The 114,696-nt window shown below is 59.7% G+C and carries 102 protein-coding genes and 13 pseudogenes (2 of these 115 only partly in view); 77 read left to right on the forward strand and 38 right to left on the reverse strand.

What is annotated here, in order from left to right; all coding sequences use genetic code 11:
• On the forward strand, nt 1–123 hold the 3' end of the coding sequence (locus NMD14_01915) for a class I adenylate cyclase (protein ID XEI33251.1). Its footprint begins 2,397 nt before the window's first position; only the last 123 of its 2,520 coding nucleotides appear in the window; the start codon falls outside the window, past its left edge; it ends in the stop codon at nt 121–123.
• Nucleotides 124–189: 66 nt separating this feature from the next.
• Here the strand turns inward: NMD14_01915 and NMD14_01920 are convergent, their stop codons facing one another.
• Both NMD14_01920 and cyaY read right to left on the reverse strand, forming a co-directional pair.
• Nucleotides 190–843, reverse strand: coding sequence for an alpha/beta hydrolase (locus NMD14_01920; GenBank protein ID XEI33252.1), 654 nt, complete (start codon nt 841–843; stop codon nt 190–192).
• Nucleotides 840–1,154 (reverse strand): iron donor protein CyaY, encoded by a 315-nt coding sequence (gene cyaY, locus NMD14_01925; protein XEI33253.1) that lies wholly within the window; start codon nt 1,152–1,154, stop codon nt 840–842. Before cyaY ends, NMD14_01920 begins: the two co-directional genes overlap by 4 nt.
• A 73-nt stretch (nt 1,155–1,227) precedes the next feature.
• On the opposite strand from cyaY, the gene NMD14_01930 reads away from it, so the two are divergent.
• From NMD14_01930 to NMD14_01955, 6 genes are all read left to right on the forward strand, one after another.
• A complete protein-coding gene (locus NMD14_01930; protein XEI33254.1) occupies nt 1,228–1,404 on the forward strand; it encodes a lipoprotein in 177 nt (58 codons plus the stop codon).
• A gap of 32 nt (nt 1,405–1,436) precedes the next feature.
• Complete coding sequence (gene lysA / locus NMD14_01935) at nt 1,437–2,687, forward strand: diaminopimelate decarboxylase (protein ID XEI33255.1); 1,251 nt, start codon at nt 1,437–1,439, stop codon at nt 2,685–2,687.
• A 158-nt stretch (nt 2,688–2,845) separates the two neighbouring features.
• Complete coding sequence (gene dapF, locus NMD14_01940) at nt 2,846–3,670, forward strand: diaminopimelate epimerase (GenBank protein ID XEI34695.1); 825 nt, start codon at nt 2,846–2,848, stop codon at nt 3,668–3,670.
• 89 nt (nt 3,671–3,759) lie between these two features.
• Nucleotides 3,760–4,440: a DUF484 family protein gene (locus NMD14_01945; GenBank protein XEI33256.1), complete on the forward strand. Its 681-nt coding sequence runs from the start codon at nt 3,760–3,762 to the stop codon at nt 4,438–4,440.
• Complete coding sequence (xerC, locus tag NMD14_01950; GenBank protein XEI33257.1) at nt 4,433–5,410, forward strand: tyrosine recombinase XerC; 978 nt, start codon at nt 4,433–4,435, stop codon at nt 5,408–5,410. Before NMD14_01945 ends, xerC begins: the two co-directional genes overlap by 8 nt.
• Before the next feature lie 33 nt (nt 5,411–5,443).
• On the forward strand, nt 5,444–6,154 hold the full coding sequence (locus tag NMD14_01955) for an HAD-IA family hydrolase (protein XEI33258.1): 711 nt from the start codon (nt 5,444–5,446) through the stop codon (nt 6,152–6,154).
• 75 nt (nt 6,155–6,229) lie between these two features.
• Here the strand turns inward: NMD14_01955 and NMD14_01960 are convergent.
• Nucleotides 6,230–6,544, reverse strand: a pseudogene (locus NMD14_01960) (cyclic nucleotide-binding domain-containing protein).
• Between the two features lie 254 nt (nt 6,545–6,798).
• On the opposite strand from NMD14_01960, the gene NMD14_01965 reads away from it, so the two are divergent.
• Nucleotides 6,799–7,182, forward strand: coding sequence for a hypothetical protein (locus NMD14_01965; GenBank protein ID XEI34696.1), 384 nt, complete (start codon nt 6,799–6,801; stop codon nt 7,180–7,182).
• A gap of 12 nt (nt 7,183–7,194) precedes the next feature.
• Here NMD14_01965 and NMD14_01970 read toward each other — a convergent pair whose 3' ends face one another.
• The 4 genes from NMD14_01970 to fabR form a co-directional block, all read right to left on the reverse strand.
• A complete protein-coding gene (locus NMD14_01970) occupies nt 7,195–7,977 on the reverse strand; it encodes a gamma-glutamyl-gamma-aminobutyrate hydrolase family protein (GenBank protein ID XEI33259.1) in 783 nt (260 codons plus the stop codon).
• 264 nt (nt 7,978–8,241) lie between these two features.
• Nucleotides 8,242–8,787: a ribosome-associated protein gene (locus NMD14_01975; protein XEI33260.1), complete on the reverse strand. Its 546-nt coding sequence runs from the start codon at nt 8,785–8,787 to the stop codon at nt 8,242–8,244.
• Between the two features lie 196 nt (nt 8,788–8,983).
• Nucleotides 8,984–9,349: a YijD family membrane protein gene (locus NMD14_01980; protein ID XEI33261.1), complete on the reverse strand. Its 366-nt coding sequence runs from the start codon at nt 9,347–9,349 to the stop codon at nt 8,984–8,986.
• 19 nt (nt 9,350–9,368) lie between these two features.
• Complete coding sequence (fabR, locus tag NMD14_01985) at nt 9,369–9,989, reverse strand: HTH-type transcriptional repressor FabR (GenBank protein XEI33262.1); 621 nt, start codon at nt 9,987–9,989, stop codon at nt 9,369–9,371.
• Nucleotides 9,990–10,256: 267 nt separating this feature from the next.
• Here fabR and NMD14_01990 point away from each other — a divergent pair.
• Together NMD14_01990 and NMD14_01995 are read left to right on the forward strand one after the other, a co-directional pair.
• Nucleotides 10,257–11,470 (forward strand): annotated as a pseudogene (locus tag NMD14_01990) (ISL3 family transposase).
• Nucleotides 11,461–12,540, forward strand: coding sequence for a fatty acid desaturase (locus NMD14_01995; protein ID XEI34697.1), 1,080 nt, complete (start codon nt 11,461–11,463; stop codon nt 12,538–12,540). Before NMD14_01990 ends, NMD14_01995 begins: the two are co-directional and overlap by 10 nt.
• A gap of 93 nt (nt 12,541–12,633) precedes the next feature.
• Here the strand turns inward: NMD14_01995 and NMD14_02000 are convergent, their stop codons facing one another.
• Nucleotides 12,634–12,786, reverse strand: a complete 153-nt coding sequence (locus NMD14_02000) for a hypothetical protein (protein XEI33263.1) — start codon at nt 12,784–12,786, stop codon at nt 12,634–12,636.
• Between the two features lie 175 nt (nt 12,787–12,961).
• Here NMD14_02000 and NMD14_02005 point away from each other — a divergent pair, with 175 nt between their 5' ends.
• Nucleotides 12,962–13,588, forward strand: a complete 627-nt coding sequence (locus NMD14_02005; protein ID XEI33264.1) for a lysoplasmalogenase — start codon at nt 12,962–12,964, stop codon at nt 13,586–13,588.
• 78 nt (nt 13,589–13,666) lie between these two features.
• Here NMD14_02005 and NMD14_02010 read toward each other — a convergent pair whose 3' ends face one another.
• Together NMD14_02010 and NMD14_02015 are read right to left on the reverse strand one after the other, a co-directional pair.
• The gene (locus tag NMD14_02010) at nt 13,667–15,220 is read right to left on the reverse strand and encodes a DHA2 family efflux MFS transporter permease subunit (GenBank protein ID XEI33265.1); all 1,554 of its coding nucleotides are present in this window, start codon (nt 15,218–15,220) and stop codon (nt 13,667–13,669) included.
• Complete coding sequence (locus NMD14_02015) at nt 15,220–16,272, reverse strand: HlyD family secretion protein (GenBank protein XEI33266.1); 1,053 nt, start codon at nt 16,270–16,272, stop codon at nt 15,220–15,222. The genes NMD14_02010 and NMD14_02015 overlap by 1 nt, the downstream gene beginning before the upstream one ends.
• Nucleotides 16,273–16,368: 96 nt before the next feature.
• Between NMD14_02015 and NMD14_02020 the strand changes: the two genes are divergently transcribed.
• Entirely contained in the window at nt 16,369–17,271 is a 903-nt protein-coding gene (locus NMD14_02020) for a LysR family transcriptional regulator (protein ID XEI33267.1), read from the forward strand.
• A gap of 9 nt (nt 17,272–17,280) precedes the next feature.
• Complete coding sequence (locus tag NMD14_02025; protein ID XEI33268.1) at nt 17,281–17,595, forward strand: DUF2007 domain-containing protein; 315 nt, start codon at nt 17,281–17,283, stop codon at nt 17,593–17,595.
• Between the two features lie 11 nt (nt 17,596–17,606).
• Here the strand turns inward: NMD14_02025 and NMD14_02030 are convergent, their stop codons facing one another.
• On the reverse strand, nt 17,607–18,890 hold the full coding sequence (locus tag NMD14_02030) for a dicarboxylate/amino acid:cation symporter (GenBank protein XEI33269.1): 1,284 nt from the start codon (nt 18,888–18,890) through the stop codon (nt 17,607–17,609).
• Between the two features lie 209 nt (nt 18,891–19,099).
• Here NMD14_02030 and NMD14_02035 point away from each other — a divergent pair, with 209 nt between their 5' ends.
• Together NMD14_02035 and NMD14_02040 are read left to right on the forward strand one after the other, a co-directional pair.
• Entirely contained in the window at nt 19,100–19,345 is a 246-nt protein-coding gene (locus tag NMD14_02035; protein XEI33270.1) for a YecH family protein, read from the forward strand.
• Between the two features lie 98 nt (nt 19,346–19,443).
• Nucleotides 19,444–20,043, forward strand: a complete 600-nt coding sequence (locus NMD14_02040; GenBank protein ID XEI33271.1) for a YhgN family NAAT transporter — start codon at nt 19,444–19,446, stop codon at nt 20,041–20,043.
• On the opposite strand, the gene NMD14_02045 is transcribed toward NMD14_02040, so the two are convergent.
• A complete protein-coding gene (locus NMD14_02045; GenBank protein ID XEI33272.1) occupies nt 20,016–21,008 on the reverse strand; it encodes a LysR family transcriptional regulator in 993 nt (330 codons plus the stop codon). The two genes, NMD14_02040 and NMD14_02045, sit on opposite strands and share 28 nt — an antisense overlap.
• Before the next feature lie 275 nt (nt 21,009–21,283).
• Here NMD14_02045 and tatA point away from each other — a divergent pair, with 275 nt between their 5' ends.
• The 3 genes from tatA (at nt 21,284) to NMD14_02060 (ending at nt 23,415) form a co-directional block, all read left to right on the forward strand.
• Complete coding sequence (tatA, locus tag NMD14_02050; GenBank protein ID XEI33273.1) at nt 21,284–21,445, forward strand: twin-arginine translocase TatA/TatE family subunit; 162 nt, start codon at nt 21,284–21,286, stop codon at nt 21,443–21,445.
• Nucleotides 21,446–21,461: 16 nt separating this feature from the next.
• Complete coding sequence (locus NMD14_02055; GenBank protein XEI33274.1) at nt 21,462–21,764, forward strand: YfcZ/YiiS family protein; 303 nt, start codon at nt 21,462–21,464, stop codon at nt 21,762–21,764.
• 229 nt (nt 21,765–21,993) lie between these two features.
• Nucleotides 21,994–23,415: a lytic transglycosylase F gene (locus NMD14_02060; protein ID XEI33275.1), complete on the forward strand. Its 1,422-nt coding sequence runs from the start codon at nt 21,994–21,996 to the stop codon at nt 23,413–23,415.
• On the opposite strand, the gene NMD14_02065 is transcribed toward NMD14_02060, so the two are convergent.
• Entirely contained in the window at nt 23,393–23,569 is a 177-nt protein-coding gene (locus tag NMD14_02065; protein ID XEI33276.1) for a hypothetical protein, read from the reverse strand. The genes NMD14_02060 and NMD14_02065 overlap by 23 nt on opposite strands.
• 73 nt (nt 23,570–23,642) lie before the next feature.
• Between NMD14_02065 and NMD14_02070 the strand changes: the two genes are divergently transcribed.
• Nucleotides 23,643–24,896 carry a phospholipase D family protein gene (locus NMD14_02070; GenBank protein XEI33277.1) on the forward strand — a complete coding sequence of 418 codons (1,254 nt, stop codon included), beginning with the start codon at nt 23,643–23,645 and terminating at the stop codon, nt 24,894–24,896.
• A 523-nt stretch (nt 24,897–25,419) separates the two neighbouring features.
• Here NMD14_02070 and NMD14_02075 read toward each other — a convergent pair.
• The 6 genes from NMD14_02075 to NMD14_02100 all read right to left on the reverse strand — a co-directional run bounded on the left by NMD14_02075 (nt 25,420) and on the right by NMD14_02100 (nt 33,438).
• A complete protein-coding gene (locus NMD14_02075) occupies nt 25,420–27,975 on the reverse strand; it encodes a TRAP transporter permease (GenBank protein XEI33278.1) in 2,556 nt (851 codons plus the stop codon).
• Nucleotides 27,976–28,078: 103 nt separating this feature from the next.
• Nucleotides 28,079–29,050, reverse strand: a complete 972-nt coding sequence (locus tag NMD14_02080) for a TAXI family TRAP transporter solute-binding subunit (GenBank protein XEI33279.1) — start codon at nt 29,048–29,050, stop codon at nt 28,079–28,081.
• 389 nt (nt 29,051–29,439) lie between these two features.
• Nucleotides 29,440–31,593, reverse strand: coding sequence for a S9 family peptidase (locus NMD14_02085; protein ID XEI33280.1), 2,154 nt, complete (start codon nt 31,591–31,593; stop codon nt 29,440–29,442).
• 233 nt (nt 31,594–31,826) lie between these two features.
• Nucleotides 31,827–32,258 (reverse strand): DUF411 domain-containing protein, encoded by a 432-nt coding sequence (locus NMD14_02090; protein XEI33281.1) that lies wholly within the window; start codon nt 32,256–32,258, stop codon nt 31,827–31,829.
• Nucleotides 32,259–32,303: 45 nt separating this feature from the next.
• Nucleotides 32,304–32,627: a hypothetical protein gene (locus NMD14_02095; GenBank protein ID XEI33282.1), complete on the reverse strand. Its 324-nt coding sequence runs from the start codon at nt 32,625–32,627 to the stop codon at nt 32,304–32,306.
• 88 nt (nt 32,628–32,715) lie between these two features.
• Nucleotides 32,716–33,438, reverse strand: a complete 723-nt coding sequence (locus NMD14_02100) for an SDR family oxidoreductase (protein XEI33283.1) — start codon at nt 33,436–33,438, stop codon at nt 32,716–32,718.
• A 142-nt stretch (nt 33,439–33,580) separates the two neighbouring features.
• Between NMD14_02100 and NMD14_02105 the strand changes: the two genes are divergently transcribed.
• From NMD14_02105 to NMD14_02125, 5 genes are all read left to right on the forward strand, one after another.
• Nucleotides 33,581–34,423, forward strand: a complete 843-nt coding sequence (locus NMD14_02105) for a LysR family transcriptional regulator (protein ID XEI33284.1) — start codon at nt 33,581–33,583, stop codon at nt 34,421–34,423.
• A 101-nt stretch (nt 34,424–34,524) separates the two neighbouring features.
• Nucleotides 34,525–35,121, forward strand: a complete 597-nt coding sequence (locus NMD14_02110; protein ID XEI33285.1) for an NAD(P)H-dependent oxidoreductase — start codon at nt 34,525–34,527, stop codon at nt 35,119–35,121.
• A 67-nt stretch (nt 35,122–35,188) separates the two neighbouring features.
• A complete protein-coding gene (locus NMD14_02115) occupies nt 35,189–37,045 on the forward strand; it encodes a monovalent cation:proton antiporter-2 (CPA2) family protein (protein ID XEI33286.1) in 1,857 nt (618 codons plus the stop codon).
• Nucleotides 37,042–37,428: a SirB2 family protein gene (locus NMD14_02120; GenBank protein XEI33287.1), complete on the forward strand. Its 387-nt coding sequence runs from the start codon at nt 37,042–37,044 to the stop codon at nt 37,426–37,428. The genes NMD14_02115 and NMD14_02120 overlap by 4 nt, the downstream gene beginning before the upstream one ends.
• A gap of 287 nt (nt 37,429–37,715) precedes the next feature.
• A complete protein-coding gene (locus NMD14_02125; protein XEI33288.1) occupies nt 37,716–38,702 on the forward strand; it encodes a WYL domain-containing protein in 987 nt (328 codons plus the stop codon).
• Nucleotides 38,703–39,571: 869 nt separating this feature from the next.
• On the opposite strand, the gene NMD14_02130 is transcribed toward NMD14_02125, so the two are convergent.
• Nucleotides 39,572–39,883 carry a DUF1145 domain-containing protein gene (locus NMD14_02130; GenBank protein ID XEI33289.1) on the reverse strand — a complete coding sequence of 104 codons (312 nt, stop codon included), beginning with the start codon at nt 39,881–39,883 and terminating at the stop codon, nt 39,572–39,574.
• The gene (gene rsmD, locus NMD14_02135) at nt 39,867–40,496 is read right to left on the reverse strand and encodes a 16S rRNA (guanine(966)-N(2))-methyltransferase RsmD (protein XEI33290.1); all 630 of its coding nucleotides are present in this window, start codon (nt 40,494–40,496) and stop codon (nt 39,867–39,869) included. The genes NMD14_02130 and rsmD overlap by 17 nt, the downstream gene beginning before the upstream one ends.
• A gap of 110 nt (nt 40,497–40,606) precedes the next feature.
• On the opposite strand from rsmD, the gene ftsY reads away from it, so the two are divergent.
• The 10 genes from ftsY to hutH all read left to right on the forward strand — a co-directional run bounded on the left by ftsY (nt 40,607) and on the right by hutH (nt 52,533).
• On the forward strand, nt 40,607–42,364 hold the full coding sequence (gene ftsY, locus NMD14_02140; GenBank protein XEI33291.1) for a signal recognition particle-docking protein FtsY: 1,758 nt from the start codon (nt 40,607–40,609) through the stop codon (nt 42,362–42,364).
• Between the two features lie 89 nt (nt 42,365–42,453).
• Entirely contained in the window at nt 42,454–43,122 is a 669-nt protein-coding gene (gene ftsE, locus NMD14_02145) for a cell division ATP-binding protein FtsE (protein XEI33292.1), read from the forward strand.
• A complete protein-coding gene (gene ftsX / locus NMD14_02150; protein ID XEI33293.1) occupies nt 43,122–44,075 on the forward strand; it encodes a permease-like cell division protein FtsX in 954 nt (317 codons plus the stop codon). Before ftsE ends, ftsX begins: the two co-directional genes overlap by 1 nt.
• Nucleotides 44,076–44,532: 457 nt before the next feature.
• A complete protein-coding gene (gene rpoH, locus NMD14_02155) occupies nt 44,533–45,387 on the forward strand; it encodes an RNA polymerase sigma factor RpoH (GenBank protein XEI33294.1) in 855 nt (284 codons plus the stop codon).
• A 125-nt stretch (nt 45,388–45,512) separates the two neighbouring features.
• Complete coding sequence (can, locus tag NMD14_02160) at nt 45,513–46,172, forward strand: carbonate dehydratase (protein XEI33295.1); 660 nt, start codon at nt 45,513–45,515, stop codon at nt 46,170–46,172.
• 11 nt (nt 46,173–46,183) lie between these two features.
• On the forward strand, nt 46,184–46,888 hold the full coding sequence (hutC, locus tag NMD14_02165; protein ID XEI34698.1) for a histidine utilization repressor: 705 nt from the start codon (nt 46,184–46,186) through the stop codon (nt 46,886–46,888).
• 154 nt (nt 46,889–47,042) lie between these two features.
• The gene (hutI, locus tag NMD14_02170) at nt 47,043–48,278 is read left to right on the forward strand and encodes an imidazolonepropionase (GenBank protein ID XEI33296.1); all 1,236 of its coding nucleotides are present in this window, start codon (nt 47,043–47,045) and stop codon (nt 48,276–48,278) included.
• Nucleotides 48,271–49,233 (forward strand): formimidoylglutamase, encoded by a 963-nt coding sequence (gene hutG / locus NMD14_02175; protein XEI33297.1) that lies wholly within the window; start codon nt 48,271–48,273, stop codon nt 49,231–49,233. The genes hutI and hutG overlap by 8 nt, the downstream gene beginning before the upstream one ends.
• A gap of 53 nt (nt 49,234–49,286) precedes the next feature.
• The gene (locus NMD14_02180; protein ID XEI33298.1) at nt 49,287–50,996 is read left to right on the forward strand and encodes a urocanate hydratase; all 1,710 of its coding nucleotides are present in this window, start codon (nt 49,287–49,289) and stop codon (nt 50,994–50,996) included.
• 4 nt (nt 50,997–51,000) lie between these two features.
• Complete coding sequence (hutH, locus tag NMD14_02185) at nt 51,001–52,533, forward strand: histidine ammonia-lyase (protein ID XEI33299.1); 1,533 nt, start codon at nt 51,001–51,003, stop codon at nt 52,531–52,533.
• A 145-nt stretch (nt 52,534–52,678) separates the two neighbouring features.
• Here the strand turns inward: hutH and NMD14_02190 are convergent.
• Together NMD14_02190 and NMD14_02195 are read right to left on the reverse strand one after the other, a co-directional pair.
• A pseudogene (locus NMD14_02190) lies at nt 52,679–52,863 on the reverse strand (calcium:proton antiporter).
• Nucleotides 52,864–53,160: 297 nt separating this feature from the next.
• Complete coding sequence (locus tag NMD14_02195) at nt 53,161–54,687, reverse strand: EAL domain-containing protein (GenBank protein ID XEI33300.1); 1,527 nt, start codon at nt 54,685–54,687, stop codon at nt 53,161–53,163.
• A 504-nt stretch (nt 54,688–55,191) separates the two neighbouring features.
• Between NMD14_02195 and csrD the strand changes: the two genes are divergently transcribed.
• Complete coding sequence (csrD, locus tag NMD14_02200; protein XEI33301.1) at nt 55,192–57,120, forward strand: RNase E specificity factor CsrD; 1,929 nt, start codon at nt 55,192–55,194, stop codon at nt 57,118–57,120.
• Between the two features lie 59 nt (nt 57,121–57,179).
• Here the strand turns inward: csrD and NMD14_02205 are convergent, their stop codons facing one another.
• A complete protein-coding gene (locus tag NMD14_02205) occupies nt 57,180–58,103 on the reverse strand; it encodes a pyridoxal-phosphate dependent enzyme (GenBank protein ID XEI33302.1) in 924 nt (307 codons plus the stop codon).
• An 86-nt stretch (nt 58,104–58,189) separates the two neighbouring features.
• Here NMD14_02205 and NMD14_02210 point away from each other — a divergent pair, with 86 nt between their 5' ends.
• From NMD14_02210 to tldD, 26 genes are all read left to right on the forward strand, one after another.
• The gene (locus NMD14_02210; GenBank protein XEI33303.1) at nt 58,190–59,053 is read left to right on the forward strand and encodes an MSHA biogenesis protein MshI; all 864 of its coding nucleotides are present in this window, start codon (nt 58,190–58,192) and stop codon (nt 59,051–59,053) included.
• A gap of 100 nt (nt 59,054–59,153) precedes the next feature.
• The gene (locus NMD14_02215; protein ID XEI33304.1) at nt 59,154–59,747 is read left to right on the forward strand and encodes a PilN domain-containing protein; all 594 of its coding nucleotides are present in this window, start codon (nt 59,154–59,156) and stop codon (nt 59,745–59,747) included.
• Complete coding sequence (locus tag NMD14_02220; GenBank protein XEI33305.1) at nt 59,747–60,394, forward strand: MSHA biogenesis protein MshJ; 648 nt, start codon at nt 59,747–59,749, stop codon at nt 60,392–60,394. Before NMD14_02215 ends, NMD14_02220 begins: the two co-directional genes overlap by 1 nt.
• Nucleotides 60,387–60,716: an MSHA biogenesis protein MshK gene (locus tag NMD14_02225; protein ID XEI33306.1), complete on the forward strand. Its 330-nt coding sequence runs from the start codon at nt 60,387–60,389 to the stop codon at nt 60,714–60,716. Before NMD14_02220 ends, NMD14_02225 begins: the two co-directional genes overlap by 8 nt.
• A 70-nt stretch (nt 60,717–60,786) precedes the next feature.
• Complete coding sequence (mshL, locus tag NMD14_02230) at nt 60,787–62,457, forward strand: pilus (MSHA type) biogenesis protein MshL (GenBank protein ID XEI33307.1); 1,671 nt, start codon at nt 60,787–60,789, stop codon at nt 62,455–62,457.
• A gap of 91 nt (nt 62,458–62,548) precedes the next feature.
• Nucleotides 62,549–63,439, forward strand: a complete 891-nt coding sequence (gene mshM / locus NMD14_02235; GenBank protein ID XEI33308.1) for an MSHA fimbrial biogenesis protein MshM — start codon at nt 62,549–62,551, stop codon at nt 63,437–63,439.
• The gene (locus tag NMD14_02240; protein ID XEI33309.1) at nt 63,436–64,530 is read left to right on the forward strand and encodes a tetratricopeptide repeat protein; all 1,095 of its coding nucleotides are present in this window, start codon (nt 63,436–63,438) and stop codon (nt 64,528–64,530) included. The genes mshM and NMD14_02240 overlap by 4 nt, the downstream gene beginning before the upstream one ends.
• A 74-nt stretch (nt 64,531–64,604) precedes the next feature.
• Nucleotides 64,605–66,314 (forward strand): MSHA fimbrial ATPase MshE, encoded by a 1,710-nt coding sequence (gene mshE / locus NMD14_02245; protein XEI33310.1) that lies wholly within the window; start codon nt 64,605–64,607, stop codon nt 66,312–66,314.
• 3 nt (nt 66,315–66,317) lie between these two features.
• On the forward strand, nt 66,318–67,538 hold the full coding sequence (locus NMD14_02250; GenBank protein ID XEI33311.1) for a type II secretion system F family protein: 1,221 nt from the start codon (nt 66,318–66,320) through the stop codon (nt 67,536–67,538).
• Nucleotides 67,539–67,876: 338 nt separating this feature from the next.
• Entirely contained in the window at nt 67,877–68,338 is a 462-nt protein-coding gene (locus NMD14_02255) for a hypothetical protein (GenBank protein XEI33312.1), read from the forward strand.
• A 77-nt stretch (nt 68,339–68,415) separates the two neighbouring features.
• Nucleotides 68,416–69,087: a prepilin-type N-terminal cleavage/methylation domain-containing protein gene (locus NMD14_02260; protein XEI33313.1), complete on the forward strand. Its 672-nt coding sequence runs from the start codon at nt 68,416–68,418 to the stop codon at nt 69,085–69,087.
• A gap of 14 nt (nt 69,088–69,101) precedes the next feature.
• The gene (locus NMD14_02265) at nt 69,102–69,545 is read left to right on the forward strand and encodes a prepilin-type N-terminal cleavage/methylation domain-containing protein (GenBank protein XEI33314.1); all 444 of its coding nucleotides are present in this window, start codon (nt 69,102–69,104) and stop codon (nt 69,543–69,545) included.
• A gap of 53 nt (nt 69,546–69,598) precedes the next feature.
• Nucleotides 69,599–70,087: a prepilin-type N-terminal cleavage/methylation domain-containing protein gene (locus tag NMD14_02270; GenBank protein ID XEI33315.1), complete on the forward strand. Its 489-nt coding sequence runs from the start codon at nt 69,599–69,601 to the stop codon at nt 70,085–70,087.
• Complete coding sequence (locus NMD14_02275) at nt 70,074–70,634, forward strand: prepilin-type N-terminal cleavage/methylation domain-containing protein (GenBank protein XEI33316.1); 561 nt, start codon at nt 70,074–70,076, stop codon at nt 70,632–70,634. The genes NMD14_02270 and NMD14_02275 overlap by 14 nt, the downstream gene beginning before the upstream one ends.
• Nucleotides 70,634–71,497, forward strand: a complete 864-nt coding sequence (locus NMD14_02280; GenBank protein ID XEI33317.1) for a type II secretion system GspH family protein — start codon at nt 70,634–70,636, stop codon at nt 71,495–71,497. The genes NMD14_02275 and NMD14_02280 overlap by 1 nt, the downstream gene beginning before the upstream one ends.
• Nucleotides 71,498–71,534: 37 nt before the next feature.
• Nucleotides 71,535–71,957, forward strand: a complete 423-nt coding sequence (locus tag NMD14_02285; protein ID XEI33318.1) for an MSHA biogenesis protein MshP — start codon at nt 71,535–71,537, stop codon at nt 71,955–71,957.
• Entirely contained in the window at nt 71,954–75,457 is a 3,504-nt protein-coding gene (locus tag NMD14_02290) for a hypothetical protein (GenBank protein ID XEI33319.1), read from the forward strand. Before NMD14_02285 ends, NMD14_02290 begins: the two co-directional genes overlap by 4 nt.
• Before the next feature lie 204 nt (nt 75,458–75,661).
• Nucleotides 75,662–76,702, forward strand: coding sequence for a rod shape-determining protein (locus tag NMD14_02295; protein XEI33320.1), 1,041 nt, complete (start codon nt 75,662–75,664; stop codon nt 76,700–76,702).
• 42 nt (nt 76,703–76,744) lie between these two features.
• Nucleotides 76,745–77,635 (forward strand): rod shape-determining protein MreC, encoded by an 891-nt coding sequence (gene mreC / locus NMD14_02300; GenBank protein XEI33321.1) that lies wholly within the window; start codon nt 76,745–76,747, stop codon nt 77,633–77,635.
• Nucleotides 77,635–78,120, forward strand: coding sequence for a rod shape-determining protein MreD (mreD, locus tag NMD14_02305; protein ID XEI33322.1), 486 nt, complete (start codon nt 77,635–77,637; stop codon nt 78,118–78,120). Before mreC ends, mreD begins: the two co-directional genes overlap by 1 nt.
• Before the next feature lie 2 nt (nt 78,121–78,122).
• Nucleotides 78,123–78,710 (forward strand): Maf-like protein, encoded by a 588-nt coding sequence (locus NMD14_02310; protein XEI33323.1) that lies wholly within the window; start codon nt 78,123–78,125, stop codon nt 78,708–78,710.
• 95 nt (nt 78,711–78,805) lie between these two features.
• The gene (gene rng / locus NMD14_02315; protein ID XEI33324.1) at nt 78,806–80,275 is read left to right on the forward strand and encodes a ribonuclease G; all 1,470 of its coding nucleotides are present in this window, start codon (nt 78,806–78,808) and stop codon (nt 80,273–80,275) included.
• Nucleotides 80,276–84,169: a TIGR02099 family protein gene (locus NMD14_02320; GenBank protein XEI33325.1), complete on the forward strand. Its 3,894-nt coding sequence runs from the start codon at nt 80,276–80,278 to the stop codon at nt 84,167–84,169.
• Nucleotides 84,170–84,203: 34 nt separating this feature from the next.
• Complete coding sequence (locus tag NMD14_02325) at nt 84,204–84,524, forward strand: Dabb family protein (GenBank protein ID XEI33326.1); 321 nt, start codon at nt 84,204–84,206, stop codon at nt 84,522–84,524.
• Between the two features lie 25 nt (nt 84,525–84,549).
• A complete protein-coding gene (locus NMD14_02330) occupies nt 84,550–85,371 on the forward strand; it encodes a carbon-nitrogen hydrolase family protein (GenBank protein XEI33327.1) in 822 nt (273 codons plus the stop codon).
• A 168-nt stretch (nt 85,372–85,539) separates the two neighbouring features.
• Nucleotides 85,540–86,988, forward strand: a complete 1,449-nt coding sequence (gene tldD, locus NMD14_02335) for a metalloprotease TldD (GenBank protein XEI33328.1) — start codon at nt 85,540–85,542, stop codon at nt 86,986–86,988.
• 123 nt (nt 86,989–87,111) lie between these two features.
• Here tldD and NMD14_02340 read toward each other — a convergent pair whose 3' ends face one another.
• The 3 genes and pseudogenes from NMD14_02340 to NMD14_02350 form a co-directional block, all read right to left on the reverse strand.
• Nucleotides 87,112–87,315 (reverse strand): hypothetical protein, encoded by a 204-nt coding sequence (locus tag NMD14_02340; protein ID XEI33329.1) that lies wholly within the window; start codon nt 87,313–87,315, stop codon nt 87,112–87,114.
• A gap of 159 nt (nt 87,316–87,474) precedes the next feature.
• A pseudogene (locus NMD14_02345) lies at nt 87,475–87,699 on the reverse strand (stress protection protein MarC).
• Nucleotides 87,696–88,016 (reverse strand): annotated as a pseudogene (locus NMD14_02350) (MFS transporter). The pseudogenes NMD14_02345 and NMD14_02350 overlap by 4 nt, the downstream one beginning before the upstream one ends.
• A gap of 178 nt (nt 88,017–88,194) precedes the next feature.
• Here NMD14_02350 and NMD14_02355 point away from each other — a divergent pair.
• Both NMD14_02355 and aphA read left to right on the forward strand, forming a co-directional pair.
• Complete coding sequence (locus NMD14_02355) at nt 88,195–88,869, forward strand: adenine nucleotide alpha hydrolase (GenBank protein ID XEI33330.1); 675 nt, start codon at nt 88,195–88,197, stop codon at nt 88,867–88,869.
• 276 nt (nt 88,870–89,145) lie between these two features.
• Entirely contained in the window at nt 89,146–89,709 is a 564-nt protein-coding gene (gene aphA, locus NMD14_02360) for an acid phosphatase AphA (protein XEI34699.1), read from the forward strand.
• Between the two features lie 79 nt (nt 89,710–89,788).
• On the opposite strand, the gene NMD14_02365 is transcribed toward aphA, so the two are convergent.
• Complete coding sequence (locus NMD14_02365; GenBank protein XEI33331.1) at nt 89,789–90,052, reverse strand: hypothetical protein; 264 nt, start codon at nt 90,050–90,052, stop codon at nt 89,789–89,791.
• A 152-nt stretch (nt 90,053–90,204) separates the two neighbouring features.
• Between NMD14_02365 and NMD14_02370 the strand changes: the two are divergent.
• Together NMD14_02370 and NMD14_02375 are read left to right on the forward strand one after the other, a co-directional pair.
• Nucleotides 90,205–90,549, forward strand: a pseudogene (locus tag NMD14_02370) (HDOD domain-containing protein).
• A gap of 128 nt (nt 90,550–90,677) precedes the next feature.
• Nucleotides 90,678–91,175 carry a GNAT family N-acetyltransferase gene (locus NMD14_02375; protein ID XEI33332.1) on the forward strand — a complete coding sequence of 166 codons (498 nt, stop codon included), beginning with the start codon at nt 90,678–90,680 and terminating at the stop codon, nt 91,173–91,175.
• Nucleotides 91,176–91,327: 152 nt separating this feature from the next.
• On the opposite strand, the gene NMD14_02380 is transcribed toward NMD14_02375, so the two are convergent.
• On the reverse strand, nt 91,328–91,504 hold the full coding sequence (locus tag NMD14_02380) for a hypothetical protein (protein ID XEI33333.1): 177 nt from the start codon (nt 91,502–91,504) through the stop codon (nt 91,328–91,330).
• A gap of 501 nt (nt 91,505–92,005) precedes the next feature.
• A pseudogene (locus NMD14_02385) lies at nt 92,006–93,282 on the reverse strand (sodium:proton antiporter).
• A 218-nt stretch (nt 93,283–93,500) separates the two neighbouring features.
• On the opposite strand from NMD14_02385, the pseudogene metH reads away from it, so the two are divergent.
• From metH to rimK, 3 genes and pseudogenes are all read left to right on the forward strand, one after another.
• Nucleotides 93,501–97,194 (forward strand): annotated as a pseudogene (metH, locus tag NMD14_02390) (methionine synthase).
• Nucleotides 97,195–97,201: 7 nt separating this feature from the next.
• Nucleotides 97,202–98,344, forward strand: a complete 1,143-nt coding sequence (locus NMD14_02395) for a Gfo/Idh/MocA family oxidoreductase (protein ID XEI33334.1) — start codon at nt 97,202–97,204, stop codon at nt 98,342–98,344.
• A gap of 113 nt (nt 98,345–98,457) precedes the next feature.
• Nucleotides 98,458–99,353 (forward strand): annotated as a pseudogene (gene rimK / locus NMD14_02400) (30S ribosomal protein S6--L-glutamate ligase).
• A 95-nt stretch (nt 99,354–99,448) separates the two neighbouring features.
• Here the strand turns inward: rimK and NMD14_02405 are convergent.
• Nucleotides 99,449–100,692 (reverse strand): annotated as a pseudogene (locus NMD14_02405) (HAMP domain-containing histidine kinase).
• Nucleotides 100,689–101,357, reverse strand: a complete 669-nt coding sequence (locus tag NMD14_02410; protein ID XEI33335.1) for a response regulator transcription factor — start codon at nt 101,355–101,357, stop codon at nt 100,689–100,691. The pseudogene NMD14_02405 and the gene NMD14_02410 overlap by 4 nt, the downstream one beginning before the upstream one ends.
• An 88-nt stretch (nt 101,358–101,445) precedes the next feature.
• Here NMD14_02410 and NMD14_02415 point away from each other — a divergent pair.
• Nucleotides 101,446–101,867: pseudogene (locus NMD14_02415) on the forward strand (hypothetical protein).
• 85 nt (nt 101,868–101,952) lie between these two features.
• Entirely contained in the window at nt 101,953–102,426 is a 474-nt protein-coding gene (locus tag NMD14_02420) for a hypothetical protein (protein XEI33336.1), read from the forward strand.
• A 351-nt stretch (nt 102,427–102,777) separates the two neighbouring features.
• On the opposite strand, the gene NMD14_02425 is transcribed toward NMD14_02420, so the two are convergent.
• From NMD14_02425 to ccsA, 4 genes are all read right to left on the reverse strand, one after another.
• Nucleotides 102,778–104,136, reverse strand: coding sequence for an NCS2 family permease (locus NMD14_02425; GenBank protein XEI33337.1), 1,359 nt, complete (start codon nt 104,134–104,136; stop codon nt 102,778–102,780).
• A gap of 302 nt (nt 104,137–104,438) precedes the next feature.
• On the reverse strand, nt 104,439–104,651 hold the full coding sequence (cspA, locus tag NMD14_02430) for an RNA chaperone/antiterminator CspA (GenBank protein ID XEI33338.1): 213 nt from the start codon (nt 104,649–104,651) through the stop codon (nt 104,439–104,441).
• Between the two features lie 779 nt (nt 104,652–105,430).
• Nucleotides 105,431–106,711: a CNNM domain-containing protein gene (locus NMD14_02435; protein ID XEI33339.1), complete on the reverse strand. Its 1,281-nt coding sequence runs from the start codon at nt 106,709–106,711 to the stop codon at nt 105,431–105,433.
• Between the two features lie 40 nt (nt 106,712–106,751).
• Nucleotides 106,752–107,540: a cytochrome c biogenesis protein CcsA gene (gene ccsA / locus NMD14_02440; GenBank protein XEI33340.1), complete on the reverse strand. Its 789-nt coding sequence runs from the start codon at nt 107,538–107,540 to the stop codon at nt 106,752–106,754.
• Between the two features lie 202 nt (nt 107,541–107,742).
• On the opposite strand from ccsA, the gene ffh reads away from it, so the two are divergent.
• The 6 genes from ffh (at nt 107,743) to NMD14_02470 (ending at nt 112,530) form a co-directional block, all read left to right on the forward strand.
• Nucleotides 107,743–109,119 carry a signal recognition particle protein gene (gene ffh, locus NMD14_02445; protein ID XEI33341.1) on the forward strand — a complete coding sequence of 459 codons (1,377 nt, stop codon included), beginning with the start codon at nt 107,743–107,745 and terminating at the stop codon, nt 109,117–109,119.
• A gap of 177 nt (nt 109,120–109,296) precedes the next feature.
• The gene (gene rpsP / locus NMD14_02450) at nt 109,297–109,545 is read left to right on the forward strand and encodes a 30S ribosomal protein S16 (GenBank protein XEI33342.1); all 249 of its coding nucleotides are present in this window, start codon (nt 109,297–109,299) and stop codon (nt 109,543–109,545) included.
• Nucleotides 109,546–109,569: 24 nt separating this feature from the next.
• The gene (gene rimM / locus NMD14_02455; GenBank protein XEI33343.1) at nt 109,570–110,091 is read left to right on the forward strand and encodes a ribosome maturation factor RimM; all 522 of its coding nucleotides are present in this window, start codon (nt 109,570–109,572) and stop codon (nt 110,089–110,091) included.
• 34 nt (nt 110,092–110,125) lie between these two features.
• Nucleotides 110,126–110,875 carry a tRNA (guanosine(37)-N1)-methyltransferase TrmD gene (trmD, locus tag NMD14_02460; protein XEI33344.1) on the forward strand — a complete coding sequence of 250 codons (750 nt, stop codon included), beginning with the start codon at nt 110,126–110,128 and terminating at the stop codon, nt 110,873–110,875.
• Between the two features lie 32 nt (nt 110,876–110,907).
• On the forward strand, nt 110,908–111,255 hold the full coding sequence (gene rplS, locus NMD14_02465; GenBank protein ID XEI33345.1) for a 50S ribosomal protein L19: 348 nt from the start codon (nt 110,908–110,910) through the stop codon (nt 111,253–111,255).
• A 187-nt stretch (nt 111,256–111,442) separates the two neighbouring features.
• A protein-coding gene (locus NMD14_02470; protein ID XEI33346.1) for an IS3 family transposase occupies nt 111,443–112,530 on the forward strand; the annotation gives its coding sequence in 2 pieces (ribosomal slippage) (nt 111,443–111,695 and nt 111,695–112,530; 1,089 coding nt in all).
• Between the two features lie 33 nt (nt 112,531–112,563).
• Here NMD14_02470 and NMD14_02475 read toward each other — a convergent pair.
• Nucleotides 112,564–112,886: pseudogene (locus NMD14_02475) on the reverse strand (isoamylase early set domain-containing protein).
• 80 nt (nt 112,887–112,966) lie between these two features.
• Nucleotides 112,967–113,641 (reverse strand): DNA mismatch repair endonuclease MutH, encoded by a 675-nt coding sequence (mutH, locus tag NMD14_02480; GenBank protein XEI33347.1) that lies wholly within the window; start codon nt 113,639–113,641, stop codon nt 112,967–112,969.
• A gap of 732 nt (nt 113,642–114,373) precedes the next feature.
• On the opposite strand from mutH, the pseudogene rppH reads away from it, so the two are divergent.
• A pseudogene (rppH, locus tag NMD14_02485) lies at nt 114,374–114,696 on the forward strand (RNA pyrophosphohydrolase) (it continues 209 nt past the right edge of the window).

A 114,696-nucleotide genomic window follows, 5' to 3' on the forward strand; every position in this document is an offset into this window, starting at 1 on the left:
ATCAACTTCAACCTGCCCCAGTACTACGAGATAGTACAAGTGAATGGCGAGCTGGATGTGATCCCCTATCGCAGTCAGGGCACTCTGCGCGAACAGGTGCCGCCCACCCGGGAAGTGGGCTGACCCGCCAGTTGGAATCGCCATAAAAAACGGCCTGCAGATGCAGGCCGTTTGCTTTATCGGAGGGGCTCACGCGCCGAGGCGGGCCAGCAGCCAGCTGCGAATGTCGCCGAGCTGCGGACGGCAGATCTCGTGGCGCATCGGGTACTCGTGCCACTCGGGGGCGAGTCCGGCACTTTCCAGCCGGTTCTTGGCATCCCAACCCAGCGACAGACTCACCACATCGTCATAGATGCCGTGCATGTAGCAGATGGGCAGGGAGCGAGCTGCTTCGCTCATCTCGTCGAGCAGCTTGTCGGGGGCGGCCAGATAGGTGGACATGCAGAGCAGGCCCGCCAGCGTTGCCTGATAGCGCAGCGCGGTGAAGGAGGCAATCACCCCGCCCTGAGAGAAGCCTGCCAGCACGATATGCTCGGGGGCAAATCCGTCGGCCACCAGTTGATCGAGCAGGGCGGCAATCTGGTCGGCCGAGTCACGGACATGGGACTCCACGGCCCGCTCGGCGGGATCCTCGAAGCTCTTGATGTCGTACCAGCCGCGCATCTTGTAGCCCATGTTGATAGTGATCGGGCGCTCCGGCGCATCCGGCAGCAGGTGACGCACCGGCAGATCGGCGGGCAGGTCCAGCGCGTCCACCAGCGGGGCGAGACCGGCGCCGGAATCACCCAGCCCGTGCAGCCAGATCACCGCATGACGGGCGCCCTGCGGGTGCAGGTCAATCATGGGAACACCACCTCTTCGCCCGCCTGGGTGGTGCAGGATTGGCTCAACAGCGCCTTGAGCTCGTGGCCGAAGCGGTTGTCGATCCAGGTGTCACCCTGCAGTTCGAAGTGGAAGCCGTTCTCGCGGGTGGCGACCCAAATCTGGTGCAGTGGCTCCTGCTTGTTGATGATGACCTTGGTCTTGTTTTCGAAAGAGAGGGTCAATACGCCGCCGTTGCGTTCGCAGTCGATATCCGGATACCCCTCGTCGAGCGTGTCTTCCACATATTGGAAAAAGGCGTCGGTCAGGGCGTGATACTCGTGATCCTTCATCGGTTTATCCTGTTGCTTTTAACAATGTGAGTGCGATTATAGAGGGCCAAAAATTTTTTCGCAGCGAACCATTATGATCACCCAGTTCACCAAGTGTCTGCTTGCCACTCTTCTGTCCCTCGGGTTGGCCGCGTGCGGTCTGAAGGGGCCGCTCTATATGCCGCCCCCCGAGCAGCCTCAGAGCCAGAGTACACCGCAAGCAGCACCGCCTGCGACCTCCGAGGCTGCCACCGAGGCCGCGCCGCACTAATGCTGCACCCATTCTAGGAAGGAACTGTCCCCTTGGATCACTTTAACTATGACGCCGACGGCCAGCTTCAGGCCGAGCAAACCTCTCTGCAACAGCTTGCCGAGCAGTACGGCACTCCGCTTTACGTCTACTCCCGTGCCACCCTCGAGCGCCACTGGCACGCCTTCGACCAGGCCGCTGGCGATATTCCCCATCTGATCTGCTATGCAGTCAAGGCCAACTCCAACCTGGCGCTGCTCAACCTGCTGGCCCGTCTGGGCTCGGGGTTTGACATCGTCTCCGGTGGCGAGCTGTCGCGGGTACTGGCGGCGGGCGGTGATCCGGGCAAAGTGGTCTTCTCCGGCGTGGCCAAGAGCGAAGCCGAGATGCGCCTGGCGTTGGATAAAGAGATCCTCTGTTTCAATCTGGAGTCGGAAGCCGAGCTGGAGCGCCTCAATCGGGTGGCGGGCAGCATGGGCAAGAGGGCGCCGGTGTCGGTGCGGGTCAATCCGGATATCGATGCCGGTACTCACCCCTATATCTCGACCGGCCTCAAGCAGAACAAGTTCGGCATTCCCATCGAGCTGGCACCTGCCATCTATCGCAAGGCGGCGGCGATGGCGAACATCGAAATCGTCGGGGTGGATTGCCATATCGGCTCGCAACTCACTGAATTGAATCCCTTTATGGAAGCGGCGGACAAGTTGCTGCGGCTGATCGACGGTCTGGCGGCGGAAGGGATTCATATCCATCATCTGGATGTGGGGGGCGGGCTGGGAGTCAACTACGGTTCCGAGCAGCCACCCCATCCGACCGAGTACGCCGAAGCGCTGAAGCAGAAGCTGGCGGGCCGAGATCTGACTCTGCTGTTCGAGCCGGGCCGCGCCATCGTCGCCAATGCCGGCGTGCTGCTGACCCGGGTCGAGTACCTGAAACCGGGCGAGACCCGCAATTTCGCGCTGATCGATGCCGGCATGAACGACATGCTGCGCCCTTCGCTCTACGGCGCCTGGATGAACATCATCGAGGTGGATAGCCGAGCTGGTCATGCTCCCGCGCTCTATGATGTGGTGGGCCCGGTGTGCGAGACCGGCGACTTCCTCGGCAAGGAGCGCACCCTGGCCATTGCCGAAGGTTCTTTGCTGGCGGTGCGCTCGGCCGGTGCCTATGGCTTTACCATGTCATCCAACTACAACACTCGCCCCCGTGCTGCCGAAGTGCTGGTGGATGGTGCCGAGTCGCACCTGATCCGCGAGCGGGAGCAGTTGGCCGATCTCTGGCGCGGTGAGCACCTGCTGCCCTGATGCAGTAGATAGAGACGACAGAATTGTACAGCCCTGACAGCACAGGAATGCACGATGTGGATAGATTGTTCCAGGATGCATGGGGCTGTGGCCAATGACTTCATAGTGGTTGATGGTGAGTATTTACAGCCCTAACAGCACAGGAATGCACGATGTTGATAGATTTTTCCAAGATGCATGGCTTGGGCAACGACTTCATGGTGGTGGATGGCGTCACCCAGAAGGTATTTTTCAGCAATGACGTCATCAGGAAGCTGGCAGATCGCCACTTCGGGATCGGCTTTGACCAGCTGCTGCTGGTGGAGCCGCCCTATGACCCTGAACTCGACTTTCACTATCGCATTTTCAATGCCGATGGCAGCGAGGTGGAGCAGTGCGGCAACGGTGCCCGCTGTTTTGCCCGTTTCGTGCGCCTCAAGGGGCTGATCAACCGGGATCGCATCGCGGTCAGCACCGCCCGGGGTCGCATCGTATTGCAGCTGGAGGGGGAGAATCAGGTCACGGTCAACATGGGGGTGCCCCAGTTTGAGCCGGGCAAGATCCCGTTCCGGGCCCAGAAGGCGGAAAAAACCTATCTGCTGCGGGCGCAGGAGCATACCGTGATGTGTGGCGTGGTCTCCATGGGCAATCCCCACTGCGTCATCGAGGTGCCTTCGGTCGCCGATGCGCCGGTCGAAACGCTCGGTGCCATCATGGAGCGCCATGAGCGTTTTCCCGAGCGGGTCAACGTCGGTTTCATGGAGATGGTCAACGCCACCGAGATCAAGCTGCGTGTATTCGAACGGGGCTGTGGTGAGACCCTGGCCTGCGGCACCGGAGCCTGTGCGGCGGCGGTGATTGGCATCAGCCAGGGCAAGCTCAAGGAGCGGGTCACCGTCAGCCTGCCGGGCGGCAAGCTGACCATCGCCTGGAAAGGGCCGGGCCAGCCGGTCTATATGACAGGCCCCGCCGAGCATGTGTTTGACGGCCAGATAGAGGTTTAGCCGATAAAGGTTCAGGCACGGGGCGCAGGCCCCCTTTGCCCATGATGTCGGGGCAGCGAGCCCCATTTCTCTGATGGATCAACCAATTTATGAGCGAACTCAAACGGCAGGAGCAATCGGTGGATGAAGCCACTGTGCTGGAGTACCTGGCCCGTTATCCCGAGTTTTTCCAACGCCATGCCGCCGTGCTGGACAGGATCCGCATCCCCCATGAACGCAAAGGGTCGGTCTCACTGGTCGAGCGCCAGCTGGAGCGTCAGCGCGAGCGCATTGAGCAGTTGGAGCAGGAGATCACCGAATTGATGGGGATCGCCAGCGAGAACGAGCGGATCTTCCGGGTCTATGCCGATCTCTACGGCGAGTTGTACGGTTGCCAGACCCTGTTCGAGGTGAGTGCCGTGATGGGCAAGGCCTTTGTCCAGCGGCTGCGCCTGACCGGGCTGCGGCTCTGGCTCCATCCCAAGAAGTTTGCCCTGAGCGGGCCCGAGCAGCGCTTTCTGGCGCAGGGCAAGCAGCTCGAATCCCTGCTGGGTCAGCGTCTGCCGGGGCAGGATTACTACTTTGGCCGCCTGAGCCAGAGCGAGAAACAGGCGTTGTTTGGCCACGACGTGCTGGTCAACTCGGTGGCCCTGATGCGGCTCGGCGATCTCGGTCTGCTGGCCTTCGCCAGCTCGGATCCCAGCCATTTCACGCCCCACAACGACACCTTGCTGCTGGGCCAATTGGGGCGCCTGCTGCAACTGCGTCTGCCCGAGCTGACTCATGGCTAGAACACCGGCCAGGGCGCCCGCCAAGGCTCTCGCCGTCGCACCGCCACTGCCTGCTGCATTGGCGGATGAGTTGGCGGCCTTTATCGAATACCTGAGGGTCGAGCGCCAGCTCAGCCCTCATACCCGCAATAACTATCAAGCCCATCTGGAGGCGATGACCGCCGAGCTGGTGACGCTGGGTCTGGCTGACTGGAGTCGGCTTGAGGCGAGCCAGGTGCGCACTCTGGTGACCCGGATGCACAAGGGGGGGCTGGCACCCAGATCGCTCGCCACCAAGGTTTCTGCGCTGCGCAGCTTCTGCGACTGGCAGGTGCGGCAGGGGCGGCTGACCGCCAATCCGGCCCGCGGCATCGTCACCCCCAAGCTGGGGCGACCGCTGCCGAAAAACCTCGATGTGGATGAGATGTACCAGCTGCTCAACATCACCGACGATCAGGATCCGCTGGCGGTGCGGGATCGCGCCATCATGGAGCTGATGTACTCCTCAGGGCTGCGTCTCGCCGAGCTGGTGGGGATCAATCTGGCGGATCTGAAGCTTGACGACCGTCAGCTCAAGGTGACTGGCAAGGGCTCGCGGGAGCGGGTGCTGCCGATCGGCCGGATGGCGGTCGAGTGGCTGCAGAAGTGGCTCAAGGTGCGCCCGCTGCTGGCCGGGGACGAGAGCGAGGCGCTGTTTGTCTCCAGCCGCAAGCAGCGGCTGTCGGCCCGTTCGGTGCAGGCCCGCCTCGATGGCTGGGGCAACAAGCAGGCGCTCAACGCCCACGTCCATCCCCACAAGCTGCGCCACAGCTTTGCCACCCATATGCTGGAGTCCTCCGGCGATCTGCGGGCGGTGCAGGAGCTGCTGGGACACGCCGATCTCTCCACCACCCAGATCTATACCCACCTCGACTTCCAGCATCTGGCCAAGGTTTACGACAGCGCCCACCCCAGGGCCAAGCGTGACCCGGATGCGCAGGACGATGAATAAGGGGCACTGAGCCCCCGTTACAGAGGAGAGTCCATGCACTTCTATCGCCGCTGGCAGCCGGTTGCTGCCATCTCGTTTGACCTCGATGACACCCTCTATGACAACGGCCCCGCCATCGTGCGCGCCGAGCAGTGGATGCTGAGCCATCTGCGCAGCGAATATCTGGCCACCGCCATGCTCGACCAGCCGCGCTGGCTGGAACTCAAGCGCAGTGTGCTGAGCGGCGCCCCCGAGCTGCGCCACGATGTCAGTCTGGCGCGCCAGCAGATCATCCGCGCCGCCATGGTCGCGGGGGGGATGGCCGACCAGCAGGCCAGCCGCGAGGCAGAGCAGGTGTTTGCCGCGTTTCTGGCAGAGCGTTCGAAGATCGAGGTGAGCGAGTCCACTCATCAGCTGCTGGCCAGACTGGCCGAACGCTATCCGCTGGTGGTCATCACCAACGGTAATCTGGATCTGGCGCAGGCAGGACTGGAACGCTACTTCACGCGGGTCTGCAAGGCGGGGGCGGGCGCCAGAATGAAACCGGCGCCGGATATGTTTGAGCAGGCCCGCAGTACCCTCAAGCTGCCAGCGGAGCGGATCCTCCATGTGGGGGATCATCCCGAGACCGATGTGCTGGGGGCCCGCTTGCACGGCTTTCGCGCCGCCTGGCTCAACGAGCGGCGGCAACCGTGGCAACCGCTGCAACTGTTGCCGGACGTGGAGCTGAGCACGTTGGGAGAGCTGGCTGAGCTGCTGTTGTGACGGTTGCCGGGCTGATGGGGGAATTAAGGGGGATAGTGTGGCGGAGCGGTCGTTACAACTTCGCCTGATGCTGCCTTATCTGCCGCCGAACCGCTTCATCAGTTTATCAAGCAGAGCAAGCTGTTGTGGTGGCTGTTTCATGGCTTCCGCCTCCCGCTCCAGCAGGGATTGCTGCTCCTGCTGGCGGTCGCTCAGTACCCGGTAGAGGGGCTCGACCAGCGACTCGCGCTGCATCACCAGCTCCTGAAACATCCCCTGATTGATGCGATAGGTTTCGACGGTGGCCACCGCCCTTACCGTGAAGGAGCTGGGCTCGCCGGTGAGAAGCCTCAGCTCGCCAAAGAAGTCCCCCGTGCCGAGTGTACCGAGCTTCAGCTCCCGTCGCTCCAGGGCGGCGCCAGAAGTGGGTCAGCATCAGGGAGAGGGTGAGCAGAGTCCAGAACCGATTTTCGTCCGTCCAGATCAGGGTCGATAGCGCGGTGAGGTTTTCGCCAGCCATAGCCGCACCTTGTTGTGGTTTTATTTCCAGCATCGCCGCTGCGGTGTGGGGAAATGGTGCGTTGGGGCGGCAATTTATTTATCCTGTGCAGGGCAAGGCAAAGGAGTGCGATTACGTGAAATTTTCAAATAAAATCATCTGTTTGATGGCCCTGTTACCACTGGCTGGCTGCGATCTGCTGACGGACAAGTACCGGGTCGAATTCCGGGATGGCTCCTGGCGCGAAATAGCCATTACCCCTTTCGCCAGTGAGGCGCGCTGGCGCGAGGGGTGTGCCACCGGCGAGGTGCTGACCGATATGAAAGTGCCTATCAAGCACGCTGACACGGTCAATGGGCGGGCACAGTTGCTGATCGGGGGCGAGAAGTTCGAGCTGGATGACAACAACCTCTACCGCAGCAACGGCATGGTGTTTGGCCAATCCCCTGACCATATCCAACGCGGGCTCAAGGGGATGGATATTTGCCGCACCCTGCGCCCCGAGCGGGGCGGGCTGCCCAAACTCAAGGCGCGGGGGTTTGGCGACTGAATCGATGAGGGCTTAACGGCCCGCCATCAATGTACTGCGCTGGCGGCAGGCATTGCCAAAGGCTTGAAAGATCTTGATAGAGTGGGGGTTTTCATTGGCCTTCCACTCCGGATGCCACTGCACTGCCAGCAAGAAGGGTGACAGGGCGGGGGCATGAAGTGCCTCGATCAGCCCATCCTCGGCGTGAGCCAACGGCTCCAGCCCGTCTCCCAACCGGTTGATGCCCTGTCCATGCAGGGAGTTGACCGGAATCTGTTCTTCCCCCATCAGCTCGGCAAACCAGCTGCCCGGCAGCAGTTCAATCTGATGGCTCGGCCCATACTGATCATCGACCGGATCATCGGCATCCTCCCGGTGATCGTCATAGCCCGGCTCGTTGTAGACCTTCTGGTGAATGTCTCCCCCCAGTGCCACGTTGATCTCCTGCATGCCGCGACAGATCCCGAGGATCGGCAAGCCACGGGCGAGCGCCCCCTTGATCAGCGGCAGATCGAACAGGTCGCGATCCCGGTCCTGCTGTTTCTCCGGGGTGAGGTTCTCCTGGCCGTAGAGGGCCGGATCAATGTTGGAACCGGCCCCGCTCAGATAGACCCCATCGGCCAGATCGAGATACTGTTCCAGATCGGCGGTGCCGCAGCAGGTGGGCACCAGCAGCGGGACGCAGTCGCTGATGTCGACCAGTGGCATGATGTATTTGTGGGTCATCACCTGATAGGCGTGGCCGTTGCGGGGCTGGGTGCCCATGGTCATCAGCACGACAGGTTTACGGGTGGCGGGAGGCTGGAGATTTGGCATAGTGCACCGTGATTATCCTTGGCGTTGAAGTCTCCTCCAGTCTGCCAAGGCTGTTCAATATGTCAAACAAAATGATGCGTGATTGTTAACGCCACTGTTTTGATTTGCTCTGAAATGGCGGTTTTACGGGGCGAGGTAGATGGGGATTCATGGCTATGGCGCCAGAGTGGTGGATATATTAAACGCGGAGGGATGACTGGGAATGGGGAAGGGCAAAGGCGTTAATAGAAGCACGCCTCCGCAAGGGGAGGCGTGTGTCGGGGGTCACAGCAGGTCTTCGATCTCGCCGCGCAGATATTGGTACATTTCGCGATAGGCGACCGGTGGCTTGTTCAGCTCCCGCTCCTTGTTGGCGGCACGGATCAGCTGGCGCAGCTTCTGGCGATCCAGCTCGTGGAACTGGGACATCAGCTCGTTGAGGGCATTGTCACCTTCGGTGATCAGGCGCTCGCGCCACTGCTCCAGCCGATGCAGGCGGGCATTCACGGTGGAGTGACGATTCTTGAAGATCGACAGGGCTTCGATGATCGGCTCCGGGTCACGGCTGCGCATCAGACGGCCGATGAACTGCAGATGGCGACGGTAGGATTCGTCTTTCTTCGGCTTGAGCTTGCGCCCCAGCTCGATCGCATCAGCCAGCTCTTCGTCCATCGGAACTTTTTCCAGTTCGCTATGGCTCAGGCTGACCAGCTCATCGCCCATTTTTTGCAGCGCTTCGGCATCGCGCTTGAGCTGGCTCTTGCTGGGGCCCCAGTCTTCGAACTCGTTGTCGTCTTGATATTGACTCATCGGTCTCTTGATTCCTGTCATTCACGTTTGGTGGATATGTTACCAGCTTCTCCCGCTGGGCGCAGGTGTCTGATATTCGTAGCCCCCCTTCCTTCTTTCATACAGATAAGCAGGTGTTGACATGACGCGATGATTTTTACGTTAACAGGGCTGGCATTGTCCTGACGCTCATCAGCTCAAGACGACGGCCCCTGGGCGATGGCCATCACTCGATTTATCAGGACTTCTCTTTGTTGCCAATGCTCAGGCCAAGCTTGATAGAGAGGGCTGCCAGTAGCAGCAGCATCATGATCAGGGAGAAGAAGTTGCTGCCAAGCTCCGGGTATTGCACCTTGAGCAGTGCGGAGTGACCGAAGGCACCGATAAAGAAGCAGAGCAGGGTGCAGATGGGGGTATTACCTACCATCGGCTCATGGCGATAGTGCTGGAACAGCTGATAGGCCGCCAGCCAGAGGGCAATCAGCGGGAAGAAGGAGAAGGGCACCACCGAATTGGTCAGCACGGCCAGAGAGGCATCGCCACAGATACCAATCAGCATGGCCATGGCGAGCGGTTTTTTCGGGATCATAAGCTGTTCAGGCATGTTGTTCTCCATCCTGTGGTCATGGGTGAGGTGCACGGCGCTTCTGGTTTTGCACCTCGGCGCCCATGGCGATCATCCGTAGTTGGCGAATTGTTCGGTCGGAGAGTGCCCGGCACTCTTCGCTGGTCATGTCGAGTGCATCGGCACCGGCACTGAAGACGATGGTGACCATGGCTTCTGCCTGGATGTAGGCATCTTCCCGTGGTGCTTCGGTGGTGGCTTCCAGATAATCGGTCAGCTCGGCGATGAAGTGCTGGATCTCGCGCGCCACCGCCTGACGAAAGGCGGCCGAGGTGCCAGAGCGCTCCCGCAGCAGCAGCCGGAAGATGTTGGGGTTGTTCTCGACGAACTCCATAAAGGTCTGCACCGAGGTGCTGATGACACTGCCACCACCGGCAATGCGCTGGCGTGCCTGGCGCATCAGTTGGCGCAGGGTGAGGCCCCCTTCGTCAACCAGGGTCAGGCCCAGCTCCTCCATATCGCGAAAGTGGCGATAGAAAGAGGTGGGTGCGATACCCGCTTCACGAGCGACTTCCCGCAGGCTGAGATTGGAGAAACTCCGATTGGCGCACAGTTGGCTGAATGCAGCATCGATCAATGTACGCCGGGTTTTTTCTTTTTGTTGAGCGCGAATACCCACGAAATCAGTCACCTTCAGCTTATCGAGGCCAAATGATAACCCGAAGGCGCCTCAGGGTCAGGTTTGTATCCTACTTTTTTACCATTGACCGTAAGGAAATCTCCATGGAAAATGGTGAACAGCTGTTCGCTGAAAGGATGCAATGAGATGGCCAGACCCCCGATTATTTGGTTCTTCGCGGAAGCGTGGGGAAGAGTAAGTTGACAGACAGGGTTCGGGTAAACTGGTAGTCGCCAAACAACCGGACTCCCTTACCCTGCTGTCGCTATGCATCATATTGATTTTGCCTCGTTCTGGCCAGGTTACGACGTTTCTGTACATCGCCGCTCTGCCACACAAATCACATTGGCTCTTGAGCCTCTCGCCAATCATCTACCGCTCTGTGGTCAGTGCCATCAGCCCTGTCCACTCATCCATGACCGCCGAATGCGCACGGTTCGTGACCGTGACCTCCTTGAACTTCGCGTACATCTGCAAGTCCCCGTCCGTCGGGTTGACTGTCTGCGTTGTGGTCGGGTTTCTGAGCATATCGATTGGTTACCCCCAGCTCCCGGCTGACACAGCGATTGCTGCGCTGGGTAGAGGCCTTGCTTGAGCTGATGCCTATCAGTCATGTCAGCCAGCTCACCGGACTGCACTGGCATACCATCAAGGCCATCGACAAGCGTCGGCTACAGGCCAGTGTTGGCACCTTTGAGCCCGGCTCGGTGCGGCGGCTGGTGATGGATGAATTCGCCCTGCATAAAGGCCACCGCTATGCCACAGTGATCATGGATGCTGAACGGACTCGCGTTTTGTGGGTGGGGCATGGCAACAGCCGAGAGGCTATTCGCCCCTTTTTCGAGCTGATGGGCGAACGATGCCAACAGATTGAAGCGGTGGCTATGGACATGAACTCCGCCTTCGATCTGGAAGTGAAACAGCACTGTCCACAGGCGGAAGTGGTGTATGACTTGTTCCATGTGGTGGCCGGTTATGGCCGCAAAGTGCTCGACCGAATTCGGGTGGATCAAGCCAATGCATTAAAGCATGACAAGCCGGCTCGCAAGGTCGTCAAGCTGGCGCGTTGGCTACTCCTGCGCAATCGAGAAAATCTCAAGGAAGACCAGGCGGTGAAATTACAAGAGCTATTGGAAGCCAATAAGCCCTTGGCGACAGCATATGTTCTCAAGGAGGCCCTGAAGGAAATCTGGTACGCCCCGAGCGTCAGGGAAGGTTGGCGACGATGGAAGGCCTGGATGCGGCAAGCGAAGGAAAGTGGCCTGGAGCCCTTAGAGCGTTTTGCCAAAAACCTTCGCCGCTACCCCCGGGGGATTTTGGCCAGCGCAATCTTTCCCATGCACACCAGCCTGCTGGAGGGCGTGAATAATCGGATCAAGGTGATCAAACGCATGGCTTATGGATTTCGGGACTCAGAATACTTTTTCCTGAAAATCAAGGCCGCCTTCCCCCGGAAAGACGCGATGAACCGATTATTTTGACCAATACCCTGCTGTTCTCCCTCTCCGGGATAGTGGCGCTGATTGTCGTGCCCTGGTACGGCGTGAGCCACGGTTACGATCTCTGGCAGTGGGCCAGTTTCCTGTTGCTGTTCTGCCTGAGTGGTCTCTCCATCACCGCAGGTTATCACCGGCTCTGGTCGCACAAGGCCTACAAGGCGCACCCCGCTTTGCAGTGGTTGTTTGCCATCGGCGGCGCATTGGCGCTACAGAATTCAGCCCTGCACTGGTCGGCCGATCACCGCCGTCATCATCGCCATGTGGATGACAATGAAAAAGACCCCTACAGCGCGGGGCGCGGTTTCTGGTACTCCCACATTGGCTGGATGTTGCGTGAGCATCAGGGAGAGCGCTATGGCGATTACAGCAACGTGCGGGATCTGCAGAACAACCTGGTGGTCGCGTTTCAGCACCGTCACTATCTGACGCTGGCGCTGGCGGCCAATCTGGGGTTGCCGCTGCTGCTTGGCCTGTGGCACGGGGATCTGCTCGGCATGCTGCTGCTGGCGGGCGTGCTGCGGATGGTGATGACTCACCACACCACCTTCTTCATCAACTCGCTGGCCCATATCTGGGGCAGTCAGCCCTATACCGACCGCAATACCGCTCGCGATAACGGCATCCTGGCCTTTTTCACTTTTGGCGAGGGGTACCACAACTTTCACCATCTGTTCGAGAATGACTACCGCAACGGCATTCACTGGTGGCAATTCGATCCGACCAAGTGGTTGATCCGGCTTGCCTCCTGGTGCGGTCTGGCGGGGGATCTCAGATCCTCGCCGGAGGAGCGTATCGAGCAGGCCCGGCTGCAGATGCAGCTGAAACGGGCGCAAGCCAGATTGCGCAAGCAGGAAGATCGCGAATTGTGGCTGGCGCTGCTGCAGGAGGAGTACGACAAGCGGAGTCAGCAGTTGCAACACTATTACGCCAGTCGCAAGCGGCTGCTGGCGCGCTATGACCGCCTCAAACTGCAACTGGAGTACCGTGCCCTGCGGGACGGCTTCATCGCAGGTAAACGCAACTGGAGTCGCCTGTTGGCAGGTATTGCATGATGCCTTGCTGGTATCGCACAGACTAAAAGAGAAGACCGCCTGCTGGCGGTCTTCTCTTTGGTATGCATGTTTGAACGGCGGGTTGCTTGCGCGCTACTCCGGCAGATCCTGTTCTTGCAGCAGGCTCAGGGTTTGCTGCTCCAGTAGGCTCAGCCCCAGCTGTTCACAGGCCTGCTCAAAGCTGATCCCCAGATGGCACATCATGATATCGATAGCGGGCAGATAGTTTTTCATAGCTTCTTCCATGGTGATCCTCCAGACCGGACTCTTATGCCCTGAACCACTCTGGGCAGCAATTAGACTTTAGGCTTAGTCTGCCCATTTGCTAAGCCCCCCTGCCACTGGGGGAGGGAATTTGTTACCCTGCACCATGATAAAAACGGTTGCCGTATGACTGCGAGCAACGGGTGAGGAGCAGGGCATGTTATTGAGTTTCTTGATCATCGCTTCAGGTTGGTGGCATATCCGTGCTGCTTACGGTTCAGACAGCCGCCAGTTCTATATCAGCAAGCCGCTGACCATGCTGCTTATCATCGCGTTGGCGTTCGGCTACCAGAGTTATGACCACGACGGTTCCCACGCCTGGATCCTGCTCGGCCTCTGCCTCTCGCTGGCGGGCGATGTGCTGCTGATGCTGCCAAGCGATCGCTTCATTCAGGGGTTGGCGGCATTTCTTGTCGCGCATCTCTGCTATATCGTCGGTTTTGCCCAGGGGCCGCTGTTGCTCAATCTGGTGGATGGTTTGTTGCTGTTGCTGATCGCCGGCATGGTCTTTGGCCTGCTGTGGGGCAAGCTGGGGGAGATGCGGATCCCGGTCTTCTGCTACATGCTGGTGATCATCGGCATGGCCTGGGTGGCCGCCGGTGCCTGGCACGCTTCTCTCACCGCCGGTTCTGCCGCTGCTCTGGTGGGGGCGCTGCTGTTCCTCTTCTCCGACAGCATGCTGGCGCTCGATCGCTTCCGCCGCCCCTTTCCCCACGCCCGCGCCTGGGTGATGAGCAGCTACTTCGCGGCGCAATTCCTGATTGCGGGATCGTTGGCGGGATAACGCCTTTTGGTTGAGTGCAGGTCACAGATAACGAAAAACGGGCGCTTGCCCGTTTTTCGTTTGATGCTCGGCGTTTTTTCACGCCTCTAGCGGTTCGGCATCCGCTGCCCGTGGGGCGGGGGATTTGAGCAACAGCATCAGGGCACTGGCGATCAGCAGGAAGATCCCCATGATGTAGAACACCTGGTTGTAGGCCATGATGGCCGCTTCCCGGTTGATGGTATTGGCCAGCATGGCTCGCGCTTGCTGCTGGGCAATCTCGGGGGCGGAGCCCTGTGCCATCATGCTCTGAGCCAGCTGCAGCAGATAGCTCTGCCCCTCGATACTGCTGGCGGCCAGAGTGCTGCCAATTTGCAGCACATGGGTGCGGGTATCGTTGTCGAGCAGGGTCGCGATGATGGCGATACCGAATGCGCCGCCGAGGTTGCGCAGCACGTTGAGCAGGGTCGAGGAGGAGGGTATCTCATCGTGGCTCAGGCTGGCGGTGGCGACCAGGGAGAGCGGCACCATGATGAAGGGTTGCCCCAGCGCCCGCACGATCAGCGACTGGATCAGCTGCGGCCCGGCGTAGTCAACACTCATGTTGACGTTCATAAAGCAGCTGACGGCGAAGATCAGGAAGCCGAAGCTCACCAGATAGCGCGGGTCTATCTTGTGGGTCAGTTTGGGCACCAGCGGCAGCACCAGCAGTTGCGGCAGCCCCATCCACATCAATACTTCGCCGATTTCCAGCGCGTTGTAGTTGTGGATCTGGGTCATGTAGAGCGGCAGTACATAGATAGAGCCCATCAACGCCATGCCGAGGATCAGATAGGCGAAGCAGGCCAGCGCGAAGCGCGGGTTGCGCAGCAGCCGCAGATTGACCAGCGGGTGACGGCGGATCAGCTGGCTGATGACGAAGAACACCAGCGCCACCGCCGAGATGACCGCCAATCGCACGATGAAGCTTGAGCCGAACCAGTCCTCCCGGTTGCCCTCCTCCAGTACCACCTCCAGCAAGCCGAGCCCGAGCGCCATGGTGACGATACCGATGAGGTCGACCCGCTTGATCACCTCCCAGTCCACCGGTTTTTTGTCCAGTCCGTGGGCCAGCATGGCCATCACCAGCAAGCCTGGCGGCACGTTGAGATAGAAGATGTAGTGCCATGACATCTGCTCGGTGAGCCAGCCGCCGAGGGTTGGGCCGATGGCGGGGGCGAAGGTGGCACAGAGGCCAAACAGCGCCATGCCGGTGGCTCGCTTCTGTAGCGGCAACAGGGTAACGATGAGGGAGAAGGCCATCGGGATCAGCGCCCCGCCGGTGAAGCCCTGCAGCGCCCGAAAGACGATCATGCTGGTGAGGTTCCAGCTGAACGAGCAGAGCACGGAGGCGGCGATAAAGGCGCCAGTGGTCCACAGCAGGTAGCGGCGCACGCTCAGCCCCCGGCTCAACCAGCCGCTCAGGGGGATGGCGATCATCTCCGCCACCAGATAGGAGGTGGAGATCCAGGAGCTTTCGCTCAGGGTGGCCGACAGCGCCCCCTGAATATCCTTCAGGGAGGCATTGGTGATCTGGATATCGAGGATGGCCATGAAGGCGCCGATAAGCCCCCCCATGACCGCGATCCAGTTGCGACGTGGAATGGGTTCCATCAGTGGACGGCAACCACGGGATCAGGCGTGCGGGTATCCACGATCACTTCGGTCGAGAGACCCGGCAGCAGTTTGCCTGCCAGCAGGCCCGGCTCGGGGATGCGGATCTTGACCGGCACCCGCTGGACGATTTTGGTGAAGTTGCCGGTGGCATTCTCCGGCGGCAGCAGGGCGAATTTGGCACCAGTCGCCGGGGCCAGGCTGTCGATGATCCCCTCGACCGGTTGATCCGGGTAGGCATCGAGCACCACTTCGACCTTCTGGCCCGGCTGCATATGGGCGAGCTGGGTCTCCTTGAAGTTGGCCTCGACCCACACCTGTTGCAATGGCACCAGACTGGCGACCTGCATGCCGGACTGGACGTAGAGCCCTTCCCGCAGGCTGCGCTTGCCGATGATGCCGTCGGCCGGTGCCCGCAGTTCGGTGTAGCCGAGCTCCAGCTTGGCCTGCTCCAGTTGTGCTTCGCTCAATGCCAGCTTGGCCAGGTTCTGTTTGCGCTCGGCATCCAGTACCAGCAGTCGCTCACGGGCCGCCTGCAGCGCGGCTTGGGCCTCCCGGGCTTGCGCCTGATTGACCTGCAGGCCGGCACGCACCTCGTCCAGACTGTCTTGCGAGCTGTAGTGGCGCTGGTTGAGCTGACTGATCCGGTTGACCTGCTGGCTGGCGCGCAGCTGTTCGGCCTTGGCGGAGGCGACCTTGGCTTCGGCCTGCTGGATCAGGCTCAGTTGTTGGGTGCGGGTGGCCGCCAAATTTTCGGCCGTCGCCTGATTGAGGCGCAGGTCGGCTTCGGCCTCCGCGACCCTGGTTTTGTATTCGCGATCATCGAGACGGGCGATCAGCTGGCCCGCTTTGACCGGCTGGTTGTCGGTGACCAGCACTTCGCGGATATAGCCGGGCAGCTTGGAGCTGATCCCGGTCACTTCACTCTGCAGATAGGCGTTGTCGGTGCTTTCAAAATAGCGGCCGTGAAGATACCAGTAACCGGCGAACAGCAGACCGAGCAGCGCCAATATCATGGCTGCCAGCAGGGGAATTTTTTTGTGTTGACTCATTGTTGTGATTCCTGAACTTAAGGGGCGCAGGCTAACACTGGTCAACTGTTTCGATTAGTATTGGTTCACGAGATATACAGTTTCACTGGTGCAACAATGGATCTCAATGCCGCGTTAATTCTGGTGCGTATCGTCGACAAGGGCTCGTTTACGGGGGCCGCCCGCGAGCTGGGGATGACCAAGGCGATGGTCAGCCGCCGCATCGCCGAGCTGGAACAGCGGCTCGGTGTACGCCTGCTCTATCGCTCCACCCGTCAGCTCACTTTGACCGAGGAGGGGGAGAAGTACTACCTGCACTGCAGCAAGGCGGTCGATGCCCTGACCGAAGCCGAGCTGATGCTGAGCGCCAGCCAGCGGGAGGTGACTGGCACCCTTAAACTGGCGGTACCCATCGAGACGGGGCAACTGGTGGTCGGGCGCTTGGTCGCCAAGTTTTTGCAGGCCTATCCCGCCTTGCAGGTGGAGCTGGAGTTGACCAACCGGGTGGTGGACCCCATCAGCGAAGGGCTGGATGCAATAGTGCGAATAGGCGACATGAGCGACTCCAATCTGGCGGCGCGCCGGCTCTGGAGCACCGGACGGCTGCTCTGTGCCAGCCCGGACTATCTGGTGCGCAGCCCGGTCATCGCGCGGCCGGAGGATCTGGTCAATCACGAGCGGGTGACCGTGAGCAGCGGGTTTCTCGCCTCCCATTGGTGCTTCGAGCTGGATGGCCGAGAGGTGCTGGTTGACCCCCCATCCCGTTTTCGGGTCAATAATATTACCTGTGCCCGGGAGGCGGCAAAGGCGGGGCTGGGGTTGGCCTCGTTACCCGCTATGCTCTGTCAGGATGAGCTGGCCAGCGGCGAGCTGGTGATCCTGCTGCCAGAGTGGCAGCAACCCAGGGTGCCCATCTACCTGCTGTTTCCGGAGCGGCAACTGATGCCGCGCAAGTTGCGGGCATTCATCGATTTCATGATTGAGAACGGCGCCGAGTTTGGCATCGACAAGCTGTTGTAAGGGGGAGCTATGGATAACTGGATCAATCTCTATCGCGCCTCTCACACCCTGGAGGCACACGCGTTGAAAGGGGCGTTGGAGGCGGAAGGGGTGCTGGTACGACTCAATGGCGAGGGGCTATCCGGCGCTCTTGGCGAACTGCCGGTCGACATGTTGCAGGTGACTCTGATGGTGCGGGCCGAGGATCGCAGCAGGGCGGGGCGGGTCATCGAGCGTTACCAGCAGCGTCAGGGTAACGGCTGGCTGTGCGGTCAGTGCGGGGAGGAGAACGGCGCCAACTTCGACGTCTGCTGGCGCTGTCATCACGATCCCCACGACAGCTGATCTTTCTTCCGCTAGCGCGGCGGGAACTCGATATCTTCCCCTGCGCTGGCATCGTGATAGGTCGCCAGATCCAGCTCGTTTTCGCTGCGGGCGATCAGCACCGACACCAGAATATCCCCCGATACATTGACCGTGGTACGCGCCATGTCGAGGATCCGGTCAATACCTGCAATCAGTGCCACCCCTTCCAGCGGCAAACCCACCGCCGTCAGCGTCAGGGTCAGCAGCATCAGCCCGGTGCCCGGGGTGCCTGCGGTGCCGATACTGGCCAGGGTGGCGATGCTGATGATGGTCAGGTAATCAACCATGTGCAGATCCACCCCGAATGCCTGAGCCACGAACAGCGCAGTGACTCCCTGATAGAGGGCGGTGCCATCCATGTTGATGGTGGCGCCGATGGGCAGCACCTTGGCTGTGATGGCCGGAGAGACTCCCAGCCGCTTCTCGGCGCAGGCCAGACTGATGGGCAGGGTGGAGCTGCTGGAGCTGCTGGTGAAGGCCACTGCCTGGGCATCGACGATGCTCTTGAAGTAGTGCAGCGGATTGAGCCGTGCCAGCAGAAGCAGCAGGGCGCTGTAGACCCCGAGCACGTGCAGCAGGCAACCGAGGTAGACGGCGCCGATCACCTTGAGCAGCGGCAGCAGCAGGTCGAGGCCGTACTTGCCGGTCATCCAGGCCATCAGGGCGCAGACACCGTAAGGGGCGAGTGCCATCACCATCTGGGACAGCTTGAACATTCCCTCGGCCAGCGAGGTGAAGACGAGGATGGCGGGACGGCCACGGCGACCGCTGGCGTTGAGGGCTACCGCCAGCGCGACGGCAAAGACGATCACTTGCAGGATCTTGCCATCCACCATCGCCTGTACCGGGTTGCTCGGCACCAGATGGCTCAGCACGCTGGCCAGGGTGGGTGGCTCCGACATGCCGATGCGCTGATAGGGGCCCATGTCGGCGCCCATGCCGGGCTCCAGCAGCCAGCCCATCATCAGGCCGATGCAGATGGCGATGGCGGTCGAGCAGAAGTAGAGGCAGATCGCCTTGCTGCCGATGCGATCGAGGGCCTTGCCCTTGAGCAGCGAGGTGAGGCCGGCGATGACCGAGCAGAAGATAAGGGGCACCATCAGCATCTGGATGGTGTTGACGAACAAGACGCCAAGGGGCTTGAGCAGCAGGGCCTGCTCTTGAAAGCCGACGCCCAGACCCACCCCTGTCAGCATGCCGATCAGGGTCTTGAGCCAGAGGGGGCGGCGGGTCCAGATCTGCCAGGGCTTGAGAGCCTCTCCATGGAACAGCATGACGCCAATATCCTTATACATTGTCTGCGATGGCCAAAAAGGGGCGCCAGTGTAGCGATCCCTGACGCAGGTTGCCACATTATCGACAAAGCGGTGGCGCTGACCACTCCCCTGACCAGGTAATGCGCAATTTATTGGCCTATATCAAGATCCCTCCGGGCAGGGCGATATTTAATTGGCATTAAATATGTTCATTATTGAGGTGAGAGATGTCGCAATCGGTTCATGGTCACGAAGTGATGGAGATGATGCTGGCGCAAGGGGGGCAATTTACCCGTGCCAGCCTGAAACAGGCGATGGCGGAGCGGTTTGGTGCCGAGGCTCGTTTTCATACCTGTAGCGCCAGCGAGATGGATGCGGAGGCGCTGATCGACTTCCTGGCCGCTCGCGGCAAATTTATCGACTCGGCAGAGGGCTTCCAGACCCATGCCGACAAGATCTGCAACCACGGTTAACCTCGCAGCGAGCGCATCTGGCGCTCGCTCAATTCTTTGCCCTTTGCTATATTTCGCCCCCTCTCTTTTTCCTATTCAAGGCGTAGCCAGGGCGTTGTATGGATACTTTCTCTGCCGCAGTCATGCTGTTTCTGATCATGGACCCGCTGGGCAACCTGCCGGTCTTCCTCTCTATCCTGCGTCATATCGATCCCAAGCGGCGCCGCAAGGTGATGGTGCGCGAGCTGCTCTTCTCGCTGGCCATCATGATGCTGTTCCTGTTTGTTGGTCAGCAGATCCTCGGCTTCCTCAACCTGCGGCAGGAGGCGGTCAGCATTGCGGGGGGCATCATCCTGTTCCTGATCGCCATCAAGATGATCTTCCCGAGTGAAGGGGGGGTGACCGGACTGGCGGCGGGCGAGGAGCCTTTCCTGGTGCCGATGGCGATCCCGATGATCGCTGGCCCCTCGATCCTTGCCTCTTTGATGCTGCTGGCTAATCAGGAGCCGACCCGGATGGTGGACTGGTCATTGGCGCTCTTCATGGCCTGGGCTGCCAGCGCGGTGATCCTGATGTTCTACGAGGTATTCAACAAGCTGCTGGGTGAGCGGGGACTCACTGCGGTGGAGCGGCTGATGGGCATGCTGCTGGTGATGATCTCGGTCCAGATGCTGCTGGACGGGGTACATCACTATCTGGCTGTGACCGCCATCCCCTGACCCTCATTGCTCATGGGGGGCTGTAGCTGACTCATGATCTGGGTCAGCAGTAGCTCCCGCAGCCAGCGGTGGCCCGGGTCTTCGCTGTGACGCTGATGCCAGATCAGCAGATGGGAGATGCTGTCCAGCCCGATGGGCAGCGGCAGTTGCAACAGCGGATAGACCTGGGTGGCGTGGCGGGCGTAGAGCTTGGAGAGCGTTACTATCATGTCGGAGTGCATCCCCATCCGCAGCGCCGCCTCGAAGGAGGGCACGGTCGCCTCGATACGTCGATAGAGATCCTGCTCCGCCAGCTTGTGATCCAGCATCCAGCGATCCCGCCCCTCGCAATAGGTCTGCACATGAGGGTAGCTGAGGTAGTGATCCAGATTCCAGCCGGGCTCCCGCAGCGCGGGGTGGTGCTGCTGCACCAGACAGGTGAGATCATCGACCGCCAGCACTCGCTGGCAGATGCTGTCGGGCAGGGTATCGAGCCGATAATCGGAGCTGATACAGTTCTCCCGCACCGCGAAGGCGATGTCCACCTGTCCCTGACTCATCTCGGTCAAACTGTTTTCGGTCCACTCCTCGTAGCGCAGGCGGATCCGTGGTGCCTGCCGCTTCAGCTCGCTCAGATAGAGCGGTGCAAACAGGGTGAAGGCGCTGTCCATGCTGGCGATGACAAACTCCCGCTCGGAGCTGGCAGGGTCAAACTCGGGCGGCTGGATCAGGTTATCCAGCGACAGCAGAATGGGCTGCAACTGCTGTTGCAGCGCAAGGGCGCGGCCGGTGGGTTCCAGCCCGTAGGCAGAGCGGATGAAGAGGGGATCATTGAAGGTATCGCGCAGACGGCCGAGGGCTTTGCTGACGGCGGACTGGCTCAAGTGGAGTCTGCGTGCCGCCTTGCTGCCGTTGCGCTCTTCCAGCAGTACTTGCAGGATAATCAGCAAATTGAGGTCGATGCGACCCAGTTGTTCCAGCAGCATGATATGAATCCTCTTCAATTCTAAGATGAATTTATACCATTTGTTTTCATATCTTGGCGATCTTATCCTCGAATGGTCTCAGGTTCGCATGAACCACTGGTACAGGATGTAGCGGTTGAGGGGACACGTAGCACAATCAATATGGCGACCTTCTGGTCGCCCTATTTTTTGGCTATGATTTATTTGCTCACTTGCACCTGCCTTGATTTTGCCCAACAATCCCTGCGCTCTACTTTGATACAAGTAACAGATATCTCTTTGTGAGGCGTATCTCGATGGGACTCGGTGGAATTCATATCTGGCATATGTTGATCCTCTTGCTGGTCGTTGTGCTGGTCTTCGGCAGCAAGCGTCTTGCCAGTGCAGGTGAGGATCTGGGGACCGCCATCAAAGATTTTCGCAAGGCGATGCGTGACGACGCAAATCATCCGAAATAAGCAGTAGGAGTAGAAAATGTCTGTAGACGAGAAAGTTGAACTGAACGAAACCTGTGACAGCTGCGGCTGTTTTGCCGAGATCGGCACCATCATCGGCGAAGGCGACGATGTGATGGATCTGGTTATTGAAGCCGCTGCCGAGGCGGATGCCCGCGCCAAGCTGGCTGCTTATGAAGCACTGGCCAAGCAGGTCACTGCTGAAGCTCAACTGAGCAGCGAACTGACCCAGGGCGCCAACGGCGTGATCCTGAAAGCCCGCCTGCAATTCACCTGCACCGCCGAAAAACTGATTTTCGAAATGCGGGCCCGCTCTATCTGAGTTGTCTGATAACGCGGCAGGTTTGCCTGCCGTGTTGACCCTTCTGCTGTGGGTCGGCGTTCTATAGTTACTCTATCCCACAGACGTTTTTGCCCGGCGCGAGTCGGCCAACAGAAGGCGTAAACATCATGACGCAGCGATGGATCTCTGCCCCCAATTCCACCTTCTATGGTGATCCGTGCTGCCAACAGGCAGCAGGCGTGACCTCAGCACAGGGGCAGCCATCGTGATGCGACGCTGGATCTGGGCTCTGCTGGCCCTCTGCTGTTTTCCCCTGCTGGCGGCTGAACTCAAGCCACAGCGTTTGCCCCAACCCGGGGATCTCGAAAGCATTCTGCAAAAGCGCGAACTCAGGGCGCTGGTGGTCTATGAGCGCGGCTTCTACTTTCTCGATCGTGGGGCCCAGTACGGCATTCTGGTCAATCAGCTGCAAGGGTTTGAGCGCTGGTTGAACAAGACCTATCTCGCCAAGGAGAAGGTCAAACTCAAGGTGGTCTACATCCCGGTGCGCCAGGACAAGCTGCTGGACTACCTGACCGAGGGGCGTGGCGATCTGGTGGCGGCGACCATGACGGTGACCCCGACCCGGCGTGAACAGGTGGCCTTCTCCCGGCCGCTCATCTCTTCCATCGAGGAGTGGGTGGTAAGCCAGAAGAGCCTGCCCGCCTTCAACCGCATTACCCAGCTCTCCGGCAGACGGGTCTGGGTGCGGGCCAGCTCCAGCTACTACGAGAGTCTGCGCCAGCTCAACTGGCTGTTTCGCGAGCTGGGGCTGCCCCCCGTCTATATCGAAACGGTGCCCGAATACTTGCAGGATGGCGACCTGCTGGAGATGGTGGCTGCCGGCCTTATTCCCTTGACGGTGACCGACAGCTACAAGGAGCGGATCTGGCTGGGGGGCATGATCTCCGGCCTCAAGGCTCACAAGCTGATCCCCCTGCGCAGTAACGGCAACAGCGCCTGGGCGCTGCGCAAGAACAGCCCCGAGCTGCTCGAGGCGGTCAATGGTTATCTGGCGAGCGTCAGCCGCAACAGCCTCTACAGCGACATGACCCTGCGCCGGTTGCTGGTTCACAGCGAGCAGCTGAGCAATATCCTGGCGCCGGACCCCATGGGGCGCCTCGCGACCATTCGCAAGGTGCTGGAGAAGTACGCCAATCAATACGATCTCGACTGGCTGATGCTGGCGGCGCTCGGCTACAAGGAGTCCGGCCTCAATCCCAAGGTGCGTTCGCACAAGGGGGCCGTGGGCATCATGCAGCTGCTGCCCAGCACGGGGCAGGAGGTTGGCATCAACGGCGCCAGACTGACCACCCTTGAGGGTAATGTGGAGGCCGCCTGCCGCTACCTGCGGTTGATCCTCGATACCTACTTCGATGATCCCAAGCTGGATCGGCTCAACCGCCACCTGTTTGCCCTCGCCGCCTACAACGCGGGGCCGAACCGGGTACAGGCGCTGCGGGGCAAAGCCGACAAGCTGGGGCTCGATCCCAACGTCTGGTTCGGCAACGTGGATCAGCTGGTGGCCAACGAAGTCGGACAGGGGCCGATCAACTATGTCGGCACCATCTACAAGTACTACGTGGCCTATCGTTTCAGCCTGCCCCAGATCGAGGGCAAGGCTGCCGCTATCGAAGCGGCTCAGCCCTGAGCCGGTTGACCGGCAGGGTCGCCTGCACGGTCGGCAATTGCCAGCCACCGTCTCTGTGTTGCAAAAACCAGTGGGCGGGGCCGGTGGCCGGGATGAGATCTGGCTGGCTGAGCTGGCCCAGATAGCGCAGCATCGGGGTATCATGCAGTTCCATCAGCAACTCCTTTTGAATATGTGAAGAGGCTCGCCAGCGTTATGACACCCGGCCATGACAGCAGGATGACACCATGATCCCCGGATCCTTTGCCCTGATCGACGATCCCCTGCTGGCGCTCAAGGTGCGCTGCCAATGGATCCGTCATGCCCGCGAGCGGATCCAGGCGCAGTACTACAGCTGGGAGGAGGACAGCAGCGGCAAGCTGCTGCTGAGCGAGCTACTCCACGCCGCCCGGCGCGGCGTCAAGGTGCAGCTGCTGGTGGATGATCTCTATGCCGGTGACAACCGCTTTCTGGAGATGGTGGCTCACTACCCGGGGATCGAGGTGCGGCTGTTCAACCCCTTCTGGCTGCGGGGCTGGCGCCCGCTGGCACTGCTGCTGGAGGGGTTGCTCAGCTTTCGCCGCATCAACCACCGGATGCACAACAAGCTGCTGCTGGTGGATGGCAAGCTGGCGCTGATCGGCGGGCGCAACATCGGCGATCGCTACTTCGGTCTGGATCCGCAAGCCCCCTTCGTGGATCTCGATCTCGCCTGTCAGGGGGGGCTGTGCCAGCAGATGGCGCAGGGGTTCGAGCAGTTCTGGCACAGCCGCTGGAGTCATCCCATCCGCCATCTGCTGCGCCGCGAGCTGCTGCCCGCCGAAATAGAGGTGGTCAACGACTTCCTGTTCACCATGACGGATCCGGCGGTGGCGACGGTCTACGATCTGCCCGCAGCGCTGTTCGACGAGAGCAATGTGCCGCTGCAGTGGCACGAGGGGCGGGCCGAGGTGTGGTTCGACCGTCCCGGCAAGGGGCTGATCTCCCGCCCCGCCACCGCCCGTCAGCTGTGGCGCCAGTTGGCTGACAATCCCGGCTCGCTGGGGTTGGTAACCCCTTACCTCATCCTTACCCGCGGGTTTCGGCACCGTCTGGCTCGGCTGCGCCAGCAGGGGGTCACCATCGACATTCTCACCAACTCGCTGGCCAGTACCGATGTGCCGCTGGTCTATGGCGCCTATCAGCGCTATCTCGGCTGGTTGCTGCGCCGCGGGATCCGGGTCGCCGAGTTCGCTCATGGCCACGGCAGCCTGCACGCCAAGCTGATCCTGCTGGGGCAGGAGCGGGCGCTGTTTGGTAGCCTCAACCTCGATCCCCGCTCGCTGTTTCTCAATACCGAACTGATGCTGCATCTGCACTGCCCGCCGATCTGCGAGGCGCTGCGAATGTGGTTGGCTCGCTGGCAGGAGCAGGCCGGTGGATCGCCGCGCAAACCCGAGGGGTGGTCAAGGCGGCTGATCGCCCGCCTGAGCGACTGGTTGCCACTGCGCCGCTGGCTATGAGGTGGCCACTTTTTGTGCGAGATCTCGCAAAGCCTTGTAAGCCATTGCAGACGGCCCTTGCGGGTGAATAACCACAGGTGAGTCTATCTAGCTGTTTTATAACAATTTAGTGGTGGTGATAAGGCTGTTTTTTTGTACTTGGATGTGAATGGAATGGGCATAAAAACGTTTTTTATTTTGTTTTTATGCGTAATATTTCAGTTGCAAGGACAAACATGGCGGCTTGTCTGCCGTGTGGACGAGGGTTGTTACGGGTAACTGGCCAGTTGCATCGCTGCAATTGGCGTGCACTTCAGATGGGTCGCGAACTATCGGAAAGTGAAACAGAGACCCGGCGTGGCCGGACTCCAATATGGAACATGCTATTTGCGAGGGGGTGACATGGACATGTCACCCCACTTTTTTTGGCCGCTCGCCACCGTTTACCTTTTCCCATGACTGCTGCTCATCGCAAGAGCCGCAGAGGGAAAGGCAATAAAAAGAGGGCCGCAATAGCGGCCCTCTTTCTCATTTGCTCAGTGGATTAACCGGCATTGATGCTGCGGCGATGCTGCAGCCAGACGATCACCCCGAACAGCAGGAAGCCCGGGATCCACATCCACTCCTTGGTCCAGCGCTCGGTCGGCGCCTTGACGGTGAGGATCTCCTGATCGAACTCCAGCCCCATGGTGGCGGCCGGGCTGCCAAAGGCGACGTTGTCGATCAGCGTCTTGCCATCCTGCTCATAGAGGCTCAGCCCCAGATTGGCCAGCCGCTCCTCGCCATCCGCGCCATCCGGTACGGCGATCAGCAGGGTAAACTTGCGCGGTTTGCCCACCGCATCTTCACCGAGGATCCGCAGCCGCAGGGTGCTCTCCGCTTCCACTTCGCCCATGGTTTGGGCCAGCTGGGCAGGCGGGGTCTCGCGATAGGGATCGTGCACCATGTCCATCCAGAAACCCGGGCGGAACAGGGTAAAGGCGACCAGCAGTAGCAGCACGCTCTCGTACCAGCGGCTCTTCACCAGGAACCAGCCCTGGGTGGCGGCGGCGAAGATCAGCATGGCGATGGTCGCCACGATGAAGATCAGCACCCCGTGGGCGAAGTCCACGTCGATCAGCAGCAGATCGGTGTTGAAGATAAACAGGAACGGCAGCGCCGCGGTACGCAGGCTGTAGTAGAAGGCGGTGATCCCGGTCTTGATGGGATCGCCCTTGGAGACGGCGGCTGCCGCGAAGGAGGCCAGTCCTACCGGCGGCGTCACATCCGCCATGATGCCGAAGTAGAAGACAAAGAGGTGCACCGCGATCAGCGGCACGATCAACCCGTTTTGTTGCCCCAGCGTCACTACCACCGGTGCCAGCAGGCTGGAGACAACGATGTAGTTGGCGGTGGTGGGCAGCCCCATGCCGAGGATCAGGCTCAGCAGGGCGGTGAGTAGCAGCATCAGCAGCAGGTTGCCCATGGAGAGGAACTCCACCAGATCCGCCAGCACCAGACCGACCCCGGTCTGGGAGACCGCACCCACGATAATCCCCGCGGTGGCGGTGGCAATGCCGATACCAATCATGTTGCGAGCACCGGCGACCAGCCCTTCCCGCAGATCCACCACGCCGTCCACGACGGTGCCGTAGTCGTGCTTGCCGTCCTGGCGCAGCCAGTTGAGCAGCGGGCGCTGGGTCAGCAGGATGATCACCAGCATCACGGTCCCCCAGAAGGCCGACAGCCCCGGCGAGAGGCGTTCCACCATCAGGCACCATACCAGTACCACCACCGGCAGCAGGAAGTGCAGGCCGGAGAGCAGCACGGCGCGGGTATTGGGCAGCTCGGTGAGCGGCTTGTCGGGATCTTCGGCAGGCAGTGGTTCATTGCTGGCGGCGATCTTCAACAGGGCCACATAGGTGGCAGCCAGCAGTACCGAGATCCCCGGCAGTGCGTAGTCACCCAGCGCAGGTTTGAGCCAGCCGAGGCCATAGTAGACCGCCAGTGACAGGCCGCTGATGAGGGCCGCGCCAAAGGCAAAGCCGGTCAGGCGGCGCAGCCAGGGTTTGGGTTGATGGTTGCCGATGGGCTGCATGCCCAGTTTTAGCGCCTCCAGATGGACGATGTAGAGCAGCGCTATGTAGGAGATGGCGGCAGGCAGGAAGGCGTGCTTGATGATCTCCACATAGGGGATGCCCACGTATTCGACCATCAGGAAAGCCGCAGCCCCCATCACAGGTGGCATGATCTGGCCGTTGACCGAGGAGGCCACTTCCACTGCCCCCGCTTTCTCTGAACTGAAGCCCACCTTCTTCATCATCGGGATGGTGAAGGTGCCGGTGGTCACCACGTTGGCAATCGACGAGCCGGAAATCAGACCGGTCAGGCCGGAGGCGACCACTGCTGCCTTGGCCGGGCCGCCGCGCAGGTGACCGAGCAGGCTGAAGGCGAGCTGGATAAAGTAGTGACCGGCACCGGCCCGCTCCAGCAGGGCGCCGAACAGCACGAACAGGAACACGAAGCTGGTGGAAACGCCAAGGGCAATACCAAACACCCCTTCGGTAGTGATCCACTGGTGGTTGGCCAGCGCGCTGAAGCTGACCCCACGGTGTGCCAGCAGTCCCGGCATCCAGGGGCCCGCCAGGCTGTAGACCAGAAAGACGATGGCGATGACCGCCAGTGCCGGCCCCAGGGCGCGGCGCGCCGCTTCCAGCAGCAGCGGAATGCCGATGCAGGCGGTCACCAGATCGGCGGTAGTGAGGGTGCCGGGCCGCAGCGCCAGCGCTTCATACATCACGAACAGGTAAGACGCGGCGCCAGCGGCGATCAGGCCGAGGGCGATATCACCGAGGGGTACCCGATCCCGCGGCGAGGAGCGAAATGCCGGGAACACCAGAAAAGCCAGCAACAGGGCAAAGGTGAGGTGAATGGAGCGGGTTTCGGTGTCATTGAGTACGCCAAACCCCACCATGAAGGGGAGTGGCGAGGCGATCCAGAGCTGGAACAAGGACCAGGCCAGCGCCAGCGTGGTGATGATCCAGCCCAGCGGGCCCAGCGGCAGGCGAGCACCCACGTCCTGGGCGATCAGTTCCTCGGTAGAGAGTTGTTTATCTTGCATAGGGTTAACTTGTGCCAACGAGTACAACAAGAGCGACACCCGCCCCCGCAATCAGGCGGCAGACGGGTGTCGAAGAGAGTGACAAAGGCCCTTGGGCCTTTAATCAGAGCCAGCCGCGCTCTTTGTAGTAGCGGGCAGCCCCTTCATGCAGCGGTGCAGAGAGACCTACCTTGATCATGTCGGCCTCTTTCAGGTCGGCAAAGGCAGGGTGCAGGCGCTTGAAGCGATCCAGGTTGTCGAACACCGATTTGACCAGCTGATAGACCACTTCCGGATCGGTCTTGGCGCTGGTGGAGAGCACCGCTTTGCCACCGATGGAGGGGGTCGGCTTGTCGCTGCCCTTGTAGAGGCCGCCCGGGATCTCGGCCTTGCTGTAGTAGCTCTTCTCGGCCAGCAACTTGTCGATGTCGGCGCCGGTCACCGGTACCAGTACTGCATCTGTGGTGGTGGAGGCTTCCTGAATGGCGCCGTTCGGGTGACCCACGAAGTAGCTCATAGCGTCGATGTTGTTGTCACCGAGGGCGGAGGCCTGTTCGGCCGGTTTCAGCTCGGAGACCAGACCGAAGTCACCCTTCTTCCAGCCTTTGACCGCCATTATCTCTTCCATGGTGTCACGCTGGCCGGAGCCCGGGTTACCGATGTTGACGCGCTTGCCTTTCAGATCGTCGAAGCTGGCGATCTTGGCATCGCGGCGAGCCAGGATGGTGAACACCTCGCTCTGCAGGGAGAAGACGGCGCGAATGTCATCCATGGCCCCTTCGGCCTGGAACGGCGGCAGCCCTTTCATCGCCTTGAACTGGTGGTCGGATTGCATGATGCCGAAGTTGAATTCGCCGCTACGGATGCCGTTGACGTTGGCAACACCACCGCCACTGGCCGGGGCATTGCACTTGATCTGGTGATCGGCGGCGCCGCGATTGAGGAAGCGGCAGATAGACTGGCCTGCGACATAGTAGACGCCGGTCTGACCGCCGGTGCCTATGGTCACGAAGCGCTCCTGCGCTTGTACCGGACCACCGAATGAGACACCGACCAGGGCCGCCGACAGGGCACACGCCAAAGTTAATCCTTTCATTTTTTCTCCCTTTTCTTTGATTTTGTTTATCCGATCCCCGGATAAATTGATGGCAATGCCGTTCTGCGCCGGGTATGCCGATGGGGCCTCATACGAGGAATGGTCAGGCTGTTACCCCCTTCCAAAAAAAGTCACCATCATCCTGCGGTGAGATAACCGGCGTCCTGCCAGCAGAAGATAATTTGGCCGCTGAGGGGCCAAATAAAAAGTAATAACGACTTCGATTAAGCATATGGCACCAACATAAATCAAACAAAACGGCAAAAATGCAGCGTTAAATATCGAAAAGTTTGATGTCGGTCATTAATTTATTGATTGAGGATTAATTTTGCGAGCAGGGAGGGGGTCTTATGCGGCCCTTGCGTGACAAGGGCCGGGATCATGACGGATCAGTTGGCCGGGGTGGCCAGATCCAGGATAAAGGCGTATTCCAGCGCGATATCCTCGTAGGCTTTGAAGCGGCCCGACTTGCCGCCGTGGCCGGCATCCATGTCGGTGTTCAGTAACAACTTGTTATCATCCGTCTTCAACTCGCGCAGCTTGGCGACCCACTTGGCGGGCTCCCAATATTGCACCTGGGAGTCGTGCAGCCCGGTGGTGACCAGCAGGTTGGGGTAGGCTTGCGCCTTCACCTGATCGTAGGGGCTGTAGCTCTTCATGTAGTCGTAGTAGCGCTTCTGGTTCGGGTTGCCCCACTCGTCATACTCCCCGGTGGTGAGGGGAATGGACTCGTCCAGCATGGTGGTGACCACATCGACGAACGGCACCTGCGCCACCACGCCGCGATAGAGTTCGGGCGCCTGATTGATGACGGCCCCCATCAGCAGACCACCGGCGCTGCCGCCGATGGCGTAGACCTGATCCCTGGCACCGTAGCCTTGCTCCACCAGCGCCTTGGTGACATCGATGAAGTCATTGAAGGTGTTCTGCTTTTTCAGCAACTTGCCATCTTCGTACCAGTGACGGCCCAGCTCTTCACCACCCCGAATATGGGCGATAGCGTAGACGAAGCCGCGATCCAGCAGGCTCAGGCGCGAGCTGCTGAAGTCGGGATCCATGCTGGCGCCGTAGGAGCCGTAGCCATAGACCAGCAGCGGATTCTTGGGCGCATCGGCCTGCTCTTTCTTGAACTTGTCTTTGCGATAGACCAGCGACACCGGCACCGATACACCGTCGCGGGCGGTCACCCAGAGTCGCTCGCTGGCGTACTGGTCGGCCTTGAAGCCTGCCACCGGCTGCTGCTTGAGCAGGGTGCGCTTGCCGCTCGCCATATCCAGCTCATAGGTGGAGGCGGGGGTGGTCATGGAGGAGTAGCCATAGCGCAGGGCGCTGGTATCCGGCTCCGGGTTGTAGGCGAGCCAAGTGACATAGGCGGGATCGTCGAAGGCGATCTCCTTCTCGTCACCGCTCTGCCAGTTGATCTGGCGCAGTCGGGTCAGCCCCTTGCTGCGCTCTTCCAGTACCAGCCAATCCTTGAACAGGGCGTAGCTCTCCAGCAGCACGTCCGGATTGGGGGCAATCACCGCCTTCCAGCGATCGACCGGGCTCTCCTTGGTCTCGTAGAGGCCGAAGTTCTTGCCGTCCTTGTTGGAGCGCACATAGAAGCGGCCGCGGTAGTGATCCAGGCTGTATTCGTGATCCATCTGACGGGGCAGGAACAGGCGGGGGGCGTGCTCCGGCTGGTTGGCATCGATCAGCCGTGCTTCGCCGGTAGTTGTGCTGGAGAGGGCGATGACGATGAAATCTTCCGAAGTGGTGGCGTAGAGGCTGACGTAGAAGGAGTCATCCTTCTCCTCGTAAACCAGCTTGTCCGTGGCCGGATCCGTCCCGAGCGTATGGCGATAGACCTGATACGGAAGCAGGGTCTGCGGGTGCTTGCGCACATAGAAGACGGTCTTGTTGTCGTTGGCCCACACCAGATTGCCGGAGGTATTTTCCAGTTTGTCGGTGGCCCACTGGCCGCTCTCCAGATCGAGGAACTGGATCTGGTACTGACGACGGGAGAGGAAATCTTCCGCTACCGCCAGCCAGCGGTTGTTGCGGCTCACCTCAAGGGCGCCTAGGGCATAGAACTCGTGCCCCTCAGCCCGCAGGTTGCTGTCGAGCAGCAGGCTTGCCTGCTCTTCCCCGAGCTTGGTGCGTGAATAGATCCCGTACTCCTTGCCCGGCTCATAGCGGGTCTGGTAGCGGTAGCCATTTTTCACATAGGGCACCGACTCATCCTGCTGGGGGATGCGGGCCACCATCTCCTTGTAAAGCTGTTCGCGCAGGGGCTGGGTCGGCTTGAGCATGGCCTCGGTATAGGCGTTCTCGGCCTCCAGGTATTGCAATACTTCCGGCGCCTGACGCTGGTCGTCGCGCAGCCAGTAGTAGTTGTCGATGCGGGTATCCCCGTGCTTTTTCAGGGTGCGGGGATGTTTGGCGGCCACGGGCGGCTGGATTGGATGTTCGCTTGTCAGCATGGCGGGCTCTTCATTGGCATAAGTGGGAGGGAGAACTGTCAGAAAGGCTAGCAGCAGAACTCCTCGGGAAAAGGTAAACATGTCGCATCCTTGGCGCTGGAAAGGGTTGGTAGACCTGAGCATCGGCTCCATGAATTGGCGTTAAATCTGCCCCTTGTTGCCGGTCGTTGCAAGCAATCCCTTGTTATTGCAGGAAATGTAATCAAAAAAGCCGCTATCTCGCGATAGCGGCCCTCTTTCTGGCCATGAGCGGCAAGCGTCCGCTCAGGTGTGCCTCACATGATATGGGAGTGCCCTCTCATGACCAGTTTTCGTCAGCCGGGGTAGCTCGACCAGCGGTTGGTCGCGCCCTCTTTGCTGATACTCAGTACCTCATAGGGATGGCCCGGAATATCCATGCCCGGCGCACTCTGGGGCATGCCCGGAATGGTCAGGCCGCGGATCGCCGGTTTTTCCCTGAGCAGCTTCTGCACATCGGCGGCCGGTACATGCCCCTCGATCACATAGCCGTTCACGATTCCGGTATGGCAAGAGGCCAGTTCCGGCGCGATACCGTATTGCTGCTTCACTGCGCCGAGTTGCTCGGTCTCGATGACCTCCAGTTCGAAGCCATTCTGCTCCATGTGCTCGTTCCAGCTCTGGCAGCAGCCACAATATTTTGATTTGTAGACGGTCATCTTCTCAGCCGCGAGGGCCGAAAAGCTGACGGTACCGGCCAGCATGGCCAGTAACAGGGGTTTGTACATTACTCACCTCAGATTCAAGAAAAGTTGCCCGATACGGGATGGCAGTCAGATCTGAGTGCGAGGGGGGCGTTCGAGCCGCTCGCTCGGGGCGTCCGGCATAAAGAGAGAGGGAGAGGCGAAGTCGGGGCTATCCGGTTCCAGCACGGCGACCGTCTGGCTGTCGCTGCCCACCAGCGTCATCGAGAGGGCGGTGGTAAAGCTGCCGCAGGGCATCGCTTTTTCCAGGGTGCGCTCGCTCTGGCTGCAGTGGGTGGTCAGGGTACAGAGGTCGGTTGCGGCCCGGCTGCCAAACGACATCAACACCAGCACCAGACTCCACAAGGGGAGCCAGCGACGGGCGTGAGCGAGTTGGCGACGGGTGAGAACCATGGAATGACTCGAAAATAACAAGGGGCACATGGTAACCCTGTGCCCCGGGGGAGGGTCAAGCCCTCCCCATGGTGTCAGTCAGCCCAGATTAAGGTTGCTGACGGGTCGCCGCCAGCACGATCTCGCGCACGCAGACGTTGGCAGGTTGGTTCCAAGCGTAGAGCACGGCATCGGCGATCACTTCCGGCGCAATGACGCCGCCCATCTGATCTTTCCAGTCGTGGTAACCGGCCTTGATGCTCTCGTCAGTGGTGTGGCTGAGCAGCTCGGTCTCGACCGCACCCGGAGCAATGGTCACCATCCGCACGCCGACATCGGCCACCTCTTCCCGGATGTTCTCGGTCAGGGCGTGCACGGCGAACTTGGTAGCGCAGTAGGCGGCATGGTTCGGGAAGGTCTTGCGACCGGCGATGGAGCTGATGTTGATGATGGTGCCACTGCGGCGCTCCTTCATGCCTGCCAGCACTGCGTGGACGCCATTCAGCACCCCCATCACGTTGATGTTGAGCATCTGCTGCCACTCGGCCGGGTCCTGCACATCGGCCTGACCCAGCAGCATGACGCCTGCGTTGTTGACCATGCAGCCGACCGGACCGAATTGGGCTTCTGCCTGCTGGACGGCGGCCTTCATGGCGGCGGTGTCGGTCACATCGACCCCGATGCAGAGGGTATCGGGCAGGTTCAGTGCTTGCATCGGCTCGACCCGGCGGGCCAGCAGCAACAGCGGATGACCGGCAGCAGAGAAGGCACGGGCGATGGCGGCACCGATCCCGGCGGAGGCGCCGGTGATCACGACGAGAGATTTGGACATGGGTCTTTCCTTCTGATTCAAGAGTCGGTTTGAGCAAACGGGTGGCTGGCCAGCACGGAACCCAATCACTATAGTCACTGTATCTATAAGTGATAAATATTGTTTTCCGCTGGTTATCATCTGAAAAAACTATGGTTGGTTTATGCTGGACTTGAGATTGCTGCGTTTCTTCATCGCCATCTATGAAGAGAAGAACATCACGGCGGCGGCCGAACGTTGCCACGTCAGCCAGCCCTCCCTCTCGGCGGGACTGCGCCAGCTGGAAGAGGCGCTCGGTGACAGCCTGTTTATCCGGGGCAAGAAGGGGGTGGTGGCGAAAGATCCGGCCCACTATCTCTATCCCCACGCGGTCAAGCTGGTGGAGGAGGCGCGCCGCTTGCCGGAGCTGTTTCGCCAGAAAGCAACGCGCGCGAGGCTCAATATCGCCATCATGCCGGACTTGAGTCGCCGCCGGGTGGCCGGGCTGCTGCAGCAAGTACAGCGCGTGTTGCCGCAGCTGGATCTCACCCTCTCCGACTACACCACGCCCGCCGACTGCCGCTTGACGCTGGATGCCCTGCGCCGGGAGGACGAAATCTTCCTGCCGCTGTGGGAGGAGGATTACGTGCTCTGCGTACCGGTCGACCATCCCCTGGCCAGTCGCGGGAGGATCGAACTGGCCGAGCTGCAACATTATGATTTTATTGAGTGCCCGCCCTGCGAAGCCCATCAGCAGACCATAGGCCTGCTGGCCTGTGACCGGCTTACCCTCAATCTGGTGGCCAAGGCCGAAAGCAAGGGGTTGGTGATGGCGCTGGTGCTGGCGGGGGTTGGCATCAGTTTTCTGCCGGATGGTCTGGTGGAGGATGAGGCTGGGCTCTGTACCCTGCCGGTGAGCGGGCCGCGGATGTTTCGCCGGATCGGCCTCTGCTATCCCGCCCACCAGACCCTCAATCCGGCGTTGCGGGAACTGATCCCCGAGTTGGCAGGTTATGGCGCTTCCTGATAAGGTCGCTCTCCTGTGCACCTTTACGATGCAGCTCTCCAGACTCCCCTTTTCTGTTTACCGCGCCTTGCACCGCAAGGCTTTGTTCGGGTGATGTGGTCATGAAACGCATTCTGGTAATTTTTTCCCATCCCGCGCTGCAGAGCTCGCGGGCCAACAAGCAGCTGTTGCAGGCGATTGAGGGGCTGGAGGGGGTCACGGTTCACGACCTCTACCAGCACTATCCCGACATGTTTATCGATGTGAAGCGGGAGCAGGCGCTGCTCTCCAAGCACGACATCATCGTCTTTCAGCACCCGTTTTACTGGTACTCCTGTCCGGCCATCATGAAAGAGTGGATGGATCTGGTGCTGGAGTATGGCTACGCCTACGGCCCCGAAGCCCACGCCCTCAAGGGCAAGCAGTGGCTGAGCGCCATCACCACCGGCGGTGCGCCGGAGTCCTATTGCAGCGAGGGTTACAACAGCCGACCGCTGCTCGATTTTCTGCTGCCATTTCAGCAGGCTACCACCTTGTGCGGCATGAACTGGCTGCCCCCTTTCGTGCTGCACTCCTTTCACAAGATCAAGGATCCCGCCGCTCTGCGCCGCTGTGGGCAGGATTACCGCCAGCTGCTCTGCGCCCTGCGTGATGATCAGCTGACCCCGGAGCAACTGGCCGGGCGTCCGTATCTGCGCGACTTGCTGGAGGCGCTCTGATGAAACACGGGCAGCTTGTTGGCCGAGCTTATAAGCAGGGTCAGACGTTCAAACGGAGGGCTGACTGATGGGCCACGGGATCCTGTTTGATGCGTTTATCTACCTCTCCGCCGCCGTTATCGCGGTACCGCTGGCCAAACGCTGGGGACTGGGTTCGGTACTCGGTTATCTGCTGGCGGGGATCATCATTGGCCCCTTTCTGCTGGGGCTGGTGGGCGAACAGAAGGATGTGATGCACTTCGCCGAGTTTGGCGTGGTGCTGATGCTGTTTCTGGTCGGTCTTGAATTGCGTCCGGCGCTCTTGTGGCAATTGAAAGGGCCGATCCTCGGCACCGGAGGTCTGCAGGTGCTGCTGACCACGGCGGCGCTGACCGGCGTGGCGCACCTGATCGGCCTGCCGCTGCAACAGGGGCTGGCCATCGGCCTCATTCTGGCGCTCTCCTCCACCGCCATCGTTCTACAGAGCCTGCAGGAGCGCAAGCTGATGCAGAGCGAGAGCGGCCGCTCCGCCTTCGCCGTGCTGCTGTTTCAGGATATTGCAGTGATTCCGATCCTGGCGCTGCTGCCGCTGCTAGCCATGGCGCCGGTCGCCAGCAATGGCGGCTCCGAGCTGGCGGGTTGGCAACATGGCCTGCTGGTGGTCGCGGCGATCTCCGGCATAGTGCTGGGCGGCCACTACCTGATGCGGCCGGTGTTTCGCGCCATCGCCCAGTCCCATATGCGGGAGATCTTCGTCGCCGCCGCCCTGCTGCTGGTGATCGCCATCGCGGTGCTGATGGAGTCGGTGGGGCTCTCGCCTGCTCTCGGCTCCTTCCTCGCCGGTGTGGTGCTGGCCGACAGCGAATATCGCCACGAGCTGGAGGCGGACATAGAGCCGTTCAAGGGCTTGCTGCTCGGTCTGTTCTTCATGTCGGTCGGGGCGGGGATCGATTTTGGCCTGTTTGCCGAGCACCCCTTCCTCATCCCGACGCTGGTGGTTGGGCTGATGGCGCTCAAATGGCTGGTGCTGATGGCGCTCGGCTTTGCCATCCGCATCTCGCCGAGCCAACGCTGGACCTTTGCGCTGGCGCTCGCACAGGGCGGTGAGTTTGCCTTCGTGCTCTTCTCGTTTGCCGCCCAGAACCGGGTGCTGCCCGGCGAGACCATCTCGCTGCTGACGCTGGTGGTGGCGCTCTCGATGGCGCTCACCCCGCTGCTGCTGATCCTCAACGATCGGGTGATCCAGCCCTGGTTCGATTACCGTAACCAGAGCGACGCACCGCAGCATGAGCAACCTGAGCTGGTGGAGCATCCGGTGATCATCGCGGGCTTCGGCCGCTTCGGTCAGATCGTGGGGCGTCTGCTGCATGGTCACGGTATCGGCACCACCATCCTCGAGCAGGATGCCAGCCAGATAGAGACCCTGCGCAAGTATGGCTATCAGGTATTCTATGGCGATGCCAGCCGGATCGATCTGCTCCATGCCGCAGGGGCACACAAGGCGAAGTTGCTGGTGCTCTCCATCAACGATCCTGCTACCTCGCTGGCGGTGATCGAGATGGTGCAGAAACACTTCCCGCACCTGAAGATCCTGGCGCGAGCGCTGGATCGACCCCATGCCCACGAGATCCTGCGCCACGGGGTCGAGAGCGTGCACCGGGAAACCCTCGGCTCGGCGGTCGATCTGGGGGTGGAAGCCCTGACCCAGCTCGGTTTTCGGGCCAACCAGGCCTGGCGGGCGGGCCAGACCTTCAAGCAGCACGATAACTGGCTGTTGCGCGAGCAGGTCAATTATCTCGATGACGAACACACTTATATCAACAAGAGCCTGCAATACCGGGAGATCCTCTCCGATCTGTTGCAAGACGACGAGGAGGGGCAGGAGCGTATCCATGCCCACAACTGGAACAGCGGGCTACCCGACGACGACAAGGAAGCAAAATGATTGCCTATTACCCCATGTTCAAACACCTGCATATGACGCTGGCGCTGGTCAGTCTGCTACTCTTTATCTATCGTTGGAGTCTTGCGCTGGCTGGCAGCGCGCGGTTGCAGCAGAAGTGGCTGAAGATCCTGCCTCATATCAACGACACCTTCCTGCTGCTGTTTGGTGTGCTGCTGGCGGTGACCCTGCAGATGAGCCCGGGCCAACAACCCTGGCTAATGGCCAAGCTGATCGCGCTGGTGGTTTACATCGGCCTCGGCGTCATAGCGCTCAAGCGCCCTGCGCGCGGTCAGAAGCTGGTGGCCGGCCTCGCTGCCCTGACGGTATTCGGCTACATGGTCGGTGCGGCCATCACCAAGTCGGCCTGGTCGTGGCTGATGTGAGCAAAAGGGGAGTGTTATGCTTTGCGTTGAAGTTATATTTTAAAAAAAACAATTTATTGGAGTTTTATGTTGACATCGAATCTCGGCAAAGAGCTTTCATTTAAGATTTTCTGAGTTAAATTCAGTCTCCAGTGGGTCCATTTTTTGCTTTTATTGTCCCTTTAAATCAATAGTTTAGTTTATTTTGTATGAAAATGGCGACAGTTGTCGCAGTAAAACTTACGACACATATTGTCGCAAGTAACGACTAGCATACAGTCAACGCTAAACCAGTGAAGGCAAGCACCATGAGCAAGAAGCTGTTACGACAACTGACCTTGGCGCGTTGCATCCCGCACCGCCCTTACAAGCTGACCGCCAGCCAACTCCAGGTAAAACTGGAGGAGGAAGGCATCCACGTCAGTCTGCGTACCGTGCAACGGGACCTGGAGGAGATGTCCGGCATGGGACTGTTCGACCTCACCTCGGACGAGCGCAGCAAACCCCATGGCTGGTGCTTCGAGCGCCACGGTCTTAACGACTTTGCCAACATCATGCCGCTCTCGCTGGCGGTGGCCCTGAAAACCTGGAGTGATCAGGCGAGCCAACTGTTGCCGGCGAGTGTACTGACCGAATTGAACCCGCTGGTCGACAAGGCCAGTCAGGTGATCCGCGACAGCCAGAGTGAACTGGCCGAACGCTGGCTGGAGAGCGTGCACCAGTCGCCACGCCCGTTTGCCGGCAACCCGGAGATCCGCCGTAGCACCCTGATCCGCGATGCGCTCTGGCGTGGTCGCAAGTTCAGTGCCGAGATCCAGCGCGTGATCAAAGAGCGCACCGTGTGGCTCTGCTATGACCGCATCAATCCGCTCGGCATTCTCAATCAGCCTGATGGTCCGATCCTGCTCTGCACCCTCTCCGAGCTGGATCCCAAGGTCTACGGCATCCCGTTTGACCATATCAAGAGCGTGGAACTGACCAACTTCAGCGCTACCCAGCCGAAGGATTTCAATATCCAGAAGCTGATCCGCGATCAGGGCTATCAGGATGTGAGCGGCCCTATCCGCTTTGTCGGCCGGATCGATGCCAACAGCCAGTCACTGGTGGATAACCAGATACCCGGCAACAATCCGCGTATGACCCGCTATGACAAGCGCAGCGTGGTGGTGGAGACGGAAGTGCAGGACACCCCGGAGTTTCGCAGCTGGTTGAACAACATCAGCGGCGAGCTGGAGGTGCTGGCGCCGGAATCGCTGCGCAAGGCCTATCTCAATCCGGCCAACCGCTTGAGCTGATAAAAACTTGAGCTGATAAAAAATAGGAACGTTGCAGAGTCGAGCCTGGTCTCGGCTCTTTTTTTGCGGTTTTTTTAAGCATAATTATTCAACTAATTTTTAAGTCTTAACGACCGGGTTGAACCGTTTTCCTGCCCCGTTATGGGGGGCGAAACCCGTGTAAGAGATCTGCCATAGCCACTGTAAGAGGCTGGCGCTTTGAACCGTACGCGAAGCCATGCCAGAATGATCCAACTTTCCTGTGAAACTAAATAACCGACTGATATTAAAGGGTTAGTTTTTAATTTTGTTTTTTAAATGGAAGCAGCATCGGATCTTTCTCATCGGATGGCTCTTGTTCGAGGGGTACATTTCCTTAGTATGGGTCTCACAAGGACGGAGCTGGTCCGGCAGGATGCAGGGCAGCGCATAAAGATGGAATAGTCCGCAGGATGTGGACAAGGGACACCTCAGGATGAGCTCGATAATCAGGATGATTATCGTCACGGATGAATAAAGGAACACCGCGGGACGCGGCAGGACACTCTCGGGATGAGAGCAGAACGAATGGAATCTCGTTCTTCAGGATGAACAGGACCTCGCCGGATGCGAGAGGAATACTTCAGGATGAAGTGAGATAACCCGGATGGTTATCTATCAGGAAGACGCAAGGAACCCCACAGGACGTGGTAATGGACACCTCCAGGATGGAGACAGGGAAGCAGTTCAGGATGAATTGCCAGGCCAGGAACGCCGCAGGACACGCCAACGGATTGGAAAGGGGATATTCCAAAGGATTAGGATAACGTCAGGGATTGCAGGGAGCATTGCAGTTCTACGGACAGAACGACACGACTCTAGGGGACGGCTACCGCCGTCCCCTTTTCTTTTTATGGTTTGCCGGAGAGATTGCCACGCTGGGCGGCGTTGACGATCTCTTGCAGGCGCCGACGAATGTCAGCCATGCCAAACACGCCAAATATCAGCACAGTGACAAACTCGGTTTTGGTGACTGCGAAGTAGCGTTTGCAAGCTGCCTTTATCATGCTGGCCTGTAGCCAGTGGAATAGGGCGACAATCACGCCGCAGACTGGCAGAAAGCCGTTGAGTCTGCCGGGCAGCGGAGTAATCAGGCTCAGCAGCACGCCAAACCAGAAGAACAGTACCAGCCCCATCGCCAACAGATTAAAGACCCGCTTCATTGTTTACCTCCCGCAGATAGAGTTGATAACAGACCTGACCGGCTTGTTTGTCTTTGAGTAGTTGCCAGCTGGCCGGCAACGGCAGATCGGACATCTCTTTTTCCCGTTCCAGATAGATCAGGGCATCCGCTGCCAGCCAGCCGCGTTGTTCCAGCAGCTCGCAAACTTGCGGCAGCAGCTCGCGGCGAAACGGCGGATCGAGGAACACCAGATCAAACGGCGTCGCCGGGCCTTGCAGCCAGCTCACTGCATCTGACTGGATCACTTGACCCTGATTGCTGCCGAGGGCGGTCAGGTTCTTCTTGATCTGGTCGGCGGCCCCTTTGTCCATCTCGATCAGGGTCACCTGCTCGGCATAGCGCGACAGCGCCTCCAGTCCGAGTCCGCCGCTACCGGCAAACAGATCCAGGCAGCGGGTGCCACGAATGTGGGGAGCCAGCCAGTTGAAGATGGTCTCCTTGACGCGATCCGTGGTGGGTCTGAGCCCCTCCACATCCTTGACCGGCAATTTGCGGCCTCGCCACTGGCCGCTGATGATTCTTACAAAGCCCGATTTTCCTTGCGGGGCGGGACTCTTGCTCGGTTTGCTACGGCTGGATTTCACTCTGGGCATCGCGTTTCATCGTCAGAAAATAAAGTGGTAGTATAAGGCGGTTCATTTTTATGCCGACCCGCCCTGGGACGGCTATCTTAGCAGTCAGCCTTTGATGTGAGTATTTTTAGATGGCAAAAGGTTTGTTTTCCTGGCTGGGTTTCGGCCGCAAGAAAGAAGAGGCTGAGGCTGTCCAACCACAGACACCCCAAGCCACCCCCGTTACCGTTGAGCCCGAGGTCGCTGCTACCCCTGCTCCTGTTTCCGATAGTACGCCGGCTGTGGCCCCCGAAGTGCCTGCCAGCGCAAAGAATACTGTTTTGCAAGATGATTGCTGCTTGCCGACCGAGCTGGACGACCAGGGCCCGCTGGTGGTGGAGGAGTGCGCCTCCGATCTGGAGCCGGTGATCGTCAACGAAGCGCTGCTCGCCGAAGAGGAACGTGCAGCCGCAGAGGCGCAAGCTGCCGAAGCCGCTCGTATTGCGGCAGAAGCGCAAGCTGCCGAAATTGCCCGCATTGCCGCAGAAGCTCAGGCTGCGGAAGAGGCTCGTATTGCTGCCGAAGCTCGCGCCGCAGAAGAGGCCCGTCTTGCAGCCGAAGCCCGCGCTGCGGAAGAGGCTCGCATCGCTGCCGAAGCCCGCGCCGTAGAAGAAGCGCGTATTGCCGCTGAAGCTCAGGCTGCAGAAGAGGCTCGCATTGCTGCCGAAGCCCGCGCTGCGCAAGAGGCCCGTATCGCCGCCGAAGCCCGTGTTGCGGAAGAGGCTCGTATTGCCGCTGAAGCCCGTGCTGCGCAAGAGGCTCGTATTGCCGCTGAAGCTCAAGCTGCGGAAGAAGCCCGTATCGCCAAAGAGGCCCAGCGAGCGGAAGATCTGCGTCTGGTCGCCGCGATGGAGGCTGAGGCTGCTGCACTGGCGGCTCTGCCGCTGGCTGCCAAGGTGGACGACGACACCCAGGACAAGCCGCAGCGGGAGGGCTTCTTTGCTCGCCTCAAGCGCAGTCTGGTGCGCACCAAGGAGAATATCGGCTCCGGTTTCTTCGGCCTGTTCCGTGGCAAGAAGATCGATGATGAGTTGTTTGAAGAGCTGGAAACCCAGCTGCTGACCGCCGATCTCGGCGTGGATACTACCAGTCGCATCATCGAGGGACTGGTACAGCACGCGGATCGCAAGCAGTTGAAGGATGCCGAGGCGCTCTACGGTTTGCTCAAGCAGGACATGGGTGAGATGCTGGCCAAGGTCGAGCAGCCGCTGGTGATCGACACCAGCAAGAAGCCTTACGTGATCCTGATGGTCGGCGTGAACGGTGTCGGCAAGACCACCACCATCGGCAAGCTGGCCAAGCAGTTCCAGGCCGAAGGCAAGAGCGTGATGCTGGCGGCGGGTGACACCTTCCGTGCCGCTGCGGTCGAGCAGTTGCAGGTTTGGGGTCAGCGCAACAATATTCCGGTGATCGCCCAGCATACCGGTGCCGACTCCGCTTCCGTGATTTATGACGCCATCGAGGCTGCCCGCTCCCGCGGCGCCGATGTGTTGATTGCCGACACCGCCGGTCGCCTGCAAAACAAGAGCAACCTGATGGAAGAGCTCAAGAAAGTGGTGCGGGTGATGAAGAAGCTGGATGAAGAGGCCCCCCACGAGATCATGCTGACTCTGGACGCTGGCACCGGCCAGAATGCGTTGAGCCAGGCCAAGCTGTTCAGCGAGGCGGTGGGTTTGACCGGCATCACCCTCACCAAGCTGGATGGCACTGCCAAGGGCGGCGTTATCTTCGCGGTGGCCGACAAGTTCCAGATCCCGATCCGCTATATCGGGGTGGGCGAGGGGATCGACGATCTGCGTCCCTTCGTTGCCAACGACTTCATCGAGGCGCTCTTTAGCCGCGATGAATAAGTCCGGCCGCGATGAGTCAGCTCAGCCGTGATGAGTAAGTGTTCCATGCCCCGACTCCGGTCGGGGCTTGTCAATTTCAGGGAACCGTTATGATTCGTTTTGACAAGGTCAGCAAGGTATATAGCGGCGGCCATCAGGCGCTGCAAAAGGTCAGCTTTCACCTGCGCAAGGGGGAGATGGCCTTTTTGACCGGGCACTCGGGGGCGGGCAAGAGTACCCTCCTCAAACTGATCAGCGTGATGGAGCGCCCGACCGATGGTCGCGTCTTCTTTCATGGCGACGATGTCAGTCATATCCAGCGCAGCCAGATCCCCTATGTTCGCCGCCAGATCGGGATGATTTTTCAGGATCACCGGCTGTTGATGGACCGTACCGTGTTCGACAATGTCGCGTTGCCGCTGGTGATCGACGGCTACAGCCATGCGGACATCAACAAGCGGGTGGCGGCGGCACTCGACAAGGTGGGGTTGCTCGGCAAGGAGCGCTACCAGCCGCGTATGCTCTCCGGTGGTGAACAGCAGCGGGTCGGCATCGCCCGCGCCATCGTCAACAAGCCGCCGCTGCTGCTGGCGGATGAGCCGACTGGTAACCTGGATCCTCAGCTATCCATGGATATCATGCGGCTATTTCAGGAGTTCAACAATTTTGGGGTCTCGGTGCTGATTGCCACCCACGATCTGGGGCTGATCGCCCGCATGCGCTATCGCACCCTGACCCTCAAGGCGGGTCGCATGTATTCGGCCGGGGAGGAGCTCTGATGGCTATCGTTCGTCACAAACAACCGCCGCTGCGCCGTCTGATGATGTATGGGGTTGACCATGTGCGGCAGGCGTTTGCCAGTCTCGGGGAGCTGTGGCGCAATCCGCTCGCCTCCCTGATGACGCTGGCGGTACTCGGCGTCAGTCTGGCGCTGCCCTCCTGTTTCCACGTGCTGCTGAAAAACGCCGAGGTGGTGGAGGGGAGCTGGCAAACCAGCTCCCAGATCTCCCTCTATCTGCGCAAGGATCTGCCGGAGCAGAGCATTCTCGATCTGCAGCACCGCATCCTGCTCTATCCCGAGGTGGACTCTGTCACCTACCTGAGCCGTGACGATGCGTTGCGGGAGTTTCGCGAGATCTCCGGCTTCGGCGATGCGCTCGATTATCTGGACAGCAACCCGCTGCCGCCGGTGCTGAGCGTCATCCCGGATCCGCGCTGGCAGAACCCGGAAGGGGCCGCCGAGTTGCTCGGCAAGCTCAACAATGAGGATGGGGTCGAACAGGGCAAGCTGGATCTGCAGTGGCTGACCCGATTGCAGGGGATCATGAACCTGCTGCGCCACACCATTACCGGTATCGCGGTGCTGCTGCTCTCGGCTGTGTTGCTGATCGTCGGCAATACCCTGCGTCTCAACATCCTTAACCAGCGTTCCGAGATCGAAGTGCTCAAGCTGGTGGGGGCGACCGACTCCTTTATTCATCGCCCTTTCCTCTATACCGGTATCTGGTTCGGGGTGATCGGCGGTATGTTGGCCTGGTGGCTGACCGAAGTGATGGTGATCTGGAGCGAAGGGGTGGTGAAGGAGCTGGCGGGCTTGTATAACAGTAACTTCCGGCTGGTCGGCATGGGGGCGGTAGACGGGATCAACCTGATCTTGCTGGGGGCCCTGCTGGGGCTGATTGCCTCCTGGTTTTCGGTCTATCGCCACATTCGTGACATCGAACCATCTTGATTGATTTATCATCAAAGTAAATCGCTGGATTTTGCGAAGCGGATCAAGTAAAAGAGGGGCCGTTTCTGGCTTGGCCTCCATAGTCAGAGCTGCGTATTCTGAATTACAATGATCTTTCGGATCTTCACTAGATCCAGTGAACCTTCTGATTTACAAGCAGTCTATTAAAGCTGAAGCATTTATACGGGTGTGGCCCCTCTGCCTTGCTCGTCTGACTTGGCAAGCATGTGAAGGTTGCGAGCTCCGCAACAATGGACTTAGCATGCTACTTTTCGGGGGTCCTTTATTGTGGCCCCCTTTTTTTGACTGTTCATTCATGATTCATCCTGCCGGCATAAGATGACCCCGGTTCAAACATGCTCTGCATGTTTGAGGTAGGCCGCAGAATGGCGTCCGGTCAGTAGACAGGCCCTCTCAGGGTGTTAGACTGATTCGATTGAAAAGTAAGAGGTAGAACATGGGAACTTCATTGCAGCGCACTATGGCTCTGATTCCGCAAGGTAGTCTGGAAGGCTATATCCAGGCAGTAAACTCTATTCCGGTGCTGAGCGCAGAGGAAGAGCGTGAACTGGCTGAGCGTTTGCAGCAGGATGGCGATCTTGAGGCTGCCCGCCAGCTGGTTATGTCGCACCTGCGCTTTGTCGTTCATGTCGCCAAGAGTTATGCCGGTTACGGCCTGCCTCAGGCCGATCTGGTACAGGAAGGCAACATCGGCCTGATGAAGGCGGTCAAGCGCTTCGACCCGACGGTCGGCGTGCGTCTGGTCTCCTTCGCCGTACACTGGATCAAGGCCGAAATCCACGAATATGTATTGCGCAACTGGCGCATGGTCAAGGTGGCGACCACCAAGGCCCAGCGCAAGCTCTTCTTCAACCTGCGTAAATCCAAGAAGCGTCTGGGCTGGCTGAACCACGAAGAGGTTCAGGCCGTGGCGGCCGATCTCGGCGTCTCCGCAAGCGATGTGACCGAGATGGAAGCGCGGATGGCCAACTACGATCAGGCGTTCGATCTGGTGGGTGACGATGAAGAAGAGGGCGGTTTCGCACCGGTTCACTATCTGGAGGACAAATCCTCCGATCTGGCCGCGACCATCGAGAATGACAACTGGGACGATCACGCGACCCGTCGCCTAAGCTCGGCCCTCGCCACCCTGGACGAGCGCAGCCAGCACATCATCCGCGCCCGCTGGCTCGATGATGACAGCAAGACCACTCTGCAGGAGCTGGCCGATACTTACGGCGTCTCTGCCGAGCGCGTGCGTCAGCTTGAGAAGAACGCACTCAAGAAGCTGAAAGATGCCATGGAAGCCTGATGCTTCCTCTCATAAAAACAGGGCCTGATGGCCCTGTTTTTGTTTCGCAAGGATCTGGTCGGCCTTGCTTTGGTTACCCTTGAGTGTGTTATGTTGCCGCCACTGCCACATGAGGGAGAGCAGAAGTGAAACTGTTGAACGACCTGTTTACCAACAATCGTGAGTGGGCCGAACGGATCAAGGCCGAAGATCCTGCCTTCTTTGCCACCCTTTCTGCCCAGCAGGCCCCCGAATACCTCTGGATCGGTTGTTCCGACAGCCGGGTCCCCGCCAACCAGCTGATGGGCTTGCTGCCGGGGGATGTCTTCGTCCACCGCAACGTCGCCAACCTGGTGGTGCACACCGATTTCAACTGCCTCTCGGTGCTGCAATACGCGGTTGAGGTGCTCAAGGTGAAGCACATCATCATCTGTGGCCACTATGGCTGCGGTGGCGTCAAGGCGGCGATGCAGAACCAGGAGCTGGGGCTCATCGACAACTGGCTGCGCAACATCAAGGATGTCTACTTCAAGTATCGCGAACAGCTGGATGCCATCGAAGATGAGCACGAGCGCTTCGACTACCTGTGCGAGCTGAACGTGGCCGAGCAGGTTGCCAACGTCTGCCACACCACCATCATCCAGAATGCCTGGCGCAAGGGGCAGGAGCTGGCGGTGCATGGCTGGATCTACGGGATCAAGGATGGCTTGCTGCACGATCTCGATCTCTGCATCAGCGGGCCGGATCAGATCCCTGACGTCTATCGCGCCTGGCCGGACATGCGTCCGCCCCACCGTCGGCGCTAGGGAGCTTCATGGTGGCGCCAGCTCTCTATCTGCAGATCAAACAGCACATTCTGGACGGGATCCGCGAACGCCACTATCAGGCGGGGGACAGGATCCCGACCGAAGCGGCACTGTGTGAGCAGTTCACTGTGAGCCGGATGACGGTCAATCGGGCGCTGCGGGAACTGGTGGCGGAAGGGTGGCTGGTGCGTACCGCCGGTTCCGGCAGCTTCGTGGCGGACCGGCGTACCGAGTCGCCGCTGCTGGCTATTCGCAATATTGCCGACGAGATTGCCGAGCGGGGCAGCGAATACAGTGCCCGGGTGATCCGGCTGCAGCGACTGGCCGCCGACGAGAAGGTGGCGGTACAGCTGGGGCTGCGGGTCGGTGCCCCCATCTTTCACAGCCTGATCGTCCATCAGGCCGATGGGGAGCCGTTGCAGTTGGAGGAGCGCTTCGTCGATGCCGGGCGCCTGCCGGGCTATGGCGAGCAGGATTTCACCCTGCAAACTCCCAACCGCTATCTGATGGATGTCTGCCCTCTCTCCGAGATGGAGCACGTGGTGGAAGCCGTGCTGCCCAGCGCCGGTGAGGCAGGATTGTTGCAGATCCGCGTAGATTCCCCCTGCCTGTTGTTGCACCGGCGTACCTGGTCGGAGGGGCATCTGGTCTCCTACGCCCGTTTGCTCTCTCCCGGTTCTCGCTACAAGCTCAGCTCCAAGACTCACTTGGAATAAATGTATATACAATTCGGTTTTGCAAAGCCCACCTCTTGGTGGGCTTTTTTGTGCTTAAACTCTAAGCGTGATGCTGTTATCAGGATGTGAATCCTGCTCTTTCTTTCGCCGGATGGATCGATTATAAGGATATGTATATACATTTGAGGTCGCTATGAACAAGGAACTGTTGAACTGCGAGCGGGTCTGGCTCAACGTGACACCCGCCACCCTGAATGATGAGCTGGCCGACTACGGCCTGTTGCCGCTCCACGCTATCGGCGTGAAGAACGGCAAGATCCATGCGCTGGTGCCGATGGCTGAGCTGAAGGGGCCGCATCCCGCCCACTGGCAGGATATGCAGGGCAAGCTGGTCACCCCCGGCCTTATCGATTGCCACACCCATCTCATCTTCGCCGGCAGTCGCGCCGAGGAGTTCGAGCTGCGTCAGCAGGGAGTGCCCTATACCGAGATCGCCCGTCGGGGCGGTGGCATTATCAGCACGGTGCGCGCCACCCGCGCCGCCAGCGAGGATCAGCTGTTTGAGCTGGCGCTGCCAAGGGTGAAATCCCTGATCCGCGAAGGGGTCACCACGGTGGAGATCAAGTCTGGCTATGGCCTGACGCTGGCGGACGAGCTCAAGATGCTGCGGGTGGCCCGCCGACTGGGAGAGGCGTTGCCGATCCGGGTCAAAACCACTCTGTTGGCGGCCCATGCGGTGCCGCCGGAGTATCGCGATGATCCCGACAGCTGGGTCGAGACCATCTGTCAGGAGATCATCCCGGCCGCCGCCAAAGCAGGGCTGGCCGATGCGGTGGACGTTTTCTGCGAGCATATCGGTTTTTCGCTGGCCCAGACCGAGCAGGTCTATCTGGCGGCGGATCAGTACGGCCTGCCGGTGAAGGGGCACATGGATCAGCTATCCAATCTCGGTGGCAGCACCCTCGCCGCCCACTTTGGCGCCCTCTCGGTGGATCATCTGGAGTATCTGGATCCGGAAGGGATCCTGGCGCTGGCCCACCGTGGCGTGGTCGCCACCCTGCTACCCACTGCCTTCTACTTCCTCAAAGAGACCAAGTTGCCCCCAGTTGCAGCCCTGCGCAAGGCGGGGGTGGCGATGGCTGTCTCCTCCGACATCAACCCGGGTACGGCGCCCATCGTCTCGCTGCGGATGGCAATGAACATGGCCTGCACCCTGTTTGGCCTGACGCCGCTGGAGGCGATGGTTGGGGTGACCCGCCACGCCGCCAAAGCGCTTGGCGAGCAGGCGCACCTTGGCCAGCTCAGGGTGGGGATGGCGGCCGATTTCCTGATCTGGCACTGCGCCCATCCCGCTGAAATTAGCTACATGGTCGGCGTTGATCAGCTGGCAGGCCGCATCTTCAACGGCGAGGAGACGCTCCATGGATAAGTTCAACCCAGTCGACATGTCGCTTTGGCAGGGACGGCAGGATCCGGAAGATGGTGAACTGGCACTGCGCTGGCACGACAAAGTTCTGCCTTGGCAAGAGGAGCAGCCCTGGGCCGCCGGGGCACAAGAGGCTGCCGGGGTGGTATTGCTAGGTTTTGCCTGTGATGAAGGGGTACGCCGCAACAAGGGGCGTGTCGGCGCCGCCGGTGCGCCGCAAGCGGTGCGCAAGCTGCTGGCCAACACCGCCTGGCACCTGAATCGCCCCGTCTACGATGGCGGGGATGTGAGCTGCCCCGATGGCGATCTCGACGCCGCCCACGGCCGTCTGGCCGAGCGGGTCGCCGCGGCGCTCGCTCTGGGCCACTTCCCGCTGGTGCTGGGGGGCGGCCACGAGGTGGCCTTCGGCAGCTGGAGCGGCCTTAACCTGCATCTGGCGGGTCAGGGGCGGGTCGGGATTATCAATTTCGATGCCCACTTCGACCTGCGGATGAAGCTGGAACTGGCGAGCTCCGGCACCCCCTTCTTCCAGATCGCCGAGCAGTGTGCCGCTCAGGGTACGCCATTTCACTACGCCTGCCTCGGGGTGGCCGAGACCGCCAATACCCAAGCCCTGTTTGCCCGTGCCAAGGCGCTGGGAGTCTGGCATGTGCTGGACGAGGCGATGACTCAGACCGAGTTGCCCGCCTTGCTAAGCGGGCTGGACGCCTTTATCGCCCACTGCGATCACCTCTATCTCACCATCGATCTCGACGTGCTGCCGGCGGCCGTGATGCCGGGGGTAAGCGCGCCCGCCGCCCGCGGCGTGGAGCTGGCGGTCATCGAACCGCTGATCGCCCATATCCGGGCCAGCGACAAGCTCAGGCTTGCCGATCTGGCCGAGTACAACCCGATGCTGGATCAGGACAACCGCAGTGCCCGCGTGGCCGCGCGGCTGGTTCATCTGTTGATCCGTTAACCCTTTGGCCGCACGTCGCCAAAGGCACCCTATTGATACAACAAGGAGTGTGTATGTCTGTGCAACAGCAGGATCCCCGTCATGATCCTAACCGCGTGATCCGTGCCCCGCGCGGTACCGAGCTGACCGCCAAGAGCTGGCTCACCGAGGCGCCGCTGCGGATGCTGATGAACAACCTGGATCCCGAGGTGGCTGAGCATCCCCAGTCGCTGGTGGTCTATGGCGGGATTGGCCGTGCCGCCCGCAACTGGGCCTGCTTCGACAAGATCGTCGAGGTGCTGACCCGGCTCGAGGAAGACGAGACCCTGCTGGTGCAATCCGGCAAGCCGGTCGGGGTGTTCCAGACCCACAAGGATGCACCGCGAGTGCTGATCGCCAACTCCAATCTGGTGCCCCACTGGGCCAACTGGGAGCACTTCAACGAGCTCGATAAGAAGGGCCTGATGATGTACGGCCAGATGACGGCGGGCTCCTGGATCTACATTGGCACCCAGGGGATAGTGCAGGGCACCTACGAAACCTTCTTCGCGGTGGCCAACCAGCACTTCAACGGCTCGCCTGCGGGCCGCTGGATCCTCACCGGTGGGCTCGGTGGCATGGGGGGTGCCCAGCCGCTGGCCGCCACCATGGCCGGCTTCTCGATGATCGCCGTCGAGTGCGACGAGACCCGCATCGATTTTCGCCTCAAGACCCGCTATGTGGACAAGAAGGCCCACAGCCTGGATGAGGCGCTGGCCATGATCGAAGAGGCCAAGCAGAGCGGCACCGCCATCTCAGTCGGCCTGCTCGGCAACGCCGCCGATGTGTTCGCCGAGCTAGTGGCCCGTGGCATCACCCCGGACGTGGTCACCGACCAGACCTCCGCCCACGACCCGGTGCACGGCTACCTGCCGCAGGGGTGGAGCGTGACCCAGTGGCGCGAGCTGCAACAAAGCGCCCCGCAGGAGGTGAATCTGGCCGCCCGCCGCTCCATGGCCCGTCAGGTGGAGGCGATGCTGACCCTGCAAGCCCGTGGCGCCGCCACCCTGGATTACGGCAACAACATCCGTCAGATGGCGCTGGAGGAGGGGGTGAAAAACGCCTTCGACTTCCCCGGCTTCGTCCCGGCCTACATTCGCCCGCTGTTCTGCGAGGGAATTGGCCCGTTCCGCTGGGTAGCACTCTCCGGCGATCCGGAAGATATCTACAAGACCGATCAGAAGGTGAAAGAGCTGATCCCCGACGATCCTCACCTGCACAACTGGCTCGACATGGCCCGCGAGCGCATCGCGTTTCAGGGGCTGCCGGCTCGGATCTGCTGGGTCGGGGTCAAGGATCGGGTACGGCTCGGTCTGGCCTTCAACGAGATGGTGAAAAACGGTGAGCTGAAAGCGCCCATCGTGATTGGCCGCGACCATCTGGATTCCGGTTCGGTGGCGAGCCCGAACCGCGAGACCGAGTCGATGATGGATGGCTCCGATGCCGTCTCCGACTGGCCGCTGCTCAACGCCCTGCTCAACACCGCCGGCGGCGCGACCTGGGTCTCCCTGCACCACGGCGGCGGGGTCGGCATGGGCTTCTCCCAGCACTCTGGCGTGGTGATCGTCTGTGACGGCTCTGATGATGCGGCCCGCCGCGTCGGTCGGGTACTTCGCAACGATCCGGCCACTGGCGTGATGCGTCACGCCGATGCTGGCTACGAGATTGCCATCAACTGCGCCCACGAGGCGAAACTGGATCTGCCGATGATTGACGGCGCCAACGGTGTCAAAGGAAAGGTGTAACACCATGTTTGAATTGACTATTACTCCGGGCGAGCTGGATCTTGCCACCCTGCGCCGCGTCAGCCGCGAGCCGGTACATATTTCACTGGATCCGGCCGCGCTGCCGGGGATCCACGCTTCCGCTGCCGTAGTCACCAAGGTGATCGAGCAGAACCGGGTGGTGTACGGCATCAACACCGGCTTTGGCCTGTTGGCCAACACCCGTATTCCGGTGGAGCAGCTTGACGAGCTGCAGCGATCCATCGTGCTCTCCCACGCTGCGGGCATCGGCACCTATATGGATGACGCCACCGTGCGGCTGATGATGGTGCTCAAGCTCAACTCGCTGGCGCGCGGCTTCTCCGGCATCCGCTTGACGGTGTTGGAGGCGCTGATGCGGCTCATCAACGCCGAAGTCTATCCGGTAGTACCGAAGAAGGGATCTGTCGGTGCCTCCGGCGATCTGGCGCCCCTGGCCCATATGAGCTGCCTGCTGATAGGTGAAGGCAAGGCTCGCCACAAGGGCGAGCTGATCGACGCAGCTACTGCGCTGAAAATTGCCGGGCTCGAGCCTATCGCGCTGTGGCCCAAAGAAGGATTGGCGCTGCTCAACGGCACCCAGGCCAGCACCGCCTTTGCGCTGGAAGGGCTGTTCCACGCCGAGGATCTGTTTGCCGGTGCCATCACCATCGGTGCCATGAGCGTGGAGGCCGCCCTTGGCAGCCGCCGTCCGTTCGATGCCCGCATCCACGCGGTGCGCGGTCAGCGTGGCCAGATTGATGCGGCCGCCTGCTATCGCCACCTGCTGGTGGATGGCAGCGAGATCGGCATGTCCCATCACAACTGCGAGAAGGTGCAGGATCCCTACTCATTGCGCTGCCAGCCGCAGGTGATGGGGGCTTGCCTGACCCAGATCCGTCAGGCCGCCGAGGTGTTGGTGTGCGAAGCCAACGCGGTCTCCGACAACCCGCTGGTGTTTGCCGATGATGAGGAGATCCTCTCCGGTGGCAACTTCCACGCCGAGCCGGTCGCCTTTGCCGCCGACAATCTGGCGCTGGCCATCGCCGAAATCGGCTCGCTCTCCGAGCGGCGGATGGCGCTGCTGATCGACTCGCGCATGTCCGGTCTGCCGGCGTTTCTGGTCAACAACGGCGGGGTGAATTCGGGCTTCATGATCGCACAGGTCACCTCGGCGGCGCTCGCCTCCGAGAACAAGACGCTGGCTCATCCCGCCTCGGTGGATAGTCTGCCCACTTCCGCCAATCAGGAGGATCACGTCTCCATGGCCACCTTCGCCGGGCGTCGATTGGCGGACATGGCGGAGAACACCCGCGGCATTCTGGCGGTGGAACTGCTGGCGGCAGCACAGGGTCTGGACTTCCGTGCGCCCCTGCGCACTACCGAGCTGATCGAGCAGGCCAAGGGACGCCTGCGGGCAGAGGTGAGCTTCTACGACAAGGACAGGTACTTCGCGCCGGATATCGAAGCTGCCGCCGCCCTGCTGGGGCGTGCCAGTTACAACGATCTGATCCCGGCCGGGGTGCTGCCCAGCCTGTAAGCCTTGGTCCCCCTTCTCCCCAGGCGGGAGAAGGGTAGGGGATGAGAGGGAAGCCGCTTCACTGTCGCCGGTGAGATCCGGGAGCAGATAATAAAAGACCGCCCCATCGGGCGGTCTTTGCGTTGCTGACGTTGGTTGAACGCGGTTATTCATGCTCGAACATCAGGAACAGATAGACCACGAACAACACCAGAGGGGTCGCACCATGGAGCACATTGGTACGGCCGCTGCTCAAGGTCACTTTACCGACCATCAAGGTCGTGACCAGCAGCACCATATCGGCAGGGTCGAGGCCGAGGGCAACTCCTGACCCAGCATAGAACCGATAAAGAAAAAGAGCAGGGTCAGCAGGCCGACGGGCAGGGCAATCTCTGGCAGGATAACTGTTTTTATAGGCACAGGTTCTCTGTTGGGGGGTCTCAACGACCGGATGAGATAAACAGGCTGCACCGTGCTCGGTTGCGCGATAACCGGCTGCTTATGATAAGGGTTGTTATCCCGCTCGGGGCAGATCATTTTGTTGTCGAATGTAAATAAGGCATTGAGCAGGCTGGGCCGATTTCATCAGCCTGATAATGCCGAGCTGCTTACCAAGCCGTTTCGCGGCCAGCTCCTGCAATATCTGCGCTAGCTGGTCTTCTGGTATTGCTGCTGCCACTCCTGTTGCCAGCGGGGCAGCATCTTCAGCGACATGGGCTTGCCGAAGAAGTAGCCCTGGATCAGATAGACGCCGTGCTGGCTCAGATAGTCGACTTGCAGCTGACTCTCGACCCCTTCGGCGATCATCTCCATGCCCGACTCCCGACCAAAGACGATGATGGCATCCAGCACGCTGCGCTTGAGGTCGTTGGTACCGATGGTATCGACGAACATCTTGTCGATCTTGATCTGGCGGATCCCCAGGCTCTGCAGGTAGGCAAAGCCGCCGTAGCCGGTACCGAAATCATCCAGCTTGAAGTGATAACCCATCTGTTGCAGCAGGGTGATCTCCTCGGTGGCGGCCTTGATGTCGAGGATCGGCTTGCGCTCGGTCAGCTCGAAGGTGAGCCGGGCCGGTGAGGGGTTGTTGCTGTGAGCGAGCAGGGTGCGCAGCATAGGTTGCTCGATATGGGCCGCCACCAGATTGACGCTGACCCATTGCTCCGGTGCCAGCAGTGGCAGGTCGCCGATCACTTGCTCCAGCAACTGTTCGGTCATCGGCAGGATCAGTCCCTGTTCCTCTGCATACTCGATAAAGGTGCCCGGGGGGATCAGCTCGTTGCCCCGCTGCCAGCGCAGCAGCGCCTCGAATCCCACCACTTGGTGGGTACGGGCATCCACTATCGGCTGGTAGAGGGGAATAAATTCCCTGCGTATCAACCCTGTCTGCAGCAGCCCCTTGAGGGAGCGCCGGTAGCTGCGCAGCAGCCAGTAGGTGATGCTTAACAGGGTGCCGAGCACGATACCGAACCAGAGACCGTAGTGATTGAGCTGGTCATGGGCATATTGCTCCAGCGCGTTGCCCGCCCAGACCGTCTGTCTGGTGAGTTCATTCGGATCGTAGAAACTCAGGCTGCGATTGTTCTCTTCCTGTTTGATGGCTTTGTCGCCACGGGGAAAGTGGACTGTGGTTACATCGGAGTCCTGCCGGCTGAACTCCAGATAGAAGCAGTTGGAACAGGAGTGTTGCAGCAGGTTGTGGCTCCAGCTGTTATCCAGCACCCAGTAGGCGCGGTTGCCGCCGGATTGGTAATAGACCACCAGCTCCTGCTCGGTATTGAATTGGGCCACAGTAGCAGTGATTCCGAGTTTACCGAATTTCTGCCCGCTGTCTTGGAGGTCCTTGAGTAGCGGGATCCCCATGCCCAGGCTAGAGCAGCTGTCACCGGGGGCGAGTTCCAGCCCCTGCAGGCGGATATGATTGCTATAAAAACGCGGATCGCGCAGCAGCAGCATGTCCTTGGCGCCACAGGTGAACTCAAATTGTGCCAGTTGCTGGCTGATGGCGGCATCCAGCTCCCGGTGGCGTTCTGCCATGGCATCCTTGAGCTCAGCGACCTTCTCTTCCAGCAGGTGTAATGCCATCGGTTTGGCAAACCACAGGCCGAGAAACTGGCTGCCCACGATAGGCAGGACGAACAGCAACAGAGAGAGCCAGACGGGTGATTTACGCAAAGCAAGTACCTGCCAGTTTCATGAGACACAAATGGGCTAAGCCATCATAGAGCATTAGTGCAATCAATTTGAGTCAGACTCGTCACACTTGTTGATTGATTTTTTAACCACATGATTTTAAATGTTTTTATTATTAACTTTGGCGAGATTCAATCGCTAACCTGTCATAAGTGACAATTGCTCAGCTTATCCGAACTGCATTAGAGTAGCTCTGCGGTTTGACTCACCGTGTGTTCAATACTCCTGTATCTGTTTTTTGTCAGTAGCACAGAGTGTTAGTTTTGATATGAGTGTTCCTTTTGGTCCCCTTTGAGGGACCATTTTTCTGTCTGTCATCCCGCCCTTTCCCGCGTCCGTTGCCCGTCATCCTTGGTATTCTCGCGCTGCTTTGGGTTATGCTTGCCCGCTTAAATTGCAGAAGCGGGATCTTCATCCATAGCTGTGGCCCGATCGCCGCTGCTACCATGAGGCGACATGGATGATGCTGGGCATACGGAAAGGCGCATGAAACTCACAACACAGCTTGTCTCATTTATCACCCTATGCGTGATTGCCGCCATGGCAACCGTGCTGATTGGCGGGGTGTTCAGCTTTCGCGAGCTGGGCATGGAGTTGCAGCAAAAGAAGGTCGATGCGCTGGTCGAAGTGATCGACAAGCAGCTCGATGTCGCCCACGACATGGAGGATATGAGCCACTGGCTGCCCACCTTGCTGCGGGCGTCCCATGTGGTGGAGCTGGAGGTGCGCCAGAATAACCAGCGGGTCTACTGGTTCCGCGATGTGCGCAATCCGGTCGACGAACAGCTGCTGCTGCCATATAGCCACCCTTTGCCCCATCAGGCCGGCATGCAGGCCAACTTCAAACTGGAGCGTCCCTTCAAAGAGGCGGAATACTCCATCAAGGCGATGTCCGGTATTTCGTTCGGCGTCTTTATCGTAGTGTTCGGCCTCTGGTACTCCATCCGCTGGCTGCGCCAGCAGTTGCGCGGGGCTGAGCTGCTGGGCATTCGCGCCCAGCTGATCCTCGATGACAAACTCTCCAAGCTGAGTCATGACACTGCCGAAGAGTGGCCGGTGGCCGCCAGTCAGGCCCTCGATCACCTGCTCGCCGAGCTGGCCGATGCCCGCAAGGAGCGTAGCCGTTTCGACAACTTCATTCGCAGCAACGCCTTCGTCGACAAGATGACCGGCATCGGCAACCGGCTGTTTTTCGACAACCGGCTGGAGAGCGCCATCATGGAGGCAAGCGTGATGAGCGGCGGCGTGCTGCTGATCGATCTCGCCTGTCTGGAAGAGCTGGAGGCCGATCAGTTCGAGCTGCAGGGACACGATTTGCTGATGGAGGCGAGCGCCACCATCGGTGCCTTCGTGCGCAAACATAACGGCGCTCTGCAGGCCCGCTACGCCGGCCAGGTCTTTGCGGTGCTGCTGCCTAATATGTCAGAGAGTGAGATGGTGGATGGCGCCAGTCAGTTGCTCAAGAGCCTGCAACGGCTGCATTGGCCGCAGGAGGTCAACCCCGAGACGGCGGTCTATCTAGGCGCCGTCTGCTATCAGGCAGAAGACAGCCTGCTCAAGGTGCAGGAGGAGGCGGAGCTGGCCCTCAAGAGCGCCCGTCTGCAGGGCCATAACGGTTGGTTCCTCTACGAGAAGCAGCTGGATGAGGAGCAGAGCAGCAAGGGTACGGTACGCTGGCGCACCCTGATCAGTCGCCGGCTCGAAGAGCACAGCATCGATTTTTACACCCAACCGATCCAGCAGGATCGGGGACAGGTGGTGTTGCAGCAGGAGCTGCTCACCTACCTTCACGATGAACAGGGACGGGCCTTGCAGGCGGGGATCTTCATGCCGATGGCGGAGAAGGTGGGCTTGTTGTTGCAACTGGATCGGCTGGTGGCGGAGCAGACCCTTGCCCTGCTGCGCCAGCGATCCGAGCAGAGCTGCCCCATCAGTTTAACCCTCAGTGCCCAGAACCTGCTCAACCGCGAGTTCCAGCGCTGGCTCTTCTTCGCCCTGTTCCAGCTGCCGCGCAGCACCAACGAGCGGCTGATCCTGCAACTCTCCGAATCTCAGGTGACCCGCCACTTCGAGGCGCTCAAGCGACCGCTGCGCTCCCTGCGGATGCTGGGCTGCCAGCTGGCCATCGATCATGCCGGTCAGGATGTGGTGAGTACCCAGTACATCAAGGAGTTCGAGATCAATTTCCTCAAGCTGCACCCCAGTCTGGTACGGGAGATCCACGCCCGTCAGGTCAACCAGATGGCGGTGCGCAGTCTGGTGGGGGGCTGCGCCAATACCCGCACCCGGGTGCTGGCGGTGGGAGTGGAGAGCGGCGATGAGTGGAAGATGCTGCGCCACCTCGGGGTGCATGCCGGGCAGGGGCCCTGGTTTGCCGAGCCCCAGCGGCTGGAGCTGGCACCGGTTGGCGATTGAGGTCAACAGAGAGGGTCGCCTTGGGGCGACCCTCTCACATTTACGGTTACCGTCAGGGCTCACAGCCGACCCTGCTCCCGCAGCCCGGCCAACCCCTGCATGCCGCCGGTGTGGATAAAGACGATCTGGCTGCCGGGGGCGATGCGGCCCGCCGCCAGCTCGCGAAATAGCCCCCACATAGCCTTGCCGCTGTAGATGGGCTCCAGCGGCAGGCCGGTGTCGGCGCTGAAATCCGCTACCCACTGCCAGAGCGCCGGGCTGAATTTGGCGTAGCCACCGTCGTGGTGATCGAGCGCGATCCGCCAGCCGTGCGTGTTGATGGCCGCGGGATGAAGACGACGCACCTCGTCAGCGATAAAGCCGCCTCCTTTCAGCACCGCAATGGCGAGGATCTGCTCCCGATCCCGTTTGCCGGCGATCAGGCCCGCCAGGGTGCCACCGCTGGCGCAGGGCAATACCCAGAGATCCGGTGAGAAGGGCACTTCGCCGACCAGTTCCGCCACGCCGGGGATGGCCAGCGGGCTGCTACCCCCTTCCGGCACGATCAGGGTATCGGGCGCATCGAATTGGGCCAGCCAGTCGGGATCCTGCCGTCGCCGGTAACGCTGGCGATCGACGAAAACGAGATCCATGCCCCAGTGTCTGGCATCCCTCAGGGTGGTATTGCTGACGGCATCGGCTTCGCCCCGTATGATACCGGTAGTGCGCAGACCAGTCTGGTATCCGGCGGCAGCCAGTGCATGGATATGGTTGGAGTAGGCACCGCCGAACGAGAGCAGATGCCGTTTGCCGTGCTCTCTGGCATGCAGCAGGTGGTACTTGAGCTTGCGCCATTTGTTGCCGGAGATGGCCGGATGGATCAGGTCATCCCGCTTGCACCAGAGCTCAACGCCATAGCGGGTCAGCAACGGATGGTGGAGTCGTTGCAGGGGGGAAGGGAGGGTGGCTTGACCCTCTGACGCGGCGAAAAGGCTGGCTTGCAATGGTGAGTCCGTCTTTTATATGGAGGCTAATCTGCTGTTTATGTTAATATTTCACGCATTTTCTCACTATCGATGGGCGGGCTTACATGAAACAACTGTTCGGACGGTCGACGCCAAGCCGCCAGGTCGGGCTCTTGCTGGCCAATGACAGGATCATGCTGGCTGCGGTGGGCAATTCCCCCGTTTTCGCGACGCGCACCATCAACGGCCCACAGGAGTGGGCGGTGGCCATGAACGAGCTGTTCAGCCGTCATGGTCTGGCCAAGTCTAAAGTGCGGGTGGCCCTCGCCGCCAGCCTTTATCAACAGATCCAGATCGACAAGCCCGCCGTGCCTGACGCCGAGATGGCGGGGGCGCTCCCCTGGGCGGTCAAGGATTATGTCAGCGAACCCGTGCTGCAACTGGCGATGGACTATGTGGACTTGCCCACCCCGCCAGCCGGTCGTCCGCGCATCAATGTGATCTGCCTGCCCAAGAGCCGGGTGCAACAACTGGCCGATGCCATCAACGGCATCGCCACCCTGCAATCCATCATCAGCGACGAGCTGGCGCTCACCTCGCTGTATGACGCCGACGAGACGGTGCGCATGCTGCTGTGGCAGCCCAGGGGTCAGGATCTGCAACTGCTGGTCTTCCATCAGGGAGGGCTCTGCTTCTCCCGCCAACTGCGCGGCTTTACCAGCCTGACTGGCGAACATGAGCCGGACAGCATGCTGCTCGATTCACTGGCGCTGGAGATCCAGCGCTCCCTCGACTATCTGGCGGGTCAGCTGAAATTGCCCGAGCTGGGGCAGATGCAGTTTGCCGTTGCCTCGCCCTTTATCGGTACCCTGGTACGCCACATGGAGCAGACTTTTGGTTTCGCTGTTTCCGCCATGGCCAACAAAGCGGTGCTGGCTGGCGTTGAATACCTCTCGGCTTATGCTGCCGCATTGGGAGATGATCAATGAGTTTGCCACTCCTCCTTGACGACATGGCCAACAAGACAAGGTTGCTGGCCGGTGTCGAATACCTCTCGGCCTACGCAGCCGCCATCGGGGAGGATGCGTGATGAAACGTCAGATCAACCTCTATGGCGCCGAGTTTCGTCCCAAGCGGCAGTGGGCCAGCCTCAATCAGATGGCGCTGGTATGGGGCTGTGCACTGCTGCTGATCCTGTTGACGGGGATCGGTTACAGCTGGCAGCAGCAACAGGTCAGCCGGGCGCTGGCGCAGCACACCGCCGAGCTGGCGCTCAAGCGCAGCGAGGCGCAGCGGCTCGATGCCGAGCTGGCGCGCCATCAGGCCGACCCCCGATTGCAGCAGCAACTGATCAACAAGCAGGATGAACTGACAGCCAAGCAGGGGCTGATGCGCCAGCTGGGCAGCCTGACTCTGCAAAAATCCCAGGGCTACGCCAGCGTGATGGCGGATCTCTCCCGCATTCGCAGCAGCAACCTCTCGTTGCAGCGCATCGAGATCAACGAAGGGCGGATCAACCTCTCCGGTTTTGCTGGCCGCAGTCAGGATGTACCGGCCTGGGTCAACCGCTTCAAGCAGACCCCGAGTCTGGTGGGCAAGGAGTTTGGTGAACTGACCCTCGGCCGTGACAAGGAGGGTCGCCTGACCTTCCAGTTGAGCGGCATTGCGCGGGAGAAACCCTGATGGACCTGAAAGCACAATGGCAGGCATGGGGCCAGCGCATCGCGGTGTTGAGCCAGCGGGAGCGGGTGTTGATCCTGCTGACCGGCCTGATACTGCTGGGTGCGGCCGGCATTTACGGCTGGCTCGAGGGCGCTGATACCCGCCTGCAGCAGGATCGCATGGCTTTGAGCGCCGCCGAGCGTGACCTCGAAATCATGGAGCTGGAGAACCTCGGCAAACAGGCCCGGCTCAAGCGGGATCCCAATCAGGGAGTGCGCGACCAGTTGGCGCAGGTTGAAGCGGATCTGGCCCGGATCGATGGTGAGCTCAAGGCACAGACCGTCGATCTGATCCCGGCACACGAGATGCCGCTGGTGCTGGAGGCGCTGCTCTCCCGCTCTGCCAATCTTCACATGTTGGCGCTCAGTTCGCTGGAGCCGACCCCGCTGATGGCGGGGGAGCAGCAGGTCAATCTCTACAAGCACGGTATCCGGCTTCGGCTAGAAGGCGGTTATTTCGATGTTTATCAATATCTTAAAGCGCTGGAAGCCTTGCCGCGCCACTTCTACTGGAAGCAGTTCGACTATCAGGTCAAAGCCTATCCCGGCGCGGTGGTGGAGATGGAGATCTACACCCTGAGTACCAGCAAGGAGTTTATCCGTGGCTAGAGTGTTTGCGTTGTGCTGTTGCCTGTTCAGCGTGCTGGTACAGGCACAGCAGGTCGAGGTATTGCAGGATCCCACCGCGCCGCTGGCGGATGTGGCGGTTGACGCCCGTGCGAGCGGCGAGAGCAGCGCCGGTTTGCCGAAGCTGCAGAGCGTGGTGCTGGGCAATGGCCCGGCACTGGCGGTACTCAATGGCAAGAGTTATCGGGTCGGGCAACAGGTGGGCGGCTATACGCTGGTGGCCATCAATGCCGATGCCGTGGTGCTGGAAAAGGCGGGAAAACGCCATGCGGTAACACTGTTTGCCAGCAAGATCCGGGTTTGAATCGGTGTTGCCTCCTGTGAGGTGAGCCTGTTTTATCGAGTTTAATTGCAAGTCAGGGTGCCCTAATTACATGAAAAAACACCGTCTCTGTCTGATCTCCGTGGCCATGATGGCTGCAGGCTGTACCACGTATCAGCACCCCGAGCCGACCCAGGCCAAGGATGCCCTCAAACAGGCCATGAACGAACAGCAGAAGCAGGCTGCCCCTCTGACCGCCTTGCCCAAGTCGGTGCAAAGTGAATTGCTGCAGCTGAACCGGCCACAACTGCCGGTCGGCATGCCGGAGAAGCGGCTGCGTATCGCGGCTCACGACGTGGAGGCGGTGGAGTTTTTCGGTTCGCTGTTCAAGGGCTCCCGCTACAGCGTGGCGGTGCACCCCGGGGTGGCCGGGCTGGTCTCCGTCGAGCTCAAGGATGTGACCCTGCCGGAGGTGCTGGCGGTGGTGGGCGACATGTATGGCTTCGACGTGCAGCGCAAGGGCAATGTCTTCCATATCTATCCGGCGGGTCTGCGCACCGAAACCATCCCGGTCAACTATCTGATGATGTCCCGCCGTGGCCTCTCCCGTACCTCGGTCAGCACCGGCGGGGTGACGGCCAATGACAGCAATAACAGCAGCGACAGCAGTTTTGACAATGCATCGAACAACCGCGGCAGCAACAACTCATCCAGCAACAACTCGAGCGGTGACAATAACAACGGCACCCGCATCGAGACCGACACCAACAGCGACTACTGGACCGATCTGCGCGACTCCCTGCAGACCCTGATCGGCAGTGGTGATGGTCGCGCCGTGATCACCAGTCCGCAGGCGGGTCTGGTGACCATTCGCGCCTACCCGAATGAGCTCAAGGCGGTGCGTGAATTCCTGACCCAGTCCGAGAGTCACCTCAAGCGTCAGGTGGTGCTGGAGGCGCGGATCATCGAAGTCGCCCTCAACGAAGGGTACGAGCAGGGGGTGGACTGGAGCGGTCTCTCCGCCAGTTGGGATGGCAACAAGGGGATCACTGGCGGCGGCACGGCGGTTAACTCAGGGTTGCCCACCACCCCTAACCAGATATTCACCGCACTGGGGGGCGGAGCTGGCTTTACCCTCTCTGACGGCAACTTCAATGTGGCGGTCAACCTGCTCAAGACCCAGGGCGATGTGAATACCCTCTCCAGCCCCCGTGTCACTGCAACCAACAACCAGAAGGCAGTGATCAAGGTGGGGACGGACGAGTATTACGTCACCAATGCGTCCACCACCATTACCACTACCTCGACGGGCACAGACAAGACGCCTAACGTGGAGCTGACCCCCTTCTTCTCCGGTATCGCGCTGGACGTAACGCCGCAGATCGATGAAGAGGGCAAGGTGCTGCTGCACATCCATCCCTCCGTTATCGATACCGAAGAGCAAAACAAGGTGATCGACATGGGCACCTCGGGTGGCAAGTTGCAACTGCCGCTGGCCAAGAGCTCGATCCGCGAATCCGATACCGTGGTGCAGGCCAATAATGGCGACATCATCGTCATCGGCGGTCTGATGAAGACCGACAAGCAGGAGATCGTCAGCAAGGTGCCGCTGCTGGGGGATATTCCCTGGGTGGGCGAAGCCTTTACCAACCGCCGCGAGAGCACCAAGAAGGTGGAGCTGGTGATCATGCTCAAACCGACCGTGGTGGAGAAAGACACCTGGCAAAACGAGCTGCAACGCTCCTCCGAGCTGCTCGACAAGTGGTATCCGGCCAAGGGCTGAACATGACACAGGATGCGATCACCCTTATCCCGAACGGCCTGTGCAGTTTTGACTGCACAGGCTGCTTGCTCGCCGTGGCAGGTGAAGTCTCATGTACCTGACGCACTTCGGCCTGCAGGAGGCGCCATTCAGCCTTACCCCCAATACCGGCTTCTACTACGGCCTGCCTCCTCACGAGGAGGCGCTGCAGGTGCTCAACTGGGCGCTGGCGCAGGGAGAGGGCTTTATCAAGGTGACCGGCGAGGTGGGCACCGGCAAGACCCTGCTCTGCCGCAAGTTGCTCAGCGAGTTGGGCTCGGAAGCGAGCCCGATGCGGCTCGCCTGGTTGCCTAATCCTCACCTCACCCCGGCCGAGCTGCGTATTGCGCTGGCGCTGGAGCTGGGCTTGACGGTGCGGGATCAGAGCGAGCTGGATCTCACCGATCGCATCCATCGTCACCTGATCAACCTGCACCAGCAGGGCAGTCGGGTGGTGGTGCTGATCGATGAGGCGCAGGCGCTGCCGGACGAGACGCTGGAGGCGATCCGCCTGTTCGGCAATCTCGAGACCGAATCGAGCAAGCTGCTGCAGATCGTGCTGTTTGGTCAGCCCGAGCTGGATGCCAGACTGGCAAAGCCGCATCTGCGTCAACTGCGCCAGCGGATTGGCTTCTCCTACTGCCTGCGGCCGCTGCGTTTTGACGAGACCCGTGCCTATCTGGAGCACAGATTGCAGGTCTCCGGGTATCGTGGAGCACCGCTGTTTGCAGGTCGAGCCATCCGTCTGTTGTGGCGAGCATCGCGAGGGATCCCGAGACTTATCAATATCCTGGCGCAGAAGTGTCTGATGCTGGCCTATGGTCAGGGGGCGCGCCAGATCGATAGCCGTCTGGTGCGGCTCGCCATTCGCGATACCGATGATGCCAGCCGCTTTGCGCCACGGCGCTGGTGGCCCCTGTTACTGTTGCTGGGGTGCGCCCTGGCTTATGGAGTCTGGCCATGAGTGTTATCAACCAGATGCTGAAAGATCTGGATCAGCGCCAGCAAGGATCCGAGGGTGCTGCCGTCTATATTGCCCCTGCACGCCAGCAGGGGTGGTGGATGTTGCTGCTGACCCTGATCTGCGCTCTGGCACTGGTGATCCTCGGTTGGCGAACCTGGATCTACTGGCAGCAGACCCATACCGTGACGGCTGCCAGCGAAGTGATCGCCCCCGATGCGGTGATTCCCGATATGGTGGCAAGGGCCGCCGTGCCAGTCAGCCAGCCTGAGCCGGTCGAGGTGGCGGCTGCGCTGCCGCTGCCAAGCCAGGATGAGGTGAATGATGGGGTAGGGGAGAGTGAATTAGGCGACACGGCCGACGGGGCACCCTTTGATGCCTCCCGCGAGGTCGATGAACGAACCCCTACCGATGAAGAGCTGCAGCCCGAGCTTTACGCCGAACTGGCGGCAGAGCAGCAGGCAGTCGCCAGCGCGCCGCGCAAGCCGAGCGTATTGAAGATTGAGACGGTGGAGCTGTCGGCCAAGGAGCTGGCGGCACTGGCGGAGCGCAAGGCGACCACCGCCATGGCCAAGGGAAGCCTGCGGGATGCGCAGGACAACTACTATCAGGTGCTGGCCCACGACCCCTACAACCAGGGAGCGCGCGAGCAGCTGGCTGGTTTGCTCTACGGCGAGGGCCGCCTGACCGAGGCGCGTCAGCTGCTGGAAGAGGGGATTCGGCTCGATCCCCAACAGGCCGATTTTCGTCTGCTGCTGGCCCGCCTTGCTATCAGCGAGGGGCAGCAGCAGCAGGCGCTTGGCTGGTTGTCCGGTTATCAGCCGGATCTCGCCAGCAACATGGACTACTACGCCACTTGGGCCGGGTTGACCCAGGAGCTGGGCCAGAATGCCGATGCGGCGGCGCTCTATGTGAAGCTGCTGCGCCAGCAGCCGGATCAGGGACGCTGGTGGCTTGGTCTCGGCGTCGCCGAGGATGGTCAGGGCCACAGCCAGCGGGCGCTCGATGCCTATCGCAACGCCCTGCTGCACGGCAACCTCGGCGAGGCATCGACCAACTGGCTGGAACAACGAATTGGCCAACTAACCCCTTGATAAAAAGCAGGTTCGGTTAGCGAAGCCTAATCGGATGCGGCAACGGGTGTGAAGTAACAGAGATCGGAGCAAACATGGCACAACCCAGACTGAAAATGCGCCTCGGCGACCTGCTGGTACAAGAGCAGATCATCTCTGATGATCAGCTGCAGCTTGCCCTGCAGCAGCAGCGTCAGACCGGCCGCAAGCTGGGCACCACTCTGATCGACCTCGGTTTTATCAGCGAAATGCAGTTGCTGCAGTTCCTCGCCCGTCAGCTGGATGTGCCCTTCTTCGATCTCAACAACCTCACCATCGACGCCGCCGCGGTGCTGCTGCTGCCCGAAGTGCAGGCGCGCCGTTATCGGGCGCTGGCAGTCAACCTCACCGATGACAAGGTGACGGTGGCGATGTCGGATCCTGCGGATCTGAGCGCACTGGATGCCATCGCTGCGCTGCTCAGCCCGCGCATCATGGTGCTGGCAGTGGCGCGGGAAGGGCAGTTGCTGGAGTATTTCGACCGCCTCTATCGCCGCACCCGCGAGATTGAAAGTTTCGCCGAACAGCTGCAGGAGGAGTATCAGGACTCCGGCTTCGAGCTGGGCTCCAGCAATCTGGGGGCCAATGACGAGGGGGAGGCGACGGTGGCCAAGCTGCTGCGCTCCCTGTTTGAAGACGCGGTTCAGGTGGGGGCGTCGGATATCCACATTGAGCCGGACGAAAAAGTGCTGCGTATTCGCCAGCGGATCGACGGTATCCTGCACGAAAACATCCTGAACGAGGTGCGGATCGCCCAGGCGCTGGTGCTGCGTCTCAAGCTGGTGGCGGGGCTCGATATTTCCGAGAAGCGCTTGCCGCAGGATGGCCGTTTCAACATGAAGGTGCGCGGCCGCGATGTGGATGTGCGGATGTCCACCATGCCGGTGCAATATGGCGAGTCGGTGGTGATGCGTCTGCTGGATCAATCTTCCGGCATCCTGTCGCTGACCGAGACCGGCATGCCGCCGGAGATCCTGACCCGGTTCCGTCGTCAGCTCAAACGCCCGCACGGGATGATCCTGGTGACCGGCCCGACCGGTAGCGGCAAGACCACCACCCTCTATGGCGCGCTCTCCGAGCTCAACCAGTCCAGCAACAAGATCATCACGGTGGAAGACCCGGTGGAGTATCGCTTGCCCCGCGTCAATCAGGTGCAGGTCAACCCCAAGATCGGCCTCACTTTTTCTCATGTGCTGCGTTCCACCCTGCGTCAGGATCCGGACATCCTGCTGGTGGGGGAGATGAGGGACAACGAGACAGTAGAGATTGGCCTGCGTGGCGCCATCACCGGTCACCTGGTGCTGACCACCCTGCACACCAACGATGCTGTGACCAGTGCCTTGCGCCTTATCGACATGGGTGCTCCCGGCTATCTGGTGGCGAGCGCCCTGCGGGCGGTGGTCGCTCAGCGGCTGGTGCGGCGGGTATGCGAGCACTGCGTCGAGGAGAAGGCGCCCGACGAAGGGCAGGCCACCTGGCTTACCGTGCTCTCCGGCGAGGCGCCCGGCCAGCACACCTATCACAAGGGACGGGGTTGCCAGAGTTGCAACTTCACCGGTTATTCCGGCCGGATCGGGGTCTACGAGCTGCTGGAGCTGGATCAGCCGATGATGGATGCCCTGCGCCGCAACGATGCGGAAGGGTTCGCCAAGGCGGCCCGTCAACACCAACACTATCGGCCGCTGGCCCTCACCGCCCTCGATTATGCCCGGCAGGGGATCACCTCGGTGGATGAGGTGCTGCGACTGGCTGAGGATTTGGGGTAAGCGATGGCTAACTTTGCCTACAAGGGGCGTGACAACCAGGGCAACGCCACCAGTGGCGTGGTCGAAGCTGCCAACGAGATGGCGGCCGCCGAGCAGCTGATGCGCCGTGGCGTGATGCCCACCGAGCTCAAACCGGGCAAGGCCAAGTCCGCTGCCATCGACTGGTCACTGTTGCTGGAAGGGGGCGTCAAGCTGGACGAGCTGGTGATCTTCAGCCGCCAGATGTATGCCCTGACCCGGGCGGGTATCCCGATCCTGCGCGCCATTGCCGGGCTGGAGGAGAGCACTCACAGCAAGCCGCTCAAGCGGGCGCTTCACTCGCTGGGGGAAGATCTCGGCAACGGTCGCCCGCTCTCCAGCTCGATGCAGGCGCACCCCAAGGTATTCAGCAGCCTGTTTGTCGCCATCATCCACGTGGGTGAGAACACAGGTCAGCTGGAAGAGGCCTTCTTGCAGCTCGCCAACTATTTCGAGCTGGAGCTGGAGACTCGCAAGCGGATCAAGACCGCCATGCGCTACCCCAGCTTCGTGATGATCGCCATCGGTATCGCCATGGTGATCCTCAATATCATGGTGATCCCGGTGTTTGCCGGCATGTTCGCCAAATTCGGGGTGGAGTTGCCGCTGGCGACCCGCATTCTGCTCGCCACCTCGCACTTTTTTGTCCACTACTGGTGGCTGCTGCTCGCCATTCTGGTGGGGATAGTGTTTGGTTGGCGCCGCTGGGTCGCCACCACCAAGGGCAAGCTGACCTGGCACCGCTGGCAGCTCAAGTTGCCGATCGTCGGCACCATCATAGAGCGCTCCCTGCTGGCCCGTTTTGCCCGCAGTTTTTCCATGATGCTCAAGGCAGGGGTGCCGCTGAACACGGCGCTGACCCTGGTGGCCGATGCGGTGGATAACGCTTATATGGCGGGGCGGGTGCGGGATATGCGCGCCGGTATCGAGCGGGGTGAGAGCCTGTTGCGCACCGCTGGCAGCAGCGGTCTGTTTACCCCGCTGGTGATGCAGATGATCGCCGTGGGGGAGGAGACCGGTCAGGTCGATGACCTGCTCCATGAAGCGGCCGAGTATTACGAGCGGGAGGTGGATTATGACCTCAAGAGCCTTACCGCCCGCATCGAGCCGATCCTGATCGGGATCGTGGCAGTAATGGTGTTGATCCTGGCGCTCGGTATCTTCACACCGATGTGGGACATGATGCGCGCGGTTCGCGGCAAGTAATCTTGCTGGAACTGGATATCTTCACGTCTGAGTGGTGGGGCATGATGCGCGCGGTTCGTGGCAAGTAATCTTGCTGGAACAGGATATCTTCACGTCTGAGTGGTGGGACATGATGCGAGCCGTAAGAGGCAAGTAACTCGGCATCTTCACGCTTGAATGGTGGGACGTGATGGGAGCCGTAAGAGGCAAGTAACTCGGCATCTTCACACTTGAGTGGTGGGGCATGATGCGCGCGGTTCGCGGCAAGTAATCTTGCTGGAACTGGATATCTTCACGTCTGAGTGGTGGGACATGATGAGAGCCGTAAGAGGCAAGTGATCGGTGGAGTCGAGGACGGGATGAGCAGACAGTCGCAGCAGGATGATCGCTGGCTGACCGGATATAGGCGGATCGCCGTGATCATCCTGCTGATGGTGATCGTGGCGACCCTGGTGCGCAGCTATCAGGGCCATCGGGAGGAGGCGCAGCAACTCACCCTCACCCTGCTGGGGGAACAATTTGCCGAGCGGGTACAGCGCCTGCACGGGATCTGGCTTGATGAGCGGCGTCCGCAGATTTTGCACGCCGCAGGACAGCGCTGGCAGTTTGATCTCAGGGGGTGGCCCCTGGGGCTGGTGCCGCAGCAATCCCCTTCGGAAAACTGCCGCCAGTTGTGGCGGGCACTGGTGGGTGAGACGGAGAGTGGCATGCCTCCCCTGCAGGTTCTGGCCCGCCCCGATGGCAGTGGTTGCGAGATGGGGTGGGATGGTTATTGGCTGGTTTATCAGTTTTCTGACGGGCGGGTGATGAAAAAGCCTTGAAGGAAGCCAATCATATGACCCAACTACATGATTTTTTTGGGCCTGCATGAAATAATGCCGGGCATTACGGAGGGAGCATGACAATGAAAGCAATGGCACCAACAAGGCCGGAAAACGGGATGATGAGACGGGCTGCTGGCTTCTCCCTCATTGAGCTGGTGATCGTTATCGTGATCCTGGGGATCCTGGCGGTAACGGCGCTGCCGCGCTTTCTCGATGTGACTGACGAAGCGAAAAAGGCCAGCGTGGAAGGGGTCTCTGGCGGTTTTGCTACCGGCGTTTCGCTGGTTCGGGCGCAATGGGAGGCGGAAGGTCGCGCCAAACAGGACAGCCTCAACACCGTACTCTATGACGGTAGCCGCTTCTATCTGACCACTCCGACCGAGACCCAGATCGGCAACGGCGAGCTGTCGCCCGGCTATCCCATGGATACCGCTGCCAGCGGCAATCCGGATGTGGATCCGGCCAATCTGAGTGCCGAACGTTGTCTCAATATTTGGGAGGGGTTATTGCAAAACCCGCCCAAGGCTACGGCCAGCTTCAATGAAGTGCGCGGTAGCGGCAATGACCTGAAATACTATGCCACTGTGAGCAGTAATGGACTGGATTCGGTCTGCCGTTACTATTTGGTCAATAGTTTGAGTAAGGGCAGTGATGGTAAGTATCAGGATCCGCAAGGCAAGACTGATGCATTTATGAGTTTCAGTTACCGCCCGGCATCGGGTCAGGTGACCACAAATATTAATTAACAGAGGAAAGTGAAATGAAAAAACAGGCGGGTTTTACCCTGATCGAACTGGTTATCGTGATCATCATTCTGGGTATTCTGGCAGTCACCGCTGCACCCAAGTTCCTGAATCTGCAGGATGATGCGCGTAAAGCTGCTGCTGATGGTGTTAAAGCATCCTTGCAGAGTTCTGCTCAAATGATTTACAGCAAAGCAGCCATTCAAGGCATTGAAGCATCTTCTGTTGCAGTATCAGTTGCTGGTACCACAGTTGATGCCTTATACGGTTATCCGACTGCTGCGACAGTTAAAAATGCACTTACATTGGATGGCTGGTCTGTTTCTCATGCGACTCCCACAGGGAACACTGCAGATTTTTATCCTGATAATACAAAGGGTAACTCTTGTTATGTGACCTATACGCAGGCTGCTAATAAAGATACTCCTTTCAAGATTGAATTGGCGGATACCTGTAAGTAAGCATGCAAGCGAGGCTTCGGCCTCGCTTTCTCTTTTCCCTGATGAGAGCCTCCATGCCTGCAACCAAGGGCTTTACCCTGATTGAACTGGTACTGGTGATCCTGTTACTCGGGATTCTGGCCGCCTTTGCCGTGCCCAAATGGCTGGGCAAAGGCGGCGTTGAAACTCAAACTGTGCGTGACGAGCTGCTGACCCGGCTGCGGCTGGTACAGACCGTCAATATGCATGAGCCTGCCAACCGCTGTACCTCACTGCGGGTTGACGCGGGCCAGTTTGGCCACAGCACGCTCTCCCCTTGTGGCGATCCTGCGGCTATATCGAGCTGGAACGCTAATCAGCGCACCCGTGGTCGTCCGGTGACCCTGTCTGCCGGGATCACCCTCTCCTCGAACAAAGGCGCGCCTCCTTTTGTGATTCGCTTTGATCAGATGGGCCGCCCGCTCGGTAGCTGCGCCGGTGGCTGCGAGCTGCAAGCCACCAATGGCCGCGAGAGTGGCCGTATCAAGATTGAGTCAGAGGGGTTTATCCATGAGATCCCTTAAGCGCGGCTTTACCTTGATTGAGCTGATCGTTGGCATAGTGCTGTTAGCGGTCGCCTTGACCGGCATATTGGGGTTACTCATCAATCAGGCGCCACAGGCGGTGGATCCGGTGCAGCAGGTGCGCGCTGCTCAGCTGGCCCAGCGCCTCTCCGGCGAGATCCTGCAAAAGTCGTTTGATGAACAGTCGGATCACAACGGTGGTCGTTATCGTTGTGGTGAGCAGGTGGCAGGGGTGACCATCTCTTCCTGCTCCACCAGTTATGGCCCGGATGGCGAGCCTGCCCCCTACGCCTATAACGATGTGGATGATTTCGATACCGCGGGTAACTGGGTGGATGCCAACACCCTGACCCAGACTGCAGCGGGAGTCAGCAGCGAGGAGTATCGCAACTATCAGGTGAAAATTGCAGTAAGCGCAGCAGATTTTAGCGATGGCAGCTTCAAGAGTTGTGCAGCGCCATGCTCTGTGGGCAAGCGCATCGTTCTGCAGATCAAACTGCCGGATGAGAGCGTGCTCGACTTCTCCTTTTATCGGGGGAACTACTGATGGCTCGGCGCTGCGAGCGTGTCCGATTACGCCTGGCGGCTAATCGAACCCACCGCCAACCTCGGGGTCACAGTGGCTTTACCCTGGTCGAGTTGGTGATGGTGATCCTGCTGCTCGGGATCATGGCGACCTTTACCAGCCAGTTTATCGGTATTGGCAGCCAGATTTATGGCGATGCCAGCAGCCGCGAACAGCTGATGAGCGATGCCCGCTTCGCCATGGAGCGGCTTAACCGCGAGCTGCGCGATGCGGTGCCAGGTTCCGAGCGCATTGAAGATCAAGATGGTAACTGGCTGGATCAAGGCCCTTGCCTGCGGTTCTGGCCGATCAGCAACTCAGGGCGCTATCTGGCCCTCAATCGCCCGTCTGGCTCCTCGGCCACACTTGAGCTGGTCATGGTGGCGCCGCCTGTTGCGGTTGAACCGAAGCTCGACTGGTTAGTTGTGTTTCCCCAACCCGTTTCCAGTGGTACGCAGTCGATACGGGATCGCTGTGATTATGGCCGCTGTGTGGCGCCGGTTGATGCGGTGGGGTCGGTGATCTCTGGTGCCCAAACAATTGGGTATAGCGGTGCGCAACTGGATGGACAGTCGCCCGGTATGCGGGTCTATTTTGCTCGCGAACAGGTGCGTTATTGTGTGCAAGGCGGGGCGCTATACCGGACCAGTGCCGGGATCAGTGCCGCTGGCAGCACCTTACCGCTGGGGGGCTTGATGGCCGAGTCGCTGCGGCCAGGCAATGTTTTTTATCGGGAAACCTCGGCATTTAACGCCGAAGGTGAGTTTGGCATGCGTTTTGTCTTTGAGCGCAAGGGCGAGTCAGTCACCTTCAATCACAAGATAGAGGTGTTGAATGTGCCCTGAGCCACATTCTTTCGGACGGATACGAGGCAGTGCCTTGATGATCGCCCTGTTTGTCATTGTGGTGATGGCGCTGCTGGTGGCTGCCATGGGCCGTTTTCTGGTCGACAGTGGCGAGAAAAATACCGTGGAGGTGCGCAGCGTGCGGGCTCTGCTGGCTGCTCAGAGCGGGCTGGAGATTGCCCTCTATCAGCTGTTTCCCAACCGCAGTGGTGCCGAGTCGCCCGCCGCCTGCGCCAAGGTGGCGGCATCCCGGGCATTCGACAAGGATCCCGGTCTGAGCGGGTGCCGGGTGTCGGTGAGCTGCAATGAGATCCAGGCCAGTCAGGGGGGAGAGACCAGCACCACCTACCGGCTCACCAGTGTTGGCAACTGTGGCACAGAGACAGGGGCGGGCGCCAACCCGGATTTTGCCGTCAGCCGCACCCTGGTGGCGGAAGCGTTTGATGGAGTGATGCCGTGATAGGTCGTCTCTGTTCCGTTCTATTTTTACTGCTGCTTAGTTTGCCTGCGCAGGCAGCACTGGATTGCAACAGCATCTTCCCTGGTCCGATCCAGAGCCATGACGCAGATGGCGCGCTTTACATGCAGTCAGGTGCACGGGTGGAGAATTACAATGGCCTAGAGGTCTGTTTCAAACGTGTCACTGGTTATGACTATGAAATGAACTCGCAAGCCTGTGGTACGGGCAAATGTCAGATAACCGGTGTCGCCAGCTTGAAGCAGACTCGGCCCACCTTTCCAGGCAGTACAGATTCTGCCAGTTATACCGTTGCGAATTGGACTATTCCCACGGTCATCCTCGGTACCACCCCGAATTACGGCAAGCCAGCCAGCGGCAGTCGCTGGGATCTGGGCAACCTGACCATAGATGGCTCTGTTGGGGCCAATGGTTCCGGCAACGTCAGTTTCTCGGACAGTTACACCACCTATGTGATAAAAAACCTGACCATGCAGGATCGCGCCGTGATGACGTTGACGGCGGGTAAGACCTATATCATCGAAGGGGATCTGAACCTGACCGGAGGCAGCATCATCAAGCTAGTCGGCAGCGGCACGACCTTGTTTTATGTTCGGGGCAATGTCTCGGCTCATAACGATTCACAACTGCAGACGGGGGTCGGTTTCAAGGTATATGTGGTCGGCAACCTCACTCTCACTGGCAGTGACCAGTTGGCAGGAACCTATTACGCCGAAGGAGATGCAACCTTCGAGAATGGAGTGGTACTGCGGGGTCAACTGAGCGCGAAGAACGTCAGTCTGAAAGGAAACAGCAAGGTTATTTATGAGGCTGGCTTCTCCACCTGCAAAAATATCTTTACAGATCCTCCGGTGGAGGGGGTCAGCATGACACCGCCCTCCGGTGTGCTGGTGCCACCCCTTGCGGATCTGGTGTGCAGCAAGCAGGGGAGTGGCACCAGTTGCACCGGCCACAGCGGCAACCGCTTCGGGCCCGGGGATTACGACTTTGGCAACGGCAGCATCAACAACCAGGCCGAGATCGTCGCCACCGGCGTGACGGCGAGACTCTATTTCAACAACCTCAATCTGAACAACGCCAGGCTCAACCTCAGCAATCCGCCCGAGCATCTCTTCATCTACGTGAAGGGGGATCTCTCGATCACCGGCCAGAACCAGATCAATGCCGTCGTCTATGTGGCGGGCAATGTCCACATGGCCGGCAACGCCACGCTCAAGGGGGCGCTGGCGACGGGAGGCAGTGTCAATATCAGCGGGAACCACGACTACTACTTCGATCAGGATGCCGTCGATAAGGTGGACCTAGGTAGTAACACCTGCGAGGGGAGTACGGGCGGGACCCAGATCAATCACTTCGAGCTCAGCCACTCCGGTCAGCCGCTCACCTGTAATTCCGAGACGGTGACGGTCAAGGCGTGCGCCGATGCGGCTTGTACCACGCTGATCACTGACCCGGTGACCGCGACCCTGAGTCTGGCCCCAACGTCTGCCAGCAATGGTTGGGTTGGCGGCAATACGGTGACCTTCAGTGGCGGCTCGACCACGGTGCCGCTGCGCAATAACACGACGACTGCGGTTACCATCGGAGTCTCTAGTTCAACCCCGACCACCAAACCATACGGCACCACCTTGTGCAAGGCCGGTGCAGGGACGCCCAGTGCGGCAGCCTGTACCCTGAATTTTGCCGACAGCGGCTTTATCTTCGATGTGCCAGATACCTATTCCAACCAGCCTCAGGATGTGACAATCAGTGCGGTTAAAAAAGACGATATTACCAAACAATGTGTGCCCGGATTCACCGGGGTGAGGTCGGTCGGTTTTTGGGGAACGTACAACAATCCAAATGCCAATAACTTTGGTAGCAAGATCTCCATCGATGGCAATACCATTGCTACTTATGCAACCAGTATTGCTTCACCAACGCCAACCACCCTTAACCTGACTTTCGATAATCAGGGGAAGGCGACCTTGAAAAAAGTGACCTATCCGGATGCGGGTCAAATGCAGCTATCTGCGCGCCATAATGGCAGTGGTGAGACGGCGGGTCTGGTGATGCTCGGCTCGGATCAGTTTGTGGCGCGTCCGGTCGGTCTGTGCATTACGCCTCCGCAAGGGGTCTGCGCGGCAGGTGATAGCAGCTGCCATGTATTCAAAAAAGCGGGGGATACGTTCCAGATAGATATCAAGGCGATGGCCTGGGAGTCGGCCAATGATGGGGATATCTGCACAGGGAATCAGACCACGCCTAACTTTGTCCTGCCCAATATTGCTCTGGGCAGTACGCTGGTGGCACCAAATCCGGGCACCAATGCAACGCTGGGTACTACCACCTATAACCATGTGGCAGCGACCAATAGCATCAATAGTGTTAGCCAGACGGTGAGCGAGGTTGGCGTGTTCCGGATGACTGCGACGCCGCCGGCCAACGGCTACTTCAATTACACCATTCCATCAGCCCAGAGCCAGCCGGTGGGACGTTTTGTCCCCTGGGATTTCAATTTGCTGAGCGGTGCTCTTACTCCTGCTTGCGGGCAGTTCAGCTATATGAGTCAGCCATTCGGTGTCAAAATGACGGTACAGGCCCGCAACAAGAGTGCCGGGGTGACTAGGAATTATGGTGGAGAGTTTGCCAAGGGCTTGCTCTATCTAGTTGCGGGTAATAACCATGATGGTGTCGATAGAACCGATCGCGTTGCGAGGACAACATTCAACTGGGTGTCAGGGGAAGCCAATGTTGATAGCCAAAGTCGCTTTGCCCGGCTCTCTGAGCGCGAGCCCGCCCTGACTGTACCAGAGGAGCCCTTCAAGTCGCTGCGGTTTGGTTTGCTGGTGGTCGATGAGGAGTCACCCTCAGTCAGCTTCCTGGCTGATACCGACCTGAATCCTAGCGTCAAGAATGGGTGTACCAAAGGGGTCAACTGCAATGCCAGGCAGTTGACGATTCCTACGCGGGTGGATGACACCATGACCGCCTATTATGGCCGCCTGCTGGCAGGTAAGGATCGTGGCATCGATAGTGCCAATCTGCCTTTGAAGTTATTGATGCAGCGTTTCGATCTGGGTGGTTGGGTGATCAATGATGAGGATAACTGTACTCAGCTATCGCTGGCGAATAGTGGTTTTGATCCCCTGCCAGCGGTAGAGCCTAAAGATCCTGATCGCAAGATTGGCTTTAATAGTGTGACATCTTCTTACGAGGTTACAGGCAAGGTACCCCCGTTATTAACCAAACCATATAGCAGTACTCTGACGTTAAGTGGTCAAACTGTCCCGGCCAGTTCCGCCAGGGCAAAGCAAGGTGAGATCGTGTTTCACTTTGGTGCGCCGAATGTTGCAGTTCGGATTCCCTACAAGGTCGATTTGGCAAAACAGCCATCTTCGCCGACGTGGTTATCTGACCCCATTAGCTTGCAAGGTGAGGCCATTTTCGGCTCCAGCCGGGGTAATGACCGAATTATTTATCGGCGCGAAGTATTACATTGAATGATGTGAAAGGGGGGCTGGCGCAACGGCATCCCCCTAACGCCTTGTTTATTAGCGTTTGTTAGCCCGAGCGGGTGAGTGATGACTCGCATTTTTGTCGCGCCTGATTGAGTGGCGACAGTTTGAGCGCTTGCCCATTGGGGTGGGCATTGGTAAAGTTAGCCGGTTTTCTGCACCTCCAAATTCTTAGGATTTCCCGTAGCCATGTTCAAAAAGCTCAGAGGCGTCTTTTCCAACGATCTGTCGATCGATTTGGGAACTGCCAACACCCTGATCTATGTAAAAGATCAAGGGATCGTCCTTAACGAACCCTCAGTTGTCGCCATTCGCCAAGAGCGCGGGAACGCCAAATCGGTCGCTGCTGTCGGTCATGCCGCCAAGCAGATGCTGGGCCGTACCCCGGGCAACATCTCCGCCATTCGCCCGATGAAAGATGGCGTGATCGCCGATTTTTACGTGACCGAGAAGATGCTGCAGCACTTCATCAAACAGGTTCACGACAACAACTATTTCCGCCCCAGCCCGCGTGTGCTGGTGTGTGTACCGTGTGGCTCCACCCAGGTTGAGCGTCGCGCCATCAAGGAATCCGCACTGGGCGCTGGTGCCCGTGAGGTCTACCTGATCGATGAGCCGATGGCTGCTGCCATCGGTGCCGGTCTGCCGGTCTCCGAAGCGACCGGTTCCATGGTGGTCGATATCGGTGGTGGTACCACTGAAGTGGCCATCATCTCCCTGAACGGTGTGGTCTACTCCCAGTCCGTCCGTATCGGTGGCGACAAGTTTGACGAAGCGATCATCAGCTACGTCCGTCGCAACTATGGCAGCCTGATTGGTGAAGCCACTGCCGAGCGTATCAAGCACGAGATCGGCTCCGCCTATCCGGGCGAAGAGGTGCGCGAGATTGAAGTGCGTGGCCGTAACCTGGCTGAAGGTGTACCGCGCAGTTTCACCCTCAACTCCAACGAGATCCTGGAAGCGCTGCAAGAGCCGCTGTCAGGTATCGTTGCTGCCGTCATGGTGGCGCTGGAGCAGTCTCCGCCGGAACTGGCTTCCGACATCTCCGAGCGCGGCATGGTGATGACCGGTGGTGGCGCACTGCTGAAAGATATCGACCGTCTGCTGATGGAAGAGACCGGCATTCCTGTCGTCGTGGCTGAAGATCCCCTCACCTGTGTGGCCCGTGGCGGCGGCAAGGCGCTGGAGCTGATCGACATGCACGGTGGCGATCTGTTCCACTACGAATAAGACCCACAGCCGGCCAGCGAGCCGGCTCTTTTTTGACGACCCATGAAACCCATTTTTGGTAGAGGCCCTTCGCTTCAGTTACGGTTGTTTCTCGCCGTCATCATCTCCATCGCTGCCATCGTCGCGGACTCCCGCTTCGGTGTGTTTACCCATGTCCGCGTCTACCTCAGTTCGTTAGTCAGTCCCTTGCAATACATGGCCAATGCGCCCGGTACCCTGCTCGACACCATGTCGACCCAGGTGCAGACCCGTGCCGATCTCATCGAGCAGACCAAGCAGCAGGAGCAACAGCTGTTTACCCTGCGCTCTCGCCTGCTCAAGATGGACCATCTGGAGCACGAGAACCAGCGGCTGCGTGAACTGCTCGGCTCGCCGGTGCACAAGGAGTCCCGCAAGATGGTGGCCGAGCTGCTGTCGGTGGATTCCGACCCCTTCAGCCATCAGGTGCTGATCAACAAGGGGGCGCTGGATGGCGTCTATAACGGTCAGGCGGTGATCAACGATCAGGGGGTGATTGGTCAGGTGCTCCACGTGGGCTCCACCACCAGTCGCGTGCTGCTGATCACCGACTCCAGCCACGGTATTCCGGTGCGGGTGCTGCGCAACGACTTGCGCGCCATTGCCTCCGGCAGTGGCGAGCTCGACAAGCTGGAGCTGCGCAACCTACCGCGCAACACCGATATTCAGGTCGGTGATCTGCTGGTCACCTCGGGTCTGGGTGGCCGCTTCCCGGAGGGTTATCCGGTGGCGACTGTGACTCGTTCCGAGTATGTGGAGGGCAAGCCCTTCGCCCAGGTCGAGGCCAAGCCACTGGTGGAGCTGGACAGACTGCGCTATCTGCTGCTGCTGTGGACCGACAAGAAGCCTGAAGTACATGATGAGGATGGCGAACGGGCGGCTCCCGCTGCGTCCGCCGCAGGAGCGACTCACTGATGCTAGAACCCGCCAGCGGCAGGATCTGGGTCTGGGTCTCGATCCTGCTGGCTCTGAGCCTGTCGATCCTGCCGCTTCCTTTCGAATTTGCCCCCTTCCGCCCGGACTGGCTGGCCATGGTGCTCATCTACTGGGCACTGGCCTTGCCGCACCGGACCAACGTCGGCTCCGCCTGGGTGGCTGGCCTGCTGCTGGATGTGCTGCTCGGCAGCACCCTCGGCGTGCGGGCGATGGCGATGGCCATCACCGCCTATCTGGCGGCCTTCCAGTTCCAGAAGATCCGCAACTTCTCCCTCTGGCAGCAGGCACTGATTATCGGTGGTCTCTCGCTGGTGGGAAAAATGACGGTATTCTGGGCCGAGCACCTGTTCAGCCAGGCCAGCCTCAACTTCGCCTATTTTTGGTCGACGTTGACGACGATGCTAATATGGCCCTGGGTGTTTCTGGTGCTGCGCAAGGTACGGCGTCGCTTCAATATTAGGTAAATATGAACAAAAACAACGAACCACAACTCTATCTCGCCTCGGCCTCTCCCCGTCGCCGTGAATTGCTGACCCAGATTGGCTACCGCTTCGAGGTGCTGAAACTGGATGTGCCCGAGCAGCGGGAAGAGGGTGAAAAGGCGCAGGATTATGTCTGCCGTCTCGCCCGTGACAAGGCGATGGCGGGTGTGGCGTGTGCGCCGACGGCGTTGCCGGTGCTGGGTGCCGACACCATAGTGGTGCTGGGCGACCGGGTACTGGAGAAACCGTCCGATCTGCTGGATGCCAAAGATATGCTGGCGTCGCTCTCCGGCAAGGTGCATCAGGTGATGACGGCGGTAGCGCTGGCCAGCAAGGATCGTTGTGACGTGCGTCTGGTCACCACCAACGTGGCGTTTCGCAAGCTGGACGAGGCCGAGATCGAAGCCTATTGGCAGACTGGTGAGCCCTGTGACAAGGCCGGGGCTTATGGCATTCAGGGCATTGCCGGCAAGTTTGTCAGCCGCATCGAGGGGAGCTATAGCGCCGTGGTCGGCCTGCCCCTGCTGGAGACAGACCTGTTGATCAAACATCATCTGGAACAGCTCAAATAATTTCCCGTCAGCGGTGTTCTGCTGCGTTTCTCCCTTGCGCGCGTTGTACCGGATTGGCTTTATAGAATTCAAAACTGGAACAGGCAAGGTTGCTTATGTCGGTAGAACTGCTGGTTAACGTTACCCCCTCCGAAACCCGGGTTGCCCTGGTCGAAAACGGTCTGCTGCAGGAAGTGCATGTCGAGCGTCAGGCCAAGCGCGGCATCGTGGGCAATATCTACAAAGGCAAGATCAGTCGGGTGCTGCCCGGCATGCAGGCGGCGTTCGTCGATATCGGCATGGACAAGGCGGCCTTCCTGCACGCCTCCGATATCGTGCCGCACACCGAATGTGTGGCGGTGAAGGAGAAGGAGCAGTTCCAGGTCGGCAACATCGCCGAGCTGGTGCGTCAGGGGCAGGACATCATGGTACAGGTGGTGAAAGATCCGCTGGGTACCAAGGGTGCCCGCCTCACCACCGATATCACCTTGCCGTCCCGCTATCTGGTCTTTATGCCGGGGAGTGCCCACGTCGGCGTCTCCCAGCGTATCGAGTCCGAAGCGGAGCGGGAGCGCCTCAAGCGTACCGTGGCCGGTTATGTGGACGATCTGGGTGGCTACATCATCCGTACCGCCGCCGAAGGGGTGGGGGAGCAGGAGCTGGAGCAGGATGCCGCCTTCTTGAAGCGGTTGTGGCGCAAGATCCTCGAGCGCAAGCAGAAGTATCCCCCCTGCAAGATCCTCTACGAGGATCCCAGCCTGGCCTTTCGGGTGGTGCGCGATTTTGTCGGTGCCGAGCTCGACAAGATCAGGGTCGACTCGCGCCAGAGCTTCGATCAGCTCAAGTGCTTCACCGAGGAGTACGTGCCGGAGCTGGCCAACAAGCTGGAGTACTACCCCGGCGAGTCGCCGATCTTCGATCTCTACGACGTGGAGAACGAGATCCAGCGCGCGCTGGAGCGCAAGGTAGAGCTGAAATCCGGCGGCTATCTCATCATCGACCAGACCGAAGCCATGACCACGGTGGATATCAACACCGGCGCCTTTGTCGGCCATCGCAATCTGGAAGAGACCATCTTCAACACCAACGTCGAGGCCACCGCCGCCATCGCCCGCCATCTGCGGCTGCGCAACCTCGGCGGTATCATCATCCTCGACTTCATCGACATGCAGTCGGAAGATCACCGCCGTCGGGTGCTGCACAGTCTGGAGCTTGCGCTGGCCAAGGACAGGGCCAAGACTAATGTCAACGGCTTCTCCCAGCTCGGCCTGGTGGAGATGACCCGCAAGCGCACCCGCGAGAGTCTGGAGCATGTGCTCTGCTCCGAGTGCCCCGAGTGCAAGGGGCGTGGCCGGGTCAAGACGGTGGAGTCGGTCTGCTTCGAGATCCTGCGGGAGATCATCCGGGTCAATCGCGCCTACGATGCGGATCAATTCACCGTCTACGCCGCCCCGGCAGTGGCCGACTACCTGCGGGGCGAGGAGTCCCACAGTCTGGCGGAGTTGGAGGTGTTCATCGGAAAACAGGTTCGGGTGGTGAGCGAACCTCTCTGTAGTCAGGAGCAATTCGACGTGGTGATGATGTAATTGGTCTATCGCTGGCTGAGTCGGGGCTGGTTGGCCCTGGGGGTCCTGTTCGTACTGATGGCCATGCTGGTCACCCTGGTACGGGTTGGGGGCCCTTTGCTGAATCAATACCGGGAGAGTCTGATCCACTCTCTGCTCGGTGATTCACAACTCAAGGTCAGCGTGGAGCAAGTGGGGCTGGATTGGACACAATCCGGGCCCGCCCTCGAACTGCAGCAACTCGCCATCGCCCCGGATTCGGGGCGTTTTACCATACAGCTCGGCAAAGCCTGGGTGCATCTCGACTTCTGGCGCACCCTCAATGAGCTCAAGCCGGTGTTTGGCGAGCTGATCCTCAGCGACGGCGATATCACCCTCGATCTCAGCCAGCCGGCTGACGACCGCCCCTCCGGCGATCCCCAGCAAGGTGCCCTGCTGCGTTTTCTGCTGACCCAGCTCTCCACCTTCGATATTCACAATACCCGCCTCAGCGTCACCACGGCGCTGGGCGATCTGCGGGCGCTCGACATCGCCCAATTGCGTTGGCAGAACCGTGGCAAGCGCCATCAGGGGGTCGGCAAGGCTTATCTGATCAACGGGGTGGGCGAGAGCACCCTCGATCTGATTCTGGATGTGGAGGCCCCGACCGCTCGGCTCGATAGCCTCAAGGGGCAGCTCTATCTGGGCGCCCGCCAGCTCGATATCACCCCGACACTGGCCAAGATCCATGCGGGCGAACCCAAGGTTGCCGGTCAGCTCGACTTCCAGCTTTGGAGCGAGTTTGACAGTGGCAAGCTGGGCAATACCCTGCTGGCTTTTGGCAACAACTACCTGATCTGGAAGGATCCCAAGCAGCAGGCGCTCCATCGCCTCGGCCTCGATGGTGGCAAGATCCAGCTGCGCCGGGATGGCCAGAACTGGCAACTGGCCAGCCACGATGTGATCTTCACACTGGATGACAAACCCTGGTTGCACAGCCGGTTGCAGTTGGAGCGGATCGGCGAGCGGGTGCAGGGCTATGTGCCGCAGATCGATCTCGACCAGCTCGCCCAGCTGAGCCAGTTGGTCTCGGCGATGTATCCCGCCCAGAGCGAGCTGCTCAAGCAGACCAAACCCAAGGGCAAGCTGACCGATTTGACCCTGCAGGCCGATGCCGGTTGGCAGGATGTCTCCCTTAGCGGTGAGATCACCAACGTGAGCCTGAATGCCTGGCACGACGTGCCCGGCTTGCGGGATCTCAACGGCGAGTTCTGGCTCACCCCCAAGGGCGGTAGCGCCAGATTGGCGCTGGCGAACGACAAGGTGGATCCCGCCCGTCACTTCAAGATGCCGATCCCGGTCGATCGCTTCTCGGCTCGCCTCGACTGGTGGCGTGAGGCGCAGGGCTGGGTGCTCTACGGGCAGGATATCGCGCTGGATAACCCGGATCTGACCCTGGCCAGCCGTTTTCGCCTCGATCTGTTCGAGCACCCCTTCCTCGCCCTGACCGGCCGCATCGATGTGAAGAATGCGGGCCATGCCGATCGCTACTTCCCGCTGCAGGCGATGGACAAGGGGCTGGTGGATTACCTGAGCGGCGCCATCAAGGGGGGCAAGGCCAAGGGGGCCGACCTGCTTTGGTATGGCGAGCTCAGGGATTTCCCCTATGACAACGGCAAGGGCATCTTCCAGGTGGCGGTGCCGCTGGAGCAGGCCACCTACGAGTTCTTCCCCGGTTGGCAACCGCTCACCGACCTGCAGATCGACCTGTTGTTCCAGAATGCCGGTCTCGATATGCGCAGCCACTCCACCCGGCTCGGCAAGGCAAGATCCGACTCGGTACATGCCTGGATCCCGGATCTCTCCCCCGGCGCCCACCTCTATGTGGATGCCAAGGTGCAGGGGGAGGGCAAGGCCATCAGCGACTACCTGCAGGACTCCCCGCTGGGCAGTTCGGTGGGGCAGGCGCTGCGGGAGATCGAGATCCGCGGCCCGATGGCTGGCTCGGTCAAACTCGACATTCCTCTCGATGGTGAGAGCGAGGTGAAGGCGAGCGGCGATGCCACTTTCAGCAACAACAAGGTGCGGGTCGCCAGTCTGGATCTGCCGCTGGAGAAGGTGCAGGGACGCCTCGAATATGACAACGAACAGACCCGCTTCCGCAATCTCAAAGCGAGTCTGTGGAACCAGCCGCTGACCCTCGACTATCAGGGGCGACAGCACCCGGATCATTATCAGGTCGACCTCGATTTCAAGGGGCAGTGGGATAGCCGCCTCCAACCCGCCGCCATCTCTTCATACGGCATTCTCAACGGCCGTAGCAACTGGGGCGGCAAGCTGGGGCTGACCCTGCCCGAGAGCAAACCGTTCAGCTTCCAGCTGGCGCTCGACTCCAACCTGCAGGGGATGGGGCTGGATCTGCCGCTGCCACTGGCCAAGAGCAACGCCAGCCGGCTGCCGTTCAAGGTGATCGCACGTGGCCGGGATGGCAGCGCCGACATTCGCACCGTGCTGGGTGCCGATGTGGATATGCAGACCCGACTGGTCTATGGCGAAGGGGTGCCCTATCTCAGTCGGGTGCGGGTCGATGTGGGCCAACCTGGCGCCCGGGTGCTGCGTGATGCTCCCATGCTGCTTGCCATCAACCAGCAGGAGGCTGACGTCGGCGGCTGGTTGGCACGGCTCAAGCAGTGGCTGCCGGCGCAGAACCAGACCGGCAATGCGGTGGTCGGCCCCGCCTTCCTGCCACAGGAGTGGTGGGTGGATGGTCAGCTGGCCCGTGCCTATATCGGCAGCGCCACCCTCCAGGCGGCGCGCTTCACCGTGGGGCCGACCCCTCAGGCGACCGAGGTGATGATCGACAGCCCCGATGTGATGGGGGTGATCCACCTGCCCGCAGTGGCCAATCGCCCGGTGGATGCCAAGTTTGCCCGTATCTACTGGTCCGGCAAGCGCTCGGATCTCAGTCCGGATCCCGATGCGCAGCAGGACAACGCCATCATGGCCTCGATCCCCTGGCTGACATTCAGCTGTGTCGATTGCCGCTTTGGCGAATTGCCGCTCGGCGAAGTGAAGGGGGAGCTGGTGCCCGGCGCCAACAAGGTGACCCTCAAGGGACTGGATATGCGGCTGGCGGGGAGTCAGCTCACCGGCAGCCTTGACTGGCTGGCCGATGGCAACCGGATGGAGACACGGGCCCGTGGCAAGCTGACCAGCAACAACAGCGAGCTGCTGCTCAAGCGGCTCGGCTACACCTCCCCCATCGGCGATGCCCCCGGTTCGCTCGCCTTTGATCTGAACTGGCAGGATGTGCCCTATCGCCCGAGTCTGTCGACCCTCGGGGGGAGCGCCAGCTATCAGCTGGAGGGCGGCACCCTGCGGGAGGTCAACGACAAGGGGGCTAGGCTGCTCTCCTTGCTCAGTCTCGACTCCCTGCTGCGCAAGCTGCGGCTCGATTTTCGCGATGTGTTCGACAAGGGGTTCTACTTCGAATCCATGTCCGCCTCTGCCACTATCAAGCAGGGGCAGGTCAGCAATGATGATTTCTATATGAAGGGGGCGGCCGGCAATCTGCGCGGTGAGGGGATCGCCGATCTGGTGCGCTGGCGGCTCGACTTCGATCTGAGCTTCTCCCCCAATCTGGGGGGCACCCTGCCGGTGGTGGCGGCCTTCTCCATCACCCCGATCACGGGCCTCTATGTGCTGGCCCTCTCCAAACTGCTGGAGCCGGTGGTGGATGTAGTGACCCGCATCGATTTTCGTATCTCGGGCCCGCTCGACGCTCCCAAGCTGATTGAGGCGGGTCGGGATCGCGCTCGCATCAAGCTCAACCAGCAGCAGAAAGAGGCGGTCGATACCGTTGCCCCCAGCCTGCCGGCCCAAGAGGTGACCCCTTTCCTGCTGAGCCCCAAACACGCGGGGCCCGCTCAGCGCTGAGCGAGCGGCCCGGCACCATCACAAGGAGTGAGCCATGATCCGACATATCCTGCTGATCGCCTTTAAACCGGACACCCAGCCTGCCCAGATAGACGCGGTGCGTACCGCCTTTCTCGCTATTCCCCATCAAGTCAGCGGCGTGACCGCGGTGGAGTGGGGGGAGAATGACAGCCCAGAGGGGAGGGATGACGGCTTTACCCACAGCGTGCTGATGACCTTCGCCGACGAAGCGGCCCGCCAGCGCTATCTGCCCCATCCTGATCATGATGCCCTCAAGGCCATCTTCCGTCCGGTGCTGGGGCGCATCATAGTGCTGGATTACACCCTGCAGGCGGGGGATGCTGTCACCGTCTGATGGCCCAAGCGAGAAGGAGAGCGACATGTGGTTAGCCGCAATACAGCTGGTATCTGGCCGTCACTGGCAGGATAACCGGGAACAGATTGCCGCCGAGCTGGCGGCCTTGCCAACCGAGCGGCCACTGCTGGCCCTGTTGCCGGAGAACTTTGCCCTGTTTGGCGAGCGACAGGGCTATCTGGATGGCGCCGAAGCGATTGGCCCCGATCTGAGTGGCGCCGCACCCATCCAGCAACAACTGGCTGAGTGGGCGCGAGATTACGGCATCTGGCTGGTGGCCGGGGCCATGCCGACCACCATCGCCGGTGCCGACCATATCCACACCAGCTCGCTGGTGTTTGACCCAAGCGGTGAGCTCAGGGGCCACTACCACAAGATCCATCTGTTCGACGTGGATGTGTCGGACAATCATGGTCGCTACCGTGAGTCGGAAACATTCAGCCCGGGGGAGGCGCCTGTGCTGGTGGACTCCCCCTTTGGTCCCCTCGGCCTCTCGATCTGTTATGATTTGCGCTTTCCCGAGCTCTACCGCCAGTTGGCCCGTGCCGGTGCCCGCGTGCTGCTGGTGCCTGCCGCCTTTACTGCCGTGACCGGCGAGGCGCACTGGGAGCCGTTGCTGCGGGCTCGCGCCATCGAAAACCAGTGCTACGTGGTGGCGGCCAATCAGGGCGGTACTCACGAGACGGGGCGCCAGACCTGGGGCCACAGCATGGTGATCGACCCTTGGGGTCGGGTGCTGGCGAGCAAAGAGTCCGGGCGCGGCACCGTGCTGGCGCAGATGGAGCTTGGGCTTATCGATGAATTGAAACGCACCATGCCGGTGCTGACCCATGCCCGTTTGTTGTGATGGTGTGGTGAACAATTGAAACGGTAGGCTCGATTAGCGAAGCGTAATCGGGCGTCAAATACCTCATCGGATTCGCGATCGTCCGATTACGCCGCGCGGCGGCTAATCGAACCTACGGTCGGGGAAGTTAACCGTTATGACATCTCGCATCGAGAGTGGAGAGAAAGATTGAGTCTATTGAGCCAGGTTAGTGCCTCCCTGTTGGCCCCGAACGACCTCGACGAAGGGCGCCTGCAGCAGCTGCTCGGCAGCCTGATGAGCCATCAGGTGGAGTTCGGCGATCTCTATTTCCAGCGCAGCTGGCACGAGTCCTGGATGCTGGAAGATGGCATCGTCAAGGATGGCAGCTACAACATCGATCAGGGGGTCGGGGTGCGCGCCGTCAGCGGCGAGAAGACTGGCTTCGCCTACTCGGACGAGCTGAGCCTGCTGGCGCTGCAACAGTCGGTGACTGCCGCTCGCGGCATCGCCGCCGCCGGTGCTCACGGCAAGGTGAAGGCGTGGGCTCGCACCGAAGCGAACCTGCTTTACCCGGCCATGGATCCGCTGCAAACCCTCGACAAGCACCAGAAGATCGCCCTGTTGGAGCAGGTGGACAAGTTTGCCAGAAGTCTGGATCCCGCCATCAATCAGGTGATGGCCTCCATCAGCGGTGTCTACGAAGAGGTGCTGGTGGCCGCCACCGATGGCACCCTGGCCGCCGATGTGCGTCCGCTGGTGCGTTTGTCGGTGACCGTGATCGCCGAGAAGGGCGATCGCCGTGAGCGCGGCAGTGCCGGTGGCGGTGGCCGCTTTGGTTACGACTGGTTCCTCGAACTGGACGGGCTGGAGAGCCGCGCTTTTGGCTATGTGCGTGAAGCGGTGCGTCAGGCGCTGGTCAATCTGGAAGCCATCGACGCGCCAGCCGGCACCATGCCGGTGGTGCTGGGCTCCGGCTGGCCCGGCGTGCTGCTGCACGAGGCGGTGGGCCACGGTCTGGAGGGGGATTTCAACCGCAAGGGATCTTCCGCGTTTGCCGGTCGCATCGGCGAGCAGGTGGCCTCCAAACACTGCACCATCGTCGATGATGGCACCCTACCGGGTCGGCGTGGCTCCGTCTCCATCGATGACGAGGGGACGCCGGGCGGTTACAACGTGCTGATCGAGAACGGTATCCTCAAGGGGTATCTGCAGGACAAGCAGAACGCCCGCCTGATGGGTGTGCCGCTCACCGGCAACGGCCGCCGCGAATCCTACGCCGCCATGCCGATGCCGCGCATGACCAACACCTACATGCTGGCAGGTCAGTATGATCCGGCCGAGATCATCGCCTCGGTGAAGAAGGGCATTTATGCCCCCAACTTCGGTGGCGGTCAGGTGGACATCACCTCCGGCAAGTTTGTCTTCTCCGCCTCCGAGGCTTACCTCATCGAGGATGGCAAGATCACCGCTCCCATCAAGGGCGCGACCCTGATCGGCAACGGCCCCGAGGCGATGAGCCAGGTCTCCATGGTGGGTAGCGATCTTGCGCTGGATCGCGGGGTCGGCATCTGCGGCAAGGAGGGGCAGAGCGTGCCGGTCGGTGTCGGCCAGCCCACCCTCAAACTGGATCAGCTCACCGTGGGGGGTACCCAGTAAGCCTCGCTGTACCTTGGTCACGTTGAAATCGAACCCCGGCATTGTCCGGGGTTTGGCTATTCAGGGGATTGCAGATAACAAAAAGCCCCGGTCGGTGGACCGGGGCTGGCGGGTTATTCGGTATCAGTTGACGGATATGGCGCGGGCGTCGATGAAATAGCGGGCGTTACCCTGGTCGTCGATCTGGATTTTGGCAACCAGCTGCTCTTGCTCTTTATATTCCCAGTGTTGTTCAATCTTGGCGAGGGATGGGCTCGCAATCCCAACCACGTTCAGGTACTCGTGAAACAGGCTATGGCTCCCTATTTCGGTCAGCATCTTGTCCATCTGCATACTCTCCTGAAGTTGAGTGGGTATTCATCAACAAACCTATCAGCGTCCTTCTGAATACAGTCTGTATAAAAAACAAACTAACTCATTTGTGTGTCAATAACATGATCAAGAACAAGATCAGTGCAGATCGTCAGGGACTTTTTGATACCGTTTTCAATCAGGGCTGGCGGGCTTCTGCGGCAACTGATCAAACGTGCCGGAAACCTGCAGTAGTGCCGGTGCGGTTTGCACGGCCTGGCCGCTGTGGAATACCGGATCCTGTGCCACTTCCTTGATGCCATTGATGCAAAATTGCATACCCATGCAAACCAGCAGGAAGCCCATGATGCGGGTCATGGCGTCAATGCCGGTGGCACCAAGGAGCTTGCAGACCGGATCAACAGGGTCGGCAGCGCCATCATGATGATGCTGAGGGTGAACTTCCGCTTGCGACCAATGAGATCGCCAAAGTGGACTTGAGGATGCCGCCGAGCGGGCCAGATAACCGGCGGCGAAGATGCCAAAGGTCTGAAACTGGCGCAGCCATTCGGGAATGTCGGCCGGGAAGAACAACTCGCCGATGACCACGGCGAAGAAGACGAAAAGGATGAAGTCGTAAAACTCCAGCGTACCGCCGAGGGCAGTCAGACTCAGGTTTTGTAATCCTGTCGATTGAGGGGGTGGTCGCGATCGTGTTGTTGTGCGGTTGTGGTCATATCCGTATGTTTCCCATCGTTTTTTTAGTTATTGTCAGCCCGGGCAAGGAGCATATAGAGGTGATCGAGAGTATGCTGCCTGCCTCTTGTGTGTAAATCGCGCAACTCACAACACTGTTTTGCATCTTTTGGGGGCCGCTTTTGGGGAAATCCAGCGCGCCCCGCTGGCGGAGGATTGATGGAAAAGAAACGGGTACTGCTCTCCTGGAGTAGCGGCAAGGATTGTGCTTGGGCATTGCATCAGTTGCGGCAAGATCCAACCATCGAGGTGGTGGGGCTGTTTACCACCCTTAATCAGGAGTTCGAGCGGGTAGCGATGCACGGGGTACGCAAGCAGCTTTTGACTGAACAGGCTGACTGTGTTGGTTTGCCCCTCATCACCATCGATCTGCCCTGGCCCTGCAGCAACGAGGATTACGCCCGCATCATGACCGGCTTTATCGCCGATGTGGTCGCGCAGGGGATCCGCCATATGGCCTTTGGCGATCTCTTTCTTGAGGATGTGCGCGCCTACCGTGAACAGCAGCTGGCAGGCACCGGCATCGAACCGCTGTTCCCACTGTGGGGCAGCAATACCCGTGAACTGGCGCCACAGATGGTGGCAGCAGGGCTGAAAGCGCGGATCAGCACCCTCGACCCGAACAAGCTGGATGCCAGCCTGGGTGGTCACGATTTTGACCAGGCGCTGCTGGCGGCGCTGCCGGAGGTCGTCGATCCGTGCGGTGAGAACGGCGAGTTTCACACCCTGGCCTATGATGGCCCCATGTTCTCCCGTCCGCTCGGCATTCGGGTCGGCGAGACAGTAGTGCGTGACGGCTTTGTCTTTACCGATCTGCTGCCGCTCGGTGATTAATTTTTTACGGGCAAAGCGCTCTTTTTTGCAAGTCCACTCACAGTTTACACTGGGCGATACAGTCACTCTGACCGCCCTCTTTTTTTGATTGAAAATGACGGAACTTCCTGATGAAACACCTCTTTCGCCCAGCGCTGCTCGCTTCCTTGCTGGCTGCCGCTCTCTCTCTGCCCGCCGTAGCTGGTGGTGCCGCCACAGTTCAGCCGGTTCCTGCCGGTTCCTGCCGGTGTCACTACCGTTACGCTGGCCCAGCAGGCCCCCATTCACTGGGTGTCGGTGGAGCAGATCGCCAAGAGCCTGGATGGCCTGCCCCCGATTGCGGTCGGTTTTGATATCGACGATACCCTGCTCTTTTCCAGCCCCGGTTTTTATCGCGGCAAGCAGGAGTTCTCGCCCAACGACGAGAGTTATCTGAAGAACCCCGCCTTCTGGGAGAAGATGAACAACGGCTGGGATGCGTTCAGCATGCCGAAAGAGGTGGGCAAGGCGCTCATCGCCATGCACCTCAAGCGCGGTGACCATATCTATTTCGTCACCGGTCGCTCGGCTACCAAGACTGAAACCGTGAGCCAGACCCTGCAGCAGACCATGAACATCCCGGCTGCCCAGCTCAATCCGGTGATCTTTGCCGGTGATCAGCCAGGCCAGAACACCAAGGTGCAGTGGCTCAAGGATAAGCAGATGAAGATCTTCTACGGCGATTCTGATGGTGATATCAAAGCAGCGCAGGAGATCGGCGCTCGTGGCATCCGCCTGCTGCGGGCTGCTAACTCCAGCTACCGGCCACTGCCGCTGGCAGGGGCGCTGGGGGAAGAGGTGATCATCAACTCCCAGTTCTGATCCTGCTTCGGTTCAGACAAGAAGGGCGAGTGTGTAGACACTCGCCCTTCTGTTTTTCTCAGTGCGATGCCGGTACCGTTCAGTCAGCCCACGGCATCTCGGGCAGGCTATCGAGGAACTCGCCGTAACGGGTCAGATTGAAGGGGCCCTGATCGGCCTCCATCGCCATCAGCTCGGCCCCGAGGGCGCAGGCGATATATTGCAGCGCCTCTTCCCGCGGGGTGCCCTTCATCACCAGCCGCATCAGGGTTGCCTTCACATGGGGCGGGTGACCATCGTTGAGCTGGTTCTCCACCATCTCCAGCAGCGTCTCTTCGTCAAAAAATTCCTGAGTGTCGTTCATGGGATATCCGCAACAGTGAATGTGGCGGCCAGTATAGCCTGAATGGGGCTAACACCTTGAACGGCCTGCGAATAAACAATCCGATGAGGAGGCCATTTATTACCCATAATGAGGAGGCGTTTGCCAAGGCAAGCAGGTTGGAACACCGATCCGGCATTGACCTCAAACACTGCTGGGGCTGCGTCTGCAACGTGGCTGAGCTGGCGCGTCGTCTGGCGGTGAAGAAAAGGATGAAGGGGAGGAGGTCTTTACCTGCGCCAGCTCTACGCTCTCGGCCGCTTGGTGAGGCACGTAGGCCTGCCGGAAAACACCGTCCATCACATCCACGATCTGGAGTTGCACAAGGGGCGGGCCAGTCCGATGTGGGGGAAGAGGCGCCGCCCGAGTGGCCCCACAAAGTGGCAGATGCGCTGGGGCTGAGCTGGGCCGATTGTGCCGCCCAGTTCACTGCGCTGCGGGAACAGGGCAACGGTTATGCCGGGTTGCTGGCGGCCTGAGGCCTTATCTTCCATCTCATCAGGGGCCAACGCGGCCCCTTTTTCATGGCTGATGGTGCCGCAGGCTTGCCAGCCAGGGAGCGACGGGGCACTCTTTGCCCTTCACTTTCCGTCTGAGAGCCCTTGCCATGATTGCCTCCTCCCGCCTGATCCTGCGCGAAATGATCGCCACCGATGCCCCCTTCATCCTTGAGCTGCTCAATGACGGCGACTTTTATCGTTACATCGGTGATCGGGGCATTCGCACCCTCGAACAGGCGCAGGAGTATATCCAGCAGGGGCCGGCAGTCAGCTATGCCCGCTATGGTCACGGGCTCTATCTGGTGGAGCGCAAGGAGGACGGTGTCAGCCTCGGTATCTGCGGTTTGATCAAACGCGATACCCTGGAGCAGGTCGATATCGGTTACGCCTTCCTGCCGCAGTATCGCGGTCAGGGTTACGCCATTGAAGCGGCGCAGGCCGCCCTTGCCGATGGCAAAAGCCGGTTGGGGATCGGGCAGGTAGTTGCCATCGTCACTCCGGGCAACGAGCGTTCCATCGGCCTGTTGGCCAAGCTGGGGCTGGTGCGCAGTAGACTGGTCAAGCTGAGCGAAGATGCCGATGAGTGCCTGCTGCTGGAGCAGTGATCAAGGTCAGAGAGCGGGGAAGCGAATGGTGAGGTAGCTGCCAGGCTGAGGACAAGCAAGAGGCTGGGTCTGGCTAAAGGCGTGAGAGAAGCAAAGAGGCCGCCGTGAGTTGCGGCCTGTCTGCATCGGGCGCTGCCGGAGGGCAGGCAGGATCAGTTGAGGTCTTCGATGGAGAACTCGCCAGCGATACCATCACAGGAGATGGCGAAACCGCCGCTGAAGCGGGTGCTGAACTGGATCAGAAACGCATCATTGTCGTGCTCTTGCACAGGCAGGTTGATGGGCTTGCTACGACGCAGGGGCTTGTGTGTTTGTACTGCTTTCATCATGGTATTTCTCTATATAAATTAGGTGTTTGCTCCTTGTATTGGCAAATGTCAGGTCAATGGGCGCGGTCGATTGGGTGAACGACAAGCGCGCAGGAATACCCAGCCCGGTTAAGGGGCGTCTGCACTTTCAAGGAATATGCTGATGCATAAATCAAATTGGGTGGGCAGATCGGGTCTGCACCGTGAGAGCCGGGCAACGCAGGCAGACAGCCTGACGGTTCTCAAGGCGAGTAAATCAGAGGGAGGTTATGTGTGTACTGGCAGGATTCATCTAACGTTGAAGCATTGCGAACATAAACAGGGCTGATTAACTAGCCGACGCGCATTCTCTCCGCGAAATGAATAAAAAGCAAACAATAATTTGCCGATATTGAAGTAAGTACGCTTTTCCTCTGTGTAATCAAGGTGCTATCAGCAGCAAATATCCGCAGCTATCAGTCATAAAAAGAGGGCTCCCGACGGGAGCCCTCTCTCATTCTGCAAGCAGCACAGTGGGCCGACTCAGTAGTCGCCACAGGCCTTCTTGGCGGCCGTGATCATCGGGGTGATGGTCATGCCTTGCACCACGATGGAGAACATCACCACCGAGTAGGTCATCACCAGGATGACCTGACGCAGGTCGACCCCATGCTCCGGAATCATCATGACGCCGGAGGGGAGCGCCAGTGCCATCGCCATCGCCAGACCGCCGCGCAGACCGCCCCAGGTGAGGATCCGCACCGAGAAGGTGTTGTAATTGCGGAATCGGCGGAAGGCCACATAGGGCAGCGAGACACTGATGAAGCGGGCAGCCAGACAGAGTGGCACCGCGATAACCAGCAGTGCCCAGTCATGCCAGGCGAGATCCAGCAGTACCATCGCCAGACCGATCAGCAGGAACAGCAGGGCGTTGAGGAACTGGTCCATCAACTCCCAGAAGTGATCCAGGTGATGACGACTCTGCTCGGAGAAGCCGGATTGACGGGTCCAGTTGCCGATCATGATGCCGGTGACCACCATGGCCAGTGCGCCGGAGACGCCGATCATGTTGGCAAAGGCGAAGCCAGCGGTCGGGATGCAGAGCGTCAGCAACAGCTCCAGCGAACCGTCGTCGGTGGCACTGATCATCGCGTGGGCAATGAGGCCCAGCACGGCGCCGAACAGGATGCCGCCGAGGGCTTCATGCAGGAACAGACCGGCCACGCTGCCGAAGGTGGGCTCGACACCGCCAAATGCGACGGCAAACACGGTGGCGAAGATGACGAGGCCGACACCATCGTTGAACAGCGATTCCCCTTCGATCTGGATGGCGATCTGGGGTGGCGCTTTCATCTTCTTGACGATGGCCAGTACGGCAATCGGGTCAGTGGGGAGATCAGCGCGCCGAACAGCATGCAGTAGACCAGCGGCAGTTCCCAACCCAGCAGCTTGGCGATAAACCAGAAGCCGTAGCCGATGAGGAAGGTGGAGAGCAGGGTGGCAATGATGGCCAGAATGGTGATCTCCCACTTCTGGCTGCGCAGCGCCTTGAGGTTGATGCCAAGGCCACCGGCGAACAGCAGAAAGCCCAGGATCCCCTTCAGCAGGAAGTTCTGGAAGTCGATGCTCTCCATGGTTTTGACGGCAAGAGGTTCCAGGTTGAACCAGCCCAGTTTGCCAAACAGCACCATCAGCACGGACATTAGCATGGAGCCAGCAGTAATGGCGATGGTGGTCTGGATCTTCACAACATACTGGTTGGCAAAGGCGATAAAGATCGCCAGTGCGGCCAGAAAACAGAGTGTGTAGTAGACGCTCATAGTTATTTTTTCTCGTTGGTAGACAGCAAGCACGTATCCCTATGCAGGATGGGCATAGGTTACTCTCGGGCCCCATGTTACTCATTACCTATAAGTGAGTATATGGTGATGAGTTTGGACTGATAGACGGCTAGATTTCCATTTTATTTATTTGCTGCTAGCATGCTGTTTGCGCAGTTGCATGGACGTAATAAGAGGAGCACGCGGTGTCGAACGAAATGTCGGGCAGAGAGCCGAGCACGCAGTCGGACGTAACAATGAAGCTGGAAGCCTGCCTCAGGGAGCGGATCCTGATCATCGATGGCGCCATGGGCACCATGATCCAGGGTTACAAGCTGGGTGAGGCGGACTATCGGGGGATACGCTTCGCCGACTGGCACACCGACATCAAGGGCAACAACGATCTGCTGGTGCTGACCCGTCCGGCGGTGATCCGCGAGATCCACCAGCAGTATTGCGCGGCCGGGGCCGACATCCTCGAAACCAACACCTTCAACGCCACTCGCATCGCCATGGCCGATTACGAGATGGAAGCGCTTTCCGCCGAGATCAACCGCGAAGCCGCCCGCTTGGCCCGCGCCGTCGCCGATGAGTGGACCGCCAAAGAGCCCCACAAGCCGCGTTTCGTTGCCGGGGTGCTGGGCCCCACCAACCGCACCTGTTCCATCTCGCCGGACGTCAACGACCCCGGCAAGCGCAACGTCACCTATGACCAGCTGGTGGCCGCCTATACCGAATCGACCCATGCCCTGATCGAGGGCGGCGCCGACATCATCCTGATCGAGACCATCTTCGATACCCTCAACGCCAAGGCGGCCGCCTTCGCGGTGGAAGGGGTGTTCGAAGAGCTGGGTTACAGCCTGCCGGTGATGATCTCCGGTACCATCACCGATGCCTCCGGCCGTACTCTCTCCGGCCAGACCACCGAAGCCTTCTACCACTCGCTGCGTCACGTCAAACCGGTGTCGTTCGGCCTCAACTGTGCGCTCGGGCCTGACGAGCTGCGCCAGTATGTGGAGGAGCTGTCGCGCATCAGCGAATCCTGCGTCAGCGCTCACCCCAACGCCGGGCTGCCCAACGCGTTCGGCGAGTACGATCTCGATGCGGACGAGATGGCGGAGCATATCCGCGAGTGGGCCCAGAGCGGCTTTCTCAACATGGTCGGCGGCTGCTGCGGCACCACCCCGACCCATATCCGCGCCATGAGCGACGCCGTGGCGGGCATCAAGCCGCGCGCGTTGCCCGAGCTGCCGGTCGCTTGCCGGCTGTCGGGCCTCGAGCCGCTGATCATCACCCCCGAATCCATGTTCGTGAACGTGGGGGAGCGCACCAACGTCACCGGTTCGGCCAAGTTCAAGCGGTTGATCAAGGAGGGGCTCTACGACGAGGCGCTCGATGTCGCCAAGCAGCAGGTAGAGAGCGGCGCCCAGATCATCGACATCAATATGGACGAGGGGATGCTGGACGCCGAAGCGGCCATGGTGCGCTTCCTCAACCTCATCGCCGGTGAGCCGGACATCGCCCGGGTGCCGGTGATGATCGACTCCTCCAAGTGGGAGGTGCTGGAGGCGGGCCTCAAGTGCGTGCAGGGCAAGCCGGTAGTCAACTCCATCTCCATGAAAGAGGGGAGGAGAAGTTCATCCAGCAGGCCAAATTGCTGCGCCGCTACGGCGCCGCTGTCATCGTGATGGCATTCGATGAGGCGGGGCAGGCCGATACCCGCGCCCGCAAGTTCGAGATCTGCCAGCGCGCCTACCGCATTCTGGTCGATCAGGTCGGTTTCCCGCCGGAAGATATCATCTTCGATCCCAACATCTTCGCGGTGGCGACCGGCATAGATGAACACAACAACTATGCGGTGGACTTCATCGAGGCGGTGAAGGACATCAAGGAGAACCTGCCCCACGCCATGATCTCCGGCGGCGTCTCCAACGTCTCGTTTTCGTTTCGCGGCAACGAGCCGGTGCGCGAAGCCATTCACGCGGTTTTCCTCTACCACGCCATCCAGAACGGCATGGATATGGGGATCGTCAACGCCGGTCAGCTGGCCATCTACGAAGACATTCCGGCCGAGCTGAAAGAGAAGGTCGAGGCGGTGGTGCTCAACCTTAATGACAACGCCACCGAGGCGCTGCTGGCCATCGCCGAGAAGTATCGCGGCGCCGGTGCCCAGGCCGAGGATCCGCGGGATCAGGCGTGGCGCAGCTGGCCGGTGGGCAAGCGGCTGGAGCACGCGCTGGTCAAGGGGATCACCGACTTTATCGAAGAGGATACCGAAGAGGCGCGCGCTGGCGCCGAGCGGCCGCTACACGTCATCGAAGGGCCGCTGATGGACGGCATGAACGTGGTCGGCGACCTGTTCGGCGCCGGCAAGATGTTCCTGCCACAGGTGGTGAAGTCGGCCCGGGTGATGAAGCGGGCGGTGGCCTATCTGCAACCCTATATCGAGGCGGAAAAATCGGGCGGCTCCAGCAACGGCAAAATCGTGATGGCCACCGTGAAGGGGGACGTGCACGACATCGGCAAGAACATCGTCGGGGTGGTGCTGCAGTGTAACAACTACGAGATTGTCGACCTCGGGGTGATGGTCTCTTGCGAGACCATCCTCAAGACAGCGCGGGAGGTCAATGCCGACATCATCGGCCTGTCAGGCCTCATCACCCCGTCGCTGGACGAGATGGTGCACGTGGCCAAAGAGATGGAGCGCCAGGGCTTCAAGCTGCCGCTCTTGATCGGCGGCGCGACCACCTCCAAGGCCCATACCGCAGTCAAGATAGAGCAGAATTACTCCGAGCCGGTGGTCTATGTCTCGAATGCTTCCCGAGCAGTCGGGGTAGCCCAGAGTCTGCTGAGCCCGGAGCTCAAGCCCGCCTTCGTGGCCCGCATCGACAAGGAGTACGAGATTGCCCGCGAGCAGCACGCCCGCAAGCAGCCGCGCTCCAAGCCGGTCAGTCTGGCCCACGCCCGTGCCAACCGCCATCAGCTGGACTGGGTCGGCTATGAGCCGCCCGCCCCCGTGAACCGGGTGTGCAGACGTTCGAAAACGTGCCCATTTCGGTGCTGCGCCCCTACATCGACTGGACGCCGTTCTTCCTTAGCTGGGAGCTGGCGGGCAAGTTCCCCCGCATCCTCGAGGACGAGATTATCGGCGAGGAGGCGACCAAGCTGTTTGCCGAGGCCAACGCCATGCTGGATAAACTCGAGCAGGATCAAAGCGTGCGCTGCGCCGGCATCATAGGCCTGTTCCCGGCCAACGCGGTGGGTGACAGCATCGAGGTCTACCGCGACGAGTCGCGCAGCGAGGTGCGCAAGGTATTGCACCACCTGCGTCAGCAGAGCGAGAAGCAGGGTTTCCCCAACTACTGTCTGGCGGACTATGTGGCGCCGAAAGAGAGCGGCAAACCCGACTGGATCGGTGCCTTCGCGGTGACCGGCGGTATCGGTGAGGAGGCCATCGCCAAGGCCTACAAGGCGGATCACGACGACTACAACGCCATCTTGATCCAAGCGGTGTGCGACCGACTCGCCGAGGCCTTTGCCGAGTATCTACACGAGCAGGTGCGCAAGGTGCACTGGGGTTATGCCCCCGATGAGGCCCTCAGCAATGAGGCGCTGATCCGCGAGAACTATCAGGGCATCCGCCCGGCCCCCGGTTATCCGGCTTGCCCGGAGCACACCGAGAAGGGCAGTATCTGGGAACTGCTGGAGGTGGAGAGTGCCATCGGCATGAAGCTCACCGAATCCTACGCCATGTGGCCGGGGGCGGCGGTGTCGGGCTGGTACTTCTCCCACCCCGAGAGCAAATACTTCGCAGTGGCGCAGATCCAGCAAGATCAGGTGGAAGATTACGCCGCCCGCAAGGGGATGACGTTGGCAGAGGCCGAGCGCTGGCTCGCGCCCAATCTCAATTGAGGAGCCTATGAAGATTGGCTTTGTTGGTCTGGGGACCATTGTCGAGACCGCCTATCTACCGGCGTTGCACGCCTTGAGTGACGAGGTGAGGGTGTGGGGTTTTGACCCCGCCCGCAGCTTGCCGGGGGTGACATCGCTGCCGACCCTTGAGGCGCTGCTGGCGCAGCCCCTCGATCGGCTGGTGATTGCGACCCCATCTCTGCTGCATCTGCCGGTGCTGGAGCAGGCGCTGGAGAGCGCCATTCCCTTGATTTTGGTGGAGAAGCCGGTGGTGGCGACGCTGGCCCAGCAGGCGAGGCTACAACAGCTGCTGGCCGATCCACAGATCGCTACCCGGGTGCTGGCACTGGATCACTGGATGGCCCGCAATGCCGTTCAGCGGTTACTTCGTGGGCAACTGGATGACAGCTGGCAGCTGTGCACTCCAACGAACGCTCAGCCAAATACGCCACTGTTTGGCACGATTGCACCTGTCACGCTGGCGGAGGTCGTGTCGATCGAGGGTTTCTTGCAAGAACCTTGCGGCATGGATGAAGAGGGACGTCCCTATGCCCTCAATTTCGCCACCGGCGAGCCGGATCAAAGGGTGCTGCGCCACCCCGACGGGGTGATCCTCGATATCGGCACCCATCTGCTGGCGATGATCCGCGAGCTGCTGGTCGCCCTCGGTGGTGATGACCGGCTGACGCTGGTGGCTGAGGGGGTGGTCGATCGATTGGGTCAGCCCATTACCCGTGGCGATCTGGAGAGTGCCGAAGGTCGTGCCTGTCTGCGCGGCGAGGCTGCTGGCGTTCCGCTGACCCTCTGGCTCGACAAGTACGCCGGGCCAGGTATCGAGCGCAAGGGGCTGGTGCTGTATCTCAAGGATGGAGAGCGAATTGAGCTGTTTCGCAGTGGCAATCTGGAGTGGCTGGACTATTACGGGGAGACATGTGGCAGTGACAAGCGCGACCAACCCCAGCATGGGCCCGAACACCTGTCGGCAGAGGTGCAGCGGTGGCTGCATGAAGGGCCGCTCTATCGCGACTGCATCGCGCAAACCCTGCTGGCCCCCCTGCCTGCCGAAGGTTGGGGTGGGGCCACGGCACGCCGGTTGCAAGAGGTGACCCTGTTGCTCACCCTGCAACAGCAGTTACGCGGGCCCCATTGACTCTTTTTGGCGGGTTATTGCAAAAAGCCGAATGGTGAGGGGAAAGGATTGGCGTTGTCAGCGCTCCGTGGCACCTTATACTCTCCAGCCCGATGATCAGGTCTGTCATTTCCATGAAGATTGCCATTTTATCCCGTGAGCCGAAAAACTACTCCACCCGCCGTCTGGTCGAGGTGGCACAGGCGCGCGGTCATCAGGTAGAGGTGCTCGACACCCTGCGCTGCTATATGAATATCGCTTCCCACAACCCCTCCATTCACTACGAGGGTGGGGAGCTGGGAAGCTATGACGCCGTGATCCCGCGGATCGGGGCCAGCATTACCGCCTACGGCACCGCCGTGCTGCGCCAGTTCGAGATGATGAACACCATGGCCCTCAACAGCTCGGTGGCCATCAGCCGTTCCCGCGACAAGCTGCGGGCGATGCAGCTGCTCTCCCGCCATGGCATCGGCCTACCCATCACCGGCTATGCCCACAGTACCCACGACGTGCCCGACCTCATCACCATGGTGGGTGGGGCGCCGCTGGTGGTGAAACTGCTGGAGGGAACCCAGGGGATTGGTGTGGTGCTCTGCGAGACTCAGAAGGCCGCCGAAAGCGTGATCGAAGCCTTTATCCAGACCAACAATAACATTCTGGTGCAGGAGTATATCCGCGAGGCCAACGGCGCCGACATCCGCTGCCTGGTGGTCAATGGCAAGGTGGTTGCCGCCATGCGCCGCCAGGCCCAGCCGGGGAGTTTCGCTCCAACCTGCACCGTGGCGGCACTGCCGAGGCGATCAAGATCACCCCGGAAGAGCGCGCGACCGCAGTGCAGGCCGCCAAGATCATGGGGCTGGATGTGGCGGGGGTGGATATCCTGCGTAGCGCCCGCGGCCCGCTGGTGCTGGAGGTCAACTCCTCCCCCGGCCTGCAAGGGGTGGAAGCCGCCTCCGGCAAGGATGTGGCTGGCAAGATCATCGAGTTCCTCGAACTCAAGGCGAGCCGCAAGAACAAACCGGCGGAGTGAGCCTCAGGCTTGCATCCGTCAGATAGAAACAGGGCGCCATCTGGCGCCTTGTTGCTATCTGGCTGGTGGGTTGGCGGTGCCACTGCGCCCTCACCCTAACCCTCTCCCAAAGGGAGAGGGAACTGTTCGGCAGTGATCATCGCCAGCCGGGCGCTGAAAATTCCGTCCTTCAGCCGGGTATCGATCTTCCAACCGAGTTTCTCGCAGATGCGCTGGATGATGGTGAGGCCACAGCCGTAGCCGAGGATCTGATCCGGCGCCGCCGCCGTCGGGTTGCTGATAGTGAGCACCGGGCCGCACAGCTCGATCTCGATATGTCCCTCGGCATAGCTCAGGGCATTTTTCAGCAGGTTGCCGAGGGCAATGGCGAGCAGGGAGAGGGGGCGTTTACTGCGCTGCTCTCGTCCAGATTAAGCCGGATATCGAGTGCCTCCCGCTGCAACAGTGGGGCGAGGCGGGCCAGCTCCTGACGGATCAGCGGGGTGACCTGTTGCAGTGGCCGCTCCACCGCCTCCTTGCGGCCCAGCAGCAGGAAGGTCTCGGTGAGCAGCGCCATCTCGTCGGCGGCGGCGCGGATGCGGGTGGTGGCGCGGGCGGCCGGTGCGGGCAGATCCGTCACCTTGCCGAGCAGGGCCGCCGAGCCCTGGATCACCATGTTGGGGGTGCGCAGCTCGTGGCTGGCGAAGCGGCTGAACTCCTGCTCGCGAGCGAACACTGCGCTCACCTCCTGCTTGCCGGCCAGCAGGGCCAGCTCGATATCCCGCAGCTCCTGCCAGGGGGCGTCGGGTTCGAAATCCGCCTGATCCGGAGTGAGGTGGGCGACCCTCTGTTGCAGCCGTTGCAGCGGCCCGGTGATATGGCGCACCAACCAGATGCCGAAGCCGAGGCAGGCGAGCAGCAGCGTCAGCCCGATCAGCCGGGTGGCCAGATGCAGCTTGTCCTCGTAGGGGTCGAGGTAGTCGTCGGCGTCGTCGTTGAACACCAGATAGAGCAGTCCCTCGCCGGAGGGGTGACGGGCCACCAGAAAGTGTTTGTCCTCCTTGCCCAGCTGGTGCTCGAAAAAGCCGGGGGTCTGGTAGGGCTTCAGCCACTTGGGCAGGCGGCCCGCCTCGGTCCAGTAGCTGGAGAACTGTCTGGGGCTCGGGGCTGCGGCGGCCGGGCCGAGTCGCAGCCAGTCATCGCTGTAGCGGGTCACTTCGGCTTCCAGCCAGTGGCGCAGGCTCAGCTCCTCCATCTTGTCCTCTGCCACCAGCATCAGGCCGGAGAGCAGGATCAGCAGCACCACCCCGGCGCCGCCGAGCGCCATGATCAGGCGGCGGCGCAGGCTCGGCAGGCTCATGCGCTCACCAGTCGGTAGCCCTGACCGTGCAGGGTCTCCAGCATGGGAGTGGGGAAGGGTTTGTCCAGCGCGTTGCGCAGGGCGTAGATATGGCTGCGCAGGGCATCGGAGTCGGGCTCCTCATCGCCCCAGACGGTGTCGAGCACCTCCTGACGGCTGACGATGGCGGGGGCGCGGCGGGCCAGCAGGGCGAGGATCCGGAACGGGATCTTGCCGAGCTTGAGGGGCTCACCGGCACGGGTGGCGCGGCCGCTGGCGACATCGACCGTCAGATCGCCAAAGCTGATGGCCCCCACATCGCCGCGCGGGCCGCGCAGACTGAGGGCTTGCAGCCGCACCTCCAGCTCCTCCATGGCGAACGGCTTGACCAGATAGTCGTCGCCACCGGCCTTGAAGCCCGCCAGCTTGTCCTCCAGGCTGTCGCGAGCGGTGAGAAACAGCACGGGAGTGGCAATCCCCTGCTCGCGCAGGCGAGCCACCGTGCTGAGGCCATCGAGGCGCGGCATCATCACATCCATGATGATGACGTCGAAACGCTGATCCTCCAGCAGTTGCAGCGCCGCCTGCCCGTGATAGGCACAATCGAGGCGGTGACCGGCCAGCTCCAGATAATCCATGATGGTTTCCGCCACCTGAGGATTGTCTTCCACTACCAAAATCTTCATGCTTTGCTCTCCTGGTTGGCGAGCGTTTCACGCTCTTTTCACACCGGATTCGGCATCCTGTTTGCCAGTGTAACCCCGAGGATCCCTGATGAAGAAGTCTCTCTGCGCCCTCCTGCTGTTGATCTTGTTGCCACTTGGCATCGCACAGGCGACCGAATTCAAACTGACCGGCCGCACCACCTGGCAGCTTGGCCAGTTGATGGTCAACGGCATGCCGTTCGTGATCGACGACCAGACTCGCTTCAAGGATTGGCTCAACGAGGATGATCTCGGCGGCACCTGGGTCGAGATGAAGGGGGTGGTGGAGAACGGCGTGCGCTATGTGCGCAAGGTCGAAGCCCTCGACGAAGATGACAAGGACGAGATGGATCTGGAGGGGCCGGTCGAAGGGGGCGGATCTGGGGCTACACCACCTCGGACAGCAGTCTGGCGCCGTTCGAAGGGCGTTGGCTCGAGTTGGAGTGCAAGTTTGACGGCATGCGCCTGAGCCGCTGTCGCGAGGATGACTGAACCACGCCGGTGTGGCTCAGGCGGAAAAATGGTACAGCCGGGTCCATAGTTAAACCTCGCACGGTTTGACCATGGGCCTTTTGCTATGACACGTACTTCTCTCCTGCTGCTGGCGTTGCCGCTCTGCACCTTGGCCGCCGATGGCGAGCTCTGGCTGGTGGAACTTGAACACAACGATGGCCTGCGCCTGCAGTTTCAGGGCGCCGAACTCGAGCTTGGCAACGCCGCGCTGAGCGGGGTGGCAGGCAACGATGAGCTCAGACCCGGCATGCGTCTGGCCATCCTCAGCCGCGACGGAGTCGCCGAGCGGATCGGCATAGCCGACGCCATCGCCGGATTCTTGCCGACCAGCCAGTGGCGTCGGGCCGAAGCCTCCCTGCTGGCTGTCAAGGGCCGCACTCTGCGGCTGCAGGGGCTCGGTGTGCTGGCCTTCGATGCAGATACCCGCTGGCTGAACGGCAGCCCGGCCGACCTGCAACCGGGCCGCAAACTGGTGCTGAGCCGGGATGAAGAGGGTCGCCTGACCGAGATCCTGATTGCCAATCCGGAAGATGAATAAAAAGCAGCGCTATGGGGCGCAGCTCTGCCGTTTATTGAACGTGGATGCTTTTGAGCGGATCACAAAGCATTGCTGGTTGCGCTGCTTGTCATGCCGGTATTCGTTGATATCCGCTTCCCTCCTTCCATATCGGCGGGTGAGAGGGGAGGTGTGACACGTATCTCTTGCTTGTTGAGACTGGTCGAATGCCCACTGAGCGAATGGAGTGAGATGCATGTTAGAGCCGTGATAAGGGATGACCAAAGAGTCAGGTCACGGAGAGGGCAAAAGGTTAAAAAAATCCCCAAGCGATGCTTGGGGATTTGTGTATAAGAGCGGCTCTGCAGGAGCCCTTCAGATTAACCGGGAGCGTTAGATGGCCCAGCCACCGGCATAGAAGATCACTAGCGCCAGGGCGATGATGACGGTGCCGATGTTCAGCTTCTTCCACTCGGCAGCAAAGATGCGACCAACGACCAGCGCCACGAAGCCCAGCATGATGCCGGTCACGATATTGCAGGTCAGTACGATGAAGACGGCGCACAGCATGCCGGCGAGGGCATCGACCGAGTCGCTGAAGTCCAGCTTGGTGACGTTGCCCAGCATCAGCAGACCGACGTACATCAGGGCCGGTGCGGTGGCGTAGGCCGGTACCAGATAGCTCAGCGGGGAGAGGAAGATCATCAGCAGGAACAACACGCCGACCAGCGTCGCGGTCAGGCCGGTCTTGCCACCGGCTGCGGTGCCTGCGGCAGATTCGATGTATACGGCAGCCGGAGCACCGCCCACCACGCCAGCGACCATGCTGCTGACGGAGTCGGCAGTCAGAGCCTTGCCGCCGCTGATGATGTGGCCACGTTCGTTGATGAGGCCCGCCTGACCGGCCACGGCACGGATGGTACCGGTGGCGTCAAACACGGCGGTCATCACCAGCGCCAGCACGGTCGGAATGACCACCGGATTGAGGGCGCCCAGCAGATCCATGCTGCCTAACAGCGAACCTTTTTCACCACTCAGGCTCGGCATGGCGAAGAAGCCTTGCCAGGTCACTTTCGGGTCGAAGATCAGGCCAAGGATGGAGATGGCGATAATCACCATCAGGATACCCCCCGGCACCTTGCGACGCTCCAGACCGAAGATGGCGGCCAGACCCAGCACCGTCATGATGACCGGGAAAGAGGTCACTTCACCCAGTTGAACCGGCAGACCGGCTCCTTCGTTCTTGATCACCATGCCAACGCCGTTGGTGGCGATCAGCAGCAGGAACAGGCCGATACCTATGCCGGTGCCGTGGGCAATGCCGGAGGGGAGGTTATCCAGGATCCACTGGCGCACGCCGGTGATGCTGATCAGGGTGAACAGCACACCCATCAGGAAGATGGCGCCCAGCGCGACCGGAATGCTCAGTCCCTGACCCAGTACCAGACTGAACGCGGTAAAGGCGGTGAGGGAGATGGCACAACCGATGGCCATCGGCAGCTTGGCCCACAGACCCATCAGCAGGGAGCCGAAGGCGGCGATCAAGCAGGTCGCCACGAAGACAGGGCCCTGCTCAAAACCGGCGGCACCCAGCATGTTCGGCACCACTATGATGCTGTAGACCATGGCCAGGAAGGTGGTCAAACCGGCCAGCAGCTCCTGGCGCACACTACTGCCGCGCGCAGAAATGGAAAAATAAGAGTCCAAAAAGCCGCCGTTCCCTGATTGGGCGGCCATATCTTGCTTTGCCATAACTTATCCTGAAAGTGTGAAGGAAATCGTTTGCTTTTGTGGCGCGCAAAATAGCAAGAATTCGTGGCAAATACAGCGGATAACCTGACTTTTTTGTCAACATTTTACATTTTGGTTCCATTTGGGTTGTTTTTAGGGCTCAAGCGGTGAGTGCGTGTCAGGCTGGGAGCACACGGTTGGGGGAGAGGAGATCAGTGAGAAAAAAGCGGGGAACAACAAAAAACCCGCCTAGGCGGGTTTTTTAATTCTTGCAGAGCTGTCAGCAGTTGGCGTGAGCCATCAGCAGCATGCTCAGGCTTGAATTACAGACCAACTACGTTGGCAGCAGCCGGGCCTTTCTGGCCTTGCTCGATGGTGAACTCAACGCGCTGACCTTCGTCCAGGGTTTTGAAGCTGGTGGACTGGATAGCGGAGAAGTGTACGAACACGTCTTTGCTGCCGTCAGCCGGGGAGATGAAACCAAAACCTTTCTCAGCGTTGAAGAACTTAACGGTACCAGTCATTTTGTTAGACATAATAATTTCCTTAAATAGTGTTGAAATGCCATTTGCATGGCAAGTTGTGATTTTTCGTCAGCAATACGTATGGGGAGCACTAAAGAAGGAGAATTATTTGATAAGAATTATCCGAGGATAACGCTTATGCTAATCACTGCTTTACTAAAATGACTGCCTAACATAATCAGGTCTGAACTGCCGAACTATCGAGAACGATTAAAACACGCTCTCATTTTTAAAGCAAACTTTATCTCGATATTAATGTTTTGTAACAGCCGGACATCTCATTTTTTTATAGTAAACATGATGTATTTCAACTGTATAGCAAAAACCACTCAGGCAAGTTCGTGAACGACTTTTGACCAAGATAAACAGGTTTGCCCCTGCGCTCCAGCTGTGATTTTCTGCTCTATTTCAGACATAGCTTTATTTCTGTTGATGCTTTTTTCGCTCAGTTTTTTCAATGATAATCCCGACCCTCTCCAGCAGGCCAAGATTTACTTGGCAACTCCAATACCAGTAAGACGCGAACCTATTCGTTCTTCCGGCAAGGTGTTATTTACTATCAGCGTCAGCTCAAGATGAAGGAAGCCTACGCGATCTTGCTGATGGCGACGTTTACCTAGTACCTGAAGCTACACCGGTTATACATAAGCACAAAATGGACCGTATTGAGTCTCAATAAGTGAGCAGAACAGTAAGCTTTAACTGCCGAACTGTTATCCATATTCTAAGTTTTGAATTTTCAATCATAAAAATGCTTAACTGACTGGCATTAGGCTCTCGGCAGCCCTTTTTTAATGTTGTGAGTCAGGAGCTGCCAGGTAAGAAGCCGGCATGATCCGCGCAATTTTTACCATGTTGTTCTCTACTTCGAGAATTTCGATAGGATAACCTGCCAGCCGAAGCCCGATGTTGGGCTGGGGGATCTCCTCCAGGTATTCGAGTATCAGACCGTTGAGGGTGCGTGGGCCATCGATGGGCAGGTGCCAGTTCATCTCCTTGTTCAGCTCGCGCACGCTGGCTGAGCCTTCCACCAGAAACGTGCCGTCCGGCTGGGGATGGATTTCATCGCTCGGCGCTGGCGTCATGGAGGTGGTGAAGTCGCCCACGATCTCTTCCAGAATGTCGTCCAGGGTGATCAAGCCCTGAATGTCGCCGTATTCATCGACGATCAGGCCGATCCGCTCCTTATTGCGCTGAAATTTGGCCAGTTGCACGTTGAGCGGGGTCCCTTCCGGAATGAAGTAGATCTCGTCCACTTCCCGCAACAGACTCGATTTGTTGAACAGATCCTTGGCTACCAGCCGCAGGGCATCACGAGCGTGTAAAAAGCCAACAACATCGTCGATATTGTCGCGATAGAGCAGGATCTTGGTGTGGGCGCAGTGGGCCAGCTGGCGCTGGATGCTCTTCCAGTCATCGTTGATGTCGATGGCGTAGATATCGCTGCGCGGCACCATGATGTCTTCGACCAGCATCTTGTCGAGATCCAGAATGCTCAGCAGCATCTCCTGATGACGCTGGGGGATCAGGTTGCCCGCCTCGTTGACGATGGTGCGCAGCTCCTCGGTGTTGAGGGAGTCATCCTTATTGGGGTTGATCTTCAGCATCTTGAGCAGGCCGCTGGTGATGCCGTTGATCAGCCAGACCAACGGTGAGAGTGGCACCATCAGCCCCTTGAGGATCCAGGAGGCGGGATAGGCGATCTTCTCCGGGAACATGGCGGCCAGGGTCTTTGGGGTCACTTCACCGAATACCAGTACTACCAGTGTCAGGCCGAAGGTGGCGATGGCGACCCCGAGATCACCAAACAGCCGGATACAGACGATGGTGGCGATGGCGGAGGCGAGGATATTGACCAGATTGTTGCCGATCAGGATCAGTCCCAGCAGGCGATCGGGGCGGGCGAGCAGTTGCTCGACGCGACGTGCGGCTTTGTGTTTGGTCTGGGCCAGATGCCGCAGTTTGTAGCGGTTGATGGACATCAGGCCGGTTTCAGAACTGGAGAAGAAGGCGGAAAGAAGGATCAAGATAACGAGAACAATCAGTAATGTGCTCGTTGAGATGCTGTCCAAAAAGGGCTCCTGTTGGATGGTATGGCTAAAAGTATCGGTGTCAGCTCAACAGCACTTCTTTGACGAAGCGGCTGCCAAAGTAGGCAAGGGTCAGGATGACGCTGCCAATCAGACTTAGCGTGATGACTTTGCGACCGCGCCAGCCATAGGTGTGATGGCCCCACAGCAGCAGCACGTAGACACACCATGCCAGGATGGAGAGCACCGCCTTGTGGGATTTGCCTTGGGCGAACATGTCTTCGAGGAAGAAGAGGCCGGAGGCGATGGAGAGGGTCAGCAGCAGCACCCCCGCAGAGATCAGCTGGAACAGCCGTTTCTCCACCGTCATTAGTGGCGGCATGGCTGGCAGGTTACTGATTTTTCTCGATTTAAGTTGTTTGTCCAGACAGGCAAGCTGCAACGCAAACAGGCAGGCGATCATCAATACCGAGTAGGCCATCAGGGCGAGGCCGATATGCAGCAACAGTTGGGGATGGGCCTCCAGATGAGTGATATAGTGTCCCGGGATCAAGGCGCTGGCCGCCAGCAGCAGGGCCGAGAAGCTGTAGACCACCGGTAGCAGGATCCAGCCGTTGAAGCGGCGAGTTACGCAAGTCATGAAGCAACTGATAATAAGGCTGACCAGCGAGGCAACGTTGAGCATGCTCAGGTTCTGGCCGGAACTCTGCAATACCTCTGAACAGAGGACGCTGGCATGGGTGATCAGGGCCAATCCGATACAGGCAAACAGGGAGCGCTGTCCCACCGGCTTGGCGCTCAGTAACAGATGCAGTGAGGCGATGATGGCCAGCAGATAAAACGCCAGGGCCAGAACAGAGATTACGATCATAACCAGGTCGTTGTTGCATAAGCTTTTGAGGGTAAGAGGGGCAGTATACCTTGCACGAGAAGTGCTCGCCAGTTGTGCAACGGCCGATCTGCCCATATATAGGGAGAAGGTCCCTGCTGCTACGGTGCGGTGAATAATCGTCCTCGCGCCCGCTCTGGGTTATAATGCCCCCAATTTATTACGCCAAGAACCGGAATCCGTCATGTTTGAGAATTTGACTGAACGACTCTCGCGCACCTTGCGCAATGTCAGTGGCCGTGGTCGCCTGACCGAAGACAATATCAAGGAAACCCTGCGCGAAGTCCGCATGGCGCTGCTCGAGGCGGATGTCGCCCTGCCAGTCGTGCGTGATTTCGTGGCGCGTGTCAAAGAGCGCGCAGTCGGGCAGGAAGTGGCAAAATCTCTGAGCCCGGGTCAGGCATTCATCAAGATTGTGCACGGTGAACTGGTCACCGTGATGGGTGAGGCCAACGAACAGCTCAACCTGGCTGCCCAGCCGCCCGCCATCATCCTGATGGCCGGTCTGCAGGGGGCCGGTAAGACCACCACGGTTGGCAAACTGGCCAAGCTGCTCAAAGAGCGCAGCAAGAAGAAGGTGCTGGTGGTCAGTGCCGACGTCTATCGCCCTGCGGCGATCAAGCAACTGGAGACCCTGGCCAGCGACATCGGCGTCGACTTCTTCCCGAGCGATGCCAGCCAGAAGCCGGTCGATATCGCCACCGCTGCCATCGATCAGGCGCGCAAGAAATTCTATGACGTGGTGATCGTCGATACCGCCGGTCGTCTGCACGTCGATAGTGAGATGATGGCCGAGATCCAGGATCTGCATGCCACCATCAAGCCGGTCGAGACCCTGTTCGTGGTCGATGCCATGACCGGTCAGGATGCCGCCAACACCGCCAAGGCGTTCAACGAAGCGCTGCCGCTCACCGGCGTGATCCTCACCAAGGCGGACGGTGATGCGCGCGGTGGTGCCGCGCTGTCTGTGCGCCACATTACCGGCAAGCCGGTGAAGTTTATCGGTATGGGCGAAAAGACCGATGCGCTGGAGCCGTTCCACCCGGATCGCCTCGCTTCCCGCATCCTCGGTATGGGCGATGTGCTCTCTCTTATCGAAGAGGTCGAGCGTAACGTCGATAAAGAGAAAGCGGCCAAGCTGGCCAGCAAGGTCAAGAGCGGCAAAGGCTTCGATCTGGAAGATTTCCGCGAGCAGTTGGCTCAGATGCGCAACATGGGCGGCATGATGGGGATGCTCGACAAGCTGCCCGGCATGTCCGGTTTGCCGGATAATGTGAAAGATCAGATGGATGACAAGCTCACCGTACGGATGGAGGCCATCATCAGCTCCATGACGCCCAAGGAGCGTGCCCATCCCGATCTCATCAAGGGTTCCCGCAAACGCCGTATCGCCGCAGGCTCCGGCATGCAGGTGCAGGACGTGAACAAGCTGCTCAAGCAGTTCACCGAGATGCAGCGCATGATGAAGAAAATGTCCGGCAAGGGCGGTATGCGCAAGATGATGAGTCAGATGAAGAACATGATGCCCCCCGGTTTCGGTGGCGGCCGCGGCCCGTTCTGACTCGGCCCGCGTGTTGATGGGGGTCTGCAGCTGCAGGCCCCTTTTCATTGCGGCTCTGCGCAAAAAATGGCTGGCTTGGTTGCAATTATTACGAATCCAAGTAGAATTACGCGGCTTATTTTAAGCTAGGGTCCGCGTGTTTGCGGGCCTTGTTCATTAGATGTTAATGAGGACGATATGGTAACCATTCGTTTACAACGTGGTGGCGCGAAAAAGCGTCCGTTCTACCAGGTAGTAGTTTCTGACAGCCGTTGCGCCCGTGACGGTCGCTTCATCGAGCGCGTTGGTTTCTTCAACCCGGTTGCTGCTGGTTCTGCTGAAAAGCTGAACCTGGACCTGGCTCGTATCGAGCATTGGGTTGCTACTGGTGCCGCTGTTTCTGACCGCGTTGCCAAGCTGATCAAAGACGCTAAAAAAGCTGCTTAATCAGCTAAACGGTAAGGAGTTAAGGTGGAAAAACCTGTAGTTCTGGGCACCCTGGGTACCGTTTATGGCATCAAGGGCTGGCTTAAAGTGAACTCCTTCACCGATGTTGCCGAAGCGATTTTCGATTACAACCCCTGGCTGATCAATCAGAACGGGGTGTGGCGTGAACTCAAGGTCTCGGCCTGGAAGCGTCACAACAAGGGTCTGATCTGCAAACTCGATGGTATCGATGTGCGCGAAGATGCCCTGGCATTGACCAATGTCGAGATTGGTGTACCCGCCGATCTGTTGCCTGCGTTGCCGGAAGGTGAGTTCTATTGGCGTGACCTGATTGGTTGCTCCGTGGTGACCACCAAGGGATACGACTTGGGCAAGGTGACCGAATTGATGGAAACCGGCTCCAACGATGTGTTGGTGGTTGAGGCCAATGTAAAAGATGCCTTTGGTGCAAAGGAGCGGTTGATTCCGTTCCTGGAAGAGCAGGTGATCAAGCATATTGATCTGACTGCTCGAACAATCGAAGTTGATTGGGATCCTGGTTTCTAGTTTCCCGCGCTAACACGGGTGCCGGAGGTTTCTTATGTGGATTGGGGTCATTAGCCTCTTCCCTGAAATGTTCCGAGCCATTACCGAGCACGGGGTAACGGGTCGGGCCGTCAAGAGTGGCCTGCTGCAGATTGAGTGCTGGAACCCCCGGGAGTTTACCCACGATAAACACCGTACGGTCGATGATCGTCCTTATGGTGGTGGGCCTGGCATGTTAATGATGGTTCAGCCGCTGCGTGACGCGATTCATGCAGCCAAGCAAGCGGCGGGAGACGGGGCGAAAGTCATCTATCTCTCTCCTCAGGGACGCAAGCTGACTCAAGCGGGCGTGACCGAGTTGGCGACGAATCAGAAACTGATTCTGGTAGCCGGTCGATACGAAGGTATCGATGAACGCGTGATACAAACCGAAGTCGACGAAGAGTGGTCTATCGGGGATTACGTGTTAAGTGGTGGCGAGCTGCCTGCCATGACCCTGATCGATGCGGTTTCGCGTCTGGTCCCCGGGGTTTTGGGCGATCAGGCCAGTGCCGAGCAAGACTCCTTCACAGATGGCTTGCTGGATCATCCCCACTACACTCGACCGGAGGTGTTGGATGGATTGGCGGTGCCCGAGGCGCTGACAAGCGGCAATCACGAAGTGATCAGACGCTGGCGACTCAAGCAATCGCTCGGACGAACCTGGCAAAGAAGGCCGGAACTTATTAACAACCTAGCTCTGACTGACGAGCAAGAATCACTTCTTGCCGAGTATGTCCGCGAAGTGCGTGACAGCGTTAAGTAGAGTTTTCAGTTTATCCTAGGTAAGGAAAGACAATGAGCAAGATTATTCAGCAGCTTGAACAAGAGCAACTGCGTACCGACATCCCGGCTTTTGCCCAGGGCGACACTGTACGTGTTCAAGTTCGTGTTAAAGAAGGTGGTAAAGAGCGTCTGCAGGCTTTCGAAGGCATCGTTATTGCCAAGCGTAACCGCGGTCTGCACTCTGCTTTCACCGTTCGCAAGATCTCCAACGGCGAAGGTGTTGAGCGTGTATTCCAGACTCACTCTCCGCTGATCCACAGTGTAGAACTGAAGCGTCGTGGTGATGTTCGCCGCGCCAAACTGTACTACCTGCGCAACCTGTCCGGTAAAGCTGCTCGTATCAAAGAGAAGCTCAACTAATTCGATTCGAATTGGTGTCGATATGTCGACAAATAGCTCGACAGGTAGTGAAAAGGCTCGCCAATGGCGAGCCTTTTTTGTATCGTTTATTGGCTATCTCGTTGCCGTTACTGGATGGTAATCCCCCCGAAAAACTGAGGTGCTCATAAGTAGAATTTTCTCGTATCTTGAACGCAGGAGGTTCTACATGAAAACATCACGCTTTAGCGATGCACAGATTATCGCCATCCTCAAACAGGCCGAGTCTGGCTCACCCGTCCCTGAGCTCTGCCGTGAGCATGGCATCAGCTCCGCCACCTTCTACAAGTGGCGCTCCAAATTCGGTGGCATGGATGCTTCCCTCATGGCTCGCCTCAAAGAGCTGGAAGAGGAAAATCGTCGCCTTAAGAAGATGTATGCCGAGGAGCGCCTCAAGGCTGAGATCATCTCCGAGGCGATGGCAAAAAAGTGGTGACGCCATCTGCCCGCAGGGAGATGGCGACCAAGGCCGTGGCTCATTACGCTATCTCTATCCGCCTGGCTTGCCAGGTGTTCAAGGTGAGCGAGGGTTGTTATCGCTATCAGCCCGTGCTGGCCGATGAAAACCAGGAGATTGCCGACTGGCTGCTGCGCCTCACCACCAACCAGCGCAACTGGGGGTTCGGGCTGTGCTTTCTGTACCTGCGTAACGTCAAAGGCTTTGGCTGGAACCACAAGCGGGTCTACCGGATCTATCGGGCGCTAGAGCTCAATCTGCGGATAAAACCCAAGAAGCGGCTAGTGCGCGCTAAGCCGGAGCCGTTGGCAGTTCCTGATCAACCGAATCAATGTTGGTCGATGGACTTTATGCATGACCAGCTCAGCGATGGTCGCTCGGTGCGGTTGTTTAATGTGATCGATGACTTCAACCGCGAAGCACTGTGCATCGAGGTGGACTTTTCCTTGCCTGCCTCGCGAGTCAAACGGGCACTGGAGCAGGTCATCGAGTGGCGGGGCAAACCAGCCGCAATCCGCTGTGACAATGGCCCGGAATACATCAGCGAAGAGCTCAAGTGCTGGGCGCAGCAGAAGGGGATTGTGCTGAGGTATATCCAGCCAGGCAACCCACAGCAGAATGCCTACATCGAGCGATTTAACCGCACGGTGCGTTACGACTGGCTGGGCCATTACCTGTTTGAGTCACTGAATGAGTTACAGGAATTTGCCACGAACTGGCTGTGGGTTTATAACCATGAGCGGCCCAATATGGCGCTGGGTGGCTACACACCGAAACAGCGCCTGGCCCAGGCCGCATGACCTCTACTTTTGAGTGCCCTAAAAATGGGGGGATTACCGGATGACGCGTACTACCGAGTTGTCGCGCCCGAAGGGGCCTGGCACATAGTCGTCCGCAGCCCAGTCATTCTCGTAGCGGGTTTCCCCTGCTGGTGTGATGAGCTGATAGCAATATTCGAAGTAACCCGGGCCGTCGGTCGGCAGATTAAGGGTGGCTTTGAACTCGCCGCTCTTCATTCGTTTCAGCTCGACCGGTTGCCACTGGGTGAACTCGCCGATCAGCATCACCTGTTCCGCCTCTGCGCGGCCTCTTTCTCTACAGCAAAGGTCACCTTGACCTCCGGCTTGGACTTCAAAAACTGTTTGATCAGTGGCATGACGCCTCCTTGCCCGTGAGTTTAAAATGTCTCCTGTCTATTTTTATACCACCATATGACAAAATTATTGATAAGACAGATCACGTCGGCAAGGCAAAATAGCGTTGCAGCAAACTGTGGGTGAAGTCGATCTTGAGATAGAAGCCTCGGGGCAGGGTCATGATGGGTTGACCATCGCGGCCGATGGCGCGAGTCAGCGCCTTGTTGTTGGCCGCCTTGGGACGCAGTTGCATCACCTGGCCGTGGCGAGCGCTGATCTGCTCCACTTCCCCCAGCACTATCATGTCCATCAGCTCCTCCCAATCCTGACGCAGTAGCCTATCTTCCTCTTCACTCGGGCTCCACATCAGCGGCATGCCGACCCGTCGCTCGCCAACCGGGATCTCCCGACTGCCTTCCACCGGGATCCAGAGTACCCGGGAGAGCTTGTTGCGCACGTTTGACGCCTCCCAGCGCTGGCCACTGACACCGATCAGCGGGGCAACGCAGACGAAGGTGGTCTCCAGTGGTTTGCCTTGAGGATCCACGGGGATCGTCTTGAGTTCGATCCCCAGCTCCGGGAAGTCCTGTTCCGGCTTGCTCCCTGCGCTGGCCCCCAGTTGCAGCTCGATCAACTGACCGACCCACCCCTTGTCACGGCGCAGATCGTTGGGCACTGTGACGCCAGCTTCGGCGGCCAGCTGCGCCAGCGTGAAGCCGGCCATGGCATAGGCTCGGCTCAATAACTCCTGCTCGGATTGGGGATTGCTTGGCATAGTTGGCTCCATCTTGCTCGCCGTATTCTAACAGGAGAGGATCCCGAGAAGGATCGCTGTTTTTATAACCGATCCTGAGTGGATAAGATCAAATGCAGAGAATTTGGGGGCTATCAGCTCATCATTATGATTTTAAAGGATTTTGTCTGGTTTATCGAGCAGTGCTGCTGGCCTGGTTTGACCTCGAAATAGTTGTCCAAGGGTTTGTGCATGATGTTACACACAGTTATCCACAGAAATCTTGGATAAGTGGATGAAAGTGGGTGGCATCGCTGATTTGTTACAAAAAATTGTGAATGCCACCCCATTTTTACCGGGCAAATAGGGTAGATGTTGTGCCTCTCTTGTGGATAATTTCGCCACGGTGGATCTTTGAACAGTTGAACTTGTTCACAATCAGGATCATGGATCTTGCTCTTGGGGTGACATGGATCTAGATCCAGTTATTTTGTCTCAACTTAATGTATAGTAAGGTATTTTTATCTTTGGTGTTGCTGGGTGACGTGGAGGGGGCTTGCCGCGCACAGGTGAAAAGTACTGTATATACCCGTTTGCTAACAGCTTTATGCACAGTCTGGGTGGGCAACTTGGCCCAGTTGATCCTTGGATTTGTTTATAAGTCGGCTTGAAATTGAAAGTTATTCATGAGTGGGGGATCGCAGTCCCTGTTTGCTGCCACGAGGTGAATGTGGAACAATCCCCTTATAGATTCAGCCTTTATAAGGTGATCACGTGATAGATGGTGACGGGTTTCGTCCCAATGTCGGTATCGTGATCTGTAACCGTGAAGGACAAGTGTTGTGGGCTAAACGCTATGGGCAGCACTCCTGGCAGTTTCCGCAGGGGGGTTGATGATGGTGAAACGCCAGAGCAGGCCATGTATCGAGAGCTGTATGAGGAGATAGGCCTCAAGCCCGAAGATGTGACCATCATGGCCACCAGTCGTAACTGGCTAAAGTACCGTTTACCCAAACGTCTTGTCCGCTGGGACAGTTCACCGGTCTGTATTGGCCAAAAGCAAAAATGGTTCCTGTTACAACTTGGTCCGGGCAGGG

Origin of the sequence: Aeromonas veronii (assembly GCA_041319085.1) — a bacterium.
GTDB lineage: Bacteria > Pseudomonadota > Gammaproteobacteria > Enterobacterales > Aeromonadaceae > Aeromonas > Aeromonas veronii_F.

What these genes read in the sequence shown, in the direction of transcription:
- NMD14_02085 (XEI33280.1), bottom strand. Translation starts at nt 31,593, where the DNA reads ATGTTTACCTTTTCCCGAGGAGTTCTGCTGCTAGCCTTTCTGACAGTT.
- NMD14_02260 (XEI33313.1), top strand. Translation starts at nt 68,416, where the DNA reads ATGACAATGAAAGCAATGGCACCAACAAGGCCGGAAAACGGGATGATG.
- NMD14_02075 (XEI33278.1), bottom strand. Translation starts at nt 27,975, where the DNA reads ATGCAAGATAAACAACTCTCTACCGAGGAACTGATCGCCCAGGACGTG.
- NMD14_02035 (XEI33270.1), top strand. Translation starts at nt 19,100, where the DNA reads ATGTCGCAATCGGTTCATGGTCACGAAGTGATGGAGATGATGCTGGCG.
- NMD14_02420 (XEI33336.1), top strand. Translation starts at nt 101,953, where the DNA reads ATGACACGTACTTCTCTCCTGCTGCTGGCGTTGCCGCTCTGCACCTTG.
- NMD14_02065 (XEI33276.1), bottom strand. Translation starts at nt 23,569, where the DNA reads ATGGAACTGCATGATACCCCGATGCTGCGCTATCTGGGCCAGCTCAGC.
- NMD14_02045 (XEI33272.1), bottom strand. Translation starts at nt 21,008, where the DNA reads ATGCTGCTGGAACAACTGGGTCGCATCGACCTCAATTTGCTGATTATC.
- NMD14_02120 (XEI33287.1), top strand. Translation starts at nt 37,042, where the DNA reads ATGATTGCCTATTACCCCATGTTCAAACACCTGCATATGACGCTGGCG.
- NMD14_02325 (XEI33326.1), top strand. Translation starts at nt 84,204, where the DNA reads ATGATCCGACATATCCTGCTGATCGCCTTTAAACCGGACACCCAGCCT.
- NMD14_02310 (XEI33323.1), top strand. Translation starts at nt 78,123, where the DNA reads ATGAACAAAAACAACGAACCACAACTCTATCTCGCCTCGGCCTCTCCC.
- NMD14_02055 (XEI33274.1), top strand. Translation starts at nt 21,462, where the DNA reads ATGTCTGTAGACGAGAAAGTTGAACTGAACGAAACCTGTGACAGCTGC.
- NMD14_02280 (XEI33317.1), top strand. Translation starts at nt 70,634, where the DNA reads ATGGCTCGGCGCTGCGAGCGTGTCCGATTACGCCTGGCGGCTAATCGA.
- ccsA (XEI33340.1), bottom strand. Translation starts at nt 107,540, where the DNA reads ATGATCGTAATCTCTGTTCTGGCCCTGGCGTTTTATCTGCTGGCCATC.
- tatA (XEI33273.1), top strand. Translation starts at nt 21,284, where the DNA reads ATGGGACTCGGTGGAATTCATATCTGGCATATGTTGATCCTCTTGCTG.
- NMD14_02180 (XEI33298.1), top strand. Translation starts at nt 49,287, where the DNA reads ATGTCTGTGCAACAGCAGGATCCCCGTCATGATCCTAACCGCGTGATC.
- NMD14_02110 (XEI33285.1), top strand. Translation starts at nt 34,525, where the DNA reads ATGAAACGCATTCTGGTAATTTTTTCCCATCCCGCGCTGCAGAGCTCG.
- NMD14_02250 (XEI33311.1), top strand. Translation starts at nt 66,318, where the DNA reads ATGGCTAACTTTGCCTACAAGGGGCGTGACAACCAGGGCAACGCCACC.
- NMD14_01920 (XEI33252.1), bottom strand. Translation starts at nt 843, where the DNA reads ATGATTGACCTGCACCCGCAGGGCGCCCGTCATGCGGTGATCTGGCTG.
- NMD14_02395 (XEI33334.1), top strand. Translation starts at nt 97,202, where the DNA reads ATGAAGATTGGCTTTGTTGGTCTGGGGACCATTGTCGAGACCGCCTAT.
- NMD14_02010 (XEI33265.1), bottom strand. Translation starts at nt 15,220, where the DNA reads ATGGAACCCATTCCACGTCGCAACTGGATCGCGGTCATGGGGGGGCTT.
- NMD14_02380 (XEI33333.1), bottom strand. Translation starts at nt 91,504, where the DNA reads ATGATGAAAGCAGTACAAACACACAAGCCCCTGCGTCGTAGCAAGCCC.
- mshE (XEI33310.1), top strand. Translation starts at nt 64,605, where the DNA reads ATGGCACAACCCAGACTGAAAATGCGCCTCGGCGACCTGCTGGTACAA.
- NMD14_02365 (XEI33331.1), bottom strand. Translation starts at nt 90,052, where the DNA reads ATGAACGACACTCAGGAATTTTTTGACGAAGAGACGCTGCTGGAGATG.
- ftsY (XEI33291.1), top strand. Translation starts at nt 40,607, where the DNA reads ATGGCAAAAGGTTTGTTTTCCTGGCTGGGTTTCGGCCGCAAGAAAGAA.
- NMD14_02095 (XEI33282.1), bottom strand. Translation starts at nt 32,627, where the DNA reads ATGGTTCTCACCCGTCGCCAACTCGCTCACGCCCGTCGCTGGCTCCCC.
- NMD14_02060 (XEI33275.1), top strand. Translation starts at nt 21,994, where the DNA reads ATGCGACGCTGGATCTGGGCTCTGCTGGCCCTCTGCTGTTTTCCCCTG.
- mreD (XEI33322.1), top strand. Translation starts at nt 77,635, where the DNA reads ATGCTAGAACCCGCCAGCGGCAGGATCTGGGTCTGGGTCTCGATCCTG.
- NMD14_02240 (XEI33309.1), top strand. Translation starts at nt 63,436, where the DNA reads ATGAGTGTTATCAACCAGATGCTGAAAGATCTGGATCAGCGCCAGCAA.
- NMD14_02215 (XEI33304.1), top strand. Translation starts at nt 59,154, where the DNA reads ATGAAACGTCAGATCAACCTCTATGGCGCCGAGTTTCGTCCCAAGCGG.
- NMD14_02030 (XEI33269.1), bottom strand. Translation starts at nt 18,890, where the DNA reads ATGCTGTTCCATGGAGAGGCTCTCAAGCCCTGGCAGATCTGGACCCGC.
- mshL (XEI33307.1), top strand. Translation starts at nt 60,787, where the DNA reads ATGAAAAAACACCGTCTCTGTCTGATCTCCGTGGCCATGATGGCTGCA.
- NMD14_02375 (XEI33332.1), top strand. Translation starts at nt 90,678, where the DNA reads ATGATTGCCTCCTCCCGCCTGATCCTGCGCGAAATGATCGCCACCGAT.
- NMD14_02020 (XEI33267.1), top strand. Translation starts at nt 16,369, where the DNA reads ATGGATCTCAATGCCGCGTTAATTCTGGTGCGTATCGTCGACAAGGGC.
- mshM (XEI33308.1), top strand. Translation starts at nt 62,549, where the DNA reads ATGTACCTGACGCACTTCGGCCTGCAGGAGGCGCCATTCAGCCTTACC.
- hutI (XEI33296.1), top strand. Translation starts at nt 47,043, where the DNA reads ATGAACAAGGAACTGTTGAACTGCGAGCGGGTCTGGCTCAACGTGACA.
- trmD (XEI33344.1), top strand. Translation starts at nt 110,126, where the DNA reads ATGTGGATTGGGGTCATTAGCCTCTTCCCTGAAATGTTCCGAGCCATT.
- csrD (XEI33301.1), top strand. Translation starts at nt 55,192, where the DNA reads ATGAAACTCACAACACAGCTTGTCTCATTTATCACCCTATGCGTGATT.
- NMD14_02100 (XEI33283.1), bottom strand. Translation starts at nt 33,438, where the DNA reads ATGTCCAAATCTCTCGTCGTGATCACCGGCGCCTCCGCCGGGATCGGT.
- mutH (XEI33347.1), bottom strand. Translation starts at nt 113,641, where the DNA reads ATGCCAAGCAATCCCCAATCCGAGCAGGAGTTATTGAGCCGAGCCTAT.
- NMD14_01955 (XEI33258.1), top strand. Translation starts at nt 5,444, where the DNA reads ATGCACTTCTATCGCCGCTGGCAGCCGGTTGCTGCCATCTCGTTTGAC.
- NMD14_02330 (XEI33327.1), top strand. Translation starts at nt 84,550, where the DNA reads ATGTGGTTAGCCGCAATACAGCTGGTATCTGGCCGTCACTGGCAGGAT.
- NMD14_02410 (XEI33335.1), bottom strand. Translation starts at nt 101,357, where the DNA reads ATGAAGATTTTGGTAGTGGAAGACAATCCTCAGGTGGCGGAAACCATC.
- ftsX (XEI33293.1), top strand. Translation starts at nt 43,122, where the DNA reads ATGGCTATCGTTCGTCACAAACAACCGCCGCTGCGCCGTCTGATGATG.
- NMD14_02275 (XEI33316.1), top strand. Translation starts at nt 70,074, where the DNA reads ATGAGATCCCTTAAGCGCGGCTTTACCTTGATTGAGCTGATCGTTGGC.
- NMD14_02295 (XEI33320.1), top strand. Translation starts at nt 75,662, where the DNA reads ATGTTCAAAAAGCTCAGAGGCGTCTTTTCCAACGATCTGTCGATCGAT.
- rng (XEI33324.1), top strand. Translation starts at nt 78,806, where the DNA reads ATGTCGGTAGAACTGCTGGTTAACGTTACCCCCTCCGAAACCCGGGTT.
- NMD14_02070 (XEI33277.1), top strand. Translation starts at nt 23,643, where the DNA reads ATGATCCCCGGATCCTTTGCCCTGATCGACGATCCCCTGCTGGCGCTC.
- NMD14_02125 (XEI33288.1), top strand. Translation starts at nt 37,716, where the DNA reads ATGAGCAAGAAGCTGTTACGACAACTGACCTTGGCGCGTTGCATCCCG.
- NMD14_02340 (XEI33329.1), bottom strand. Translation starts at nt 87,315, where the DNA reads ATGGACAAGATGCTGACCGAAATAGGGAGCCATAGCCTGTTTCACGAG.
- NMD14_01930 (XEI33254.1), top strand. Translation starts at nt 1,228, where the DNA reads ATGATCACCCAGTTCACCAAGTGTCTGCTTGCCACTCTTCTGTCCCTC.
- rsmD (XEI33290.1), bottom strand. Translation starts at nt 40,496, where the DNA reads ATGCCCAGAGTGAAATCCAGCCGTAGCAAACCGAGCAAGAGTCCCGCC.
- NMD14_02285 (XEI33318.1), top strand. Translation starts at nt 71,535, where the DNA reads ATGATCGCCCTGTTTGTCATTGTGGTGATGGCGCTGCTGGTGGCTGCC.
- NMD14_02425 (XEI33337.1), bottom strand. Translation starts at nt 104,136, where the DNA reads ATGGCAAAGCAAGATATGGCCGCCCAATCAGGGAACGGCGGCTTTTTG.
- NMD14_02080 (XEI33279.1), bottom strand. Translation starts at nt 29,050, where the DNA reads ATGAAAGGATTAACTTTGGCGTGTGCCCTGTCGGCGGCCCTGGTCGGT.
- NMD14_01975 (XEI33260.1), bottom strand. Translation starts at nt 8,787, where the DNA reads ATGACAGGAATCAAGAGACCGATGAGTCAATATCAAGACGACAACGAG.
- ftsE (XEI33292.1), top strand. Translation starts at nt 42,454, where the DNA reads ATGATTCGTTTTGACAAGGTCAGCAAGGTATATAGCGGCGGCCATCAG.
- NMD14_02220 (XEI33305.1), top strand. Translation starts at nt 59,747, where the DNA reads ATGGACCTGAAAGCACAATGGCAGGCATGGGGCCAGCGCATCGCGGTG.
- NMD14_02105 (XEI33284.1), top strand. Translation starts at nt 33,581, where the DNA reads ATGCTGGACTTGAGATTGCTGCGTTTCTTCATCGCCATCTATGAAGAG.
- NMD14_02130 (XEI33289.1), bottom strand. Translation starts at nt 39,883, where the DNA reads ATGAAGCGGGTCTTTAATCTGTTGGCGATGGGGCTGGTACTGTTCTTC.
- NMD14_01965 (XEI34696.1), top strand. Translation starts at nt 6,799, where the DNA reads ATGGCCCTGTTACCACTGGCTGGCTGCGATCTGCTGACGGACAAGTAC.
- mreC (XEI33321.1), top strand. Translation starts at nt 76,745, where the DNA reads ATGAAACCCATTTTTGGTAGAGGCCCTTCGCTTCAGTTACGGTTGTTT.
- NMD14_02255 (XEI33312.1), top strand. Translation starts at nt 67,877, where the DNA reads ATGAGCAGACAGTCGCAGCAGGATGATCGCTGGCTGACCGGATATAGG.
- rpsP (XEI33342.1), top strand. Translation starts at nt 109,297, where the DNA reads ATGGTAACCATTCGTTTACAACGTGGTGGCGCGAAAAAGCGTCCGTTC.
- NMD14_02040 (XEI33271.1), top strand. Translation starts at nt 19,444, where the DNA reads ATGGATACTTTCTCTGCCGCAGTCATGCTGTTTCTGATCATGGACCCG.
- NMD14_01945 (XEI33256.1), top strand. Translation starts at nt 3,760, where the DNA reads ATGAGCGAACTCAAACGGCAGGAGCAATCGGTGGATGAAGCCACTGTG.
- NMD14_01970 (XEI33259.1), bottom strand. Translation starts at nt 7,977, where the DNA reads ATGCCAAATCTCCAGCCTCCCGCCACCCGTAAACCTGTCGTGCTGATG.
- hutG (XEI33297.1), top strand. Translation starts at nt 48,271, where the DNA reads ATGGATAAGTTCAACCCAGTCGACATGTCGCTTTGGCAGGGACGGCAG.
- NMD14_02090 (XEI33281.1), bottom strand. Translation starts at nt 32,258, where the DNA reads ATGTACAAACCCCTGTTACTGGCCATGCTGGCCGGTACCGTCAGCTTT.
- NMD14_02015 (XEI33266.1), bottom strand. Translation starts at nt 16,272, where the DNA reads ATGAGTCAACACAAAAAAATTCCCCTGCTGGCAGCCATGATATTGGCG.
- NMD14_02270 (XEI33315.1), top strand. Translation starts at nt 69,599, where the DNA reads ATGCCTGCAACCAAGGGCTTTACCCTGATTGAACTGGTACTGGTGATC.
- hutH (XEI33299.1), top strand. Translation starts at nt 51,001, where the DNA reads ATGTTTGAATTGACTATTACTCCGGGCGAGCTGGATCTTGCCACCCTG.
- NMD14_02265 (XEI33314.1), top strand. Translation starts at nt 69,102, where the DNA reads ATGAAAAAACAGGCGGGTTTTACCCTGATCGAACTGGTTATCGTGATC.
- NMD14_02000 (XEI33263.1), bottom strand. Translation starts at nt 12,786, where the DNA reads ATGGAAGAAGCTATGAAAAACTATCTGCCCGCTATCGATATCATGATG.
- cyaY (XEI33253.1), bottom strand. Translation starts at nt 1,154, where the DNA reads ATGAAGGATCACGAGTATCACGCCCTGACCGACGCCTTTTTCCAATAT.
- rpoH (XEI33294.1), top strand. Translation starts at nt 44,533, where the DNA reads ATGGGAACTTCATTGCAGCGCACTATGGCTCTGATTCCGCAAGGTAGT.
- ffh (XEI33341.1), top strand. Translation starts at nt 107,743, where the DNA reads ATGTTTGAGAATTTGACTGAACGACTCTCGCGCACCTTGCGCAATGTC.
- rplS (XEI33345.1), top strand. Translation starts at nt 110,908, where the DNA reads ATGAGCAAGATTATTCAGCAGCTTGAACAAGAGCAACTGCGTACCGAC.
- NMD14_01980 (XEI33261.1), bottom strand. Translation starts at nt 9,349, where the DNA reads ATGCCTGAACAGCTTATGATCCCGAAAAAACCGCTCGCCATGGCCATG.
- NMD14_02115 (XEI33286.1), top strand. Translation starts at nt 35,189, where the DNA reads ATGGGCCACGGGATCCTGTTTGATGCGTTTATCTACCTCTCCGCCGCC.
- xerC (XEI33257.1), top strand. Translation starts at nt 4,433, where the DNA reads ATGGCTAGAACACCGGCCAGGGCGCCCGCCAAGGCTCTCGCCGTCGCA.
- NMD14_02355 (XEI33330.1), top strand. Translation starts at nt 88,195, where the DNA reads ATGGAAAAGAAACGGGTACTGCTCTCCTGGAGTAGCGGCAAGGATTGT.
- NMD14_02210 (XEI33303.1), top strand. Translation starts at nt 58,190, where the DNA reads ATGAAACAACTGTTCGGACGGTCGACGCCAAGCCGCCAGGTCGGGCTC.
- NMD14_02025 (XEI33268.1), top strand. Translation starts at nt 17,281, where the DNA reads ATGGATAACTGGATCAATCTCTATCGCGCCTCTCACACCCTGGAGGCA.
- cspA (XEI33338.1), bottom strand. Translation starts at nt 104,651, where the DNA reads ATGTCTAACAAAATGACTGGTACCGTTAAGTTCTTCAACGCTGAGAAA.
- NMD14_02005 (XEI33264.1), top strand. Translation starts at nt 12,962, where the DNA reads ATGTTATTGAGTTTCTTGATCATCGCTTCAGGTTGGTGGCATATCCGT.